Origin of the sequence: Nitratireductor basaltis (assembly GCF_000733725.1) — a bacterium.
Classification (GTDB): domain Bacteria; phylum Pseudomonadota; class Alphaproteobacteria; order Rhizobiales; family Rhizobiaceae; genus Chelativorans; species Chelativorans basaltis.
Genome location: NZ_JMQM01000001.1, coordinates 1,136,027 through 1,250,035 on the forward strand (window position 1 = coordinate 1,136,027; position 114,009 = coordinate 1,250,035).

General features: G+C 58.7%; 111 protein-coding genes and 1 tRNA gene (2 of these 112 only partly in view). 43 read left to right on the top strand and 69 right to left on the bottom strand.

All coding sequences use genetic code 11. From position 1 onward, the window contains the following. The 4 genes in view from EL18_RS05405 to EL18_RS05420 are tightly spaced (each overlapping or abutting the next) and all read right to left on the bottom strand, a layout consistent with a single transcriptional unit that may run on beyond the window. A protein-coding gene (locus EL18_RS05405; RefSeq protein ID WP_036480601.1) for a CgeB family protein crosses the window boundary here: on the bottom strand, positions 1–501 show its 5' portion. Its footprint begins 627 nt before the window's first position; only the first 501 of its 1,128 coding nucleotides appear in the window; it begins with the start codon at positions 499–501; its stop codon lies off the left edge, out of view. Next, complete coding sequence (locus EL18_RS05410; protein ID WP_244444516.1) at positions 498–1,655, bottom strand: glycosyltransferase family 4 protein; 1,158 nt, start codon at positions 1,653–1,655, stop codon at positions 498–500. The genes EL18_RS05405 and EL18_RS05410 overlap by 4 nt, the downstream gene beginning before the upstream one ends. Next, positions 1,652–3,661 carry an NAD-dependent epimerase/dehydratase family protein gene (locus EL18_RS05415; RefSeq protein WP_036480604.1) on the bottom strand — a complete coding sequence of 670 codons (2,010 nt, stop codon included), beginning with the start codon at positions 3,659–3,661 and terminating at the stop codon, positions 1,652–1,654. Before EL18_RS05415 ends, EL18_RS05410 begins: the two co-directional genes overlap by 4 nt. Further along, the gene (locus tag EL18_RS05420; protein WP_036480607.1) at positions 3,658–4,761 is read right to left on the bottom strand and encodes an NAD-dependent epimerase/dehydratase family protein; all 1,104 of its coding nucleotides are present in this window, start codon (positions 4,759–4,761) and stop codon (positions 3,658–3,660) included. The genes EL18_RS05415 and EL18_RS05420 overlap by 4 nt, the downstream gene beginning before the upstream one ends. A 175-nt stretch (positions 4,762–4,936) precedes the next feature. Between EL18_RS05420 and EL18_RS05425 the strand changes: the two genes are divergently transcribed. The 4 genes from EL18_RS05425 (at position 4,937) to EL18_RS05440 (ending at position 8,783) form a co-directional block, all read left to right on the top strand. Then, positions 4,937–5,206, top strand: coding sequence for a hypothetical protein (locus EL18_RS05425; protein WP_036480610.1), 270 nt, complete (start codon positions 4,937–4,939; stop codon positions 5,204–5,206). A gap of 114 nt (positions 5,207–5,320) precedes the next feature. Further along, positions 5,321–6,697, top strand: a complete 1,377-nt coding sequence (locus EL18_RS05430) for a UDP-glucose dehydrogenase family protein (protein WP_036480613.1) — start codon at positions 5,321–5,323, stop codon at positions 6,695–6,697. 54 nt (positions 6,698–6,751) lie between these two features. Next, positions 6,752–7,753: an MDR/zinc-dependent alcohol dehydrogenase-like family protein gene (locus EL18_RS05435; protein WP_051913788.1), complete on the top strand. Its 1,002-nt coding sequence runs from the start codon at positions 6,752–6,754 to the stop codon at positions 7,751–7,753. Between the two features lies 1 nt (position 7,754). Further along, positions 7,755–8,783, top strand: coding sequence for a Gfo/Idh/MocA family protein (locus EL18_RS05440; RefSeq protein WP_036480616.1), 1,029 nt, complete (start codon positions 7,755–7,757; stop codon positions 8,781–8,783). 1 nt (position 8,784) lies between these two features. On the opposite strand, the gene EL18_RS05445 is transcribed toward EL18_RS05440, so the two are convergent. Then, positions 8,785–9,495, bottom strand: a complete 711-nt coding sequence (locus EL18_RS05445) for an endonuclease/exonuclease/phosphatase family protein (protein WP_244444517.1) — start codon at positions 9,493–9,495, stop codon at positions 8,785–8,787. A gap of 142 nt (positions 9,496–9,637) precedes the next feature. On the opposite strand from EL18_RS05445, the gene EL18_RS05450 reads away from it, so the two are divergent. Then, positions 9,638–10,594, top strand: coding sequence for a lysylphosphatidylglycerol synthase domain-containing protein (locus EL18_RS05450; RefSeq protein WP_036480619.1), 957 nt, complete (start codon positions 9,638–9,640; stop codon positions 10,592–10,594). A 29-nt stretch (positions 10,595–10,623) separates the two neighbouring features. On the opposite strand, the gene EL18_RS05455 is transcribed toward EL18_RS05450, so the two are convergent. Together EL18_RS05455 and EL18_RS05460 are read right to left on the bottom strand one after the other, a co-directional pair. Continuing rightward, on the bottom strand, positions 10,624–12,174 hold the full coding sequence (locus tag EL18_RS05455; RefSeq protein WP_244444518.1) for a phospholipase D-like domain-containing protein: 1,551 nt from the start codon (positions 12,172–12,174) through the stop codon (positions 10,624–10,626). A 62-nt stretch (positions 12,175–12,236) separates the two neighbouring features. Beyond that, complete coding sequence (locus EL18_RS05460; RefSeq protein ID WP_036480621.1) at positions 12,237–13,772, bottom strand: bifunctional ADP-dependent NAD(P)H-hydrate dehydratase/NAD(P)H-hydrate epimerase; 1,536 nt, start codon at positions 13,770–13,772, stop codon at positions 12,237–12,239. A gap of 269 nt (positions 13,773–14,041) precedes the next feature. Between EL18_RS05460 and EL18_RS05465 the strand changes: the two genes are divergently transcribed. Both EL18_RS05465 and glnA read left to right on the top strand, forming a co-directional pair. Then, positions 14,042–14,380 carry a P-II family nitrogen regulator gene (locus EL18_RS05465; RefSeq protein WP_036480623.1) on the top strand — a complete coding sequence of 113 codons (339 nt, stop codon included), beginning with the start codon at positions 14,042–14,044 and terminating at the stop codon, positions 14,378–14,380. 57 nt (positions 14,381–14,437) lie between these two features. Continuing rightward, positions 14,438–15,847 (top strand): type I glutamate--ammonia ligase, encoded by a 1,410-nt coding sequence (glnA, locus tag EL18_RS05470; protein WP_036480625.1) that lies wholly within the window; start codon positions 14,438–14,440, stop codon positions 15,845–15,847. A gap of 124 nt (positions 15,848–15,971) precedes the next feature. On the opposite strand, the gene EL18_RS05475 is transcribed toward glnA, so the two are convergent. The 4 genes from EL18_RS05475 to EL18_RS05490 form a co-directional block, all read right to left on the bottom strand. Beyond that, the gene (locus EL18_RS05475) at positions 15,972–16,571 is read right to left on the bottom strand and encodes an ABC-type transport auxiliary lipoprotein family protein (protein ID WP_051913790.1); all 600 of its coding nucleotides are present in this window, start codon (positions 16,569–16,571) and stop codon (positions 15,972–15,974) included. Positions 16,572–16,635: 64 nt separating this feature from the next. After that, on the bottom strand, positions 16,636–18,009 hold the full coding sequence (locus EL18_RS05480) for an MlaD family protein (protein ID WP_036480627.1): 1,374 nt from the start codon (positions 18,007–18,009) through the stop codon (positions 16,636–16,638). 16 nt (positions 18,010–18,025) lie between these two features. Continuing rightward, positions 18,026–18,853 (bottom strand): ABC transporter ATP-binding protein, encoded by an 828-nt coding sequence (locus EL18_RS05485; protein ID WP_051913792.1) that lies wholly within the window; start codon positions 18,851–18,853, stop codon positions 18,026–18,028. Then, positions 18,853–20,040: an ABC transporter permease gene (locus tag EL18_RS05490; protein ID WP_036480632.1), complete on the bottom strand. Its 1,188-nt coding sequence runs from the start codon at positions 20,038–20,040 to the stop codon at positions 18,853–18,855. The genes EL18_RS05485 and EL18_RS05490 overlap by 1 nt, the downstream gene beginning before the upstream one ends. 85 nt (positions 20,041–20,125) lie before the next feature. Between EL18_RS05490 and dgcA the strand changes: the two genes are divergently transcribed. Then, complete coding sequence (dgcA, locus tag EL18_RS05495) at positions 20,126–21,109, top strand: N-acetyl-D-Glu racemase DgcA (RefSeq protein ID WP_036480634.1); 984 nt, start codon at positions 20,126–20,128, stop codon at positions 21,107–21,109. A gap of 11 nt (positions 21,110–21,120) precedes the next feature. Here dgcA and EL18_RS05500 read toward each other — a convergent pair whose 3' ends face one another. Next, positions 21,121–21,933 (bottom strand): UDP-2,3-diacylglucosamine diphosphatase, encoded by an 813-nt coding sequence (locus EL18_RS05500; protein WP_051913794.1) that lies wholly within the window; start codon positions 21,931–21,933, stop codon positions 21,121–21,123. A 126-nt stretch (positions 21,934–22,059) separates the two neighbouring features. Here EL18_RS05500 and EL18_RS05505 point away from each other — a divergent pair, with 126 nt between their 5' ends. From EL18_RS05505 to EL18_RS05515, 3 genes are all read left to right on the top strand, one after another. Continuing rightward, on the top strand, positions 22,060–22,839 hold the full coding sequence (locus EL18_RS05505) for an SDR family oxidoreductase (protein ID WP_036480637.1): 780 nt from the start codon (positions 22,060–22,062) through the stop codon (positions 22,837–22,839). Positions 22,840–22,881: 42 nt separating this feature from the next. Continuing rightward, complete coding sequence (locus EL18_RS05510; RefSeq protein WP_036480638.1) at positions 22,882–25,188, top strand: NADP-dependent malic enzyme; 2,307 nt, start codon at positions 22,882–22,884, stop codon at positions 25,186–25,188. A gap of 184 nt (positions 25,189–25,372) precedes the next feature. Then, a complete protein-coding gene (locus tag EL18_RS05515; RefSeq protein ID WP_036480639.1) occupies positions 25,373–26,602 on the top strand; it encodes a DUF2865 domain-containing protein in 1,230 nt (409 codons plus the stop codon). Here the strand turns inward: EL18_RS05515 and gltX are convergent. The 8 genes from gltX to rpiA form a co-directional block, all read right to left on the bottom strand. Beyond that, positions 26,520–27,893: a glutamate--tRNA ligase gene (gltX, locus tag EL18_RS05520; RefSeq protein ID WP_036480642.1), complete on the bottom strand. Its 1,374-nt coding sequence runs from the start codon at positions 27,891–27,893 to the stop codon at positions 26,520–26,522. The genes EL18_RS05515 and gltX overlap by 83 nt on opposite strands. After that, positions 27,890–29,134 (bottom strand): MFS transporter, encoded by a 1,245-nt coding sequence (locus EL18_RS05525; RefSeq protein WP_036480644.1) that lies wholly within the window; start codon positions 29,132–29,134, stop codon positions 27,890–27,892. Before EL18_RS05525 ends, gltX begins: the two co-directional genes overlap by 4 nt. Positions 29,135–29,269: 135 nt before the next feature. Then, entirely contained in the window at positions 29,270–30,937 is a 1,668-nt protein-coding gene (locus tag EL18_RS05530) for an NAD+ synthase (RefSeq protein ID WP_036480646.1), read from the bottom strand. 75 nt (positions 30,938–31,012) lie between these two features. Next, the gene (locus EL18_RS05535) at positions 31,013–31,609 is read right to left on the bottom strand and encodes a hemerythrin domain-containing protein (protein ID WP_036480648.1); all 597 of its coding nucleotides are present in this window, start codon (positions 31,607–31,609) and stop codon (positions 31,013–31,015) included. A 164-nt stretch (positions 31,610–31,773) separates the two neighbouring features. Beyond that, entirely contained in the window at positions 31,774–33,150 is a 1,377-nt protein-coding gene (locus tag EL18_RS05540) for a class II 3-deoxy-7-phosphoheptulonate synthase (RefSeq protein WP_036480650.1), read from the bottom strand. A gap of 135 nt (positions 33,151–33,285) precedes the next feature. Further along, entirely contained in the window at positions 33,286–34,671 is a 1,386-nt protein-coding gene (gene gor, locus EL18_RS05545; RefSeq protein WP_036480653.1) for a glutathione-disulfide reductase, read from the bottom strand. Between the two features lie 114 nt (positions 34,672–34,785). Beyond that, positions 34,786–35,316 carry a DUF2059 domain-containing protein gene (locus tag EL18_RS05550; RefSeq protein ID WP_036480656.1) on the bottom strand — a complete coding sequence of 177 codons (531 nt, stop codon included), beginning with the start codon at positions 35,314–35,316 and terminating at the stop codon, positions 34,786–34,788. Positions 35,317–35,361: 45 nt separating this feature from the next. Continuing rightward, positions 35,362–36,057 (bottom strand): ribose-5-phosphate isomerase RpiA, encoded by a 696-nt coding sequence (gene rpiA / locus EL18_RS05555; RefSeq protein WP_036480660.1) that lies wholly within the window; start codon positions 36,055–36,057, stop codon positions 35,362–35,364. 137 nt (positions 36,058–36,194) lie between these two features. Here rpiA and EL18_RS05560 point away from each other — a divergent pair, with 137 nt between their 5' ends. From EL18_RS05560 to EL18_RS05570, 3 genes are all read left to right on the top strand, one after another. Beyond that, positions 36,195–36,890: an HAD family hydrolase gene (locus EL18_RS05560; protein ID WP_036480663.1), complete on the top strand. Its 696-nt coding sequence runs from the start codon at positions 36,195–36,197 to the stop codon at positions 36,888–36,890. A 55-nt stretch (positions 36,891–36,945) separates the two neighbouring features. Beyond that, positions 36,946–37,020, top strand: a tRNA-Val gene (locus EL18_RS05565). A gap of 70 nt (positions 37,021–37,090) precedes the next feature. After that, positions 37,091–38,542 (top strand): TrkH family potassium uptake protein, encoded by a 1,452-nt coding sequence (locus EL18_RS05570; protein ID WP_036480666.1) that lies wholly within the window; start codon positions 37,091–37,093, stop codon positions 38,540–38,542. Positions 38,543–38,612: 70 nt separating this feature from the next. Here the strand turns inward: EL18_RS05570 and EL18_RS05575 are convergent, their stop codons facing one another. Next, the gene (locus EL18_RS05575; protein WP_036480668.1) at positions 38,613–40,505 is read right to left on the bottom strand and encodes a L,D-transpeptidase family protein; all 1,893 of its coding nucleotides are present in this window, start codon (positions 40,503–40,505) and stop codon (positions 38,613–38,615) included. Positions 40,506–40,844: 339 nt separating this feature from the next. Here EL18_RS05575 and EL18_RS05580 point away from each other — a divergent pair, with 339 nt between their 5' ends. Next, positions 40,845–41,663 carry a polysaccharide deacetylase family protein gene (locus EL18_RS05580; RefSeq protein ID WP_161781972.1) on the top strand — a complete coding sequence of 273 codons (819 nt, stop codon included), beginning with the start codon at positions 40,845–40,847 and terminating at the stop codon, positions 41,661–41,663. Positions 41,664–41,672: 9 nt separating this feature from the next. On the opposite strand, the gene EL18_RS05585 is transcribed toward EL18_RS05580, so the two are convergent. Further along, positions 41,673–42,020, bottom strand: a complete 348-nt coding sequence (locus EL18_RS05585; RefSeq protein ID WP_051913801.1) for a gamma-butyrobetaine hydroxylase family protein — start codon at positions 42,018–42,020, stop codon at positions 41,673–41,675. Between the two features lie 119 nt (positions 42,021–42,139). On the opposite strand from EL18_RS05585, the gene moaA reads away from it, so the two are divergent. The 7 genes from moaA to EL18_RS05620 all read left to right on the top strand — a co-directional run bounded on the left by moaA (position 42,140) and on the right by EL18_RS05620 (position 48,618). Beyond that, a complete protein-coding gene (gene moaA, locus EL18_RS05590; RefSeq protein WP_036480670.1) occupies positions 42,140–43,147 on the top strand; it encodes a GTP 3',8-cyclase MoaA in 1,008 nt (335 codons plus the stop codon). 119 nt (positions 43,148–43,266) lie between these two features. Continuing rightward, the gene (locus tag EL18_RS05595; protein ID WP_036480673.1) at positions 43,267–44,472 is read left to right on the top strand and encodes a multidrug effflux MFS transporter; all 1,206 of its coding nucleotides are present in this window, start codon (positions 43,267–43,269) and stop codon (positions 44,470–44,472) included. Position 44,473: 1 nt separating this feature from the next. Continuing rightward, positions 44,474–45,070: a molybdenum cofactor guanylyltransferase gene (gene mobA, locus EL18_RS05600; RefSeq protein ID WP_036480676.1), complete on the top strand. Its 597-nt coding sequence runs from the start codon at positions 44,474–44,476 to the stop codon at positions 45,068–45,070. A 150-nt stretch (positions 45,071–45,220) separates the two neighbouring features. Continuing rightward, the gene (locus EL18_RS05605; RefSeq protein ID WP_036480679.1) at positions 45,221–46,006 is read left to right on the top strand and encodes an ABC transporter substrate-binding protein; all 786 of its coding nucleotides are present in this window, start codon (positions 45,221–45,223) and stop codon (positions 46,004–46,006) included. A gap of 149 nt (positions 46,007–46,155) precedes the next feature. Next, the gene (locus EL18_RS05610) at positions 46,156–46,869 is read left to right on the top strand and encodes an ABC transporter permease (protein ID WP_036480682.1); all 714 of its coding nucleotides are present in this window, start codon (positions 46,156–46,158) and stop codon (positions 46,867–46,869) included. Continuing rightward, on the top strand, positions 46,866–47,714 hold the full coding sequence (locus EL18_RS05615; RefSeq protein WP_051913803.1) for an ABC transporter permease: 849 nt from the start codon (positions 46,866–46,868) through the stop codon (positions 47,712–47,714). The genes EL18_RS05610 and EL18_RS05615 overlap by 4 nt, the downstream gene beginning before the upstream one ends. 31 nt (positions 47,715–47,745) lie before the next feature. Further along, positions 47,746–48,618, top strand: a complete 873-nt coding sequence (locus tag EL18_RS05620) for an NAD(P)-dependent oxidoreductase (RefSeq protein WP_036480684.1) — start codon at positions 47,746–47,748, stop codon at positions 48,616–48,618. Between the two features lie 41 nt (positions 48,619–48,659). Here the strand turns inward: EL18_RS05620 and EL18_RS05625 are convergent, their stop codons facing one another. The 4 genes from EL18_RS05625 to EL18_RS05640 all read right to left on the bottom strand — a co-directional run bounded on the left by EL18_RS05625 (position 48,660) and on the right by EL18_RS05640 (position 51,035). Beyond that, a complete protein-coding gene (locus EL18_RS05625; RefSeq protein ID WP_036480686.1) occupies positions 48,660–49,154 on the bottom strand; it encodes an Lrp/AsnC family transcriptional regulator in 495 nt (164 codons plus the stop codon). Positions 49,155–49,225: 71 nt separating this feature from the next. Next, entirely contained in the window at positions 49,226–49,861 is a 636-nt protein-coding gene (locus tag EL18_RS05630; RefSeq protein ID WP_036480688.1) for a uracil-DNA glycosylase family protein, read from the bottom strand. Between the two features lie 5 nt (positions 49,862–49,866). Continuing rightward, positions 49,867–50,478 (bottom strand): glutathione S-transferase family protein, encoded by a 612-nt coding sequence (locus tag EL18_RS05635; protein ID WP_036480691.1) that lies wholly within the window; start codon positions 50,476–50,478, stop codon positions 49,867–49,869. Then, the gene (locus EL18_RS05640) at positions 50,475–51,035 is read right to left on the bottom strand and encodes a thermonuclease family protein (protein WP_161781973.1); all 561 of its coding nucleotides are present in this window, start codon (positions 51,033–51,035) and stop codon (positions 50,475–50,477) included. The genes EL18_RS05635 and EL18_RS05640 overlap by 4 nt, the downstream gene beginning before the upstream one ends. 133 nt (positions 51,036–51,168) lie before the next feature. Here EL18_RS05640 and EL18_RS05645 point away from each other — a divergent pair, with 133 nt between their 5' ends. Continuing rightward, positions 51,169–52,701 (top strand): sensor histidine kinase, encoded by a 1,533-nt coding sequence (locus tag EL18_RS05645; protein WP_036480695.1) that lies wholly within the window; start codon positions 51,169–51,171, stop codon positions 52,699–52,701. Here the strand turns inward: EL18_RS05645 and EL18_RS05650 are convergent. Further along, positions 52,698–53,726 (bottom strand): nicotinate-nucleotide--dimethylbenzimidazole phosphoribosyltransferase, encoded by a 1,029-nt coding sequence (locus EL18_RS05650; protein ID WP_051913805.1) that lies wholly within the window; start codon positions 53,724–53,726, stop codon positions 52,698–52,700. The genes EL18_RS05645 and EL18_RS05650 overlap by 4 nt on opposite strands. Here EL18_RS05650 and EL18_RS17480 point away from each other — a divergent pair. Continuing rightward, positions 53,716–53,934, top strand: coding sequence for a DUF1289 domain-containing protein (locus EL18_RS17480; protein ID WP_244444519.1), 219 nt, complete (start codon positions 53,716–53,718; stop codon positions 53,932–53,934). The genes EL18_RS05650 and EL18_RS17480 overlap by 11 nt on opposite strands. Beyond that, positions 53,931–54,629 (top strand): retropepsin-like aspartic protease family protein, encoded by a 699-nt coding sequence (locus tag EL18_RS05655; protein WP_036480698.1) that lies wholly within the window; start codon positions 53,931–53,933, stop codon positions 54,627–54,629. The genes EL18_RS17480 and EL18_RS05655 overlap by 4 nt, the downstream gene beginning before the upstream one ends. Positions 54,630–54,635: 6 nt before the next feature. Here EL18_RS05655 and EL18_RS05660 read toward each other — a convergent pair whose 3' ends face one another. From EL18_RS05660 to EL18_RS05675, 4 genes are all read right to left on the bottom strand, one after another. Then, the gene (locus EL18_RS05660; protein ID WP_036480700.1) at positions 54,636–55,445 is read right to left on the bottom strand and encodes a sulfite exporter TauE/SafE family protein; all 810 of its coding nucleotides are present in this window, start codon (positions 55,443–55,445) and stop codon (positions 54,636–54,638) included. 149 nt (positions 55,446–55,594) lie between these two features. Further along, entirely contained in the window at positions 55,595–56,602 is a 1,008-nt protein-coding gene (gene dusA, locus EL18_RS05665) for a tRNA dihydrouridine(20/20a) synthase DusA (RefSeq protein WP_051913807.1), read from the bottom strand. A gap of 81 nt (positions 56,603–56,683) precedes the next feature. After that, the gene (locus EL18_RS05670) at positions 56,684–57,268 is read right to left on the bottom strand and encodes a sigma-70 family RNA polymerase sigma factor (protein WP_051913809.1); all 585 of its coding nucleotides are present in this window, start codon (positions 57,266–57,268) and stop codon (positions 56,684–56,686) included. Between the two features lie 93 nt (positions 57,269–57,361). Next, complete coding sequence (locus EL18_RS05675) at positions 57,362–58,054, bottom strand: hypothetical protein (protein WP_036480701.1); 693 nt, start codon at positions 58,052–58,054, stop codon at positions 57,362–57,364. Between the two features lie 54 nt (positions 58,055–58,108). Here EL18_RS05675 and EL18_RS05680 point away from each other — a divergent pair, with 54 nt between their 5' ends. Continuing rightward, the gene (locus EL18_RS05680) at positions 58,109–58,348 is read left to right on the top strand and encodes a DUF2188 domain-containing protein (RefSeq protein WP_036480702.1); all 240 of its coding nucleotides are present in this window, start codon (positions 58,109–58,111) and stop codon (positions 58,346–58,348) included. A 17-nt stretch (positions 58,349–58,365) separates the two neighbouring features. Here EL18_RS05680 and EL18_RS05685 read toward each other — a convergent pair whose 3' ends face one another. Together EL18_RS05685 and EL18_RS05690 are read right to left on the bottom strand one after the other, a co-directional pair. Next, positions 58,366–58,548 carry a hypothetical protein gene (locus tag EL18_RS05685; protein WP_152552956.1) on the bottom strand — a complete coding sequence of 61 codons (183 nt, stop codon included), beginning with the start codon at positions 58,546–58,548 and terminating at the stop codon, positions 58,366–58,368. A gap of 93 nt (positions 58,549–58,641) precedes the next feature. Further along, on the bottom strand, positions 58,642–59,226 hold the full coding sequence (locus EL18_RS05690; protein ID WP_051913811.1) for a DNA-3-methyladenine glycosylase: 585 nt from the start codon (positions 59,224–59,226) through the stop codon (positions 58,642–58,644). Between the two features lie 152 nt (positions 59,227–59,378). On the opposite strand from EL18_RS05690, the gene EL18_RS05695 reads away from it, so the two are divergent. After that, positions 59,379–60,377, top strand: coding sequence for a DNA topoisomerase IB (locus EL18_RS05695; protein WP_244444520.1), 999 nt, complete (start codon positions 59,379–59,381; stop codon positions 60,375–60,377). 9 nt (positions 60,378–60,386) lie between these two features. Here the strand turns inward: EL18_RS05695 and EL18_RS05700 are convergent, their stop codons facing one another. The 3 genes from EL18_RS05700 to EL18_RS05710 are packed head-to-tail and all read right to left on the bottom strand — an operon-like array spanning position 60,387 to position 62,064. After that, positions 60,387–60,638: a hypothetical protein gene (locus tag EL18_RS05700; RefSeq protein ID WP_036480705.1), complete on the bottom strand. Its 252-nt coding sequence runs from the start codon at positions 60,636–60,638 to the stop codon at positions 60,387–60,389. 16 nt (positions 60,639–60,654) lie between these two features. Then, positions 60,655–61,728, bottom strand: coding sequence for an AI-2E family transporter (locus EL18_RS05705; RefSeq protein WP_036480706.1), 1,074 nt, complete (start codon positions 61,726–61,728; stop codon positions 60,655–60,657). A gap of 45 nt (positions 61,729–61,773) precedes the next feature. Beyond that, positions 61,774–62,064: a hypothetical protein gene (locus EL18_RS05710; RefSeq protein WP_036480707.1), complete on the bottom strand. Its 291-nt coding sequence runs from the start codon at positions 62,062–62,064 to the stop codon at positions 61,774–61,776. A gap of 63 nt (positions 62,065–62,127) precedes the next feature. Between EL18_RS05710 and EL18_RS05715 the strand changes: the two genes are divergently transcribed. From EL18_RS05715 to EL18_RS05745, 6 genes are read left to right on the top strand one after another with little or no spacing between them, the layout of a single operon-like run. After that, the gene (locus EL18_RS05715; RefSeq protein WP_051913815.1) at positions 62,128–62,784 is read left to right on the top strand and encodes a cytochrome c oxidase assembly protein; all 657 of its coding nucleotides are present in this window, start codon (positions 62,128–62,130) and stop codon (positions 62,782–62,784) included. A 3-nt stretch (positions 62,785–62,787) separates the two neighbouring features. Beyond that, complete coding sequence (locus EL18_RS17240; protein WP_051913817.1) at positions 62,788–63,915, top strand: c-type cytochrome; 1,128 nt, start codon at positions 62,788–62,790, stop codon at positions 63,913–63,915. Further along, positions 63,912–64,895, top strand: a complete 984-nt coding sequence (locus EL18_RS05730) for a cytochrome c oxidase subunit II (RefSeq protein ID WP_036480713.1) — start codon at positions 63,912–63,914, stop codon at positions 64,893–64,895. The genes EL18_RS17240 and EL18_RS05730 overlap by 4 nt, the downstream gene beginning before the upstream one ends. 3 nt (positions 64,896–64,898) lie before the next feature. Beyond that, complete coding sequence (locus EL18_RS05735) at positions 64,899–65,957, top strand: sodium:calcium antiporter (RefSeq protein WP_036480715.1); 1,059 nt, start codon at positions 64,899–64,901, stop codon at positions 65,955–65,957. A gap of 2 nt (positions 65,958–65,959) precedes the next feature. Beyond that, positions 65,960–68,500 carry a cytochrome c oxidase subunit I gene (gene ctaD / locus EL18_RS05740; RefSeq protein WP_036484098.1) on the top strand — a complete coding sequence of 847 codons (2,541 nt, stop codon included), beginning with the start codon at positions 65,960–65,962 and terminating at the stop codon, positions 68,498–68,500. Then, positions 68,500–68,877 (top strand): hypothetical protein, encoded by a 378-nt coding sequence (locus EL18_RS05745; RefSeq protein ID WP_152552957.1) that lies wholly within the window; start codon positions 68,500–68,502, stop codon positions 68,875–68,877. The genes ctaD and EL18_RS05745 overlap by 1 nt, the downstream gene beginning before the upstream one ends. A gap of 26 nt (positions 68,878–68,903) precedes the next feature. On the opposite strand, the gene dksA is transcribed toward EL18_RS05745, so the two are convergent. Beyond that, positions 68,904–69,320: an RNA polymerase-binding protein DksA gene (dksA, locus tag EL18_RS05750; protein ID WP_036480719.1), complete on the bottom strand. Its 417-nt coding sequence runs from the start codon at positions 69,318–69,320 to the stop codon at positions 68,904–68,906. 195 nt (positions 69,321–69,515) lie between these two features. On the opposite strand from dksA, the gene EL18_RS05755 reads away from it, so the two are divergent. The 4 genes from EL18_RS05755 (at position 69,516) to EL18_RS05770 (ending at position 73,304) form a co-directional block, all read left to right on the top strand. Beyond that, complete coding sequence (locus EL18_RS05755) at positions 69,516–70,028, top strand: SixA phosphatase family protein (RefSeq protein WP_036480721.1); 513 nt, start codon at positions 69,516–69,518, stop codon at positions 70,026–70,028. A gap of 64 nt (positions 70,029–70,092) precedes the next feature. Further along, the gene (locus EL18_RS05760; protein ID WP_036480723.1) at positions 70,093–71,562 is read left to right on the top strand and encodes a YcjX family GTP-binding protein; all 1,470 of its coding nucleotides are present in this window, start codon (positions 70,093–70,095) and stop codon (positions 71,560–71,562) included. Continuing rightward, the gene (locus tag EL18_RS05765) at positions 71,559–72,626 is read left to right on the top strand and encodes a YcjF family protein (protein WP_036480725.1); all 1,068 of its coding nucleotides are present in this window, start codon (positions 71,559–71,561) and stop codon (positions 72,624–72,626) included. The genes EL18_RS05760 and EL18_RS05765 overlap by 4 nt, the downstream gene beginning before the upstream one ends. Before the next feature lie 132 nt (positions 72,627–72,758). Beyond that, positions 72,759–73,304: a hypothetical protein gene (locus tag EL18_RS05770; protein WP_036480727.1), complete on the top strand. Its 546-nt coding sequence runs from the start codon at positions 72,759–72,761 to the stop codon at positions 73,302–73,304. 15 nt (positions 73,305–73,319) lie between these two features. Here the strand turns inward: EL18_RS05770 and folK are convergent, their stop codons facing one another. From folK to folP, 3 genes are read right to left on the bottom strand one after another with little or no spacing between them, the layout of a single operon-like run. Beyond that, positions 73,320–73,841, bottom strand: coding sequence for a 2-amino-4-hydroxy-6-hydroxymethyldihydropteridine diphosphokinase (gene folK / locus EL18_RS05775; RefSeq protein WP_036480729.1), 522 nt, complete (start codon positions 73,839–73,841; stop codon positions 73,320–73,322). Continuing rightward, positions 73,825–74,184 carry a dihydroneopterin aldolase gene (folB, locus tag EL18_RS05780; RefSeq protein WP_036480731.1) on the bottom strand — a complete coding sequence of 120 codons (360 nt, stop codon included), beginning with the start codon at positions 74,182–74,184 and terminating at the stop codon, positions 73,825–73,827. The genes folK and folB overlap by 17 nt, the downstream gene beginning before the upstream one ends. Next, positions 74,166–75,026: a dihydropteroate synthase gene (gene folP, locus EL18_RS05785; RefSeq protein ID WP_036480733.1), complete on the bottom strand. Its 861-nt coding sequence runs from the start codon at positions 75,024–75,026 to the stop codon at positions 74,166–74,168. Before folP ends, folB begins: the two co-directional genes overlap by 19 nt. A gap of 134 nt (positions 75,027–75,160) precedes the next feature. Between folP and EL18_RS05790 the strand changes: the two genes are divergently transcribed. After that, positions 75,161–75,775: a DUF922 domain-containing Zn-dependent protease gene (locus tag EL18_RS05790; RefSeq protein ID WP_036480735.1), complete on the top strand. Its 615-nt coding sequence runs from the start codon at positions 75,161–75,163 to the stop codon at positions 75,773–75,775. Between the two features lie 19 nt (positions 75,776–75,794). On the opposite strand, the gene EL18_RS05795 is transcribed toward EL18_RS05790, so the two are convergent. After that, the gene (locus EL18_RS05795) at positions 75,795–76,115 is read right to left on the bottom strand and encodes a 2Fe-2S iron-sulfur cluster-binding protein (RefSeq protein ID WP_036480737.1); all 321 of its coding nucleotides are present in this window, start codon (positions 76,113–76,115) and stop codon (positions 75,795–75,797) included. A 56-nt stretch (positions 76,116–76,171) separates the two neighbouring features. Further along, complete coding sequence (locus tag EL18_RS05800) at positions 76,172–76,489, bottom strand: Hpt domain-containing protein (protein WP_036480739.1); 318 nt, start codon at positions 76,487–76,489, stop codon at positions 76,172–76,174. A gap of 294 nt (positions 76,490–76,783) precedes the next feature. On the opposite strand from EL18_RS05800, the gene EL18_RS05805 reads away from it, so the two are divergent. Further along, on the top strand, positions 76,784–81,862 hold the full coding sequence (locus EL18_RS05805) for an apolipoprotein A-IV repeat region-like domain-containing protein (protein ID WP_036480741.1): 5,079 nt from the start codon (positions 76,784–76,786) through the stop codon (positions 81,860–81,862). Positions 81,863–81,985: 123 nt separating this feature from the next. Next, a complete protein-coding gene (locus EL18_RS05810) occupies positions 81,986–82,672 on the top strand; it encodes a helix-turn-helix transcriptional regulator (RefSeq protein WP_051913819.1) in 687 nt (228 codons plus the stop codon). An 11-nt stretch (positions 82,673–82,683) separates the two neighbouring features. Here the strand turns inward: EL18_RS05810 and glpK are convergent, their stop codons facing one another. From glpK to EL18_RS05905, 20 genes are all read right to left on the bottom strand, one after another. Continuing rightward, positions 82,684–84,177 carry a glycerol kinase GlpK gene (gene glpK, locus EL18_RS05815; protein WP_036480743.1) on the bottom strand — a complete coding sequence of 498 codons (1,494 nt, stop codon included), beginning with the start codon at positions 84,175–84,177 and terminating at the stop codon, positions 82,684–82,686. Positions 84,178–84,254: 77 nt separating this feature from the next. Beyond that, positions 84,255–85,982 (bottom strand): ABC transporter substrate-binding protein, encoded by a 1,728-nt coding sequence (locus EL18_RS05820; RefSeq protein WP_036480745.1) that lies wholly within the window; start codon positions 85,980–85,982, stop codon positions 84,255–84,257. 67 nt (positions 85,983–86,049) lie between these two features. Beyond that, positions 86,050–86,331: a DUF2160 domain-containing protein gene (locus EL18_RS05825; RefSeq protein ID WP_036480747.1), complete on the bottom strand. Its 282-nt coding sequence runs from the start codon at positions 86,329–86,331 to the stop codon at positions 86,050–86,052. Positions 86,332–86,342: 11 nt separating this feature from the next. Then, positions 86,343–87,161: a carbohydrate ABC transporter permease gene (locus tag EL18_RS05830; RefSeq protein WP_036484105.1), complete on the bottom strand. Its 819-nt coding sequence runs from the start codon at positions 87,159–87,161 to the stop codon at positions 86,343–86,345. 92 nt (positions 87,162–87,253) lie between these two features. Beyond that, on the bottom strand, positions 87,254–88,123 hold the full coding sequence (locus EL18_RS05835; RefSeq protein ID WP_036480749.1) for a carbohydrate ABC transporter permease: 870 nt from the start codon (positions 88,121–88,123) through the stop codon (positions 87,254–87,256). Further along, positions 88,113–89,198: an ABC transporter ATP-binding protein gene (locus EL18_RS05840; RefSeq protein ID WP_036480751.1), complete on the bottom strand. Its 1,086-nt coding sequence runs from the start codon at positions 89,196–89,198 to the stop codon at positions 88,113–88,115. The genes EL18_RS05835 and EL18_RS05840 overlap by 11 nt, the downstream gene beginning before the upstream one ends. A 12-nt stretch (positions 89,199–89,210) precedes the next feature. After that, on the bottom strand, positions 89,211–90,287 hold the full coding sequence (locus tag EL18_RS05845; protein WP_036480753.1) for an ABC transporter ATP-binding protein: 1,077 nt from the start codon (positions 90,285–90,287) through the stop codon (positions 89,211–89,213). Then, positions 90,271–91,851 (bottom strand): glycerol-3-phosphate dehydrogenase, encoded by a 1,581-nt coding sequence (glpD, locus tag EL18_RS05850; protein WP_244444521.1) that lies wholly within the window; start codon positions 91,849–91,851, stop codon positions 90,271–90,273. The genes EL18_RS05845 and glpD overlap by 17 nt, the downstream gene beginning before the upstream one ends. Positions 91,852–91,957: 106 nt before the next feature. Beyond that, positions 91,958–92,725: a DeoR/GlpR family DNA-binding transcription regulator gene (locus EL18_RS05855; protein ID WP_036480755.1), complete on the bottom strand. Its 768-nt coding sequence runs from the start codon at positions 92,723–92,725 to the stop codon at positions 91,958–91,960. A 165-nt stretch (positions 92,726–92,890) separates the two neighbouring features. After that, positions 92,891–93,304 (bottom strand): GFA family protein, encoded by a 414-nt coding sequence (locus tag EL18_RS17485; RefSeq protein WP_081871098.1) that lies wholly within the window; start codon positions 93,302–93,304, stop codon positions 92,891–92,893. Positions 93,305–93,373: 69 nt separating this feature from the next. Further along, positions 93,374–94,102 (bottom strand): proteasome-type protease, encoded by a 729-nt coding sequence (locus EL18_RS05860; RefSeq protein ID WP_036480757.1) that lies wholly within the window; start codon positions 94,100–94,102, stop codon positions 93,374–93,376. A 36-nt stretch (positions 94,103–94,138) separates the two neighbouring features. Further along, entirely contained in the window at positions 94,139–94,939 is an 801-nt protein-coding gene (locus EL18_RS05865; RefSeq protein WP_036480759.1) for a transglutaminase family protein, read from the bottom strand. A gap of 9 nt (positions 94,940–94,948) precedes the next feature. Continuing rightward, positions 94,949–95,890, bottom strand: a complete 942-nt coding sequence (locus EL18_RS05870; protein ID WP_036480761.1) for an alpha-E domain-containing protein — start codon at positions 95,888–95,890, stop codon at positions 94,949–94,951. Positions 95,891–95,934: 44 nt separating this feature from the next. Next, positions 95,935–97,344 (bottom strand): circularly permuted type 2 ATP-grasp protein, encoded by a 1,410-nt coding sequence (locus tag EL18_RS05875; RefSeq protein WP_425277134.1) that lies wholly within the window; start codon positions 97,342–97,344, stop codon positions 95,935–95,937. Between the two features lie 158 nt (positions 97,345–97,502). After that, entirely contained in the window at positions 97,503–98,633 is a 1,131-nt protein-coding gene (gene tgt, locus EL18_RS05880) for a tRNA guanosine(34) transglycosylase Tgt (protein WP_036480763.1), read from the bottom strand. Next, on the bottom strand, positions 98,630–99,703 hold the full coding sequence (gene queA, locus EL18_RS05885; protein ID WP_036480764.1) for a tRNA preQ1(34) S-adenosylmethionine ribosyltransferase-isomerase QueA: 1,074 nt from the start codon (positions 99,701–99,703) through the stop codon (positions 98,630–98,632). The genes tgt and queA overlap by 4 nt, the downstream gene beginning before the upstream one ends. A gap of 65 nt (positions 99,704–99,768) precedes the next feature. Next, complete coding sequence (locus tag EL18_RS05890) at positions 99,769–100,245, bottom strand: peptidylprolyl isomerase (protein ID WP_036480766.1); 477 nt, start codon at positions 100,243–100,245, stop codon at positions 99,769–99,771. A gap of 22 nt (positions 100,246–100,267) precedes the next feature. Then, positions 100,268–100,849 carry a peptidylprolyl isomerase gene (locus EL18_RS05895; RefSeq protein ID WP_036480768.1) on the bottom strand — a complete coding sequence of 194 codons (582 nt, stop codon included), beginning with the start codon at positions 100,847–100,849 and terminating at the stop codon, positions 100,268–100,270. Between the two features lie 69 nt (positions 100,850–100,918). Continuing rightward, on the bottom strand, positions 100,919–101,419 hold the full coding sequence (gene coaD / locus EL18_RS05900; RefSeq protein ID WP_036480770.1) for a pantetheine-phosphate adenylyltransferase: 501 nt from the start codon (positions 101,417–101,419) through the stop codon (positions 100,919–100,921). 69 nt (positions 101,420–101,488) lie between these two features. Beyond that, entirely contained in the window at positions 101,489–102,103 is a 615-nt protein-coding gene (locus EL18_RS05905) for a LysE family translocator (protein WP_036480772.1), read from the bottom strand. A 167-nt stretch (positions 102,104–102,270) separates the two neighbouring features. Here EL18_RS05905 and EL18_RS18270 point away from each other — a divergent pair, with 167 nt between their 5' ends. After that, positions 102,271–102,405: a hypothetical protein gene (locus EL18_RS18270; protein WP_280113656.1), complete on the top strand. Its 135-nt coding sequence runs from the start codon at positions 102,271–102,273 to the stop codon at positions 102,403–102,405. Between the two features lie 60 nt (positions 102,406–102,465). Here EL18_RS18270 and gyrA read toward each other — a convergent pair whose 3' ends face one another. Continuing rightward, positions 102,466–105,294, bottom strand: a complete 2,829-nt coding sequence (gyrA, locus tag EL18_RS05910) for a DNA gyrase subunit A (protein ID WP_036480774.1) — start codon at positions 105,292–105,294, stop codon at positions 102,466–102,468. A 256-nt stretch (positions 105,295–105,550) separates the two neighbouring features. On the opposite strand from gyrA, the gene EL18_RS05915 reads away from it, so the two are divergent. Then, the gene (locus tag EL18_RS05915) at positions 105,551–106,204 is read left to right on the top strand and encodes a MarC family protein (protein WP_036484113.1); all 654 of its coding nucleotides are present in this window, start codon (positions 105,551–105,553) and stop codon (positions 106,202–106,204) included. A gap of 76 nt (positions 106,205–106,280) precedes the next feature. On the opposite strand, the gene EL18_RS05920 is transcribed toward EL18_RS05915, so the two are convergent. After that, positions 106,281–106,772 (bottom strand): hypothetical protein, encoded by a 492-nt coding sequence (locus tag EL18_RS05920; protein WP_036480776.1) that lies wholly within the window; start codon positions 106,770–106,772, stop codon positions 106,281–106,283. A 30-nt stretch (positions 106,773–106,802) separates the two neighbouring features. Continuing rightward, positions 106,803–107,303 carry a single-stranded DNA-binding protein gene (locus EL18_RS05925; RefSeq protein WP_036480779.1) on the bottom strand — a complete coding sequence of 167 codons (501 nt, stop codon included), beginning with the start codon at positions 107,301–107,303 and terminating at the stop codon, positions 106,803–106,805. Positions 107,304–108,049: 746 nt separating this feature from the next. On the opposite strand from EL18_RS05925, the gene uvrA reads away from it, so the two are divergent. Further along, positions 108,050–110,968 (top strand): excinuclease ABC subunit UvrA, encoded by a 2,919-nt coding sequence (gene uvrA, locus EL18_RS05930; RefSeq protein WP_036480781.1) that lies wholly within the window; start codon positions 108,050–108,052, stop codon positions 110,966–110,968. A 10-nt stretch (positions 110,969–110,978) separates the two neighbouring features. Here uvrA and lpxB read toward each other — a convergent pair whose 3' ends face one another. The 4 genes in view from lpxB to fabZ are tightly spaced (at most 14 nt apart) and all read right to left on the bottom strand, a layout consistent with a single transcriptional unit that may run on beyond the window. Continuing rightward, on the bottom strand, positions 110,979–112,127 hold the full coding sequence (lpxB, locus tag EL18_RS05935; protein ID WP_036484116.1) for a lipid-A-disaccharide synthase: 1,149 nt from the start codon (positions 112,125–112,127) through the stop codon (positions 110,979–110,981). Between the two features lie 11 nt (positions 112,128–112,138). Beyond that, positions 112,139–113,035: an LpxI family protein gene (locus tag EL18_RS05940; RefSeq protein ID WP_036480784.1), complete on the bottom strand. Its 897-nt coding sequence runs from the start codon at positions 113,033–113,035 to the stop codon at positions 112,139–112,141. Then, complete coding sequence (gene lpxA, locus EL18_RS05945; protein ID WP_036480786.1) at positions 113,004–113,843, bottom strand: acyl-ACP--UDP-N-acetylglucosamine O-acyltransferase; 840 nt, start codon at positions 113,841–113,843, stop codon at positions 113,004–113,006. Before lpxA ends, EL18_RS05940 begins: the two co-directional genes overlap by 32 nt. 14 nt (positions 113,844–113,857) lie before the next feature. Beyond that, positions 113,858–114,009: the final stretch of a 3-hydroxyacyl-ACP dehydratase FabZ gene (fabZ, locus tag EL18_RS05950; RefSeq protein ID WP_036480788.1), read on the bottom strand. Its footprint extends 310 nt past the window's final position; only the last 152 of its 462 coding nucleotides appear in the window; its start codon lies beyond the right edge, outside the window; its stop codon occupies positions 113,858–113,860.

A 114,009-nucleotide genomic window follows, 5' to 3' on the forward strand; every position in this document is an offset into this window, starting at 1 on the left:
TTCATGCCAGGTTACCACCTGACTGCCCCATCCCTGCGCCAGATAGCGCTGGCGAAGCGTGTCGCCAAAGGCAAGGATCATATCGTAGTGCTTGAGGGACAGCTCTGCGATTTCGGGTTCGGCCGACACGGCGCGGTGGTGCGTGTCGTGGAAAATCAGAGTGAAATCACTGTTCTGACGGAGGTCCCCCAACCGTTTTACAAGTTGCGGGTCCGTCCATTCGTGCACGACGACCACATCGGCTCCGTCAAGAGCAGCTTCATGGTCGAAGTGTTCATCGTAGAGTGCGCTTTCAAGCCCGGGGAAGTCTTTCAAGAAGCGATCGACCGCCTGCTGGCCCTGATCGGATATCAGGTTCTGCCTGCTCCAGCCATCTGCTGGTTCCAGAGCCACCGCATCGTGCCCAGCATTGACCAGTTCCCTCATGACGCCACGCAGGAAGTGGGCGTTGCCATGGTTCCAGTCCGAGAGAAGCGAGTGCGTATAGAAGACGAATTTCATACGGCCATCTCCACGGTTTCCCCGCACAGTGCCTGGTAGATTTCAATCATCTCGGCGGCCTGGATGTCGGGCGTGTAACGTCTTGAGCGTGCGAGAGCCTTTTGCCCAAGCTCCTCACGAAGTCCGGCGTCTTCAATGAGCCGAGCAAGAGCCCGTTCCAGGCTTTGTGCATCTCTGGGATCGAAGAAGATGGCGCTGTCGTTCCAAAGCTCGCGATAGGTCGCGATATCTGCAAGAACGAGCGCTGCGCCCGAACGCGCACCTTCCAGGGCTGCCAGACCAAACGGCTCGTAGAGCGAAGGGGAAACGACGATCGCCGCACGACCTAGCTGGCGCATCAGGTCGGCATGGGGCACCTCATCGAGATGGCATGCATTTTCGATGGCAACGCTCTGGCCGTTCGGCCCCTCGCCTGCGCCGGCCATGACAATCGGCCAGTCCACATTTGCAGCCGCGGCATCCAGCAATGATGCGTTCTTCGCTTCATCCCACCAACGTGCCGCTGCAAAGATTACCGGATCTTTCTCGGCACCGTTCATGAAATTGCTGAGGCCGTTGTGGACCACCTGGAGCTTGGGAACCACGCCGTAGCTTCCTGCGACGGCCTGCGCGTGGCTTCCACTCGGTGCGATCACTGCATCCGCACGCTCCATTCCGCGCCGGTTCAGTTCTTCAAGCCATTTACAGCTTTCAGGCAGCGGTTCTTTCTTTACCGCATGCCACCAGGTGATCGGACAGGAATGGGAGACGGCCACTACGGGTAGCGACGTGGTGAGACCGGCTGCCTGGGTAGGCATGTTGAGGTGAATGAGATCAACGTTCTCTTCCCGAGCAACACGCTCAATCTCATCAGGCACGCGCGAGAGTGCGACGGCATCGCATACCATCCAGTCGAGCGGCTCATCCAGCCAGATCAGCTTACCCAGACGTTCAGCTTCTCCTGCCTTCTCCCCGCTTGGCCGTGGGCCGAAGCCGAGAAAGGTCACGCGGTGAAACTGCGGACGCAGTGCGCGGGCCAGTTCCATGGCATAGCGCCATACACCGCCCACGGCATCCAGGGTCATGAGGATATGGTAGCCGCCGGGACCGCCGTGGCCAGTCATCAGATGGTGGGTTGCTGCAACGGCTCCGAGTTCAGCTCCGACATGTTTCATGCTGACATCCTCTTCTTGTTATTGTTGTTGATGGTCAGACCGCGCGTGGCACAAAGCCAATCCGCAAGATCCTGCAACCCTTCCCGCCACGCGGTTTGGCTCTGCCAGCCCAGTTCTTTCTGCAGAAGGCGCGTATCGCTCACATAGTAATGCTGGTCGCCCGGCCGCCACGGCTCGCGACCGATATCGGGATCACTACCGGTGATCTTGCCGATTTCATGCAGCACCATTTGCAGGCTGACCGCATTGGCCGGACCGCCGCCCAGATTGTAGGCTTTGCCCGAGATTGCACCGATGTGTTCGGCGGCAAGCCGATAGGCCTTCACCGCGTCGTTGACATGCAGGATGTCGCGCACCTGCTTGCCATCTCCGAAGATGGTGATCGGCTGGCCGTCCAGTGCCCTGATGAGAAAGTGCGCAACCCAGCCCTGGTCCTCTGTCCCGAACTGTCTGGGGCCGTAGATGCAGCTCATGCGCATCACCGCGCTGGGTACTCCGAAGGTCTTTGCGTAATCGAGCACATACTGGTCCGCGACACCTTTCGAGCATCCATAGGGAGTGCAGAATTCCAGCGGCCGCGTCTCTGCGATCCCGTATCTGTGCGTCGACTTGGAAGCAGGGACATAACGGTCCTCCAGCTCGATCATTTCCAGATCCAGGAGTGCCCCGTACACCTTGTTGGTGCTGGCAAAGATTACGGGCGCATCGCGACCGGCGGCGCGCACACCTTCGAGTATGTTCAAGGTTCCACGTGCATTGACCTCGAAATCGCCGAAGGGCTCTTCAAGGCTGGTGGTGACTGCAGTCTGTGCGGCCAGATGGAAGACGACCCTGGCATCCTGAAGTGCGGGCCGTATCGCGTGCATATCGCGAATATCTGCAAGAAGCGGATGGACCCGATCCTTGTGGCGATCCTTCAACCAATTGAGGTTCTGGTCGACGCCGGGGCGGCTGATATTGTCGAGCACGATCACATCGTGACCATCCGCGAGGTAGCTGTCCGCCAGATTGCTGCCGATGAAACCGCTGCCGCCGGTGATGAGTATCGGTGCTGCCTTGGCTCCCCGAGCGGGCGCGGCAAGCCGCGTTACCTCCCGGACCCGTTCGATACCGCCATCCTTGAGCAGCCGCGAAAGAAGTTTTGGCTTCCCGGAATTGTCCACAGCACCCAGATGGTAGTGGCGGACATCAAACCAATGACCTTCCTGGACGGCAATGTCATGGGGGACATCACGCCAGGAGTACCAGTACATGCGATCGGCAGCTGCATCCAAGGCGCTCAGGAACCGTCGCCCCTGTTCCACCTCATCGTTGCGCCAGGTTGAATAGCCTGTTTCGGTTATCCAGATCCGGGCGGCAGGGTTGTAGCGGTCGACAATCTCACGCAGCTCGTCGATATTGCGGTTCCATCCGTTCCAGCTGCCCTCCTCGCTGTCCCAAGTCCCCGGGAACCCATGGATGCCGACGGCTGACACAACATCCAGCAGGCCCCGTTGTCCCATAAGGTCGACCCAGTATGGGTCGAATGGTGAAGGCCCGCCCAGGACGGCCTTCCAGCCACGCTTCTGCGCCCAATAGGCTGCAGCACCGACCATTTCACAGAAGAGCTGAAAGTCCTGATCGATCCGCCAATCCCAATCCAGAAGATTGTTCGGCTCGTTCCACAATTCGATCTCGGTGAAGTGTGCGCCGTAGCGGGTCAGTACATGGTCCACGAAATCTGCGTAGTCCTGCAGCCGCTTTGGCGCGCCTGACGACTTGCCATTGCGTGAAATGGAGGGGGGCGTGTAGTGGACGCAGGGCAGCACCTCGAATTGTTCGGCCAGACGCGGCAGCAGCCAGTCGAACCACTCAGGACCGCCTTGCGCGAGATATTCGGCCCAGGAAAGGTGAGTGCGCAGATATCGAGCGCCGGATGCCTTCAGCTCCGGCAGTATCTGCTCAGTGCGCTCATATTCCCCGGGACGAAACCACTCGACGAACCCGAAGTCTTTCCGCTGACTCATGAAACAAGACCCCGTTCTTCGAGTTGCTTGCGCATCTGGGCCGCATTATCGACGGCTCCGGTCGTCCGCACCCACTCGGCAAACTCGGCTACGGAATCCTCAAGACGGTATCTGGGCTCGAAGCCGAGGAGATCACGAGCCTTTGCGATGTCCGCGAAGCAGTTGCGGATATCGCCTGAGCGCGCCTTGCCCAGGATTTCCGGCTTGACCGCCGACTTGTCGAGCGCTTCCGCGACCAGCTCCGCGACCTGTCGCACGCTATATGCGCGGCCGCTGCCGATATTGATGACCTGTCCGTCCGCGCTTTGGCATTCCAATGCAAGGCGGAACGCGCGGGCAACGTCCTTCACGTGAACGAAATCGCGCTTCTGGTTCCCGTCTTCAAATACCAGCGGTGCCTGATCATTGGCGAGACGTGAAGCGAAATTGGCGAGAACGCCGGTATATGGATTGGAAAGTGCCTGTCCTGCGCCGAACACGTTGAACAGCCTCAGCGCGACGGCTTCCACCGGATAGGCTTGCCCGAAGATCAGCACTTCGCGCTCCTGCGCATATTTGGAAAGCGCGTAGATGGATGCCAGATCGACCGGCTTCTCCTCATCGGTGGGGATGGGCGTCAGTGTACGCCCCGAAGCATCAACCGGATCCCATTGAGCGGCCTGGATACGGTTCCTTGTGCGCCTTGCACGATCGATCCGCCGGCCGTCCTCCGTTTCGTAAAGGCCTTCGCCATAGACACTCATGGAAGAGGCGACGACTATCCGTTTGATCGGGCGGTCGATCATGTTTTCCAAGAGGACGGCGGTGCCGAGGTCGTTCGCGCCGACATAGCGCGAAATCTCATACATGGACTGACCGACGCCGACTTCTGCCGCGAGATGAAGCACACCGTCGACTCCATCCAGTGCCTCGCGCACCAGGGCCGGGTCCCGCACATCGCCAAACAGATATTCCACGCCATCTGTCCTGGCTGGCTGTTCTTCCGCATGTACCTGTTCGACGAGCGAGTCCAGAATTCGGACCTCATAGCCGTTTTCGAGCAATTCAGCCGTCACATATCGGCCAATAAAGCCGCAACCACCGGTAACAAGAACTCGCATCCGCCGGGTGCTCCCAATCGTTTCTCGAAATGTCGGAACAGTAACTGTCGCAGCTTCTAAATGTTCCAGCTGCGAACCATTCCTTGGTGAAGCAGCAGGAACCTTAGCCTCAGACGATGGTTAAGTGGCTGACGTATCAACGACACCTGCAAGGCTTATTCAGGGAGCTTGTCCGATGTCTGAAGCCAAGACCACCACAGATCACGAAACCATACGCCGATGGGCAGAAGCTCGCGACGGGCACCCAGCGAGAGTGCGTGACAGCGCTCCCGGCGGGGTCCTGCGCATCGATTTCGGAGAGCCGGAAGAGAACCTCGAAAAGATCAGCTGGGAAGAGTTTTTCCAGATCTTCGACAGCAACAATCTGGCGTTTCTCTATCAGGATGAAACCAGTGACGGCGGCACAAGCCGATTCAACAAGTTTATCAACAAAGCGGATCAATAGGCCGTATTTGCTTAATTATGCGAACATCCAGGAATGAGGTCTTTTTCTTCTTCTGCTGGAACAAGCGCAGGTCCCGATGATTAGGCGCATATCGTCCCCCTTGGAGGTTGCAGCATGAAGATCGCGATTGTCGGCTCTGGTTATGTTGGCATCACAACAGGTACCTGCCTGGCGAAACTGGGACATGATGTGTGCTGCCTTGATCTGAACCGCGAGCGCATCACAATGCTGCAAAAAGGGGTGTTGCCCATTTACGAGCCGGGCCTCGATATTGCGCTCAACGAGATGATCGGGTCCGGGAGGATGCACTTCTCCGCAGACACAGCAGAGGCCGTGCAGGGGGCTCATGCGGTCTTCATCGCAGTCGGGACACCGTCGGGTGCGGATGGCAGCATCGACCTCTCGCAAGTCTTCGCTGCAGGCAGGAGCATAGCTCCCCACTTGATGGCCGGAACCGTGGTCGTCATGAAATCCACGGTTGTGGCCGGCACTGCACAAAGCATGCGGGAAATCATCGCCCGCGAACGCGGAGCATTCGATGTGCGCGTGGCTTCCAACCCGGAATTCTTGCGGGAAGGGTCTGCCATAAAGGACTTCATGGAGCCTGACCGGATTGTCTTGGGAGCAGACGACCCCTACTCCATGAAGGTTCTCCGCAAAATCTATGCGCCGTTCGTCAAAGAACAGGCGCCAATCGTCGAGACAAGAACCATCAATGCCGAACTCATCAAATATGCTGCGAACGCCTTCCTCGCTCTGAAGATCGGTTTCATCAACGAGGTGGCAGATCTTTGCGAAAACAGTGGCGGCGACGTATCGGATGTCGCGCGCGGCATTGGCCTTGATACACGCATCGGCGCGGCATTCCTGCAGCCGGGACCTGGTTATGGTGGTTCCTGTTTCCCGAAGGACACGCGAGCCTTCGCCTCTACCGGGCGGGAATACGGTGCGCGGCAACATCTTGTCGAAGCTCTTATCTCCCGCAACGATGAGCGCAAGAAGCATCTTGCGCAACGTATCATACGCGAAGGCAGCCTGAACGCAGGGCAGCGTGTCGCCGTACTTGGCCTGGCCTTCAAGGCGAATACCGATGATGTCCGCGAAGCTGCCTCACTCTCCATTATACCGCATCTTCAGGAACGCGGTCTGGAAGTAGCTGCCCATGACCCCAAGGCACTTCAAACGGCTTCTGAACATCTCGCGGGCGTCTCCTTGCATGAGGATGCCTATGACTGCTGCCGCGGCGCCGATGCTGTCGTTATCCTGACGGAATGGGAGGAATATCGCGCGCTCGACCTGAGACGCCTGCGCGGCCTCATGGTTGGCGATCATCTCTTCGATTACCGCAATCTCCTCGAACCCTCGGCGGCCTCCGAAGCCGGCTTGCGGCTCGTTAGTCTGGGCCGTGTCTCGGCAGCACCGGCATCGCGCAAAGGCGTGGCGCCTATTGGCTCCTGGGACAGGCGGGTAGCGGCGCCAGAACATATCTGAGCAGGGTCGGCACGATGCGCGCCGGCCGCACCAAGCTTTCTCATAGGAACTTGTATGACACTCCTCGATCGCACTCACACCGAGCAGGTTATTTCGAAAACAATGAGAGCTGCGGTACTCACTGCGCCCAATCGTTTCGAGATCAAAGAGGTCGCCATTCCCGAGCCCAAACGCGGCGAAGTTCTGGTGCGTCTTGCCGGCTGCGGAGTTTGCGCGTCCAATATCGAGCCATGGCAAGGGCCAGAATGGATGGAATATCCAACGGCACCCGGTGATATGGGGCACGAAGGCTACGGCACGATCGCGGCACTGGGTGAAGGCGTGACTGGCCTGCAGATCGGCATGCCCGTTACAACTCTGTTCTACAATTCCTATGCCGAATATGACGTTGGACCGGCGGAAAATGTCGTTCCGCTGCCTGACGGCTTGTCCGACAAGGATTTCCCGGGCGAACCGCTTGGCTGCGCCATGAATATTTTTGCTCGCAGCGACATTCGCCCGGGCCAGACCGTCGCGATCGTCGGCAGCGGCTTTCTGGGGGCCCTGCTCTGCCGGTTGTGCGTATCGGAAGGGGCGCGCGTAATTGCTGTAAGTCGGCGTGACACTGCATTGTCCATTGCGAAGCATGCAGGCGCACGACATGTGATCAGGATGGACGACCACTATCGCATCATAGATGAGGTAAAGGCGCTTACCGACGGTGCCCTATGTGACCGCGTCATCGAAGCCACGGGCAAGCCATGGCCCCTTGATCTTGCCGGTGAACTGACGAGCGAGCGCGGACGGCTGGTTATCGCCGGTTACCATCAGGACGGGCCACGTCAGATCAACATGCAGATGTGGAACTGGAAGGGTCTCGATGTCATCAACGCCCATGAGCGTGACCCTGAAAGATATCTTTCAGGGATCCGCGCAGCAATCGACGCAGTGGTTGCCGGCAAGATCGATCCTTCGCCCTTGATAACGCATCGCTATAGGCTGGAGGAATTGAACCAGGCGCTCCAGGATGCACGCGACCGGCCCGACGGATTTCTCAAAGCAGTGGTGAGGATGTGAAATGAGCGGCAAGCCACGTATCGGGTTTCTGGGCCTTGGTTGGATCGGTCGCATGCGCATGGAGGCGCTTGGAGCGAGCGGCATCGTTGAAATTTCTGCGCTCTGCGATCCTTCGGGTGAGTGTCTGCGCGAAGCGGCGATGATTGCTCCCGATGCCCGCATGGTTGCTGATCTGGATGAACTTCTGAGCCTCGACCTGGACGGTATCGTCATTGCCACGCCCAGTGCGATGCATGCGGCACAGTCCATCCGCTGCCTCGAGGCAGGTGTTGCGGTGTTTTGCCAGAAGCCGCTTGGCCGGAATGCTCCAGAAGTCGCAGATGTTGTTGCAGCAGCGCGGCGTGCCGACAGGCTTCTTGGTCTGGACTTGTCCTATCGGCATACGGCGGCAATGCAGAAGATCCGCGAAGAACTGGCCAATAGCCGGATCGGGCGATTGTTTTCAGCAGACCTCGTGTTTCACAACGCTTACGGGCCGGACAAGCCCTGGTTTTACGATGTCAGCCAGTCCGGCGGCGGATGCGTTGTCGATCTGGGCGTCCATCTGGTGGATCTGATGATGTGGGTGACTGGCTTCCAGAAGGTCACGCAGGTCACGAGCAGCCTTTATGCGAAGGGCAAGCGTCTCGGCGGCAACCCGGACACTGTTGAGGATTATGCTGTTTCCGCCTTCGAACTTGCGGACGGCACGAGCTGCCGGTTGGCATGCTCCTGGGGTCTCAGTGCCGGAAAGGATGCGGAGATCACAGCTACCTTCTATGGCACCAATGGCGCCCTGGAGATGCGAAACATTGACGGGTCGTTCTTCGACTTCGAAGCTGCCGTGATGCATGGAACCACGCGTGAAGTGCTGGTCGTTCCGCCTGACGAATGGGGCGGCAAGGCACTGATTGCCTGGGCCGAACAACTCACCCGCTCGAGAAAATTCGACGAATCGGCCGAAGAGCATGTGCTGACCGCAGGTGTTCTCGACCGCATTTACGGGCGGGAAGAAGTCGCGCAACCACGGCTTCTCGCCCGCGCCGGCTGACTTACGATTTGAACTCCAGGTCCGCATAAAGCGGGCGGTGGTCCGACGCCAACCGCGTCAGCGCGCTGTCATAGACCTCACTCCCGCGCGAGGAGACCGGGCCACGCATGAAGATGTGGTCGATGCGCAGCATGGGGAAGCGTGACGGGAAGGTCGCGCCGCGCCGACCGCGATAGTGCGTGGCGTCCTTCATCTCGCGGCTGAGGCGGCGGTACACCGAAGAAAATGGTATCGCATTCAAGTCCCCCATCAGGACCAGAGGCATATCCTCCGGAACGCCTGCGATCCAGTTCGCACTCAAAAGTCGATCAAGCTGGTGGTTGCGCTGCCCACGCATGACGCCCAGATGGGTAGTCATGACGTGTACTGGTCCGGCGTCGCCTGATATCTCGACGTGAAGCGCACCACGGGGTTCCCCCGGGGCAGGCAAGATTCCCGACTTGACCACACGCATATCCCGCGAGGTGAGCACGGCATTGCCGTAGTGCTCCTCTTCCACTCTCATGGCCGCGTGAAAGTGAAACTTCATGTCGAGATGCCGCGCTATTTCATGCGCTTGATCCACACCGCCCGAGCGTGCGCGGCCCACATCCAGTTCCTGAAGCGCAATGACATCAGGGTCACACTGAGCGATGACTTCGGCGATACGCGAGGCATCGCACCGTCCATCCGTTCCGCGACATCCATGTATGTTGTAGGTCAAGAACCGCAATTGAAAATGCTCCAGATCATGTCGGCGTTGAGAGGGTTCAACAGGCTTCCACGTAAAGGGAACCAACATATGCCGGCTCCCGTTCCCTGACACGAACAAGCTGCTTCACTTCGGCAAGTGCCACTTTAAAATGTCAGGTTAAATGGCTATAAAAAAACACCTTCTTCGACTTTTTGTTTTCGCGGCAATTTGCCTTGCCGGCTATCTGCTCTACAGGACACTCAGCAAATACAGTTTCAGCGAGTTGAAGGGGTCGCTCTTCTCGATCTCTGCCTGGCATCTTGCGGGGGCCATAGGGTTTGCGGCTTGCAGCTATTTTTGTCTCACCTTTTTCGATTACCTGGGCCTGCGCTATGCAGGGCGGCCAATGCCATATCCGAAGGTGGCATATGCCTCATTTACCAGCCTCTCCATCGGCCACAATATCGGTGTTGCCGCATTGTCCGGCGGTGCCGTGCGCTATCGCTTCTATTCCAAATGGGGGGCATCGGGAGGTGAGGTTGCAAATGTGATCCTGTTCTCAGGAGTCACAGTGCTTCTCGGCCTCATCACACTGGCGGGAACGGCATTGCTTCTGCGCCCGCAAGCTGCAAGCGAAATGACGATGCTCGGCGTCACCACCATCCGCATTCTGGCTATCGGGGGATTGTGCGTCCCCCTCGCCTATATTGGGATCGCCGCCTTCTACTCGGACTTTACCTGGCGGTTCAAACATTGGGAGTTTCGTATTCCCCAGATGAAGTTGGCGATCGCCCAGATCGCTGTTGGTTTAGTCAACTTTGCGTTCGTCGCCGCCTGCCTTCATCAGACGGTTCTTGCATTCGCAGATGTTGGCTATATCGACGTGGCTGCCGTCTATGCCATTGCCAACGGGACGGCGTTGATCAGCCATGTGCCCGGCGGCCTCGGTGTTCTTGAAGCCACGGTTCTCTATCTGCTGCGAGGCGCACCATTGGTCGGTGCAGTGCTTGCATTCCGTTTTTGCTACTTTCTACTGCCGCTGATGATCGGCCTGCCGATGCTGCTTCTGGCCGAAGGCGGGATTCTTAGGAAAACGGATCGCGACAAGAAGGAGCAGGCATCCGCTTCGCGCGCCTGAAACGGCGCGCCTGCCAAGGTCAGCACTGTTCAGGAAAACAGACGGGACGCCCAGCTGCGGATCCGGTGGGGCAGCACACGTACCTTCTGGAGCGGCCAATAGGGCTTGAGAGGATCGAGAACCGCCGTCCCAAACAGCAGTGACTTCTCACCACCGGGATCCAGGTTGAAAGGTCGAAGATGCTTGTTGCCGACGTTCAGGCGGTCGATTGCTGACACGAGGGATCCGCTTTCGTAGACCGCGGACTCGACCTCTTTCAGCGGCACTCCGACATGCTCGGCCAGAAGGTCGTTGCGCAGAAACTCAACCGCCTGGCTCTCCTGCGGTGAGCGGGCCTCGATCGCAACATCGCACTCGGTGTCCAGCCCCTCGGAGCGGTGGTTGAGGTTGGATGACCCGATGCGCAGGAAGCGGTCGTCGACGATGAGAACCTTCGCGTGGATGAGAATTTCCTGCTCCTTGCCGGAGGTTTCATCCACGGCAACGGGATAATAGACACGCAGCCTGTTGTTCCGGTCAGCAGCCATGAGACGTCGGATGATACGGTCGCGGTTTCCACCCATGACAAATTGCTCGAACAAGCCGCGAGAGCTTTCGGTCACGAGGATCACCACCTCGGGCCCATCAGGTTCGGCAAGCCGTTTCTCAAGCAAGCGGCCAAGGGGACGCGAAGCCAGGTATTGAGTTTCGATATAGATGCTTTTGCGCGCGGCACGCAGGACGTCGTAATTCAATCGTCCTGCCTCTCGCCGGCCCTGAAATCCCATCATCGAGGGCAAGGTGCGCGCAATGCCGATCTCACAGTCTTTCAGGTCCGGATCGAACCCGTCGGGCCAGATTTCCTCACCGTGATGTTCCGGCTGGTGGCGTTCGCCGGTAGCGCGACGCCAACGTTCACGTGCCAGATCACCGATCGCCTTGGCGGCTACGCCTTCGAGCGCGATCTGCGTGTCGTGCACCGGCTCATAGGCTTCACCGTCTTCCGTTACCCGGTCGGGGTCATAGGGGCGATGAGGTCTGCGGTCCCAGCGATGCACCGTCAGGTCCATGCCTCCGGTAAAGGCAAGACTGTCATCCAGGCAAACGAGTTTTTGATGATGGGAGGCGCGCAGCGGATGTTTGCCATCATAGCGAACCAGGATACGGGGATGCTCGCGCCATGGCTCCTTCTGAAGAATCTTCTTCTGCGAATACAGTGATCCCAACCGCCATACCAATATACGCACCGTCAGATCTTCATTCTCTTCCACCGCTTCGCGGATCAGATTTCCGAGCCTGACCGACTTCTCGCCCTGATCGGGATGCAGGCGGATATTGCCGTTAAAGTCCCAGCCAATGATCCAGATGCTGCGCTTGGCATTGCGCAACGCCTGCTCGAGCATCGTGAAATATGCCTCGCCATCCACGAGGAATTTCAGCCTTGTCGCTTTCTCGATGCGCCAGACATTGCGCCCGGGGCGCAGAATGCTTCCTGCCGAGGCGGCTGCTTCGGAGCGCGCGCTCTGCGTCTGCCTTTGGCCTGCATCCTTGGCGTTCAGATAATTGTTCGTGGAAATCATGTTATCGGCGGAAGCGTCCATCTATTACCCCTGCCCGGCGCGATCACGAATTGCCGGCTCAGTGCTGAAACGCCGCCCCTGGGCTATCGTTCCTTTAGAAGATGGTCCTGCCGCGTCCGCCAAAGGCGGCGAAGCACCGATGGCAACTGGTCTGGCAGGTCCTCTGCCATCAGGCCGGGACCAAAGGCTTCTGCAGCTTTTGCATGCAGCCATGTCGCGGCGCCTGCAGCATCCAGCGCCGTCATTCCCTGTGCGAGGAGACTTGCGATGATGCCTGACAGCACGTCGCCACTTCCCGCGGTCGCAAGCCAGGCCGGTGCAGCCGAATTGATCACTGTCTGGCCCGCGGGATCCGCAATTACGGTATCCGAACCCTTCAGCAACACCACGCATTTGGCACGTTCTGCCGCTTGCCGCGCAAGCTCCAGTGGCGAGCCTTCAAGGTCGGGGAAAATGCGACGGAATTCGCCCAGATGCGGCGTCAGGACGAGCGTACCACCGTTTCCCGAAAACGCTTCGGCAAGATCGAAGAGTTGCTGCGGATCACCTTCAAACGCCGTCAGCCCATCAGCATCCAGAACCAATGCGTTCGGCCGAATGGCCAGATCTGCACCAAGCAAGTCGGCAACAAAGACGCGCACCTTGTCCGCGGCTCCGAAACCCGGTCCCAATACGAATACCTGAGGGTGGCGCTTGGCAAGGAACTCATCCAGCTCATGCCGGTCTTCGAGTCGCGTAACCATGACCGACGTCAGGTGCATCGCATAAAGCAGCAGGGCGTTGGCTGGAGACAACAAGGTAACCGCCCCTGCCCCGGCGCGCGCGGCGGCCATGGCCGACAGTCTGGCCGCGCCTGACGTCATCGGCCCACCGCCAAACACGCCGACATGGCCTCGTGAATATTTGTGCTGGGACTGAGAAGGCCACGGATAAGCGTGCTGCCACAGCTCGGGCGCATTGAGCCGGCAATCCACCTGCAGCTGATCGAGGTGGCGCGCATCCATCCCTATGTCGCGCAGGATGACCTCACCGCAATGCAGGCGGCCAGGCGCCATGACGTGACCCGGTTTGTATCGAAATAAGCTGACAGTTATCGCTGCCTCGAAGGCAGCGCCCAGAACCTGCCCCGTGTCTGCTTCGATACCGGTCGGCAGATCGATCGCGACCACGAGCGACCCTGCAGCATTGGCACGGCTCACCGCAGCCAAGACATTGCCTTCCAGGTCTCGGCTTATGCCCGAACCGAATAGTGCATCGACAACCACGCGCCCTGCACGCGGCTCCCATTCGGCGAGTTCCCTGATTGGCCTGTCCCAGGCAGCGAAGGCGCGTGCGGCGTCTGTATGCGGTTTCGGCTGGCCAAGGGCGTAAACATCCACATCCAGACCTGCTTGCGCAGCCAACCGGGCCACCACATAGCCGTCGCCGCCATTATTGCCCGGCCCGCAAAGTACATCGAAGCCTCCAGCGTCTGCGAGCCGGGCGAGCAGCAGGTCGTAAACGGCCTGACTGGCTCGCTCCATGAGCGTATAGGTCCCGTCAGCAAGCTCCGTTGCCGCGGCCTGTTCGGCGTGCTTGACCTTCGAGGCCGTGAGGAGTTCCAGTGGTGCATCGTTCATGATCTCAACCTTAGACAGCGGCGGCTGCCAAGCGCAACGATCGAGGCGCAAGATTAGTTTCTATGCATGTTGCTTAAATGTCAGGCAGACACCTATGATTTGGTCTGTCGAGTAGACTATGATCCCGTTGCACTGAGAGCGAAAGAGCCGGTTCTCAGCGCGTCCTGCTCATTTTTGCAGGTATAACCAAAACTGGCACGGCACATGCATAACAGGTCGATGAAGTAGGGGGCGAACCCTGCTTACCAGCAATCGGAGGCCGCCAAAGCATGAAAAAGATCGAGGCGATCATCAAACCGTTCAAGCTCGACGAAGTGAAGGAGGCCCTTCAGGAAGTCGGACTACAAGGCATCACTGTCACCGAAGCAAAGGGTTTCGGCAGGCAGAAAGGCCATACCGAACTTTACAGAGGCGCTGAATATGTCGTCGATTTTCTACCGAAGGTGAAAATCGAGGTCGTGCTTGCAGACGATATGGTCGAAGCCGCAGTCGAAGCCATTCGAAAGGCCGCACAGACCGGCCGCATCGGCGACGGAAAGATCTTTGTCAGCAGCGTAGAGGAAGTCATCCGCATCCGTACCGGCGAGACCGGACCGGACGCAGTCTGAGCCTGATATCAAAAACCGATTGCAAGTTTTGTGGTCATAAACACGGGATAAAATAGAATGACGACAGCACAGGACCTGATGAAGCAGATCAAGGACAACGACATCAAGTTTGTTGACCTGCGCTTCACCGACCCGAAGGGTAAGCTTCAGCATGTGACGATGGATGCGTCTGCTGTTGACGAAGACATGTTCGCTGATGGCGTGATGTTCGACGGTTCGTCCATCGCAGGCTGGAAAGCCATCAACGAGTCCGACATGGTCCTCATGCCGGACACCGATACCGCAACCATGGACCCGTTCTTTGCCCAGTCCACCATGGCTGTGGTCTGCGACATCCTCGACCCGATCTCCGGCGAGTCCTACAACCGCGACCCGCGCGGCACGGCCAAGAAGGCCGAAGCTTATGTGAAGTCCGAAGGGTTTGGCGACACGGTCTATGTTGGCCCCGAAGCCGAGTTCTTCATCTTCGACGACGTCCGCTTCAAGGCCGACCCGTACAACACCGGCTTCAAGCTCGACTCCAACGAATTGCCGTCCAATGACGACAGCGAATACGAGACGGGCAATCTCGGTCACCGTCCGCGCATGAAGGGTGGCTACTTCCCGGTACCGCCAGTGGATTCGGCGCAGGACATGCGTTCCGAGATGCTGACCCTCCTGGGCGAGATGGGTGTTGTTGTTGAAAAGCACCACCACGAAGTGGCTTCCGCACAGCATGAGCTTGGCATCAAGTTCGACACGCTGACGCGCAATGCCGACAAGCAGCAGCTCTACAAATATGTCGTGCATCAGGTCGCACATGCCTACGGCAAGACGGCAACCTTCATGCCGAAGCCGATTTACGGCGATAACGGTTCGGGCATGCACGTCCACCAGTCGATCTGGAAAGACGGCAAGCCAACCTTCGCTGGCAACGAGTATGCCGGTCTGTCGGAAAGCTGCCTCTACTACATCGGCGGCATCATCAAGCACGCCAAGGCACTGAACGCCTTCACCAACCCGTCAACCAACTCCTACAAGCGTCTGGTTCCGGGCTTCGAAGCTCCTGTTCTTCTTGCCTACTCGGCACGCAACCGTTCGGCGTCCTGCCGCATTCCGTTCGGCTCCTCACCGAAGTCCAAGCGCGTTGAAGTTCGCTTCCCAGATCCGACGGCGAACCCGTATCTGGCATTCGCCGCGCTGCTGATGGCTGGCCTCGACGGCATCAAGAACAAGATCCATCCTGGCCAGGCCATGGACAAGGATCTCTACGACCTGCCGGCGAAGGAACTGAAGAAAATCCCGACCGTCTGCGGCAGCCTGCGTGAAGCTCTGATGAGCCTCGACAAGGACCGTGCCTTCCTCAAGGCCGGTGGCGTCTTCGACGACGATCAGATCGACTCCTACATCGAACTGAAGATGGAAGAGGTTCTGCGTTACGAGATGACCCCGCACCCGATCGAGTTCGACATGTACTACTCGGTATAGTACCTGATCTGCGAGCCGGTCCGGCCGGCCCGCAACAAGAAAAGCCCCGTCACTTCGGCGGGGCTTTTTTTTTGGATCGGGGTCGAAAGAGCGGCTCTTCGCATCCCGACACTTTGGAATGCTCCTAGAGACTGCTGACGACCCAGTCGACAATCTCAACCGTGGCGGTCTCGAAGGCAGTGTTGAAGGCTGCCCGATAGGCTGCGCTGCCTGTGCCGCTTACCGGTGCGACAGCAACGACGCTGCGTGATGCACGCACGACACCGTTGCGGTCATCGACTATGCGCACGAACAATTCCACATAGGTCGTCTCGCTCGCCCCTGTGCGGATTTCAAAGGCGCGGATGTCAGTGACAACCTGGTAGTCGATCGCCAATCCCTGCCCGGGCAGTCCCACTCCGCCGAAACTGTCGGTTTTCTGAAAGGCCTCGGCCAGGCGTGCCTGTATCAGCTGCGGCAACCGATCGGTCCAGCGCACGCCATTGAGGAGCTGTACCGTCCCCTCACCCGTTCGGATGACGATGTCTTCTCCGTCCAGCAGCTTGAGCGCGGACGGTTCGGCTATAAGGATCTGGCGCCGCGGGAAGGCCCGTGCGGTTTGGATGAGAGCGGGAGCCGACAGATCAATGGCGTCAACAGGAGGCGGGGAAAATCCGGGGATCGCCGAGCAAGCCGAGAGGAAGGCCGTGGCAAGCAAGCCGCCCGCGGCATAAACAAGTCTCACGTGCAGAACTCCCCACAACGGCTGAATTGCAATAGATTAACCACTACTTGCTTGGCTTTGCATGTCAACGACGGGCACGCCCGTCATAGCGTTTGATCTCACCTTCCCCACCGGTAATGATCCGCTGAGGATTTCGTTCAAGATCGGTGACGGCTCTTTCGATGCGGGTGATTGCGCGGCGTCCATCTTCAACAAGCGCCTCGACGTCCCTCAAGCCTTTTCCCGAAAAACGCGACAAGCCGTCTGTGATCGTGCCAACGCGCGCATTCAATGTATCTGCGACCTGACGGAAGGACTGGAGGGTTGCGCGCGCCTCTGCAACGAGCCCCTCGCCGTCACCGGATTCCAGCATCTTGTCGACCTTCGCCAAGACACCATCAACCCGTACAGATGCCTCGTTGAGCCTGCTGGCAAGCTGGGAGGCGTCTACGATTATCTGGTCGATCTCCTCGCTGCGGCCGCCGATCTTTTCCGTGACTTTCGCAATCTCGGACGAGGCGCGGTTCACCGCCCCGCTGGCCTCTTCGAAGTTCCTGACGGCGGAGGAGACGGCATCGCCATCAATTCCTTCCAACACGTTGTCGACCTTCGAAAGGGTCTGGTTCGCACTGGTCGAAAAAGTCGAGATGGATGCGACAGCCTGATCCACACGCGTGACCACAGTCTCGAACTGATCGCTGGCTTTCGCCAGATCATCCGTAAACTGCTCCACATTGGTGACGATTTCGGTGACCTTCTCGCGATCGACGGATACGATCAGGTCTTCTGCAGCCTTGAGCGTGTTCTCCAACTGGCCGGTTACGGTGCCTATGGTCTTCGAAAGTTCCCCGACATTGGCCAGGAAATCGTCGATCCCCGAGGCGTTCTGGGAAAGAGCCTGGGAAAATTGCTCGATGTTCTGCACGGTCTGGGAAAGCGGCCCGCGCGCTTCCTTCACGAAGCCTTCGAGCTCTCCGATAACACTATCGGCCCGCGTAAGCAGGCTTTGTGCCGTCTGCAGCAAATTCGTAACAGCTGATGGACTGGCCGTGATTTCGGCGATCTCGTTGGATTGCTCTGCCAGGTGAAGAATGTTCTGTTCGGTCGGATCGCCACCCTTCAGCTCGATATTCGCCTGCCCGGTCAGGCCCGCGAGGCCGACATCGGCCTGGGTAGAGCGGGTAATGGGGGTGAGACGGTCGACCTCGGCATCGGCGACAGCCACTTGCGGATTGGTCAAGTCGAGATAGACCCGGCGCACGTCGCCAACCTTTACGCCGTTGAACAACACAGCACTGCCGCGCCCAAGCCCTGATGCGGAACCGGGTATGCGAATACGCAGCAGAGACGTCTCGCCGCGCTCGCCTATCGCAGCGGTCCAGTAGACGAACCCGAAGGCTGCCAACAGCGCGAGAATGGCGAATGCACCGACCGCGACGTAATTTGCTTTTGTTTCCATCAGTACACTATCTGCATCAAGGTCGATTGTCCGTCACGATCTGACGGGCGCGCTTGCCTCGGAAGTAAGACTTTACCCAAGGCTCTTCGCTTCGCATCATTTCTTCCACGGTGCCAGCGACCAGCACCCGTTTCTTCCCCAGCACCGCGATGCGATCACACACCGTAAGCAGGCTGTCCAGGTCGTGGGTTACCATATAGACGGTAAGGCCCATCGTGTCGCGCATCTTGGCGACCAGTTCGTCGAACTCCGCGGCACCGATCGGATCGAGGCCGGATGTCGGCTCATCCAGAAACAGGATATCCGGATCCAGCGCGAGCGCTCGCGCCAGGGCAGCACGTTTGATCATGCCGCCTGAAAGCTCCGATGGCAGCTTGTTCGCCGCTTCGCGCGGCAGCCCCACCAGTTCCACTTTCAGCAGAGCCAGTTCGTCCATCAGTTTGTGCGGCAGGTCCAGATACTCGCGCATCGGAACCTGGATGTTCTCCAAGACAGTGAGGGATGAGAACAAGGCACCATGCTGAAACAGCACCCCCAACCGCATATCCAGCGCAATCTTCTCGCGGGTTGATGCCGTTGCGAGATCCTTTCCGAAAAGCTCAATCGTGCCGCTGCTACGCGGGATCAGTCCCAGAACCGTGCGCAAAAGCACGGACTTGCCTGCACCCGACGCTCCCACAAATCCCAGGATCTCGCCGTGATGAACGTCCAGCGACAGGTTCTCCAGAACCGTGGTTTCCCCGAAGGAGACCGTAATGTCACGTGCCGACAGTACGACCTTGTCGCCCTGCCATTCTGGCTGAACCGGCGTCATCACGTCGCTGTTGCTCTCCAGACCGGCCATCAGAAATCGATCGCAGCATAGAACATGGCAAAGAGGCCATCGACGACAATCACCACGAAAATCGCCTTCACCACTGAAGCCGTGACGTGGCTTCCAAGCGATTCGGCACTGCCGCCGACCTTCATGCCTTCAACAGACGCAATGACACCGATGATCAGCGCCATGAACGGGGCCTTGATGAGCCCGGCGAAGATGGTGGTGAGATCGATCGCTTCATGCATGCGGTCGATAAATGCCGTTGGTGGGATCCCTGAATAGAGCCAGGCCGTTGCCATCGCTCCACCGACAGCCGCAAAATTCGCGACAATCGTCAGGCAGGGCAAGGCGATCACCAGGGCAAGAAGGCGTGGAAAAACCAGAACCCCTACGGGATTGAGCCCCATAACGGTCAGTGCGTCGACTTCCTCACGCATCTTCATCGAGCCGATTTCGGCAGTAATGGCGCTGCCAGAGCGACCCGATACCATGATGGCGGTCATGAGCACGCCGAGTTCACGCCATATAAGGATCCCGACAAGATCAACGACGAAGATCTCGGCACCGAAATAACGCAGCTGAAATGCACCTTGCTGTGCAATGATTGCGCCCACGATCGCCGACATCAGCATTATGATCGGTATGGCACCCACGCCCATGCGGTCGATCTGGTTTGCAATTGCGGCAGGGTTCAAGGTGTGCTTGCGGCCGAGTTTCATCTGCGCGCCGCTGATGGTCGCACCCAGGATGAACAGTCCCTGCATCATGTCGTCGCGCATATTGTACATCGCGCGTCCGATCGCCGCCGGCACCGCCACGAACCAGGAATCGCTTTTGGGCTTTTCAGGTATCGTCGGATTGCGGGCAATCGGCTGTACTTCCTCCAACAATATGAGGGCCGATTTCGAGGCGCCGAGCACCTCCACTTCACCTCCGCCGGCGCGATGGGCGTTGATGAAGCGGGAAATCAGCCATGCGCCCGCTGTGTCGAGCGTCTCTATCGCAGAGATATCCAATCGGGCAGAAACGCCTTCGGCATTTGCCTCCAGCTTGCGCAGGGCCTCATCCACGCTGCCCACAGTGCGCGAGATCCATTTGCCGCTCAACCGGCACAGCAATGCATGTTCCTGCCACTCGACATCCAGGCCGGCACCGGCTGGACCAGCCGTTTCCCTTGATGCCGCGTCTTGTGCCTGAGCTTGTGAAACCATATCCAATCCATAGTTCGCCATACGCGCATTGGAAACTCCATTCCGGCCAAGCGCGCTGCTTTTTCGCACCGTTGGAGGGTGAAAGATGTCCTACAGCATGAAAGTCGAGATCGAACGGTTTCCTATCGCCGGTGTTTTCCGAATCGCGCGCGGTGCGCGTACGGAAGCCCAGGTCGTGACCTGCACGATTTCATGTGGTGATGCGGTTGGTCACGGCGAATGTGTTCCCTATCCCCGCTACGATGAGACCGTAGATAGCGTCATCGCGCAGATCGAAAAGGCACGAACTCTCATCGAAGGCGGATTGTCTCGCAAGGAACTGCTCGAAGCCATGCCTGCGGGCGCTGCGCGCAATGCCGTTGACTGTGCCTTGTGGGACGTGGAAGCCAAGATCAGCGGCAAGCGCGTCTACGAACATGTCTGCGACACGCCGTTGCGACCGGTCACCACGGCAGCAACCATTTCCCTTGGCACGGTCGACGAGATGGCCGAAGCAGCGCGCGGTCAGGCGATGCGCCCCCTTCTGAAGGTGAAGGTGGGCGCGGAGAATGACGCAGCCCGCATTCACGCGGTTGCGGCCTCGGCCCCCAACAGCCGCCTGATCATCGATGCCAATGAAGGCTGGACCGAAGACAATATAAGGGAAAACCTCCTCGCCTGCGCAGAGCACAAGGTGGCGCTCGTGGAACAGCCACTACCGGCTGGCGGAGACGCCATTCTGGCCCAGATACCTCATCCTGTCCCCGTATGTGCCGACGAGAGCCTTCATACTGCCGAAGACCTGCCTGATCTCAAGGGACGCTATGACGCGGTAAACATAAAGCTGGACAAGACTGGCGGCCTGACAGCGGCAATCACGCTTCACCGCGAGGCACGTGCGCAGGGTTTCTCCATCATGATAGGTTGCATGGTCGGCTCATCACTGGCCATGGCACCGGCAATGTTGCTTGCCCAGGACGCGGATTTCGTCGATCTGGATGGTCCACTGCTCCTGAAGCAGGACCGTGAGCCCGGATTGAAATATACCGGCTCTGTCGTATCACCCCCACTCCCCGAGCTTTGGGGCTAGTTCGTCGCGCTTTACGCAGCTTTCACTCCTGCTGCCTCTGCGACGCGGAGCTTGGATTCGGCTGTTGCGGGCGCGGCTATGCCGGTCCAGGTGATTATCTCGAAATTTCCTTCGAAATCCTCGACAAGGGCGGTGCAGCTTTCCACCCAGTCGCCGGTATTCATGTAGCGAACACCCCGGATCTCTTCGATCGCGGCATGGTGGATATGGCCGCAAATGACTCCGTCGACATCGCTGCGTCGGGCTTCCTGCGCCAGGACTTCCTGAAACGAGCTGATGAAGTTGACGGCCTTCTTCACCTTGACCTTGGCCCAAGAAGAGAATGACCAGTAAGGCCGCCCAAGCAGCCTGCGGAGCGCGGCAACCGCACGGTTGATCACGATGGCCAGATCATAGGCCTTATCGCCGAGATAGGCGAGCCAGCGCACATTGTGCACGAGCTGGTCAAACTGATCGCCATGGATGACAAGATAATCCCTGCCATCGGCACCTTTGTGGATGAGTCGATCGCAAACCACGATGCCGCCGAAATGCGTTCCCTGGAAAGAGCGCAGAAACTCGTCGTGATTGCCGGCGACATAGTAGATCTCGGTACCCTTGCGGGCCTTGCGCAACAGCTTTTGCACGACATCATTGTGAGCCTGAGGCCAATGCCAGGAACGGCGCAAGCGCCAACCATCAACGATGTCACCCACCAGATAAACCGTGTCGGCGTCATTGTAGCGCAGGAAGTCGATCAGATACTCCGCCTTTGCAGGCCTTGAGCCAAGATGCACATCGGAAATGAAGATGCTGCGGTAGTGGCGGGATCTGGGCTCTGGCATGGCTGGCGACCGTTTCGTTCGAGACGCAGCTTCTATGGACAGATTCATGTCACAGCCATGTGACGGTTGTCATGCAGGCAGGCCATCTGTAGATCATCCAACGAAGCAGAAGCCTGGGAGAAGCAGATGGATCTGGGAATCAAGGGCCGCAAGGCAATCATATGCGCATCAAGCAGAGGACTTGGCCGCGGCTGCGCCATGGCGCTTGCTGAAGCCGGCTGTGATGTGGTCGTCAATGGCCGTGAGCCCAACTCCCTGCATCAGACTGCGGAAGAGATTCGTCGCGCATATCCGGTCGTGGTGACCGAGGTCGCGGGCGACGTTTCTGAACCTTCGGTTCAGGATGCATTGCTCAGCGCGTGCCCGCAGCCGGATATTCTCGTGAACAACAATGGTGGCCCGCCTCGCCGCGATTTTCGCGACCTTACCCGCGAGGACATGCTGAGGGGCGCGACGCAGAACATGGTCGTTCCACTCGAACTGATCCAGCGGGTGATCGACGGCATGGCAGAGCGCAATTTCGGTCGCATCGTCAACATCACTTCCCTGTCCGTCTACATGCCGATAGAAGGCTTGGATCTGTCTTCCGGCGCACGCGCGGGTCTCACGGCCTTCCTCGCCGGCGTGTCGCGTTCCGTTGCCAACAAGAATGTGACCATCAACAATATTCTCCCCGGCAAGATGGATACAGAACGGCTTGCGAGCGGCATTCGCGCAGGCGCAGAAAAGGCCGGTGTTTCCTATGAGGAACAGGCCGCGAAACAGGCAGCCGAGATACCGGCGGCCCGCTTTGGCACGGCCGAGGAATTTGGGCAGGCCTGCGCCTTCCTGTGTTCGGCTCATGCCGGGTACATCACGGGCCAGAACCTGAAACTCGACGGCGGCCTCTACAACAGCGCCTTCTAAGGCATCGTCCGGCTTGGGACTGATACGCGGGAAATTGCGACTATGGCTGATAACGAGAACAAGAACAGCAAAACGTCGGAACTCGACGAAGCGGCACTCTTCTTTCACCGCTATCCCGTGCCGGGCAAGCTGGAAATCCAGGCGACTAAGCCGCTCGGCAACCAGCGCGATCTGGCCCTGGCCTACTCGCCGGGTGTTGCTGCACCCTGCCTGGCCATCAAGGAAGACCCGACCACGGCTGCGGACTACACCGCGCGCGCGAATCTTGTCGCCGTGGTCTCCAACGGCTCGGCCGTGCTGGGCCTGGGCAATATCGGGCCCCTTGCTTCCAAACCCGTTATGGAAGGCAAGGCGGTCCTTTTCAAGAAATTTGCCAATATCGATGTCTTCGATATCGAGATCGATGCACCGGAAATCGACCGGATGGTCGAAACCGTTTCAGCGCTGGAGCCGACTTTTGGCGGCATAAACCTTGAAGACATCAAGGCTCCGGAATGTTTCGACGTTGAAGAGCGTCTGAAACAGCGCATGAAGATTCCCGTCTTCCATGATGACCAGCATGGCACTGCAATCATCGTCGCCGCCGCGATCATCAACGGTCTGGAACTTGCGGGAAAGAAGATTTCCGAGGCCAAGATCGTGACCTCGGGCGCGGGTGCTGCAGCGCTTGCCTGTCTCAACCTGCTGGTCGAACTGGGTGCAAATCTGGAGAACATCTGGATCACCGACCGCCACGGCGTTGCCTATAAAGGCCGCGTGGAGGAGATGGACCGCTGGAAAGAGCCCTACCTCAAGGACACAGACAAGCGCAGCCTTGCCGAGGTCATCCCCGGAGCGGACGTGTTTCTGGGGCTCTCGGCGGCAGGCGTATTGAAGCCGGAAATGCTGGCGGACATGGCGGACAAGCCGCTGATCCTGGCTCTGGCCAATCCGGTTCCGGAGATCATGCCGCAAGTGGCCCGTGAGGCGCGGCCCGATGCCATGATCTGCACAGGACGCTCCGACTTCCCCAATCAGGTCAACAATGTTCTGTGCTTTCCCTACATCTTCCGCGGTGCGCTTGATGTAGGCGCCACGGCCATCAACGAAACGATGAAGCTTGCTGCGGTGCGTGCCATTGCAGCGCTTGCACGCGAAGAACCTTCCGATGTGGCCGCGCGCGCCTATAGCGGCGAAACACCCATCTTCGGCCCCGACTTCCTGATCCCCTCGCCCTTCGACCCGCGCCTGATCCTGCGGATTGCTCCGGCAGTGGCGGAAGCGGCCATGGAAAGCGGCGTGGCGAGCAGACCGATCGAGGACATGCAGGCCTATTACGACCGGCTGAACCGCTTCGTGTTCCGCTCGGGCCTTGTCATGAAGCCGGTCTTCTCCTCCGCGAAGGCGGCGCAGCACAAGCGCGTGATCTATGCCGATGGCGAAGACGAACGTGTCTTGCGCGCTGCCCAGGTCGTTCTTGAAGAAGGCATTGCGCGTCCAACGCTGATTGGAAGACCTGCTGTCATCGAGACACGGCTAAGCCGCTATGGTCTGAAAATCCGGCCGGGCAAGGATTTCGACATCATCAATCCCGAGGATGATCCGCGATACCGCGAATATGTCGACCTGCTGCAGAAGCGCACGGGGCGCCGTGGCATCACGCCTGAAGGTGCCCGCACACTTGTGCGAACGAACAATACCGTCATCGCGGCCCTTGCCATGCTTCGTGATGAAGCTGATGCGATGATCTGTGGTCTTGAAGGCAGGTTCGAGCGTCACCTTCGCTATGTGGACATCATCCTGGGTCGTCGTCCCGGCGTGGATGAGCTATCGGCACTGTCAATGCTGATCACGAAGCAAGGGGTGATGTTCTTCACCGACACCTATGTGAGCATCGACCCTTCAGCAGAAGAGATCGCGGAGATGACGCGTCTGGCAGCGGAAGAAATACGACGCTTCGGCATCGAACCACGTGCTGCCCTCCTTTCGCATTCCGATTTCGGTTCGCGGGAATCCGCTAGCGCTGCAAAGATGCGCAAGGCAACGGCACTGCTTCATGAACAGGCACCAGATCTTGTCGTGGATGGCGAGATGCATGGTGATTCCGCACTGTCGGAGACGCTGCGTCGCAGGGTGTTCCCGCATTCCAACCTCGAGGGGGAAGCCAATCTTCTCGTCTTCCCCAATCTCGACGCGGCCAATATCACCCTGACCACGGTCAGCGCCATGACCGATGCCCTTCATGTGGGACCGATCTTACTCGGTCCGGCCATGCCGGCTCATATCCTGACGCCATCAGTTACCTCACGCGGCGTGGTCAACATGACAGCGCTTGCAGTCGTGGAAGCGAGCCAAAATAGAAATGGCTAAAATTCGTGGGGTGCAGATAATTTGCACTTAATCTACCTTTGCTAACAATTTTATCTCAACGCAACTTGTAGGCGTACCGTGCCTGCTTCTATTATTGTGACTGCAGGCGCGAGATGAAGTTGTGACCATTACTGTTTTTTCGTTTCGAACTCATACCGCTGACCGACAGCGGAACGGAGGCTACATGTACGGCTTTGTGCGCATCGCCATACTTGGATTCATTTCATGTCTATTTCTCACCGTTCAGGCAGATGCTCTTTCCCGCACGTGCCGAAATCTCGAAGCGCAGCTTGCAAAGGCCTCACGTGGGGGCTCAAGCACTTCGATCGCCAAGTATGACAGGGCCATCTCCCGTCAGGGCAGCGAGCTGAATCGCGCCCGTGCCAGCGCGCGAAATGCCGGCTGTACGGGCGGACTTTTTGGCAATAACAGTGCCCAGTGCCGCTCCATCGGTTCCACCATCCAGAAGATGAGCAACAACCTGGCGCAGTTGAAGCGCAAGCGTGCCTCAATGGGTGGCGCAGGCAACACAAAGCAGATCAAGGCCCGCCTGTTGCGCGATATCCGCAAATATGGCTGCCGAAACAAGCCGGCGACCTCCGTAAAGGCGAAAACCAAGACGAAGAAAAAGGTGCAAAAGGCTGCGGCTCCACGCATCAAGAAAAATGCAGCGCCTGCGCGGGTGGTACAAAAGGCACCGCAAAAGAAGCAGGCAGTCCGCAAGGCAGCCGTCAAGAAGGTCGTCCGCAAGCAGAACTCGGCAACAAGGGCCAGTGCACCCTTCGTCAAGCCGCGCAACATGACCACTTTCCGCACCATGTGTGTGCGCATGTGCGACGGCTACTATTTCCCCATTTCCTTTTCCGTGCCGAAAGACATGTTCGAGCGGGATCAGCAGACTTGCGAGGCACGGTGCCCGGGCGCGGCGGTGGAACTTTTCGTTCACAGCGTACCAGATGAAGAAACCGCCCAGATGGTATCGATCTCCGATGGTACGCCCTACCAGCGAACGGAATTTGCCTATGCATATCGCCGCAAGGGTTTGGGGGGCGCAGGTTGTAGCTGCGAAGTGCAATCCCCCAGCTTCGAAGTCATGGCTGGCGAATATGATCAACCGCAGAACGGCGAGACTGTGAGTTCCATCGCCAAAACGGATGACGCAGCCCTGGCGCAGAACGAGGACATGCTCGACATGCCCGCACCGCGCTTTCGTCCCGATCCGGCTGCAGACCCGGAGACGCTTGCCAACCGCGCCGGCGCGCTCGACATGAAGTCACCAATACCTTCCGCGCCGATCCAGACGGCGGTCTCTTCCTTCGGCGTTCCAGCCATCAGGGTCGTCGGGCCAGTGTTCCTTCCCGACCCAAAAGAGGCAATAGATCTGAAAGCTCCGGTCCCCACTCGCGACCGGTGAGAGCGATCCGCAAGGGCTTGAAGAGTTGCTTGCCCTTGCGCCCCGTCTCGGTCTTCACCCGAGAAGTCCATTCCTTCCAGACATTCTCCGTCCATGGCTCTTCGGGCAGCAGATCGAAAGCCTGGCGGACAAAGTCCTGATCCGCTTTATCGAGCGGGGTGTCTTCCGACGGCCCCTGCTCCACGATTACCCACCACTCAGCAGCATCTTCGATCTTCTCGATATTGCCGCATATGGCCTGCCAGAACGGCTTTGCCTTCGCTCCGGTGATGCCAAGCTCTGCGAGGCGCTGTTCAACAGCGTCGAAAGGTTTCTGCTGAACCAGCTGACGGCTCAGCATGCGCAGTTCCTCCGGGTCGAACTTTGCAGCAGAACGTGAACTGGCCGAAGGTTCGAAGCGTTCTTCCAGTGCCTTCATGCTGCTGCAGGCTTCAACGGATCCGGATGCACCGATCAGCACGGCCAGTGAAGCCACGGCCATCGGCTCCAACCCATCTTCCCTAAGAGAAGCGATTGAAAGCGCCCCTTTTCGTTTCGACAACCCTTCGCCAGAGGTCGCGGTCAACAGATTGTGGTGACCGAAAGCCGGAACCTGCGCGCCGAGCGCTTCAAAGAGTGCGATCTGCGCGCCGGTATTGGTCACATGGTCATCACCACGGATGATGTGCGTGACCTTGGTATCGATATCGTCCACCACCGAAGGCAGGGTGTAGAGATAGGTGCCGTCCTCGCGGATGAGCACGGGATCGCTCATGGAGGCAAGATCCACCGTTTGCGGACCGCGCACCACATCGTCCCATGTCACGTCGGTGCGTTCGGGCTGATGCGGATCATCCTTGAAGTTCGGCAGCAGAAAACGCCAATGAGGACTCCGGCCTTCCTCTTCCAGCCGCTTGCGGTCCGCCTCGGAAAGCTTGAGCGCCTCACGTCCGTAAACTGGCGGCAATCGCCGCGAGAGGCGGATCTTGCGCCGACGTTCAAGTTCTTCCGGCGTTTCATAGCAGGGGTACAACAGCCCTTTCTCACGCAGAAACGCGGCCGCACGATCATGCGCGTCAGTTCGATCGGACTGGCGAATGATTTCGTCCGGCTCTATGCCAAGCCATTCCAGGTCTCGTTCGATCTCATCGGCAAATTCACGCGTGGAGCGCGCGCTGTCCGTGTCGTCAAAACGCAGGATGAACCGGCCGCCCGCCTTCCTGGCAAAGAGCCAGTTGAACAAAGCGGTGCGCGCGTTGCCGATATGGATCCGGCCCGTGGGCGATGGTGCGAAACGTAGGGTAACAGTCATGGCTGCGAGGTAGCCGAGGCCATCTCGCTTTGCAAGCTTCTCCGCGCGAGCTTGCGGGAGACATAGAGCATGAGACCGCATGCACCGAGGCAATAAAGCCCCATGAAGGCGATCTGCAGCGGATAGGATATACCGACATCGATCAGATATCCGGTGAGCCCCGGTCCCATCGCTGTTGCGAAGACCATGATTGCAACGGTCAGAGCGCGTATCGAACCGAGATGGCGCAAACCATACACCTCAGGCCAAACCGCGCCGAACAAGGTCGACGAAAAACCGTAGGAGATTCCAAGCAGCCCCATGAAGGCGAAGGCGCTCCACTGGGCGTCGAAACTTGCCAGGGCGAGGCAGGCTGCCGCCAGAGGAAACAGGAAGCTTGGAAGGAGTGCCGTCGCAGAGAACCGATCTACCAGCTGTCCGGCTACCAGTGCGAAAATTACCGTCATGGAAGCCATGAAGGTGAAGGAGGAGGCAAAGACTTCCAATGACCAGCCACGCAACTCCACCAGATAAACCTGATGGAAGAAAATGGTGGTGCCAATGAAACCCGGTGCCATGACACCGAGAAGCAGGAGATAGAACAGGGGATCCCGTATCACTTCGGCACGTGTCCAGTCGCGAGCGGGTGCCTTGCGCGGCTCAGGATCCGTTGATCGCGGTTCGCGTTCCTGCCAGATCAACCCGCTGATGAGCGGCAGTGCAACGAGGATCAGAACTCCGGCAGCCACGAACCACGCGTTGCGCCAGCCCAGGTAGCCCGCCACGGCAACAAAGATCAGCGGGAGAACCGCCTCGCCCGTATTGTGGCCCAAGGTCGCCACAGAGACGGCTCTGCCGCGTTGTGCGGAGAACCATCGTGCCATGGCCGTCAGAGCGTTGTGGGTCATCATCCCCTGGCCGAAGAGCCTCAGCATGTAGATGGTGATAACCAGGACGATGAGCGAATGGGACAGCGCCATGGATATGGTGGCCGCGGCGAGCATCGGAATGATGATCAGAGCCACATTGCGCGGCGAGTAGCGATCCACGATCTGGCCAAAGCGCGGCAAAGTAAAGGCGCTTGCAAGCGTCGCGACCATGTAGAGCATGCCAAAATCGCCGTGGGACAGCTCATATTCACGACGAATGTCGCCTGCAGACAGCGATATGAAAAATGTCTGCCCGAAAGAGGAGAAGAAGGTCAGCAGAAACCCGCCCGCAATCCAGCGCGCATTCTCCCGCAAGAACACAAGAAACGACATCGATAACCTTGGATTACCGGCAGCAGAACGATGCCGGATTAACTGATCGCCAAATTATGCGGGAATGTGCAGCAGGCTGCAATAGAGCTGCAGCCAACGGCACCTGGTGGCATAGTTCCACTGGCATCGAGATCGCTATGAGCGATCCCTGAACTTGTTCGTGATGGGATATCGGCGGTCCCGACCAAAGTTCTTCCGGGTGATCTTGACCCCGGGGGCAGCCTGACGGCGCTTGTATTCGGCGATGTAGAGCAAATGCTCGATGCGGTGCACGAGCTCCCGGTCATGCCCCCGCTCGACGATCTCATCAACGCTCATCTCGTTTTCCACGAGGCATTCGAGAATGTCGTCAAGCACCGGATATGGCGGCAGTGAGTCCTGGTCCTTCTGATCCGGCCGCAACTCCGCGGAAGGTTCCTTGTCTATTATGTTTTGCGGGATCACCATACCCGTCGGGCCGAGCGCGCCAGGCGGCGTATGCTCGTTGCGCCAGCGTGAAATGGCGTAGACCTGCATCTTGTAGAGGTCCTTGATCGGGTTGAAACCGCCATTCATGTCACCGTAAAGCGTGGCATATCCGACCGACATCTCCGACTTGTTGCCGGTGGTTACGACCATGGAGCCGAACTTGTTCGACAGCGCCATCAGAATGGTGCCGCGTGTGCGGCTCTGCAGATTTTCCTCCGTTACCCCCTCTTTCGTGCCCTCGAAAAGATTGGACAAGGCGCTGGCGAAACCTTCGACCGGCTCCATGATTGGAACCGTGTCATAACGGCAACCAAGGAGCCTGGCGCAATCCTCCGCGTCCTTCAGCGATTCATCCGAGGTGTAGCGGTATGGCATCATCACGCAACGCACACGCTCTTCACCCAAGGCATCGACCGCTAATGCGGCACAGATCGCGGAATCGATCCCTCCCGACAGGCCAAGAACGACATTCTTGAAGCCGTTCTTGTTTACGTAGTCGCGCAGACCAAACATGCAGGCGCGATAATCGGCCTCTTCCTTCTGCGGGATCTTCGACATGGGTCCTTGCGCGCAAACCCATGTGCCGCCATCGCGTTTCCACGTGGTGACGATAAGCGCCTCTTCGAACTGGCTCATCTGGAAGGCGAGCGACTTGTCCGCCTGGATGCCGAAGGATGCACCGTCGAAGACAAGCTCGTCCTGTCCACCCAACTGGTTGACATAGATAAGCGGCAACCCACTCTCGATGACCTGCACGATGGCGACTTGTTGGCGAACATCGACCTTGCCACGATAGTAGGGAGAACCGTTCGGGCTGAGCAGAAGTTCGGCACCTGCCTCGGCCAGCGTCTCGCAAACCTGCAGCTCACCCCATATGTCTTCACAGATGGGAATGCCCAGGCGCACGCCGCGGAAGTTCACGGGGCCCGGCATGGCTGGACCCGGCTGGAATACGCGCTTTTCGTCGAACTCGCCGTAATTCGGCAGGTCCATCTTGTAGCGCTCGCCGATCATCTTTCCCCCGTCAAGCACCTGAACGGAGTTGTGCAGCCCGCTTTCGCGCCTCAGGGGCAAGCCCATGACCACGCCCGGACCGCCATCTGCCGTATCGGCCGTGAACTCCTGTACCGCACGCTCACAGGCTTCAACGAAAGCGGGTTTCAGCACGAGGTCCTCAGGCGGATAACCGGCTATGAAGAGTTCGGGGAACAGAACCAGATCCGCTCCCTGCCTTGCAGCGTCTGCACGCGCTTCACGCGCCTTCTTGAGGTTCCCCTCAATGTCGCCGACGGTGGGGTTCAGCTGTGCGAGAGCGATGCGCAGTATATCGGTCATTTATCCGTCTCGTTCCTCGAAATGGTTTGCGGCAGATATCCGCGGATATGATTGCAGGAAAGCTTGATTGGCGAATTACCCTTGGTCCAGACCTAGAGCGGCTTCACCACGATCAAGGATCACCGGCACGATCAAATCTTCCTCATCAGCCAGATGGCGGGTCAGCATGAGGATCAAGTCATCATTCTCCTTGGCGTATTCATCGGCAGCAAAGCGGCGTCTGGAGCCGTTTTCATGAAGCACCTGCAAGAACGCGCGCCCTTTCTCGTGGTTGCGCTCGAGTGCGTCATGGATCACTTCATGGTCGTTTTCGAGAATATCAAAGCCCTTCTTGAGTCCTTTTTCTGCCTCCATAAAGATGGGAAAATAATGCATGTCTTCGATCTGATGATGACCATGAAGCTGCTGGAGGAAGAAGCGCAGTCGTGGTGCGAAGAAACCTGCGAAGGCTTCGACGTCCAACCTGTCCTCCCGAAAGTCGACGAGGCTTGAGCGCAACATGGCGCTCAGCTCTCGAAACATGTCGTGGCGCTGCAGCCAGAACCGCGCCATTTCCCCGAGATTCTCGTGTCCCTGCCAGACTTCCCGCGGATATTTGTCGATCAGGTACCGCAGATCCGAGGGCAGTACCGTACGCTCGTTCAATGTCAGTTCGATTGGCACGTTGGACATGGGAACTCGCATTCGCGGTCTTGTTGAACGATCAAGCGCCTGACCAGGTGCCCGGATACCTGCAGTACGCGTGGCCATAAAAAGAAACACCCCCGCGCATTAGCATGACGGGGGTGCATCCGAAACATGTGGCAGCGGCCGGTTGATGACCAGCTGCATGGGCGTCAGGCGTTAACCGCCTGATCAAGACCGTGGGACGCGCGGTCCTTCTTCAGGAGCTCAGCCACCAGGAACGCCAATTCGATCGCCTGATCGGCATTGAGCCGCGGGTCACAATGCGTGTGGTAACGGTCCTGCAGTTCCTCGTCACGAATGGCACGCGCGCCGCCGGTGCATTCGGTGACGTTCTTGCCGGTCATCTCGACGTGAATGCCACCCGGATGCGACCCTTCGGCGCGGTGGACATCGAAGAAGGTCTGCACTTCCTTCATGATGCGCTCGAACGGACGGGTCTTGTAGCCCGCAGCGGTGATGGTGTTGCCGTGCATCGGATCGCAGGACCAGACAACCTTGCGCCCTTCCCGCTCTACTGCCTGAACCAGGCGCGGCAGATGCTCGCCGGCCTTCTCCGCACCGAAACGGGCGATAAGCGTCAGGCGTCCCGGCTCGTTCTCCGGATTGAGAATGTCGATCAGCTCGAGCAGACCGTCCGGTGTGGTCGATGGACCACATTTCAGGCCGAGCGGGTTTTTCACGCCACGGCAATATTCGATATGGGCGTGGTCGGGCTGGCGCGTGCGATCACCAATCCACAGCATGTGGCCCGAGGTGGCGTACCAGTCGCCTGAAGTCGAATCCACGCGCGTAAGGGCTTCCTCATAGCCCAGAAGCAGTGCTTCATGGCTGGTGTAGAAGTCGGTCTCACGCAATGAAGGATGCGCCTCGGCGTTGATGCCCACGGCCCGCATGAAGTCGATCGTCTCCGAGATGCGATCGGCAAGCGCCTGGTAGCGTTCGCCCTGCGGACTGTCGGAGACGAAGCCGAGCATCCATTTATGCACATTTTCCAGATTGGCGAAGCCACCCTGGGCGAAGGCGCGCAGCAGGTTCAGGGTCGCTGCAGACTGGCGGTACGCCATTTCCTGTCGCGCCGGATCCGGCAGACGTGAGGCTTCGTCGAACTCGATGCCATTGATGATGTCACCGCGGTAACTTGGCAGTTCGATGTCACCCTTCTTCTCGATATCGGAAGAACGTGGCTTGGCGAACTGACCTGCGATGCGGCCAACCTTTACGACAGGCTGGGAGCCAGCAAAGGTGAGCACGACGGCCATCTGCAGGAATACGCGGAAGAAGTCGCGGATATTGTCTGCGCCATGCTCGGCAAAGCTTTCAGCGCAGTCTCCGCCCTGGAGGAGGAAACCTTCTCCATTGGCAACCGCGGCAAGCTGTCTTTTCAGCTTGCGGGCCTCACCGGCAAAGACCAGGGGTGGATAGGTCGCCATGCGTGCCTCGACATCGGCCAGCGCTTGCTGGTCCGGATAGGAAGGCACCTGAAGGATAGGCTTGCTTCTCCAGGAATTTGGCGACCAGTTTTTCATTTCAACACCCAATTACAATTGTCCGGCCAACCCTCCAAGGCAGCCATGGCCGCCTTTTAACCAATGCGTCACCGAGACGCCAGCCCAGATAGCTGCCGATTCGTCCACGCTTTGGTACGAGTTTTGCCGCGAGACCTACTCGACCCGCTCGCCCTTCTTAACGCGATAGCTTGGTTGATACATCGTCACCAGCTCCTCTGCCGCAGAAGGATGTACGGCCATGGTACGATCAAAGGCATCCTTTGTCAGGCGCGCCTTGAGGGAAATCGCCAGAAGCTGTGCCATTTCGCCCGCGTCGGGCCCCATTACATGGGCACCAACGACAATGCGCGATGCCGCATCAACGATGAGCTTCATGATCATCTTTTCCTGCCGGCCCGACAAAGTGTGCCGCATCGGGCGGAAGCTGGCGCGGTAGATCTCCAGCTCGTCATATTTCTCCGCCGCATCCGCTTCGCTCAAACCCACGGTGCCGATTTCGGGCTGCGAGAACACGGCCGTTGCAATCGTGTCATGATCTATCGACGTGGGCTGACCGCGAAATTCCGTGTCGATGAAACACATCGCCTCGTGAATGGCGACCGGGGTAAGCTGTACGCGGTCGGTCACGTCACCAAGTGCCCAGATGTTCTCGATATTCGTGCGGGAATAATCATCGACAAGAATCTCACCTTTCACGCCGGTCTCAACGCCCGCTTTTTCAAGGCCAAGGCCCTCGGTATTTGGAATACGACCGATGGCCAGCAGGATCTGGTCGAAACTTTCGACCTTGCCGGACTTCATCGTTGCTTCCAGCTTTCCATTCGGATTCTTCTCGATATTGTTCAGCACTTCCTGGCAAAGGATCCGGATGCCTTTCGCTTCCATGGCCTCATGAAGCCCGCGACGCATGTCCTGGTCGAAGCGTCCGAGGATCTCCTGGCCGCGATAGATCAGCGTGGTATCGACGCCAAGGCCGTGGAAAATATTGGCGAATTCGACTGCAATATACCCACCGCCCTCGATGGCAATGCGCCTTGGCAACTCCTTCAAGTCGAATGCCTCGTTGGAGAAAATGCAATGCTCGTGGCCCGGCAACGCCTCGTGCGGATTGGGACGCCCACCAGTTGCGATCAGGATCTTGTCGGCGGTGTAGGTCTTTTCTCCGACGGCAATCTCATGCTGCCCCGTGAGCACGGCTCGGCCCTCGATGATCGTGGCACCAGCCTTTTCCAGGCCCGCACGGTAAAGCCCCTCCAGCCTTGTGATTTCCTTCTCCTTGTTGGCGACCAGTGTCGGCCAATCGAACCGGGCCTCGCCAACGCTCCAGCCATAGCCCGCAGAATCCTCAAAATGCTCCGGAAATTGAGAAGCGTAGACAAACAGCTTCTTGGGTACGCAACCACGTATGACGCAAGTTCCGCCAAAGCGGTATTCTTCAGCTATGGCAACACGCTTCCCAAGCCCCGCTGCCAGACGTCCGGCGCGCACTCCGCCTGATCCGCCGCCGATGACAAACAGGTCGAAATCATAATCAGCCATGTGCTGAATCCCCATCCATTCAATTCATTCCCCTGCAGCTATGCGCACGGAGCCCAAAAAGAAAGCCCGGCATCGGGTGCCGGGCTTCAAAAAATCGGGAAATCGCGTTGATGCTTACTGGCTGTCGCCATTGGCTGGCGCCTGGCTGTTTGCCGCAGCATCAAGCGTCTCGCCTACCGCATTGGACAAATCACGAACGATTCCGCGGCGCCAGATCTCACCCGCCTTGGCAACTTCACGAATGACAATCGGACCGTCAGCGACAAGCTTCTTCCCTGCTTCCGAATTGTAGAATTCGGCAATTGCATTCAGATGCTCCTCGGAGAAGACTCGGGCGTAAGCGAGCGCGGCTTCCTGCTCCAGATCCGCACGGCGGCTAGCCAGTTCGATCGCCTTCTCGTCCACGGTCTGATTGATGAGCTCAACCATGTTCGGGCTCTGCTGGATGAGCTGCGCCTTGAGATTCTGGGCGGCCTGAGGGAGTACGACATCATAGTCGGACGTGGCATTGATTGCCGAGACCGCCTGACGGGCGGCCTTCAGATGCGAATCGGAAATTTCCTGTGCGACAGCACTCATCGACAGCACAGAAAAGGCCATCGCTGCGGCTAGCGCGACGTGGCGAGCGCGTTTGGCCATGTTCATTTCGTTACAACTCCGTTGTATCTCGTTTCTTCTTGCTTTGCTTCTTCACGCCTGGATCGTGCGAACACCCTGTGCGCCTGCAAGCACCGCACGGCCTGCCATATCCAGGAAAAGCCCATGCTCAACGACGCCCGGGATCGCATGAAGTGCATCCGATAGCGCTCTTGGCTCGGGAATGCGGCCAAATGATGCGTCGAGGATCAAATGTCCACCATCCGTTTCGAATGGCTTCCCGTCGCGTTCGCGCAGGCGAATTTCTCCGCTCAGACCCAACTTCTTGGCGGCGCGTGATATTGCGGCACTGGTCGCACCGCGACCAAATTCGTTGATCTCGATGGGCAGCGGGAACCTACCCAGCGTCTCCACATGCTTTGTTTCGTCGGCAATGACGATGAAATCCCGGCAGGCGGCAGCAACGATCTTTTCGCGGAGCAACGCCCCGCCGCCGCCCTTCATGAGCGAAAGTCCAGGGCCGATCTCGTCGGCACCGTCCACTCCCAGATCAAGCTCGGGCGTTTCCTCGAGCGACGTCAGGGGCACACCCAGTTCGCGACACAGCTTGGCCGTGCGTTCGGAGGTTGGCACGCCGATGATCGATAGTCCGTCAGCAACGCGTTCTGCGAGGAGACGTACGAATTCCGCCGCGGTCGAACCGGTGCCGATCCCCAGACGCATGCCGTCTTCAACGAACTTCAGCGCCTCTCGCGCCGCTTCAACCTTCAAAGCCTGTTGATCTGCCATGCTGCCCCTCACCTGTTTGGTCGCTTCCCTACCCTTTTTCGCAAGCCTCGGCAATTCTGCAGATGCCTTGCCTCCCCGTGACGGTTGCTCAGCATCAAGGCAGGCTGTAACCAGAAGCAGCCTTCAGGAGGAAGCTCATGCCCAAACCCATCATCGTCTTCGATCTCGACGGCACGCTGGTCGATACAGCTCCAGATCTTCTCGACAGTCTGAACCATTGTCTGAGCGGGGTTGGCATTGGACGCGTCGATGCGAGCGAAATACGCCGCTATGTCGGTTTCGGCAGCAGGGTCATGATCGAACGCGCATTTGCGGCGCACAATCGCAGCTTGGCGGAAAGCGAGCTTGATCGGCTACAGGCAATCTTCCTCGACCACTACACCGCCAACATGCCCGGAAAATCAAAGCCCTTCGACGGCGTCCTCGCCGCCATCGAACGTTTTCACGATGCCGGTTACCTGACCGCCGTCTGCACGAACAAATATGAGGGCCTGTCCCGCCAGCTTCTGGAAGCGTTGAAGATGACGCAGTTGTTCGAATGCATCTGCGGTTCCGACACCTTCGGTCACCGCAAACCCGACCCGCGCCATCTGACGGACACGATCAGCATGGCTGAGGGGGATCCGGAGCGGGCGGTGATGATCGGTGATTCGCGCACCGACATAGATACCGCCAAAGCCGCGGGCATACCGGTGGTCGCTGTCGATTTCGGATATACCGACCAGCCGGTGCATGTGTTCGAGCCCAGCTGCGTCATCTCCCATTTCGACGAGCTCACCGTAAAACTCTCCGAGAGACTGGTGCTGGCTGCGCAGGGCCATACGGTCACTTGACTTAGCATCAGCTCGTCATCTATATCGCCGCTCGCTCGGCAAATTGCCGTCGGGCGGGCGCGTAGCTCAGCGGGAGAGCACACCCTTCACACGGGTGGGGTCACAGGTTCAATCCCTGTCGCGCCCACCATCTGCTGCCAGCGGATGGGACGATGCACTGCAATGTTATCCAATCAACCTGATTGAAAGCGATAAACCCTTTGCATGCGGCTGCAATCCGATCGGCAACTTACGTCGCCTCGATTTTCGCGCTCTATGTTGCCGGAGCGATGCTCGTTCCGGCGGCAGTAGATATCTATTACGGCAACAGTGACTGGGCCGTGTTCGCGATCAGCGCGCTCGCCACCGGCGGCCTGGCTATCGCGACCGCGATTGCCACACACAGTCAAAGACCCGTCCTTACAACACGCTTCGCGTTCCTGGTCGTCACCGTTCTTTGGGCCACTTTGGGGGTCGTGGGCGCCCTTCCCTTTTATGCGGCTTCCCTGAAGCTCGACTTCGCATCGGCTGTCTTCGAATCGGTTTCGGCAATCACCACAACGGGCTCGACCGTCATCGTCGGGCTGGATCATGCGCCCCCCGGCATCCTGATGTGGCGCTCGGTGCTTCAATGGATCGGTGGCATCGGCGTCATTGCGCTCGGCCTGTTCCTCCTGCCGATCCTGAAGGTGGGTGGATTTTCGTATCTGCGGATTGAATCCTCGGACATCGAGGACAAACCATTCAGCAGGCTCAACAGCCTGTCGCAGGCCTTGCTGGCAATCTATCTCGGACTGACAATCCTCTGCGCCATCGCGTATTCGGCCGCCGGCATGCGTCTTTTCGATGCTGTCAATCATGCGATGACCACAATCGCCACAGGCGGATTTTCAACCCATGATGCGTCCTTCGGATATTACGACGGTTACGCGGTGCGGTGGGTTGGTACGGTTTTCATGCTCCTGGCAGCACTGCCGTTCTCGATCCTGATCGTGATCACGCTGCGCGGACGGCTGGACGCCGGGCGCGACCCACAAATCCGATTGTTCGCCAGCTATGTGACGGCCTTCGTGCTCGTGATTGCACTGGAACGCAGCATCCGCGCGGATGTACCGTTCCCCGAAGCATTGACTGCAGCGGCGTTCAACTTCGTTTCGATCATATCAACCGCAGGCTTCGCCAGCGAGGACTACACGACATGGGGTTCCCTTGCGGTGATGCTGGCCTTCCTTGCGACCTTCGTGGGTGGTTGTTCGGGTTCAACCGCTGGCGGGATAAAGGCCTATCGATTTCTGATCATGGGGCGCATGCTCCAGAACGGCTTCCATATGCTGATCTATCCGGACGCTGTCAGAAGTTTGAGCTACGGCAATCGCGTCGTTGATGCGGAAATGCAAAGATCGGTCGTTCTGTTCATGGTGTCATTTCTGGCTGTATGGGCTTTCTCATCCACAGCGCTTGCTGCAAATGGCCTGGATCTTGTCACTTCACTCACCGCAAGTCTGACCGCACTCACGAATGTCGGTCCCGGTCTGGGCCCGGTCGTCGGACCTGCGGGCAACTTCTCCTCGCTGAGTGACTTCGCGAAATGGGTGCTCACGGTGACGATGCTGCTTGGACGCTTGGAGATATTGGCGGTCCTTGTGCTTCTGACACCTAGTTTCTGGCGCTAGATCACATGACTCATGCAAAAAGCCGCCGCGTGCGACACGCGACGGCTCGATTTGCAGGCGGCGGTTAATCCTAGCTGCCAGCTGATCGCTGCTCTTGGACTTTTGCCAGAGCTTTCAGCAGGGCTTCATCCCGGTCGTAAATGTCCTCATGGTACCCGACCTTGCCCTGTGCATCGGGGAAAGCGGTGAAGTAGCCGACATAGACCGGGATTTTCCTGGGCAGGTTTCTGCGCGCATTTTTCCCGCGCGCGATCGCCGCGCCCACATCTTCACGCGTGCTCTGCAAGACAGCAGCAGCCATTGCGCGGGGATCTTCAAGCCGCACGCAACCATGGCTGTAGGCACGCATGTCCCTGGAAAACAGGTTCTTTGCGGGTGTGTCATGCATGTAGATTGCATGCTTGTTGGGGAACATGATCTTCAACTCGCCCAGCGCATTCCGTTCGCTTGGCGTCTGGCGCACATTGTAAGGGATATTGGCTCCGTAACGTCCCCAATTGATCGAGCTTGAGGCTATGCGCCGACCGCTGGAATCAGTGACTTCATAGCCGGCACGGTCGAGATAGCCAGGGTCGCGACGCAGGCGCGGAAGCATCTCGTTGATGATGATCGAGCGAGGAACGCCCCAGTAGGGATTGAACTCGACATATTCGATTTCATCATAAAAGAAACTGGTCTGGTTCGCCTTCTTGCCCACGACGACGCGCATGGAGAGCTTCTCCTCCCCATCTTCCTGGAACTGAGCCTTATAGGAGGCGGCGTTGATCATGACGCGGGTGTCACCAAGACGGGAGGGATGCCAACGCAGCCGCTCCATGGAAAGCTTCACCTTCTCGACGCGTTCAGCCTTGGATTCGCCAGCAATTGCAGCAACCGTCCGCTTGCCGATGATCCCGTCGGTGGTCAGCCCCTTTGCCTTCTGCGCTGCTTTGACGAGCGGGACGAATTCCGGAGCATAGGTTTCGCTGCCATCATAGCCAGCCAGCACTGCGCGCTGCTCTTCATCCAGGATGATCTCCTGATCGCGCTCGATCAGCGTCATCAGCTTGGGGAATTCGCTGCTGCTCTTGCCCGGACGAATGAATGTGTCGGGCTCGACCACGATTTCCCGCTCGGCGCTTTCCCGCAGCGCCGCGAGTTCCTTGCGAAGATATGTATAGAGCTCGTTTTGCGGGTGCTGGCTTTCCAGGTAGCGGCGCGCGTCGAAGGTGTGTGCGAGAATGTCGAGCGATTTGACAAGATCGACATCCGGCAGGTCAAAGTCGTGATAGCCGGAAATCTTGTTGGGATCGATGCGCGAAAGCTTCGCATCAAGCACGTAGCGAAGCGCCTTGGCGCTCATCTGGATTTCGAAGCGAGCCAAGGCCTTTTCCTGCGAACTCGTATCGCTCCCCTCCGCCCCTGCTCCGTTCGCTGCGAGCGAAACGGCGTAGTGGGTTTCATCAAGACCATGCTCGCCTGCCTGTGCGAGCACTTCCTGCACAAGCCGAGCGCGCTCGTTCAGTTCGCCCTGCTCGATCCAGATAAACTCAGGATTTTGCGAATAGTATTGGGAGATCGCTGCAGCAATCTCCTTCTCCGCCCGCAATTCGTCTCCGCTCAGCGAAGCGATTGCAGCGGCGAATGATGCCTGGCCATCGGCAGCTTCGGCAGATTGAGCGATGGAAGCCAGGTCGATCCTGGCGTAGGAGCCGACCTTGTAGTCGTAATATTGCGGGCCGGTGATCTTGGGGAGTGGCTTGGGAGCGGCACGCTTGACCACACGCTTTTGTTGCCGTGCCTGGGGGGCAGCGCGGCGCACCTGATTTGCAGGCTTCTGAACCTGCTGACGCTTCTGGTTACCGCCGAACAGGTAGTCGAAAAGATATTTCTGTTCTGCCTGCACGGGCGTAGGCATCGCGGCCGTTCCGACTGCCAGCGCAACTGCCATCATTGCGGTCGACTTGATTAGTTTCGCCCTCATGGCGCTCCCCGTTCTTATACCCCGTGCGTCGAGGTTTCGATGCTACACTCATTTCGTGCCGAGTTACATCTGGTGGTAGTGAAAACAGATGCTGAAGGCAGTCGCAACAAATCAGCGCCCTCTGGTTAACCTTCTGTGAATACAGTTCGTTTTCCCAGCCACGGATCCGGGTGATGGAGCAGGTTTTTGGCGAGCTGTGGCTAAAGCATCACTAACAGTTCGCCATCTCCCGATCCGCATACAGTTCACCGACGGACCAAAGTTCCGCCGCGTTATCGCTCCGTTAACCATAAAAACGCACGCTGTGGCCTGGTTCCACCTATGCGAGCAGCCTGCATCATGGCTAATCTTAAGTTCCTGTCGGTAATGGTTGTGGCACTGTCCGTGCAGGCCTGTTCCCACAGCGCACCGCCGCCGAATGCATTTTCGGCGGAAGTCGAGCATGGTGGAACGCTGAAGACGACGGCGTTTCCACTAAACCGGCCCGGGCCGAATCCTGGCCTCAAAGGCCGCACGATCGCAGTGGACAGCATCGAAGATTTGCAGCTGGCGAAGGGCGAGGTTGTTCTCACCTTCGATGACGGCCCTGTCCGCCATAATACGAGAAGCATCCTGGACACGCTGGCCCGACATGATGTGAAGGCCACCTTTTTCATGGTGGGGCAGATGGCAAATGCCTATCCCGCACTGGTTCGTGAGGTCGCGAGCGCTGGCCATACCATCGGCTCGCACACGCAAAATCATCTCAATCTTGCACGCATCAACACGAATGACGCGCGACAGGATATCGAAGCAGGCAAGGCCTCTCTGGAGCGTGCCCTGATCCCGCTAGACCGGTCGGTCGCGCCGTTTTTCCGCTTTCCCTATCTGGCTGACACCCCGAAACTCAGGGACAGTCTTGCGCGGCAGGGCATAGTCGTTATCGACCCGACCATCGATTCAAAGGACTATTGGGTATCGACGCCGGATCAGATCAAAAACAGGATCATGAAAGCACTGCGCAAGCGGGGCTCGGGGATCATTCTGCTGCATGACATACACAAGCGAACCGCGCGCATGCTGCCGGCTTTGCTGGCGACATTGGATCGTGAAGGCTACAGCATTGTTCATTTCGTCCCCGGCCCGGATGCCGCCACCAAGGTCGCCCCATCCTTCTGACCTTGCACGCTAGTCGCGCGAGGCACCTGCCCGTTCAAGCTCGTCCAGATATTCCTGCCACCTGACTTCCCGCTCGATTGCCAGCTCGTTCAGGTAGCTCCAGCTATAGATGCCGGTGTCATGGCCGTCGGAGAAAGTGATGCGGATTGCATAATTGCCCACCGGTTCCACATTCGCGATCTCGACCTGCCGCTTTCCAGTCTGCAGAACCTTGTCGGCGGGTCCGTGTCCACGCACTTCGGCTGAAGGCGAGAAGACGCGCAGATATTCCGCGTCCAGCCGCGCATCCCCGTTAGTAAAAACAAGCGAGATGCTGCGGCGGTCGGATGAAACTCGTATCTCTCGGGGCGCTTTCATGGGCAGTTTCAATATCCTCTTGAACGCAATTGCCGCATATGCGCGGCGAGTGTTAGGCTTGCCTTCGTTTCAGAACTCTCCACACCTCGCCAATGCTCTGGCGAAGCAGGATATACAGCATGACAGCGTTTGGTGACATGGTAGACCCGTTCGGCCGCAAGATTGATTATCTGCGCGTGTCCGTAACGGATCGCTGTGACTTTCGGTGCGTCTATTGCATGGCCGAGGACATGACCTTTCTTCCCAAGAAGGATCTGCTCAGCCTTGAGGAATTGGATCGTCTCTGTTCCGTGTTCATCGACAAGGGTGTGCGCAGACTTCGCCTGACTGGCGGCGAACCACTCGTGCGCAAGAACATCATGCAACTGATCCGCGGACTGTCGCGTCACATCAAGAGCGGCGCGCTTGATGAATTGACGCTGACCACCAATGGCTCCCAGCTTGCGCGGTTTGCCGGCGAACTTGCCGAGTGCGGTGTCCGGCGTGTGAATGTATCAGTGGATACGCTAGATCCCGAGAAATTCCACGAGATCACCCGCTGGGGCCATCTGGACCAGGTATTGCGGGGCATAGATGCGGCGCTGGATGCAGGCCTGGCCGTGAAACTGAACGCGGTTGCGCTGCGTGGCTTCAACCAGGACGAACTGCCGGAGATGATGCGCTGGGCGCATGGACGCGGGATGGACATGACAGTGATCGAGACCATGCCGCTGGGTGAGATCGACGGAGACCGGACAGACCAGTATCTGCCCTTGAGCGAATTGCGCCAACGCCTGGAGGAACAGTTCACCCTCGAGGAAATAGCCTACAAGACCGGCGGTCCCGCACGCTATGTAAAGGTGGCGGAAACCGGCGGGCGGCTCGGCTTCATCACGCCGCTTACCCATAATTTCTGCGAAAGCTGCAATCGTGTGCGCGTGACCTGTACGGGAACGCTGTTCATGTGCCTCGGTCAGGAGGATGCAGCGGATCTGCGCGCGCCCTTGCGCGCGTCTGAGGGCAATGAGTTGCTTGCCCGTGCGATCGATGAAGCGATTTCGCGCAAGCCCAAGGGTCATGATTTCATCATCGACCGCAACACCCGACAGCCTGCCGTGTCGCGTCACATGAGCGTGACCGGTGGATAGGCTGGCGCTGCCAGTATTACGAGACTGGACCTTGCGGTTGAACCAGGCTGGGGCAGCTTGAACGGCAGTATCCAACGCCAGTCCACTCCAGCCGCGGCTGCCTCATACGGAATAATGCAATGTCTACGCGGGTGATTGACCGCACCACACCACCACACATCCTGACGCTGGTGATTGCAGCTGCGACTGCCGCCGTCTCCATGAACGTGTTTCTGCCGGTACTGCCGGAAATGGCGACCTTTTTCGCTGCCGACTATGCGGTCGTGCAGCTGGCCGTTTCGCTCTATCTCGGAGCGACAGCGATATTGCAGCTATTCATCGGCCCCGCATCAGACCGTTTCGGGCGCCGTCCGGTCATGCTGTTCTGCTTCAGCGTCTTCGTGGTAAGCACCCTGGCTGCAATATTTGCGCCTACCATCGAGATCCTGCTGGCCTTGCGTATTTGCCAGGCGTTTTCGGCTGCCGGCATGGTGCTTTCTCGGGCCATAGTCCGCGACATGGTTGAAGCCAATGAAGCTGCAAGCCGCATAGGTTATGTCACGATGGGCATGACAGCCGCGCCGATGGTCGGGCCGTTGATCGGTGGCATACTGGGTGAGATCTATGGTTGGCAGGCGCCCTTCTATCTCATGCTGGGTTTCGGGCTTTTCGCGCTTACGGTTGTCTATCTCGACCTTGGCGAAACCAACCACACACAAAGCGCAAGCCTGGGCGGTCAGTTCCGAAACTATCCGGAGCTGTTCAAGTCACGCCGTTTCTGGGGTTATTCGGCCACAGCCGCCTTCACTTCCGGTGCATTTTTCGCCTTTCTCGGCGGAGGCCCGTTTGTGGCGACCGAGCTTCTGGGGCTGTCACCGTCGCAATATGGCATGTATTTCGCGCTTATCACTTTCGGGTACATGATCGGGAATTATTGCTCTGGCCGGTTTTCGGCTCGAATAGGCATCAACAGAATGATGCTTGCAGGAAATCTGGCAGCCATATGCGGCATGGTCATCTCGCTTCTGCTCTTCGCAGCCGGCTTCATGCATGCACTTGCGCTTTTCGGCCCCAGCTTCCTCGTCGGACTGGGAAACGGAATAACCCTGCCCAACGCCAATGCAGGCGTGGTCAGCGTCAGGCCACATCTGGCGGGATCAGCATCGGGGCTCGGCGGCGCGCTGCAGATCGGTGGCGGTGCGGCGCTCTCGGTCATCTCGGGCGCACTTCTGTCTGTGGAGTCCGGCCCTTTCCCGCTGGTCCTCGTCATGCTCGGTTCGGCAGCCTGCGGCATCCTCGCCACACTTTACGTGATGCGCATTGCCCGAATAGCAGGTGACGTCTGAGATGGGCAAAGTGGTCGGCCTCATCCTTGCGGGCGGGCGCTCTTCCCGTTTTGGAAGCGACAAGGCGCTTGCCCGGTTGGGCGGAAGACCCTTGCTTCAAGTCGTGGCCCAACGGTTGGAAAGTCAGGTGGACAGGCTGGTCGTCAGCGGCGAAAGCAACAGTTGCCTGTCGATCGATGCAGCGTACCTCAGTGATCCAATTCCCGATCGCGGCCCACTCGGGGGCATCCTCGCCGGACTTGATTGGCTTTACCAGAACGACATCGACCGTCTCGTTTCGGTATCGGTCGACACCCCGTTCTTTCCCGAAGATCTCGTCGCGCGCCTTGTTCAAGCCTCAAATGCGGACGAAGCGGTCATCTGCCGTCAGGGCGGGCAGCTTCATCCATCCGTCGGCTTGTGGCCGGTCGCCTTGCGGCCTTTCCTGCGCCAAGCGATAGCAAGACAGGCGATGAGCATGACGCGCTTTGCGCAGGTGACCGCTGGCGCGCGGATTTGCGATTTCGATGATGCCGCCGCACATGCCTTCCTGAACATCAACACAAGAGATGATCTTGCCCTGGCGGAGCGAATTTACGCTGCGGAAGCCAGACCCTGATACGCGCTTCGCGGTGAAAAACTCACCGCTTATGGCGCGTCAAACGCTTGTTTATGGTTGCATTTTCCGCGCGAAGAGTGGGAGTATTCGCGCTTCCGTTCCAATGAAGAGCAACAATGCATTGGAATGCCACGACAGAGAGGAACATTCATGTTGGTATCACGGCGTCTCGCCCTTGGCCTTTCCGCTATGGCAATCGCACTGGTCAGCGGTGCCGCACAGGCTCAGGACAAGCTCCAGATCAAGATCGGCACCGAAGGTGCCTACCCTCCCTTCAACTCGATCAGCGCGAGCGGTGAGCTCGAAGGCTTCGATATCGATATCGCAAAGGCACTCTGCGAACAGATGGAGGCCGAGTGCGAATTTGTCACGCAGGAATGGGACGGGATGATCCCGGCGCTGCAGAGCGGCAAGTTCGATGCGATCATCGCGTCCATGTCGATCACCGAAGAGCGCCTCAAGCAGGTCGACTTCACGGACAAGTACTACAATACGCCGCCTGCGATCGTGGTGCCGAAGGATTCCGAGATCACCGGTGTCACGCCTGAAGATCTTTCGGGCAAGACCATCGGTGCACAGGCCTCCACCACACATGCGCAATATGCGGAAACGACTTATGGCGATGCCGACGTCAAAGGCTATCCGACGGCGGAAGAATACAAGCTCGATCTGGTCAATGGCCGCCTCGACGCCGCAATCGACGACGTGATTGTCATTGACGAATGGCTGAAGACCGAAGACGGCTCCTGCTGCAAGATCGTGGGTACCGTGGACCCGGTAGAGGAAATCTACGGACCGGGCATCGGCATCGCTATCCGCCAGGGTGAAGACGAGCTGCGCGAGAAGTTCAACGCGGCGATCAAGGCGATCCGTGAAAACGGTACCTACAAGGAAATCAACGACAGCTATTTCACCTTTGACGTTTACGGTGGCTGATCGAGCTTGATTGCAATGAGCGGCGGGAGTTTTTCCCGCCGCTTTTGGCTGTTTGTGGCTCCCCATGGGGCCGAAAACTTGCATCCTTCGAAAAGCCGCCTTACCGGTGCTGACGAATTTTCGAGCGGCCAGGAAAAGGAAATCCGCACATGGATGGTCTTCTGACCCTCCTCAGTTTCGGACCTGAAGGCTGGGGCGATGATATCGCTGCCGGTGTGCTGGTAACCGTGTCGCTTGCGCTGGCCACGCTGCCGCTTGGGCTGGTGCTTGGCTTTGTCGTTGCGCTTGGCAAGAAGTCTGAAGAACCTTCGCTGCGGATTGCCTGCGGGATCTACACCACCATATTTCGCGGCCTGCCCGAACTTTTGACCCTGTTCCTGGTCTATTACGGCGCGCAGATCGGCGTTCAGCAGATACTGCGCCTGCTTGGCGCGGAAATCACCATCGAAATCAGCGCATTCGCTGCAGGCATGGTCGCGCTTGGGGCCGTGTTCTCTGCCTATGCAAGCGAAGTGTTCGTTTCTGCATTCAAGGCGATCCCTGCAGGCCAATATGAAGGCGCCTATGCGGTCGGCCTCTCGCGCTGGCAAACCATGCGCAATGTCATTGCCCCCCAGCTGATCCGCCTGGCGCTGCCCGGCCTGTCCAATCTCTGGCTGATCCTGTTGAAGGAAACCGCCCTTGTATCGGTCATCGGCCTGTCGGACATTCTGCGCCAGACGGGCATTGCCGCCCGCGTGACGAAGGAAGCCTTCCTCTTCTTCTCGGTGGCCTGTCTGCTATACCTCATACTCGCGCTGCTCAGCTCCATCGCGCTAAATGCGATCGAGCGGCGCGTGTCTGCGGGAGGACCCGCCCGATGAGTGTGCACGACAATGCCACTTCCCGCACAGGCCTGATCCCGGCAAGCCCACCACCTCCAGTGATTGCTGCAGGATTTTCCAAGGCGCGACTTGTGGGAATCGCCCTGGTCGGTTTCTGGATTCTTGCTGCCATCGGCATTGGACTTTATCTGTTTGCTGCCTGGGATCCGGACATCTTCTGGCGCTATGCGCCGCGCTACGCCTCAGGCCTTTGGATCACGATCAAGCTCGTCGGCATGTCGGTCATATTCGGCGCGATGCTGTCCGTGCCAATCGCGATCGGGCGCCGCTCTTCCAGCCGTATCATTTCCGCCTTGTGCTACGGCTATGTCTATTTCTTCCGCGGGACCCCGCTACTGGCGCAGGCATTCCTCGTCTATTACGGCTTGGGATCGTTTCGCCCGGAACTGCAAACGGTTGGCCTGTGGTGGTTCTTCCGTGACGCCTTCAACTGTGCCCTTTTCGCCTTCACGCTGAACACTGCTGCCTATCAGGCAGAGATACTGCGTGGAGCCGTGGAAAGTGTTGGACGTGGTCAATGGGAAGCCGCATCCGCTCTTGGGCTGACACGGCTGCAGACGCTGCACAAGATCATCCTTCCACAAGCGCTGCTGGTATCACTGCGCTCGTATGGTAATGAGATCATCCTGATGATCAAGGGCTCCGCCATCGTCGCCATCATCACGGTCTATGACCTGATGGGCGAGACACGACGCGCCTTTGCACGCACATTCGACCTGCAAACCTATATCTGGGCAGCACTCATCTATCTGTCGCTGGTGGAAACCCTGCGCGTCATAATCGACCGTATTGAAAGGCACCTGACGCGCCACCTGAAACGCTAGGCGCGGCAAGCACTGTTTGGAGGAGGGAATAATGGCAAAAGTGGCTTTTATCGGCCTGGGCGTCATGGGCTATCCCATGGCAGGCCACCTGAAGCAGCGTGGCGGGCACGATGTGACAGTCTACAATCGCACGTCTCAAAAGGCGGCCAAATGGGCCGAAGAGTTTGGCGGTTCACATGCTGCCACACCGGCTGAGGCTGCTCAGGATCAAGACTTTGTCTTCGCCTGTGTTGGCAACGATGACGACCTGCGCGAAGTCACGATTGGCGATGATGGTGCGTTCCAGACCATGAAGGCGGGCAGCATCTTTATCGATAACACGACCGCCTCCGCCGAGGTGGCCCGCGAGCTGGCAGGCCTGGCTGACGAGAAGGGCTTTGGCTTTATCGACGCGCCTGTGTCGGGTGGACAGGCTGGCGCGGAAAACGGCGTATTGACCGTCATGTGCGGCGGATCCGAGGAACATTTCAACCAGGCAAAGCCCGTGATCGAGTCCTATGCCCGCATGATCGGCCTCATGGGTCCGGCCGGGTCCGGGCAGCTGACCAAGATGGTCAATCAGATATGCATTGCCGGTCTGGTGCAGGGCCTGTCAGAGGGCATTCATTTCGCAGGCAAGGCCGGTCTCGACATCGAGAAGGTTGTCGAAGTCATCTCCAAGGGTGCCGCTGGATCGTGGCAGATGGAAAACCGCCACAAAACAATGGCCCAGGGCAAATACGACTTCGGCTTTGCGGTGGATTGGATGCGCAAGGATCTGGGCATCTGCCTCACCGAGGCTGACAACAATGGCGCGAAGTTGCCTGTGACAGCGCTGGTGGACCAATTCTACAAGGACGTTCAACAAATGGGCGGCAATCGCTGGGATACGTCCTCGCTTCTCGCACGCCTCGAGAAAAAGTAGCACTGAAGGAGCGCTGGCCTGGCCAGCGCCCCTGCCCTTCCTCAGGCCGAAGCGCTCGATGGGCTCTCCTTGTCGAGCACCAGGTAATCTAGTGGCAGTTCGGTCGTGTACTTGATCTGCTCCATGGCGAATGTGGAGGACACATCGCGGATTTCAATCTTCGAGATCAGGCGCTTGTAGAACTGGTCATAGGCGGCGATGTCGGGCACGACAACGCGAAGCAGGTAATCGACATCACCGCTCATGCGGTAGAACTCCACCACTTCCGGGAATTCGCGGATTACCTCGGAGAAGCGCTTGAGCCACTCATGGCTATGCGCATTGGTGCGGATGGAAACAAAGACCGTCACGCGGGCATTGACCTTCACGGGGTCAAGGATAGCCACCCGCCGCCGGATCACGCCTTCTTCTTCGAGTTTCTGGATACGTCTCCAGCAGGGGGTCGTCGACAGGCCCACCTTCTTGGCGATATCCGCTACTGCCAATGTGGCATTCTCCTGCAGGAGGCGGAGGATTTTTCTGTCGAGACGGTCCATGATGCACCTGTTGAGAATTTTATTCTCAGTTATCACTGCCTCGCACCGCTCGCAAGAATATCATTTCACCTCTACGTCGAAGACAAAAGCTGCCTGACCTGCTCCTTCACGAACGGCAGGAGATCGTCTTCGAACCATGGATGCTTCTTCGCCCAGCCAATGGTACGCCATGAGGGATGCGGCAGGGCCAGCACGGGCCTCGGCATCGTCTGCTCGTAAATTGACCGCCATTTCATCACGGTTTCCGTCAGCGTCCGCTCCTTGAGCGCTTTCAGATGCCAGTGATGGGCGTATTGGCCGATAGCGAGTACAAGTTCTATCTGTGGCATTGTCGCCAACACCGCGCTGCGCCAGGTCGGCGCACATTCCCGGCGCGGCGGAAGATCGCCGCCTTTTACATCCTGACCGGGGAAACAGAAACCCATGGGCACGATCGCGAAATTGTCCCGATCATAAAACTGTTCATGCGAAACTCCCAGCCAGTCACGCAGCCGGTCACCCGAGCGATCGTCGAAAGGCTTGCCCGACGCATGTACCCTGGTACCGGGCGCCTGGCCTGCGATCAGGATCTTCGCGCGCGATGACAACCACGCCACCGGACGCGGTTCATGTGGCAGCTGGGGCAGATATGTCGGAGCATCCCGGCATAGGCGGCAGGCTTTGATACGCCGCTCCAGCAGATCCACCGAATTTTGGCGAGCATTCATTGAGCTCAGGCTTGGGCGCTTGGCCTGGCAGCCTGCTTCTCGTACCAGCGCTGCAGATTGTTCAGGCCTTCAGGCATTTCGATGCGCGCGGGTTTCATGAACTGCATGCTGACGAATGCTGTAATGTCGGCGATGGAGTGGTTTTCACCTGCGATATAGGGACGCTCGCCAAGAACCGTGTCGAGGAATTCCAGAAAGGCAATGGCCTTGGGCCGGTTCGCGTTTCCCCACTCGGGCACCTGTGGCACTTCCCACTCCTTCATTGCCGGGTGGAGGTGGCGGAAGACGGCCGCCACGGGCATGAAAAGGCGATGCTCCACGCGACGTTGCCACATCTCCACTTCCGCCTTGCCGAAGGCCCCTTCCCCGAAGAGCGCAGGCTCAGGGTGCAGTTCCTCGAAATACCGACAGATCGCCACGGATTCGCAGATAACCTTGCCGTCATCAAGTTCGAGCACAGGCAATTCCCTGAACGGATTGCGACAGCCGATTTCTTCTCCGCGATGCTCCATGGCGCCCATATCAACGGGTTTCAACGGTACATCCAGGCCCTTCTCCGCCAGGAAAATGCGAACGCGTCGCGGATTGGGTGCCTTGCCGCCATCATAGAGTTTCAATGCTCGTTTCCTCCTGCTCCAAACAGCCTGCGCAAAACGTACAAGCCGCTCGTCATCGTGCCATGGCGCGGCTCGGGCCTTGAGGCCTTCATGCGCCTCCATTCACTGGGCTCATCGAATTCTCCGGCCCAGATCCCGCGTCTTTCCGCGCGCGCCCTTCGCTCCTCGCGCTCATAATCACCATAGGCGACAGCCCAACCGGCTTCCACAAGCTGAGCATTTATGTCGCGACCATCCGCTGTGCATCGGACCAGCAACCGGTCGTAACGGTCCCGCTCCCAGCCCTTGCAGGCAAGTGCGGCCGAACCGACGAGCTTCTGCAGTGCCTGTCGGGCCTTGCGACCACAGTCATAGGTCTGTCCGCCCATTTCGCAGCCCTGTCCAATTTCCGGTGCGTCCACACCTTTCAGCCGCAGCCGCTCTCCCCCTAACACGAGGCTGTCACCGTCCGCGACGCGCGGTATGCCGGCCAGTTCCGACATGGCTAACCTGTCAAACCGCGCCGCCACCAGCGTGACACCTCCAAGGATGAGTATCGTCACCACTATATCGGCCATCCGGCGGAACGCTCTGCGTGGCGTCCTGCCCTGCCCGGGTCTGGACCGGCGATAACGGTTCATGTGCTGAAGGGTCTCTTAAGCATTAGCGGTTAGGTTGTAGGCGATTGGCGGGAGAATTGCGTAGTCGCTTATGGGGCGTGAACCACATAGTGCTGCTGACAAGTTCATTGTGGACCGGCGCAAGCCGCACCGCAACAGCGATGTCGCGCGCGCGGTTCGCAAGACACGCGACCGCCTGTCACACCAGGCCGGCAGCCCCGCATTCGATGGGGACATGCTCAAGATTCACGGGCGCGCGATCATCAGCAGTGCTCCTGCAATCCTGTTTCTCCTGGCTGTCATGGCCGCATTTGGTGTGCTGATAGACCTTCCGGTGCAAGCGGCCATCTGGCTTGTTCCCACCGCCGGCAGCTATCTCGGCCTATACCTTTTATCCCGTCACCTCGATCGGCTTGATCAGGATGCGATGGATGTACGTCGGCTGCGCCGCCGGTTTCTCATGCTGCATTTCGTTGGTGGTGTGGGGTGGGCCTATTTCGTTTCCCTGCGCTGCGTGGAATGCGGTCTTCCGGATGTATCGACACTGCTGGCCATCATGCTCCTGCTTGTGATGGCCGCAACAGCCTTGATCGCCGCGTCTCTCAGGGGGGCCATCTTGGCCACCTTCGCGTTTCCCGTGGGGGCTTATGCCTTTTATCACGCCCAACCGAGCCTGACGGTTGAAACCATCATGGCGCTCGTTCTTGGCGCTTCCCTTCCCTTCTTCACCTATGTCGCGCATCAGCGAAACGAGGCGACGCTGCGGCTCCTGGCCTTCCGTTCGGAAAAGGACGGGTTGATTGCCGAGTTGGAGACGGCCAAGGCCATGTCCGATGAAGCTCGTCGGCGCGCTGAAGAAGCAAATCTGGCAAAGTCTCGTTTTCTCGCATCGATGAGCCACGAGTTGCGTACGCCGCTCAATGCCATTCTGGGCTTCTCCGAGGTCATGGCCAAGGAGGTTCTCGGGCCCATCGAGAACGATACCTATCGCGATTATGCCAGCGATGTGCATGAGAGCGGGAAGCACCTCCTGGCGCTCATCAACGAGATCCTCGATCTCTCACGCATCGAGGCAGGACGCTACCAGCTCAATGAAGAGCCGGTCATATTGAGTGACGTGGTGGTCGAATCCGCGCGCATGATGAACCTGAAACTCAAAGCGAAGGATATCAGGCTTCTGGAGCAGATGGAGCACAGCCTGCCCCGTCTGTTCGCAGACGAGCGTGCCATCAGACAGATCACGCTCAACCTCCTGTCAAATGCCGTGAAGTTCACGCCAAGCGGGGGACAGATCCGTCTGTCGGTTGGCTGGACGGCCGGGGGTGGTCAGTATCTTTCGGTACGTGACAACGGTCCTGGCATTGCCGAGGATGAGATCCCAATCGTTCTGTCCGCATTTGGCCAGGGAACGATTGCAATCAAAAGCGCGGAAGAAGGTGCCGGTCTCGGATTGCCCATTGTTCAGGGGCTGGCCGAACTTCATGGCGGCAAGCTTTATCTCAAGTCGCGCCTGCGTGAGGGGACGGAAGCAGTCGTGACCTTTCCGTCATCGCGCGTCATGGAAGAATTGCCCGCCATGCCGGCGGAGATGCATCAGCGCCAGAAACACGCGCGCATCGCCTAGCTCACCGCAGCGCTGCGGTTACGCATATCGGCTTGGGCTGCGGCGACCGCACCTGCAGAACGCACAATGTCTATGGCAAGAATGCCGGCCACCGGCTCGGATGCCTCAATCCGGATGAGTGGCCTCAGGCCTAGTTTGACCAACACGCCGTCGTTAAGGCCAGCATCGTCTGCCAGCAGGCAATGTTGCAGGCCATGGTCGTTGAGAGCGTGCACAACTGCTGCAGCGGCAATGGCAGCCTTCCCATCGAGAATGATCGCGATGTTCTGGGTTCTTGCAGCAATTATAGCGCCTGCCATGGCGGAGATTTCCCGGCCACCGAGGCGCCTCAGTGCTTCGAGGGGATTTGCCAGGTGCCCGGAATGCCGGTCGAGTGCCTCGCGGGCAAGATCGTTTTCCGGACTTTCATCGAGGAGGCATGAAATCAATGCGCCGGCGGATATGCGCGCCGCATCATCCAGCGTGGACAGGCACACGAGATCAGGTCCGTTCGCCAAAGCCTCCATCCCGAAGGCCATGGTCGCCGCACAACCGCGTTCGTCGAGCGCATCTTCGGCCAGGATGTTTCCGACCGGCACTTCCAGTGCGAGGTCGAACACGTTCAAACCGACATTGTTGGCGGCGCACAACTGGCTGACAACCGCGGCGCCGGATGCGATCTCTTCCATCCGATGCAGTGCGGATGCGACCGGCTGGCTTTCACCCAGTCGGCCCGCAATGCCGTGGGTTGCGGCGAACATTGCCAAATGCGGCTTGGCAACAAGCGGCGTACCCCTCCCCGTCGAGGCAGCAAACCAGGCCGCAATGTCTTCAAATCTGCCGCCACGCTCTCCATATGCACCAAATGCAGAATGAACCTTGGCCGCGGCAGCCTCATCCATCACGGGCATATTCCGGGCAAGATTGCGGATATCGTCGAAAGGCAGTCCGGTTGCGGTCATCTTGGCTTCACTCCACTCGTCGGGAGCGGCATAACGGTCTGTATGCTTCAAGGCAACGCAAGGCTTATCGTTTATGCCCAGCATCCAGTCTCCCTGCATCTCCGTCTGTGACATCGATCCAGCGACAGGCCTATGCGTTGGCTGCGCACGCAGCCTGGCGGAGATCGTCGCTTGGTCGAGTTACAGTGATGCGGAGCGAGCGGCGGTGATGGAGCAACTGCCTGCGCGTTTTCATCGGCTGGATGGCCTTAAACCTGAACCTGACCATGAACTCGGGAGGGAGAGGAATTGAGAAGCTTCTGGATCATCCTTCTCGTCCTGGGTGCCGGACTCGTCCTGTTAGTCGCGAACCACGATGCGGGCAGCGTGTTCGGTATCGAGAACAGCAATTTCGCCAGCCTGCTCTATCTCGGCACATGGGGTGCGGTTCTGGTTGTCGGGCTGGTCGTATCTCGCTTCAGCTTCTGGCCAGCCCTGCGAGATCTGGCCTATTGGCTTCTGATCGCACTGGTTTTGATGACGGGCTATCTCTACCGCTACGAATTGCAGGACCTGGCCCATCGTTTCACGGCCGGGATCGTTCCCGGCAGTCCCGTGACGATCGGCAATGCGACTGCACCAGCTGTGATGCTTGAAAAGGGGCGCAACGGTCATTTCGAAGTGCGGCTTTCCGTCAATGGCCAGCCTGTTACGGCGCTGCTCGACACAGGCGCATCGTCCACAGTCCTGACATCGCAGGATGCCGCGCGTGTCGGCATCGAGATCGAGCGACTCTCTTTCAACATCCCTATCCAGACCGCCAATGGCATCGGCCGCGCCGCGCGTGCGCGTGTCGAGGAAATAGCCGTCGGTCCGATCAAGCGAACCGACAGGGCGGTCTATGTGGCTCCTCAAGGGGCGCTTGGCCAGACGCTGCTTGGAATGGATTTCCTCTCCAGCCTCGCCGGATACGATGTCAGGGGCGACCGGTTGATCCTGCGGGAATGAGGGAAACTAGATCAGGCTGATGAAAAAGCGGAACGCGACGAAAAGCGAGAATATGCCAAAGCCAATCTCGAGCTGACGCTTGTCCAATGCGTGGGCGATCCGCACTCCCAGTGGTGCGACCAGCAGCGTGATGGGGATGACCAGCAGAACCGCGATCCAGTTCACGAAACCTGTGGAGCCGACCGGCAGGCCGGGAAGGCCCCAGCCTGCCCAGATGTAGCCGATGAAACCAGGAATGGAGATCAGCACGCCCACTCCGGACGAGGTTGCAACAGCCTGGTGCATCGACCGACCGAAAAGCGTCATGAAGGTGTTGTTGAGTACGCCGCCGCCAATTCCCATCAAGGTTGATAGTAGTCCGATCACGAAGCCCACAATCGAGCGGAGGGGGTTTTCGGGAAGATCATCCCCGATGCGCCAGCCTCGCCGGTTGAAGATCAGCTTTATTCCGATAAGGAATATGATGACGGCAAAAATGGCGCGCAAACCTGCACCCGAGATCGAAGCGGTAATCAATGTTGCCGCAATCACGCCCGCGGGAACGGCGATGATGAAGCTCTTCAGCAAAGCCATATCGACAGCACCGCGAAGAAAATGTGCACGACACGACCTGAAGGATGTCGGCACGATGATCGCCAGTGAACTGCCGACCGCCAGATGCATGCGCACGGCCTCATCCACGCCGATAAGTCCGAATACCTGGTAAAAGACGGGGACCAGCACCGCGCCACCGCCGATGCCGAAGATGCCGGCCAGGAGCCCGGCGACCACGCCCGCGCCCGCAATTGCTGCTGCAAAGGCGAGCATCTCACCCATCGGTAAATTCACGATACGTCCCCCGGCAGGCTACGCCACGGATGGTTTGTCCATCGCTGCAGCGGAATCACGAAAAACACCCAGCAATCTGGCTAAGGCCGGGGCGCGCATTTGTAAATCCACCGGGATGTCGAAGCCTGGTATCGCGTTCAGGCGGCGTCGACATCCGCTCGTGGTGCGACCTGTGCGGCAGCACGCAATAGCACTTCGGGGCCAGCTCCTGGACGGGTTGCTTCGCCGGACAGTGTCTGGCGGTAGGCCCGCGCACCGGGACGGCCGTGGAAAAGTCCGATCATATGCCGGGTAACATGGGAAAGCCGCCCGCCCCTCGCTATGTGATCTGACGCATAAGCGACCATTGCATTGATGACCGCGAATGGATCAGGCTCCGGCTCGGACGATCCGTATACCAACCGGTCCATCTTGGTGAGAATGTCGGGGTTCTGATAGGCAACGCGCCCCAGCATGACGCCATCGGTGTATTCCAGATGCCGGTCGATCTCCGACTCCTCCCTGATGCCGCCATTGATGCCGATGAACCGGTCCGGATAACGCTCCTTGAGCCGGTAGACCCGGTCGTAATCCAGAGGTGGAATGTCGCGGTTCTCCTTGGGGCTCAAACCCTGAAGCCATGCCTTGCGCGCATGCACCCAAAGCGCGTCCGCGCCGCTGGCGAAGACTTTTTCGGCAAGAGCATTCAGCGCCTCTTCAGGATCCTGGTCATCCACGCCGATGCGGCATTTCACAGTTACGGGAACATCTACCACCGCCTTCATGGCTTTCACACAGCGCGCCACAAGGTCCGGCTCCTTCATCAGACATGCCCCGAAGGTGCCCGATTGCACACGATCGGACGGGCAACCGACATTCAGGTTGATCTCGTCATAGTTAAAGCCTGCCCCAATGACAGCGGCACGAGCCAACTTGTCGGGATCGCTCCCGCCAAGCTGCAAAGCAACCGGATGTTCTGCTTTGCTGAAACCCAGAAGACGTTCGCGATCCCCATGTATCGCTGCGTCTGCCACCACCATCTCCGTATATAGTAGCGCATGACGGGTCAGTTGCCGATGGAAGAACCGACAATGCCGATCGGTCCAGTCCATCATGGGCGCCACGGACAGGATCTTCTTTCCGGATTTTAGCGTCGTCTCGTACATGTCGGGCCGGTCAACGGATCTTTCGTGATTTCCGGCACACATATAGGAAGAGCAGATGAAATGCACCACTTGGAGGACAAGCTATCGGCTGTGCCCGCCTGCTTCCAGCGATGAAACCGGGTGAGCGGTATCATGCTCGATCGAGGAGGTTGCGGATTTCTCTCCCAGTTCCTCCAGAAGGCGAAGGCGCGCGCGGTTGAGGCGGCTTTTCACGGTTCCAACTGCGCATCCGCAGATCTCAGCGGTTTCCTCATAGGAGGAACCCAGGACGCCTATCAGCATCATCACCTCCCTTTGTTGGGGTGGAAGGCGTTGGATGGCTTCGGCGATCTCGCGTCCTCTGGCTGACCATTCCTGTGTGGGGTCGGCAGCGGGCTTGGAAGAAACGCAGTCCGCGTCACCTGGCGCTTCACGCGCCGCGATTTTCACCCGTGTGTAGAAGGTGTTGCGCATGATGGTGAAGAGCCAGGATTTGATGCTCGTCCCCGGCTGAAACTGATGAATGTTCTTCAGCCCCTTCATCAGCGCTTCCTGCACCAGATCATCCGCGTCACTGGGGTCGCGGTAAAAGGTGCGGGCAAAGGCGCGAAATGCCGGTAGCAGTCTAACAATCTCAGCATGGTGGTCAAAACTGTCCTGAGATTGTGATTCCCGCACCGTCGGCATCGGGCGATCTCCTGAATGTCGTGCGTGGAAGACGTTGCACCTTTAATGTCAGCTAAAGCCACAAGGTTCCGGTGACTTACAAATGTGAACGTCCTAAGCGTTCGCACCCCGGGCCCTGTGCAGATCATCCTGCTCCAGCAGCCGCTGCAACCTGCGCCTTTCGCGCTTGGAGCGAACCATCTGTGCCGAAACTGTTGGTGAGTAGAGGCGAACCTTGCCACCGTCCTCATAGGCCTCATAGGTGCGCTCTGCTGCGACAAGCGCATTCTCGGCGGTATAGGTGGCAATGACGGTGATCGTGAATTTGCCTGTATAGCCGGCCCCGCTCCGGCCATTGAAATCCATTATCTGGTCAAGGATCTCCCTGTACGAGCCGATATCAACCATTTCGGCGCTGTCCAGCGGTCCCTGGAGCATCTTCACGCGTGGATCGACCTCGCTCGATGACCGTATTTCGAAGTCGCTGAGCGAGCATATCTGGTCATCTTCGTCTCCTTCCAGCGAGATGACGATCGCTTCGATGTAGATCGGTTCGGAACTCATATTGGAAAGCACGCAGCGTGCATCGATATTGCGCCCGCCACCTCTGTTGATGAGGATCCGCGCACGCATCCGGTGTCGATAGCCATTGAGCAGGACCTGGAAGTATCCGATCCAGACCACGAGCGTTGCCAGAGTGGCAATTGAACTGATCGCGCCACTATTGTGCTGGAACCATTCCCACACTGTGCACTCCTGTTGCTGATACTGGTCACGCAACGTGAGCGGCTCGGTTTGGTTCAACATCCAGGGAACTTAGCGGATGTGCTGCCGTTGGTGCTCCAACAATGGAGCATCGCTATGAGCAATATCACCTATGAAGTCGTCGAGCACGATGGCGGCTGGGCGTACAAGGTAGACGACGTTTTTTCAGAGACCTTTGCCACACGGCATGAAGCTGAGCAGGCAGCGGAAACGGCAGCGGCCGAACATGAGCTGACCGGCACCGATGAACATATCGAATATGAGGATGAAAACGGCGTGTGGCACGAGGAGGAAGTATCGGGTGAAGAGCGTCCGCAGACGGGTGTGAAGCACTGAACGGGCAGCATCCTGCTTCAGCGGTCGTGCGTGGCTTCCCCGTCGTCTGAGTACCGCGCTGCGGCAAGGGCTTCCTGAAGTTTCAAGGCCAGTTCCATAAGCCTTTCAGGTATGGCCTCTTTCTCGATGTCGCGCAGGAGAAGCTGGACTTCATTGTCCAGCTTGGCATCTGTCGGGGGTGAAATGGGCTTGTCCATCATCTCCCTCACTTGCTTGATCGTCGCCCTACCCCTTCATAACCGCTTTTCCGTCATGATGGGGTAAATTCGCCGTGTGAAATTCCAGCTAGCCCTCTAGCGGCGGGCGAAAGGCTTGCTGAGAACTGCAGAACCCGCCAATCCAAAACGCCAAGGATAGTCTGCCGCCTTGGTGATCCCAACTCGTCTGTCGGATATTACCGCGACGTTTTCATCTGCCGGCACAAGTTCGAACGGTTCCTCGCCCAGCGGTTTCCCGTCCAGTGTCTTGTCGATATCAAGCGCCTGACACAGTTTGCCGGGGCCGGAGCACAACTGCCTGATGTCGCTTCTCCCCCGCCTGACACGCATCGCGTCCGTTCCCCACCGGGGCTCGATAGCTCGCACCAATACCGCATGACCCACCGCGCAGACGATATTGAAGCACCAGTGAATGCCATAGGAACGGTAGATATAGACATGTCCCGGTGGTCCGAACATTGCGGCATTACGCGGCGTCGAACCGTTGAAGCTGTGTGAGGCCGGATCATCAGGAGCGTAGGCCTCTGTTTCAACAATAATTCCGCCAACGCCCTGGACCTTCAAAGATGCGCCGATCAGTTCCGGTGCGACCCGGAGGGCTGTACGATCACAAAATCGGTATATGTTCTGCAATTCACACTCCTTGCGGAACCCAGCCATGGCTTCGACGCTTTCTCAAGCGATTGAGGCCGCAATGAAGCGACCTTACGCTGACGCGCGAAGGAGCGCTCCCTCCACTGCGACCGCTGGAACAAAATCTCGCTGAACTCCACGACCCCGAATTTGCGGCGCAACGGGCCGATCTTGTCTATGTGTCGGATCAGGAACCGGGCATAAGGCGCAAGCGCGCCGGGAAAGGGTTCTATTACCTGACCAGTGAGGGCCGCAAGGTCGAAGATCCGGCAACGATCAGACGCATACGCGCCCTGGCCATTCCGCCCGCTTGGGAAGATGTCTGGATTTCACCGGAAGCCACCGGTCACATTCAGGCCACGGGTCGGGACGCAAAGGGCCGCAAGCAATACCGCTATCATGCCGGCTGGACGGCCTGTCGCGACGAGGCGAAATTCAGCAGCCTGACCGACTTCGCGCGGAGACTTCCCGAACTGCGCGAACGCGTGGATAATGATATGCGGCGGCGCTCGCTTTCCCGCGAGCGTGTCGTCGCTTCGGTCGTGTGGCTTCTCGACAATGCGCTGATCCGTATTGGCAATGACATCTATGCAAAGACCAATCGAAGCTACGGTCTGACAACCCTCAAGGAACGCCACGTCGAAGTCGAAGGCTCGAGGTTGCGCTTTTCGTTCCGCGGCAAATCCGGCCAGGAATGGAACCTGAAACTTGCGGACCGCCGCATAGCGCGGATCATACGCAGCATGCAGGAACTGCCTGGGCAAAGACTCTTCCAATATCTCGACGAAACGGACGCCCGTCGTGATGTTCATTCCCACGACGTGAACATGTATATTCGCGAGACTATTGGCGAAAAATATTCTTCCAAGCACTTCCGGACCTGGGGTGCCACAACGATCGCATGTGAGCGACTGCGCACACTTCCGCTGCCGGACACCAAGACGGAGCGGAACCGATTGCAGAACCAGGTCATCGATAGCGTGGCGAAGAAGCTGAACAACACGCGCGCCGTGTGTCGGCGCTGCTATATCCATCCGCTGGTCCTCTCAGCCTGGGGAGAAGGTTCCCTTCAACCCGCGCTGGACGACTACCGGCGGCGCTACCGCAGGCCCTTCAAGGGCATGGACCAGGATGAATCCCTGGTATTGCGATGGCTGGAGGATCGCCTGGACGGTTAGATCCTGTAGCTATGAACGGCTGCGTGCGCGTACCTGTTCGGCGATGAGGCGATACTCCAGCATGGCCGCTCCTTCCGCCGCGAAGGCTTCATTGGGAACTGCACCGGGATCCTCCTGATGATCTTCCGGATCGACCCAGCCTTCAATGGTTGCCAGCAATTCCGTGTCGCCCCCCTCGACGAGACGTGTCAACAAGAGCGTAAGCACCTCCCGTTGGGCGTTCAAGCGGCCTTCAAGTTCGTAATTGTCGAGTTCAGGCATCGGAAATCATCCTTGTTTATTTGCGTTCTTCATCGGCAAGTGCGCTTTCCTCGCCAGGCAGAGCCACATCTTCATCCAGCGTATCGCGCATCCAAAGCTGCTTGATGGTCACGAGGCACAAAACGGCCAATGGTGTGGCAAGCAGGATACCGAGCGGTCCGAACAATATGCCGAATGCCAATACCGCAAAAAGCGTGACAGCCGGGGGAAGTGTAACCGTCTGTTGCTGTATCAACGGGTTGAGAACATTGCCCTCAACCTGCTGGATCAGGATGTAGAGGCCCGTGACCCATAAAGCCATCTCGGGGCTCTGCGACAAGGCGATTGCAATACCTGGCGCTGCTGCGAGGATCGGCCCCACGAAGGGGATGAATTCGAGCACGCCGGCGATGAAGCCGAGTGCAAGAGCGGATTCCAGACCCAGTGCCCACAGGCCGGCGAAGGTGAGCAGGCCGACCACCACCATTGCCACCAATTGTCCAGCCAGCCAAAGCTGCAGCGCAGTTGCCGCCGCGCGAAGAGTTTCGTGTACGTGATTGCGCTTGTATTCGGGAAAGAGATAAAGAACGCCACCCAGATAGAGCTGGGGGTGGAATCCGAAATAGAAGCCGGCAATCAGAACAAGCAGGATGTTGCCGATTACACCGGCCGCAGCCGATGAGAAACCCGCGATCCTGTTGATGAAGGATGTCTGCGACACCATGCTCTCAACTCGGCTTGAGAGCCACTCTTCGACATTCTCGAGCCCCAGCCAGGTCTCCAGCGGCCTTATCAGATCCGGCAACCGCTGCCATAGCTCGCTCAGCTGCGAAGCCAGTTGAGCGCCCACCAGCATGATGAATGCCGCGATAAGAAGGATGATGAAGATTGATACGCTGAGAAATGCTGCGGTCCGCCCGACTGGCACCCACCGTTTCAGCAGTAAGGTGAGGCTCGTCAGGACAATCGCGACAAGTATGGCGGAGAAGATGAGGAGCACCAGGTTTCTGAGAAACCAGAGTGCAGCAAAACCTGCAATGAAGAGGGCGACGATGAAGAGCCGGTAAGCAAAATCCGCGAGATCATGCCCGCTTTCTTTGCTCGCCTTCATCGCGCGCCCCCTTTTAAATGAATCTACAGGAAGTTCCGATGGCGATCAGACTTCGCCGAAACGCTCCCCTTCCTTAGAAGGGTCGCGCCTGAGCGCACGCTCCTCGGCTCGATCGGGAAGCGCATCGTCACTTTCCTGATATGGGTTGTCGTCATCCTCCTCCGGCAGTTCACCGTCGGGTTCCTCTTCAAAACGCACATCCCCGTTTTCGTGGATGCTTGTCGGTTGTACGCCTTCTTCCATTTCGTCCCAGTCTTCCTGCTCGAGGGCGGGTCCGGTATCGTTACCGAGCCTTACGTCGTCGGTCTGGAAGTCGCTCTTGTCACGCGCGGCCATGGGTAAGCTCCATGATGTGAGGTGCAGTTTGGAGCCTCAACGGAACCCACACGCGAATGTTCCATGGAACCTGCTGCTCATTGGCACGTTGCTGCTCCATTGATCGGTATTCACAAGCCGAATTCGCTCATGTTCGGGGACACGGGTGGCGATATGGCAGAGGGTTTTCTTACCCAACACATGGCGACGCACATCATTGCGATGAATCTCGTCGCACCCGCATTGGCTCTCTTGCTCCTGCGCCTCCCAAAATTTCACCTGACGCGCGCTGAGCGCGGACTCTGGCCAGCCCTGACATGCCAACTTGCCCTACTCTGGGGCTGGCATATCCCATCCGTTTTTGCCGTTGCACACCACTCGATGGTGCTCACGGGTCTGATGCACACAAGCCTGTTCGCATGTGCGATCTGGTTCTGGGCGGTCGTTTTTCACACGGCCGACAGGTCAGGCTGGCAATCCTTGAGCGCCCTCCTCATCACGGGCAAGCTGTTCTGCCTGCTGGGCGTGCTTCTGACCTTTGCACCACGACCTCTTTACCTTCCAATGGGCGGCCTGCCGGAAGCCTATCCCGCGCTACTTGCCGATCAACAGCTGGCTGGACTGCTCATGCTGGTTGCCTGCCCGCTGACATATGTTCTGGCAGCCGTCATCATTGCGGCGCGCTGGACCGGCAGGCTGGAAGAGGCGCCGAATTGGCTTCCCCATAGAGGGCGCCGCTAGCTCATGTTTCTCTCTCATTGGCCAAAACGAAGAACCTGGTTCGTTGCGGCGCTCATTGCCGTGGTTGCAGTCGGCGCAGGTGGCGCTTTCTTCATGTTCACGGGCTTTTACAATGTCGGGGCGGACGTCCGTCATTTTCGCATCACCGAGTATCTGATACGGCTGACGCTGCACCGTTCGGTTTCCTCTCATGTCGAACGTGATGAGCCACCGGATTTGGAAGAGCCGGGTCTGACGGAACTTGGCGCCAGATATTTCGATGTCGGTTGCTCCCCTTGCCATGGTGTGCCGGGAGAAGAGGCAAATCCTGTTGCCCTCAACATGTATCCTGCCCCTCCTCCGCTGAACGAGGCGCTTCTGGAATGGGACGTGAACGAGCAGCACTGGATCGTTCAGCACGGGCTCAAATTCACCGGAATGCCGGCCTGGGCGGGGCGGGACCGACAACGCGAAGTCTGGGCGCTCGTCTCGTTCCTGCAGGATGTTCCAGGCATGACCCGCAAGGATTACGCATCGATCCTGGGACGGGAGGTGGATGAAGATGGCCCAGAAACAGGCAGCGTGGAGTTCTGTTCGGGCTGCCATGGTGATGCCGATGATTCACCAATTAACGGACTCGCGCCCTCGCTGAACGGGCAGAACTATGCCTATTTGGTACGAGCACTCTTCGAATACGCGTCAAACCAGCGTCAAAGCGGCATGATGGAGCCGATTGCAGCCGAACTCGATGATTCAGACATTCGCCGCCTGGCGCGGGAATATAGCAGTTTTGACCTCCTGCAATCCGCCGAAGAGCATGATCCCTCCGAGATCCAGCAAGGCCGCCAGATCGTCCGGGAAGGCTATCCGGGGCGCGGTATCGCCCCCTGCTCAGCCTGTCACGGTGCACAATCCTCCTCACAGTTTCCCAAGCTGAACGGATTATCGAAAACCTATCTGGTCGAGCAGTTGCTCCTGTGGGCGGACGGTCAACGCAGCCAGAGCGGTTATGGCAAGATAATGCAGCGCGCTGCAGCCGGCCTGAGCGTTGAAGAAATCAATGCAGTTGCTGCCTATTATGCCGCGCAATCTGGCAGCCGCGCTTCCAACAGCTCAACCCGACCTGCAGAGCAGCTGGAGGCGGTGCAATGAGACTGCTCCATCTCCTCATCGTAGTCTCGGTCCTTCTTGTTTCCGGTTGTGCCGGACAGCAGTCGGTCCTGGAGGCAACAGGACGGGAAGCCGGTGAAGTCGAAGCGCTTTTCTGGATTGCAACCGGGATAAGCGCGGTCGTGACCCTGCTTATGGTCGGACTGACCCTCACTGCCTTGTCAAGAAACCAGCGCTGGCGGGGAATCATCAGCCATGAGCGAACAATTCTACTGGGCGGGATTGCCTTCCCCGTCATCGTGCTGACCTATCTCTTCATTCACAGCACATTGCTTCTCGAGGCAGGCAGCAGCCGTTCGGTTGAAAATGGAGAACCAACCATCACCATGGCAGGTGAGCTTTGGTGGTGGGATGTAATCTATAACGGCCCTGACGGCGAAATCCGCAGTGCGAATGAATTGCGACTTCCGGTCGGGCGACCGGTCTCGATAAGGCTTGTTTCAGACAATGTGATCCACAGCTTCTGGGCGCCGCAACTGGCTGGCAAGCTCGACATGATTCCCGGGCGCGAGAACGTGATCACGCTTCAGGCGAACGAGGCAGGTATCAGCCGTGGCCAATGCGCCGAATATTGCGGCGGCGCCCATGCGCTGATGTCCTTCCATGTGGTGGCGATGGCCGCGGATGAATATGAGAGCTGGCTGCAGAAGGAATCCGGGCCGGCCGAAGAACCCGCCAGCCCACTCGAAGAGCGCGGTCACACAGTCTTTCAGCAGAGCGGGTGCGGCGCATGCCACACGATCCGTGGGACAGATGCGCGCGGCGTAATCGGTCCGGATCTGACCCATATGGGAAGTCGCCACTCACTTGCTGCAGCCACTCTACCCAACAATCCGGATGCCATTGCAGCCTGGATCACGGACAACCAGCACTACAAGCCGGATAACAAAATGCCGGAATATGAGATGCTGGCGGAGGACGATCTGGAAGCCCTATCCGCCTATCTGGCGGGTTTGGAGTAGCGGATGATCGACTTCACCTCACTGAGCCTGCCGCTGAATATGATCATCTTCGCCATCGCTGCTTCGGCCGTCTGGCTCGCAGGCGTCAGGCTGACCAAATATGCCGACGCCATTGCCGATGTCACCGGGGCCGGTCACGCGGTTGTCGGTATTGTACTTCTCGCGGGCGTCACCTCACTGCCGGAGATCGGCGTTACTGCAACCGCTTCACTTGCTGGCGACGCGGCGCTTGCCGTCAACAATCTTTTCGGCAGCATCGCGCTGCAGGTGGCCCTCCTTGCGGTGGTGGATTTCTATGTCGGCCGTCGTGTGCTGACGGCGGTGGTTCCCGAACCGGCTGTCCTGGTTCAAGGCAGCCTGAACATCATTCTCATCACCTCTGCTGCGGCTGCGATGGTGGTGGGCGATATCGGTTTCTTCGGCGTAGGTATCTGGCCCATCGCCTTCTTCACCGGTTACCTGCTCTGCGTCTGGATACTGGCCAATGCGGAAGGCAAGCATCCATGGGTCGCCGCGCGCGGTGGCAAGGTCGAGCAGGAATTGATGGATGAGCTGAAGCGCTCCAATGTGGGGAAGGAACCGCACGAGGCGCTGCGCACGCTCCTGATCAAGACCGCGGGGATCGCGCTCATCATTCTCGTCGCAGGCTTCATCCTGGCCCGCTCCGGCGACGCAATAGCAAGTCAGAGTGGCCTGGGCTCAAGCTTCGTTGGCTTCGTGCTCATCGCCTTCGCGACATCGCTGCCGGAGCTTTCGACCGCGGTCTCGGCCACCAGGCGCGGCCTCTACACGATGGCAATCTCCGACATATTGGGAACCAACCTGATCAATGTCGCAATGGTGTTCCTCGTGGACATCCTCTACACGGGCGGCCCTGTCATCAACCAGATGGACGACTTCGCCATCTTCGGCGCGCTGTTGGCCGTTATTCTCACCGCATTGTTCCTGACCGGACTTAGTGAGCGTCGTGACAAGTCGCTCTTTCGCATGGGCTACGATTCCGTAGCTGTCATCATCTCCTATGCGGTGGGTGTCCTTCTTCTCTACACGTTGAGGCAGTGATCGTGAGCACGCAGGAAACTCTTCCTCTTCCCAATGAGGGCAACAGGCCCGACAGCGAGTTGGCTGAGCTTGAGCGCGTATGGGCGACACCGAAAGGCCTGCGGCTGCTGACCGCTGTCAACAACTCCGTCATCGGCATCCTCTATATCGGTGCTGCGTTTCTCTTCTTCATCCTTGCAGGGATCCTGGGCCTTCTCATCCGCACGCAACTTGCCGTGCCGGGCAATGAGTTCCTGAGCCAGAGCCTCTACAATCAGATATTCACGGTCCACGGCACCACCATGATGTTCCTCTTCGCCGTTCCGGCCGTGGAGGCGCTGGGCGTAATGCTGTTGCCGCAAATGCTGGCGGCACGCGACCTGCCGTTCCCGCGGCTCAGCGCCTTTGCGATCTGGGCCTATATTGTGGGCGGCCTCGTCTTCTTCTCGACTATCTTTTACGACATGGCGCCCGATGGTGGCTGGTTCATGTATACGCCGCTGACGTTGAAGGAGTATTCTCCAGGCGACAATGCCGACTTCTGGCTGCTTGGCATCGGTTTTATCGAAATCTCCGCCATCGCAGGTGCGATCGAGATCATCGTGGGCGTTCTGAAGACACGTCCGCCCGGCATGTCACTGATGAAGATGCCGATTTTCGCCTGGGCGATGCTGATCTTCGCCGCGATGATCATGCTTGCCTTTCCCGCGGTCATTCTCGGCACGATGCTTCTGGAGATCGAGCGCTCCTTCGGGTGGCCTTTCTTTACGGCCGCAAAAGGCGGTGACCCGCTGCTCTGGCAGCACCTCTTCTGGTTTTTCGGCCACCCGGAGGTCTATATCATCTTCCTGCCCGCCGCCGGTCTGGTCTCCATGATGGTCGCCACAATGGCCCGCCGCCCTCTCATCGGCTACCGGCTCATCGTCGTGGCCCTGATCGGAACCGGCTTTTTCAGTTTCGGCCTGTGGGTGCATCACATGTTCACCACCGGCATACCGTCGCTGTCGCTTGGCTTCTTCTCCGCAGCCAGCATGGCGGTAGCGATACCTTCGGGGATCCAGATGTTCTCCTGGCTGGCGACAATCGCAGCAGCCAAGGGCAGGTTCCAGATCAACACGCCGTCACTCTTCATCCTCGGCTTCCTCTTCATCTTCACCGTGGGCGGCCTGACCGGCGTGATGGTGGCCTTGGTGCCGCTCGACTTCCAGGTCCACGACACCTACTTCGTGGTTGCCCATTTCCACTATGTCCTCATTGGCGGAATGGTCTTCCCGCTCTTTGCAACCTTCTACTACTGGGCGCCCATGGCGAGCGTTCGCCAGCTTTCCGAGCGCATCGGGAAATGGGTGTTCGGGCTGATGTTCGTCGGCTTCAACGTGGCGTTTTTCCCGATGCACATAACCGGGCTGCGGGGTATGCCGCGGCGCGTCTGGACCTATCCTGAGGGCCTTGGCTGGGACAGCTTGAACATGATCTCCACCATCGGTGCCTACATGTTTGCTGCCGGTGTGGTGTTGTTCGTCGTGGATCTGATCCTGAATTTCAGGCCGACCGCTGCAGGGGGTGAAGGCAATCCCTGGAAGGCCGGGACACTTGAATGGCTGCCCGGCGGCACCTATTCCACCCGCAGCATTCCGCTCGTAACCTCGCGTGAGCCCCTTTGGGATCAACCCGGTCTGGAACGCGAAGTCGAGGAAGGCCGACATTTCCTTCCCAATGCACCAACCGGCGGACGCGAGACGATCGTCACCAGTCCGATTGAAGCCAAACCTGAATATATCATCAGGATGCCGGGCCCGAGTTGGACGCATCTGATCGCGGCAGTCTTCACCGCCGCCTTCTTCCTGCTTCTGACCATCAAGGCGGTAACGATTGCTCTGATCTGCGGTGTAATCGCAATCGGGGCATGTCTCGTCTGGACATGGAGTCTGGACCACGGTCCGTCGCACGAACCGGTGGAGATCGGGGGCGGGATCAAGCTGCCGACCTACATGTCGGGACCGAAGTCCCATTCCTGGTGGGCGATGATCGTCCTGGTGGTGGTGGCATCCTCTCTCTACATCTCATACGTATTCTCGTATCTGTATCTCTGGATTGTCTCGCCGGACGTATGGGCGCCTGTCGGTTCTCCTGCCCTGCCGGAAGCTGCCTGGCCGTTTGCGACCGCGTTTCTTGCTCTGCTGGCAGCCTTGATGCTTCGCAACGGTATCCGCTCACTACCGGCACCTGGCGCGCGCAACGATGTCGCAATCTGGCTGATCGGTAGCTCTGTCGTCGTCCTCGTAGCGGCCGTCGCACTTGAGATATTTGCCCAGTATCAGTCGGGGCTTCGACCGGGCGAGAATTCCTATGGTGCGATGGTCTATATGGGCAGCGTCATCAACGTTCAGGTTGCGTTCGTGACGCTGATCATGATCGGCTTCTGCGTAGCGCGGTATTATCGCGGGATGCTTGACCGGGCACGGCGCGTGACGATCGAGAATGCTGCAATCCTGTTCTATTACACGGTGGCGCAGCTGCTTCTGGGGCTGGTTCTCATCCACGGATTTCCAAGGATTGCATGATGGGTGATCTGAGAGATTGGGCCAAGGAGCCCCAACCGCGTCCCTCACCGACTGGAACCCTGGCATATGTCGCAGCCGGCGTGCTGATCTGGGGTGTGCAGTTCATGGGTGTCTACGCGCTGCACACGCTCCTGTGCAGGCTGGGGTTTTCGCAGGAAGTGACGCGTTGGGTTGTGCTGGCCGCCACAGCCGTGACCATGCTGCTGATCGGTATGATCCTGCTGCGCATCAACGCTTTCGCGCGTCTGCTGGGCCTCTCCGAGCATATGGACAGACGGAAGGCTTACGACACGGTTGCCCAATTCGGCCTTGTACTGGCGCTCTTCGCCGTGGCCTGGACAGGCATTGCAGCAGCACTCCTGTCCAGCTGCACATAAAAAACGCCCCCATCGGGAGCGTTCGTTCAGTCGTCGCGATAGACCTTTTCGCGGCGCTCATGTCGTTCCTGCGCCTCGATCGAAAGTGTCGCGATCGGTCTGGCGTCGAGACGTTTCAGCGAGATGGGTTCACCGGTCTCTTCACAGTAACCGTAGGTGCCGTCATCGATCCGCTGAAGCGCTGCGTCGATCTTCGCGATCAGCTTGCGCTGACGATCACGGGCGCGCAGCTCGATCGCCCGGTCGGTTTCTGACGACGCACGATCCGCCAGATCAGGATGATTGGCGTTCTCCTGCTGCAGTGCCTCAAGCGTTTCGCGCGCTTCACGCAGGATTTCCTGCTTCCACTGCAAGAGCTTCTTCTTGAAATAGGCCCGCTGCCTATCATTCATGAAGGGCTCGTCCTCGGAGGGCATATACTCAGTATCAACGAGATCGGTCATCGATTCACCCCAAAGATAGGCCAGCGGCGCCTATATATTCCGCGAAAGGGATCGTAACAAGCGGAAAGGTTGATTACTCACGTATTTGTCACTGCAACCTAAAACTGCGCATAAACGGTGTCTGATGCGGCTCTTGGCAAAACACGGCAAAATGGGCACAACAGGAATTGCTGCCGCCCCTTGGAGTGTAGCCTGTTGAATCGCCTGCTTTTGTTGCGCCATGCGAGTGCCACCTTCGGCTCACCGGGCATATCGGATTTCGACCGATGCCTGAGCGAGCGCGGGATCGCAGAAGCAGAACGACTCGGCGCGTGGTTGCGGCAAGAGGGTATTTCCCCCGGCAAGATCCTGTGTTCGAGTGCAGCCCGTGCGCGGCAGACACTGCAGGGACTCGGCGAGCCATATGCGCGTCACATCCCCGTTGAGTTTTCAGACCAGCTTTACCGGACCGATGCGCAGGGATGCCGCCTGCTGATCGCCAGAAGCGATGATTGTGAGACCTTGATGGTCGTCGGCCATAATCCGACACTTGAAGATCTGCTGTTCGAAAGTATCTCTTCCGGTCAGCCTGACCTGATCCGGCATGCGGAAGCAACGGGCATGCCGCAATGCGCTCTCGCAGTACTGGAGTTTGATGGCCACTACGTGCCCTTCGCCAATGATACAGGTCACCTCGCAGCCTTCAATACACCCGACGGTCAACACTGACGGCTTGGTTGAGCCTGCAGACGACCTATATGCGGCGTGAGTTCTATTTCCAGAGGATGTGCCATTGCCGAGCCTCACTTCCATTGCCGATGAAGCACGCATTGCTCTCGACACGCTTTCAGATCGAACCAGCAATCTTTGGTCCCCATCCCTGCGGCTCGGCGTGACCGGATTGTCCCGCGCCGGCAAGACCGTCTTCATCTCTTCGCTGGTTCACAATCTCATTCATGGCGGGCGCCTGCCGCTTTTCGACGCCCAGGCATCGGGGCGGATTGCCAAGGCCTATCTTGAACATCAGCCCGATGATGCGGTGCCACGGTTCCAGTATGAAGATCACGTCGCAGATCTTGTGGAGCGACGTGTATGGCCCGATTCCACGCGCGCGATCTCCGAACTGCGCCTGACCATCGAGTTCGAGTCGGCGTCGGCCTGGGGCCGTATGTTCTCGCGCGGAAGGCTGTCCATCGATATCGTGGATTACCCGGGGGAATGGCTGCTTGATCTGCCGCTCCTGGGAAAGAATTACGCGCAATTTGCCCGCGAGGCTTTGGATAGCGCGGCAGAAGCTTCGCGGTCGGACATATCGGGCGAATGGGTGAGGCTCTCCCGGTCGATAGACCCGGATGGTCCGGCAGATGAGATGCAGGCGCGCCAGCTTTTCGATGCCTTTTCCGACTATTTGCGCCAGTGCAAGCATGACAGTCGTGCGCTGTCCACGCTGCCGCCCGGCCGTTTCCTCATGCCGGGCGATCTCGAAGGTTCTCCCGCCCTCACCTTTGGCCCCATCCCCCTGGCTGAAGATCACAAGATCAAGCCCGGCAGCTTTGCTGCCATGATGGAGCGGCGCTATGAAGCCTACAAGCGGCATGTGGTGAAGCCATTCTTCCGCGAACATATTGCGCGGCTCGACCGGCAGATCGTTCTGGTGGACGCCATGCAGGCAATCAATGCGGGTGCGGAAGCGGTAGGCGATCTGGAGCGTGCACTGACGGAAATCCTGAACTGCTTCAGGCCCGGCAAAGGCAGCTTGCTGACCGACCTGGTGCAGCGCCGGATCGACCGCATCCTGATCGCCGCGACGAAGGCGGATCACATGCATCGGGAAAGTCATCAACGCATGCAGGCGATTGTTCGGCGACTGGCCGACCGTGCCATTGCGCGCGCGAATTTTTCCGGTGCAGAAGTCGATGTTCTCGCCATGGCCGCAGTTCGTGCGACGCGCGAAGGTACCGCCGGTAGCGGCAAGGACCAGTTGCCTGTCATTATCGGAACGCCGATCGCGGGCGAAAGCATCGGAGACGAGACATTCGACGGCGAAACCGAGACAGCGGTGTTTCCCGGTGACCTGCCGGAGCGTCCTTCCACGCTTTTCGCCAAAAGTGATAGCGGACCGCCCGCGGTTGCGCCTGAGATCCGCTTCATCCGTTTCCGCCCGCCGCGCCTGGAACAGACGGCTGAAGGGGCAAAGCTTTCCCTGCCTCATATCAGGCTCGACCAGGCACTGGAATTTCTCGTCGGAGACCAATTGGCATGAGCGAACCGCGCCGACCGAAGGCCTTCAGGGTCGAGCCAGAGGAAAAAACAGACCCCAAAGCTGCAAGCCGCGAAGCACGCAAGCCCCAGGCTGTGACAGCGAATATCGTCATCACACCCGAGGACGAGGACAGGTTCGACGGTCTTGAACCACGGGAGCAGCCTGCACCCGCCGTTTCGCCAAGAAAGCGGCTGCGTCTTGGAGCCGTGCTCCTATGGGCGCTCGGACTGCTCGTCTCGCTGGGGATCGGATTGTGGATCGACGGCCTGGTACGCGATCTATTTGCACGTTCCGATTGGCTTGGATGGGGGGCCCTGGGACTTGCGGTGACCGCCGGGCTTGCCTTTCTCGGGCTGATTGCGCGGGAAGTAGCCGGATTGTGGCGCATCAATTCCGTCGAGCGATTGCGTCAACGCGCCCGGAAGGCGCATGAAACCGCCGATCCAAAGGACGCCCGGCACATCACGAAGGAACTGGTGCAGCTTTACGCTGATATGCCACAAACGGCCTCCGGCCGTCAGCGACTATCGGAACTCGAAGACGACGTCATCGACGGCGACCAGATGCTCGACCTGGCCGAAAAGGCCTTGATGGCGCCCCTCGACGCGCAGGCACAAAAGCTGATCCTCGACGCCGCCAAGCGTGTCTCTGTTGTCACCGCGGTCAGCCCGCGAGCCATCATGGATGTTGCTTATGTTCTGTTCGAAGCGGCACGCCTCATCCGGCGCCTCTCCGAACTCTATGCCGGTCGGCCCGGTTTTTTTGGCTTCATGCATCTCATCCGGAGCGTTGTCGCGCATCTGGCCGTCACCGGCTCCATGGCCATGGGAGAATCTCTCATGCAGCAGGTTGTCGGGCATGGCATCGCTGCACGTCTATCCACGCGTCTCGGTGAGGGCATGATCAACGGCATGATGACGGCCCGCATCGGTCTTGCGGCCATGGCGGCTGTCCGTCCCCTACCGTTTCACGCACTCAAACGGCCGGGCATGTCGGCGTTCCTGAAGGCCCTTACCAGTTATTCGCAGGCGCAATCGGAAGGTTCTGCCGCGGTCAAACGCTAAGGCCGTTGCGCATTGGTGAGAACTCAAGCATCTTAGGCGTGATTTGGTGATTTGGGTACGCTTGGTCAGAAAGCGTTAACCAAGAACGCGCATCCTGTCGCCCAACCTCAATTCCAGTGCCGGTCGGATATCATGAAGCTGTTCAAACGCCCCCTCGCCTCGATCATCGCAGCGACCGGGCTTGCATCCGTGGCTCTTTCCCCGGCACTCGCGAGTGAATCCGACAAGCGCTTCTTCGACTCGCTGAGTGGTCAGTGGTCAGGTCCCGGTGAAATTGTTGCCGGGAAGTACAAGGGCACGAAATTCGTGTGCAATTTCGCCGGGTCTTCACCGCAGGACAAGGTGGGCATGGCACTCGATGGAGGCTGCCGCGTCGGCATCTTCAATCAGGATATGTCGGCGAAGATCGAAAAGGCCGCTTCCGGTTATCGCGGGCAGTTTCTCGACGGCGCCAAGGGCAAGGGCCTTGATGTCGTTGGCGGAACAGTGAAAGGCAAGAATGTCGTCTTCGCCATACACCGCAACGAGCTGACGGGCGCGATGCGTGCGAAGCTTTCGGGCAAAGACACAATGACTGTTACGATTTCCGTTCATGTGAACAAGGAACTTGTGCCGGTGATCGGCATGCAGCTCAAGCGCGTCGATACCAAGAGTGTTGGCGCGATCGCGAAGCAATAAGCTGCGAAACACCGCCTAACGCCACCAATCACGATCCTCGCCCAAGCGCTTGATATCGCTGGTATTGGTCTTCTCCATCCATGCCCGCACCGTACGTCCTGCGATCTGCAGTTTTGGCGCGATGTCTGCAAGCGGCACGAGGACGAATGCGCGTTCATGCATGCGCGGATGCGGCAGGACCAGACCATCCTCCATCAGTTCCACATCCTCGTAATTCAGCACGTCGATATCGATCAGACGCGGACCCCACCTTTCCCGGCGTTCGCGCTTGAGAAGACGCTCCACCTCCAGACAGCGTGCCAGCAGCTTTCGTGGCGACAAGGAAGTCTCCACCATCGCAGCCGCGTTCACGAAGTCCGGCTGGTCTGTCACGCCCCAGGGCGGTGTGCGATAGAGGCAGGACACTGCGGTGACAGCAATCTTCGCATCCGCATCCAGTGCGCGCAGCGCTGCGGCCATATTGGCGACTGGATCTGCGAGATTGCCGCCTAGCCCGAGATATGCAACCGCCGTCTCGACATCACTGAGGCCAGGCAACGGTCACCTCGACATGATCAAGCACGCCTGGCACCGGTGCATTGGGTTTTCGCACGGTGATCTCTGCCTTCTCGATTTCGGGGAAGCGCTTGCAAAGCGCGCGCGCCACTTCCAGGGCCAGCGCCTCGATCAGGAAGCGGCGCTTGCCGGTGATTATTCGCTCGATCTCGGAAAAGGCCACCCCATAGTCCACCGTTCCGCTGATCGCGTCTTCCTCAAGGGAAACGGCGGGACGCACGGTCAATTCGGCATCGACATAGAAACGCTGGCCAAGCCGCTCTTCTTCATCATGAAGGCCGTGCCGTGCGAAGAAGGCGCAGTTCTTCAGTCTGATCTTGTACATGCGTTTTCCTTCTTGCCGGCCGCCAGCATTGCGTCAGCCATTTTTAAGGCATCGATATTCGCCGCCACATCGTGGACACGAAATATGGCGGCACCTTGCATCCGCAACAATGCACTGGTTGCCGCCGTGGCGATATCGCGCTCAGCGGTGTCACGTCCAGTCACCGATCCGATAAATCGTTTGCGCGACAGCCCCACGGCGAAAGGATGATCATAGCGCTTCAACTCGCCGAACCGCGCCATGAGTTGAAGATTCTCCCTTTCGTCCTTGGCGAATCCGAAGCCCGGGTCCAAAACGATCTGATCATCGCTCACACCGGCCTGACCTGCGATTGAAAGCGATCGGTCAAGGAAGCGGAACTGGTCTTCTATCACATCCTCGTGCCGGCTGCGGTCGCGACCGTTGTGCATGATCACCAGGCCAGCTCCGGTCTGCGCTGCCACACGCGCAATCTCCGGCTCCTTTTGAAGGCCCCAGACGTCATTGACGATGTGAGCGCCCTGCTCCACTGCCAGCAGCGCCGTCTGTGCCCGGTAGGTGTCGACGGAGATCACGATGTCTTCAAACCCGCGCAAGGCTCCTATGACGGGCAGAATGCGAGACTGCTCGATTTCGGCCGAAACGGGAGCAGCGCCCGGCCGGGTGGACTCACCACCCACATCGATGATGTTCGCACCCGCCTCACGCATGCGCAACGCGGCCTTGACGGCCAAATCGACATGCTCGTGGCGTCCGCCATCCGAGAAGCTGTCCGGGGTTACGTTCAGTATGCCCATGACCACAGCCTTGGGCCCAAGTTCCAGGTGACGCCCATGCGCGAGCGCCCATTTTCCGGTGTTCATATCGCCTCCGGCAATCTGCCTTGCGGGCGTTTATTGGGCCCGTGGACGACAAAATCAATTGCGGCCTGTGCAGAAGATGATTTTGATTGCCAATTGCCGCCGCCCTGCCTCAATCTGCGTTGAAAGGTGGGTGCATGAAAAAGTCACTGATCATAGTCGGCGTTCTCGCCTTCAGCACTGTCGTTGCTGGCGCGACAAGTCTGTCGAAGACCTACAGCTATTTCACCATTGGTGGCTCCACGCTTTCCCAGATCGAGGAGCAACTCAAGGCTCGAGGGCCGCGGCTGGGTGCGACCGGTCAACGCCATCCCGGTGCGACCAACATGGAGTTCACCACCAAGATCGACTACGGCGAGTCCGATGGCTGGTGCCGCGTCCAGAATGCTGCTGTCGCACTCAATGCTGCGGTGACGCTGCCGCGGTGGCGGGCGACCAAATCCGCGAAGCAGGATGTCCGGCTTGTCTGGAACATTTTGGAGCGCGACATCAAGAGGCATGAAGAAAGCCATATAATCATTGCAAAAAATCATGCCCGGGAACTTGAAAACACACTTCTCCGACTGCCGAGAAAGCGTGAGTGTGGCGCTGTACAGAAATTGGCCGAAACGGCAACACAGCGGATACTGGCCAAGCATGATGCGGCGCAGATCAAGTTCGACCGAATTGAAGCGAAGAACTTTGAAAGCCGCTTGCTGCGCCTTCTCGATTACCGGCTGGAGCAGATGGAGCGTGAAGCCTTGAAGCAGTGATCCTGCTGCTTCCTCCTGCTCAAGCCTGACGCTCCGGCACCCGCACTACGAGACCGTCCAGCTCATCGCTGATCCTGATCTGGCATGAGAGGCGCGAATTGGGCCGCACATCATAGGCGAAATCCAGCATGTCTTCTTCCATGACTTCCGGCTCACCGGTCTTCGCTTCCCACGCCTCGTCCACATAGACGTGGCACGTGGCACAGGCACAGGCACCTCCACATTCGGCCTCGATACCGGGAACGCCATTCTGAACCGCGCTTTCCATCACGGACTGCCCGGACGGCGCCTCTATTTCGAATCGTGTGCCATCGGGTGCGATGAAATTGATCTGGGGCATTTAATGGTCCTGCGGGAAAACGAGCTGCGCCGGAGATAGGCCAACCTGCCCTTGTGTCAACCGGATCGCGGTCTCTCAAGCAAGGCCATCGCCTCCGCTCTGGTGATTGATAACAGTTGTTGGAATTTCGCGGGATCTGCATTGGGCATTTCCTGCTCGATCCCGTGCGCCACTTCAGCGAGCGGGCGCGCGCCCAAGGCGCGCGCGGTGCCAAGGATCTGATGCGCCAGAGACTGAAGCTCGTCTTTCCCTTTCATCGGGTCGCGCAATATTTCAAGGGCTTGGCCGAGCTGGTCGACAAACAGCCTCAAAACCTCGTCGCGAAGCGCAGGGTCATTCAGGGTTTGACGATCCATCTGCTCCAGATCGAACATAGGCTGCTCGCTCAACCGTCATCTCCTGTGCAAAAACGGGATTGGTTTGGTGCCAGAATGAGGCAGGAATGCCAATCTCCAATCTGTGCACAAGGCGTAAATCATTACGTTCAAAATCCTATTTTTGCCCTTCTTTCCGTTAACCTTATGTTTAAACTTCTGGGCATTCGCACAAATTCGTATTCCCAATATAGGATTGCCCGCGTACGGTGCGGGCTGGAGAGTTGTGGGTATTTATAATGGGTTACGAGGCCCGGCAACGGGAACCCATTCGAGTAACAGGGTGACGGCGGTATGGTTCGTAAATCGACAACAGCGGCTGCGAAGGACGACTTCGCACGTGAACTTGAAGAAGCGCTTGAACTTGACGACATGGAGTTCGCGCTCTCCGATGAGGGAGATCTCGATATAGCTGCCTCGATGGAAGACCTCGAAGCGCAGATATCACAAGCTGCCGAAGAGCTTGCCCGTGAAAATGGCACAGCTCCAGCCAGCAAGGCCGCCGTTGCGCCCTCTCCCGCCAAGGCCGAATTGAAGGCGCCGGAGAAAAAAGCCGAACTTTCACAAGGCGCTGCGCCGGATTTCGAAGACGAGTTCGAGAGCGAGGATATCGCTCCGCCTTCATCCAGCACCTACTCCAAGACCAATGCGGAACCCGTCACGCCCGCTCCCGCCACATCCTTTGCCGCCGCCAATGATGACCTGCAGCGCGCGTCCGGCTCACCCTATCTGTCGCGACCGGATCTGAAGGGCTCGTCTTCCATCTACTGGTTGACGGCACTTCTTTCTGTCGTGTGGCTGACGGGCGGCGTGCTTCTCGCGCATCTACTCTACGCTCCCGAAATCTGGCAGATCGGCAGCCTGGATGCACTGGTGCAGGCACCCTATGCACTTGGCATGGCCGTTGGCACGGTGTTGCCGATCCTCCTCTTCTGGGCCTTTGCAATCATGATGCGGCGCGCGCAGGAAATGCGCATCGCGGCCAACCAGATGGCCGAAATGGCGTTCCGCCTCGCCGAGCCCGAGAATCTCGCGCAAGACCGTGTAATGATGGTCGGTCAGGCCGTCCGCCGGGAAGTCCAGGCAATGGGCGAAGGCATCGAGCGAACACTTGCCCGTGCAGTCGAGCTCGAGACGCTTGTGCACACCGAAGTCAATGAGCTTGAACGCGCCTACTCCGAAAATGAAAGCCGTATCCGCCTTCTGGTCGACAGCCTCGGCAGCGAGCGCGAAGGCATCGTTAGCCACGCTGAACGTGTTCGCGCGTCCATTACGGGCGCCCATGAGATCCTCAAGGAAGAACTGGATTCTGCCGGTGAGCAGATTCGTCTCAGCGTGGACGGCGCTTCCCGCCGTCTCACCGAGTCCCTGAGTGAATCCGGCAACAGTCTTGTCGAACGCCTGACTGCAACGGGTGACACCATCCACAGCGCGGTAGACGAGCGGGTCAGCACGCTTTCGGAAAAAATCTCGCTTTCCGGCGATGCGATCGCCAATCTGCTCGATACGCGCATCGCCAGCTTCTCCGAATCCGGCGAGACGCTCCTTGCCCGCGTGACCGAGAGCACATCGGCGCTCAACCAGGCGCTTGAACAGCGCAGCGAGGAAATCTCCGCCAAGCTCAATTCGTCGGGTGAAACATTGTCGGGTCTGCTGGACGGCAGGATCGCAACCCTCACCCAGCAGACGGACGAGGCCACACGTACACTGGGCGAGATGTTCGACAGCCGCGTCAGCGGACTTTTGAGCTCGGTTGGCGAGACGTCGGGTCGCATCAACGAGGAATTCGACAACCGTCTGCTTCAGATTGAAAGCACGCTGGCCGAGCGCGGCCAATCGCTCATCGCCGAATTCTCCACGCGCGCAGAAGCGCTCGATACGGGCATGGAGAAGCTGAACGCTGCTCTTGAGGCACGGGCACGGACGATCAACGAGTCGCTTGTCGAACGCACACGCGAGATTGCCGATACGCTTGCCAAGGGCCGGAACGAAGTGGCCTCGGCCATCGAGAGCGGCAAAAGCGCCATCGATACGGATCTTGCCGATCTCGTCGCCTCGACCTCCCTCATGCTGGAAGGCAAGGCAGAAGAGTTCTCCAGGCGTCTGGAAGATGGCCACGGCCTTGTCAGCGCGCGTCTGGACGAGGAACTCGGCAAATTCGATGCCGTCCAGGCTCGGATGGACGAGGCCGTCGAACGTCAGCTTTCCAATCTCGGTGAGAACCAGCAGCGTCTGACGGGACTGCTCGAAGCCGATCTTCAGAAGCTGAACGAGGCACGTCAGGCATTCGAATCCGGCATTGAGGGCCAGATCGAGCGCTTCAGCGAATCCCGCTCCGGCTTTGCAGCCGCGCTTGAGGAAGACATTGCACGCATTGCACAGCACCGCGATGCGCTCACGGCAGCGATCGGCACGGATATCGATCGCGTCAACGACATGTTCTCCAGGCATACCGATGTCATTGCCGAACGAACGCAGACGATGGAACAGGCACTTGCGCTCGGCGTGGAGAATGTTCGCAAGACGCTGGAGAACAGCGCGGTGGTCGTTGCCGGTTCGCTTCGCGAAAAGGTCATCGAAGCCACATCGGCACTGGGCAGCCAGACCGATGAAGTCTTTGGCAGCATCGACGCTCGGATCGCAGAACGCGTTCGCGCATCGGCAGAGACATTGTCGGGCAGCGTAAGCGATATTGATCGTACCTTCGATGCAGCAGCCGAACGCATCGGCGCTCGCGCTCAAGCCTTCAGCAGCAGCTTCGAGGACATCGACCAGCGTGTTGCCGCTCGCGTTGAGCAGACCTCGAGCATTCTGTCCGAGCGTGCCGAAGTCCTTGCACGCACCTTCGAAGATACGGACAACCGCATCGCCGCGCGCATCGATCAGGCCTCGCAAACGCTCAACAGCAGCGCAGAGAACGTCTCCCGCCAGTTTGAAGACGTCGAGGGACGCATCGTCGCGCGTGTTGGCGAAGCAGCACAGACATTGTCCGGCCAGGCAGATATCGTCGCGCGGCGGTTCGACGAAGTCGGCGATCACATTTTCGCCCGTGTGGATGAAGCCTCAAAAACCCTCACGGGTCAGGCCGATCTTGCAGCACGTCGTTTCGACGAGGTCGGCAACAACATCTTCACCCGCGTCAGCGAGGCCTCCCAGAGCCTTGAAGGGCGTGCAGAAGAGGTTGCGCGCCGCTTCGACGATGTGGATACGCGTATTGCGTCCCGCATAGAAGAGGCCTCACAGACCCTCAATGGCAGCGTCGACAATGTCGCGCGCACCTTCGAAGACGGGAATCGTCGCATTGCCGCACAGGTGCACGAGGCTTCCAATGCCCTTGCAGGTCGTGCAGCCGACTTCACCCACGCTTTCGAAGAGATCGACCAGAAGCTCGTGGCACGCACCCACCAGACCTCTGCCGAGCTGGAGGCGCGCGCGCAGGCCATCGGGCAGTCGCTGGAACAGATCGAAAGCCGCCTGAAGTCCACTGCCGGCAATACCGCTTCCGCCTTTGTCAGCGGCATGGTGGAAGTGGAGAAGCGCCTCAGCGAAAGCACGGAGCGCAGCCGTTTCGCTCTCGTCGAGGGGATCGGCGATGTGGAAGGTCGCTTGAGAGACACCGCAGAACAGGCTGCACAGCACGTAAGCCAGCAGCTTTCACGCACACAGGCGGATCTGGTCTCCACCGCCGACACGATCGGCCAGACCTTTGCCACTGTGAACGAGCATATCGCGCGCCGCACCGGCGAAACCGTGAAGACGCTGGAGGACCGGACCGCGGCACTCAACGCCATGCTTGCAGGGCGCACTTCCGAGATCTCGCGCATTCTCGACGAGACGGCACGTCCCCTCGTGGAACGTTTCGAAGCCAGCGGTGGCGAGTTGCAGCAGAATATCGAAGCCATCACCGAGCGCACCGCATCGCGTCTTCAGGAGGAGAATACCGCCCTCGTCAACGCGCTTGCCAGCCGCACGGCCGATACGCTCAACGCCTTTGAGCAGACGCGCAATCGTCTTGCGAGCAATGTTCAGGAACTGTTGGGCCAGCTCGACAGCTCCGGCAACCGTCTCAGCACGGTGATAGAGACTGCCGCGCAGAACCTCACGCAGGTTGACGAGCGCCTCGTCGGCACGACGCAACAATTTGCGCAGAACGCGGAGAAGGCCGCCGAGACATTTGCCAATTCGGCAAATCTCATCAATGCCAATTCCGGCCGTCTGGCGAATTTCTCCGAGAACACGCTCAAGGAGATCTCCACCATTGCGAGCCGCTTCGAGGACCACAGCCGCCTTCTGGAAAATGCTTCCGAACTCCTCAACAAGGCACAGGGCGGCCTGAGCTCCACCATGGAGGCCCGTGGTCAGGAACTGGAAGCGCTGGCGAAGGGGCTTGTCGAGAAGTCCGAGAACATCGAAAAGAGCATGCGCTCCTTTGAAGGCTTCCTTGAGCGGGCACTTGAGACCACCGAGGGACGCACCAAGGGATCGGTCGAGCAGATCCGCAAGGCGATCTCCGAAGCGGTCGAGGCTGCGACCAACCGATTTGCGGGCGCTACCGCCGAAATCCGCAACACAGCGGCAGAGATCCATACCGAACTCGAAGCCACACGCAATGACCTCAAGCGCGGCATGACCGAACTCCCGCAGGAGGCAAAGCAGTCGACTTCGGCGATGCGCCACGCGATAACCGAGCAGATCAACGCGTTGAAGGAACTCTCCGACATCGTGTCCAAATCCGGTCGGATGCAGGACAATGGCTACGAGATTCCCGCAACCCCCACGCCCAATCTGCCGCGCCCTGCCGTGCAAGCTTCGGCCGCCTCACCCGTTGCCGAAAAGCCACGCGCGCAGCAGCAGGCGGCTCAGCCACAAGCGCAGCCGCGCCCGGCGGCACCACAGGCACAGCCACAACAGACCGCTCCCAGCGGTGGCGGCTGGATCCGTGATCTGCTGCGCAGCGCCTCCCGCGAAGAGGAAGCACAGGAGCGCAAGGCACAGCCAGGCCAGGGTGAAGGTGACCGCACCGCACTGCACGTGGTCGAATCCCTCAACTCGCTCTCGGTCGATATTGCAAGGGCGATCGACCATGAGGCGTCGATTGAACTTTGGGAGCGTTACCGCCGGGGCGAGCGAAATGTCTTCACACGGCGCCTCTATACGCTGAAGGGCCAGCAGACCTTCGACGAGATCCAGCGCAAATACCGCAATGATGGAGATTTCCGCAAAGCGGTAGAACAGTATTGCAAGGATTTCGAGAAGCTCCTGGCCGATGTTGCGCGCACCGACCGCGACAACATCATGACCCAGACCTACCTGACGTCCGACACCGGCAAGGTCTACACGATGCTTGCTCATGCCAGCGGGCGTTTGAGGTAAGTTGTTATTACAAGACTGCGAGAAACCCCGTCGTGAGGCGGGGTTTTTTGTTGGCTGGAACAATGCTCTTCTGGCAAAAGACTTTAAACTCGGCGTTGCATCGGATTGTACTGAGAGAAGAAAATGCCAATTGTCAGCGCCGGTGGGCAGGATGCGCAGACGGCTCTGGAAAGCCTAACGGCTTCCCCGGCCATACTGCATGCGAGTTACCAGCTAAACCCGATCAATCCGCTGCCCCTGGCTGCTCCGCTCACCCGTACTACCTTTCCGCCCGAATGGATCACCCGCTACGTGATCCGTGATTTCCTGATGCTTGACCCGGTGGTCGCATACGGCTTCTCCAGTCCCACGCCGTTCTACTGGCACGAAATGGAGTTGGAGCCGAGGCAGCTGGAATTCATGGCAGATGCCGTTGCTCACGGCATCGGGCAGGATGGTTTCGTTATACCGGTCATGGAATTTGGCCGCCGCGGAATGCTTGCTGTCACCACCAACCTGCCGCGCAAGGAATGGATTGCGGCAGTTGACGAATTGCGTGACGAGCTTGGGGAAATGGCGCATCGCATCCACCGCCTGTTGTGCCAGAGCGACGACGCCGGTGACGCTTCTCCGCGCGTGCTGGCAAAGCGCGAGCGGGAATGTCTGGCCTGGGTCGCGAACGGCCTGGACGCAGAAGCCATCGCCCGGAAACTCGCTTTGTCCAGCTATACGGTCAGAGGGTATCTGAGGGCCGCGCGCGAGAAACTCGGGTGCAGGACCCTCTCCCAAGCCGTCGCACGCGCGATCCAGATGAAGCAGATCGATCCCTGATCAGCCGCCTGTCAATTGGTCGATAGCGTACGGCGAACGGCGTCGTGCCATCCCGCCAGTTTCTGCTTGCGCAGATCATCGTCCATATGGGGCTCAAACTGCTGGTCAAGCTTCCAGCTATTCGCGAATTCTTCCGCTGTCGGCCATACGCCAGCCTTGTATCCCGCCAACCATGCCGCACCGAGTGCGGTGGTTTCCAGAATGGTCGGACGGTCGACAGGTGCATCAAGGATGTCGGCGAGGAACTGCATCGTCCAGTCACTCGCGACCATGCCTCCATCAACACGCAGAATGGTATCGTCCGAACTGCCAGACCAATCCTTGTGCATAGCATCGAGCAGATCACGGGTCTGATAGGCGATGGATTCCAGGGTGGCCCGGGCCAGTTCCGCGGGACCCGTATTGCGTGTCAGGCCAAATATGGCACCGCGCGCGTCTGCATCCCAATGTGGCGCGCCAAGGCCAACGAATGCGGGAACCAGATAGACCTGCTGGGTCGGATCGGCCTTCTCGGCCAGATCGCCGGAATCGGAGGCCTGCTCGATAATTTCAAGTCCATCGCGCAGCCACTGCACCGCAGCGCCGGCGACGAAGATCGAACCCTCCAGCGCGTAAGTCGTCTTGCCGTCGAGGCGATACGCGATTGTAGTCAGGAGGCGGTTTTTCGAACGGACGAGGTCCTCGCCCGTATTCAGGACCGCGAAGCAACCTGTCCCATAGGTCGATTTCATCATGCCCGGCTTGAAGCAGGCCTGTCCGATGGTGGCCGCATGCTGGTCGCCGGCTACGCCCAGGACCGGTATTTCGGCACCCAGATGTTCTGCCTCGGCGACACCGAACTCGTCTGCGCTGTCCAACACCTCGGGCAGCAATTTCTTCGGGATATCCAGGATCTGGAGAAGATCGTCGTCCCAGGTGTTGTTTTCGATATTGAAGATGAGCGTGCGCGATGCATTTGTCGCGTCGGTCACATGCCTTTTCCCACCCGTCAGGCGCCAGATGAGAAAGCTGTCAATCGTGCCGGCCAGCAATGCTCCGTTTTCAGCGCGCTTGCGTGCACCTTCGACATTGTCCAGAAGCCAGGCGATTTTCGTCCCTGAAAAATAGGGATCGATGACCAGCCCCGTGCGCTCGGTAAAGAGCTGCTCATGGCCGTCATTTTTCAGCCTGTCGCAGAGTTCAGAGGTGCGCCGGTCCTGCCAGACGATGGCATTGTGAATAGGCTTGCCGGTCTCCCGATCCCAGACAAGTATCGTCTCGCGTTGATTGGTGATCCCGATTCCGGAAATATCGGAAGCGTCCACCTTCGCGGCTTTCAGTGCCTCGCGCGCGGTATCAAGCACCGTGCGCCAGATGTCTTCGGGATCGTGTTCCACCCAGCCGGACTGGGGAAAATGCTGTTTGAACTCCTGCTGGCCGACTCCGCACACCTTCATCTTCTTGTCGAAGAGGATTGCGCGGCTTGAGGTTGTGCCCTGATCGATCGCCAGAATGTAGCCAGCCATTGTTCATCCTTCTTGTTCAACAGACAGAAGGAGGCGGGTGACCCGCCTCCTTCGCTTTCACATATTCTGCCGTAAGACTAGTTCTCGCTCCAGCTCTTCACGAGCTCGTCGTAATTGACCGTCTTGGGCTCTTCTTTCTCGTTCTCGATCTTCAGCTGTGGCGCCAGATTTCCCGCTTCCTGTGCCTGCTTGTTCCAGTATTCGATATCGTGCTCCTCAGCGAGCTTCGGACCGATATCGCCCTGGATACCTGCGCGCTCAAGGCGGGACAGAACCTTCTCCTGTTCCTCGCACAGCGAATCCATGGCTTCCTGAGCGGTCTTGGCACCCGAAGATGCATCACCGATCGCCTGCCACCAGAGCTGAGCCAGCTTCGGATAGTCGGGAACGTTCGTTCCGGTCGGCGACCACTGGAGACGTGCCGGAGAGCGATAGAACTCGACCAGACCGCCAAGCTTCGGAGCACGTTCCGTGAAGCTCTCGTGATCCAGCGTCGACTGGCGAATGAAGGTGAGACCGACATGGCTCTTCTTCACGTCGACCGTCTTGGAGGTGACGAACTGGGCATAGAGCCAGGCTGCCTTGGCACGATCATCCGGAGTCGACTTCATGAGCGTCCAGGAACCGGCGTCCTGATAGCCAAGCTTCATGCCGTCCTTCCAGTAGACGCCATGCGGACTGGGCGCCATGCGCCATTTCGGCGTGCCGTCCTCGTTCATGACCGGCAGACCTTCCTTGACCATGTCGGCCGTGAAGGCGGTGTACCAGAACATCTGCTGGGCGATCTGCCCCTGAGCCGGAACCGGGCCGGATTCGGAGAAGGTCATGCCCTGGGCTTCAGGCGGAGCGTAATTCGCCATCCACTCGAGATATTTCTCGATGGAATAGACGGCTGCCGGTCCGTTGGTGTCGCCACCGCGGGCTACGCAGGAGCCGACCGGGCGGGAATTCTCGTCCACCTTGATGCCCCATTCATCGACGGGGTTGCCGTTCGGAATGCCCTTGTCGCCATTGCCGGCCATGGACAGCCAGGCATCGGTGAAGCGCCAGCCGAGTGACGGGTCCTTCTTGCCGTAGTCCATATGACCGTAGACTTTCTGACCGTCGATTTCCCGGCCAGTGAAGAACTCGGCAATGTCCTCATATGCGGACCAGTTCACTGGAACGCCGAGCTCGTAGCCGTATTTCTCCTGGAAGTCCGCCTTGTTCTTCTCGTCGTTGAACCAGTCGTAGCGGAACCAGTAGAGGTTCGCGAACTGCTGGTCGGGAAGCTGGTAGATCTCACCGTCAGGTGCGGTCGTGAAGGAAATGCCGATGAAATCCTCGATATCGAGGTTCGGGTTTGTCACGTCCTTGCCGGTGCCTTCCATCCAGTCGGAAAGGCTGCGCGCCTGCTGGTAGCGCCAGTGGGTGCCGATCAGATCGGAGTCGTTGATATAGGCGTCATAGATGTTCTCGCCCGACTGCATCTGCGTCTGCAGTTTTTCAACGACGTCGCCCTCGCCGATCAGGTCGTGGGTGACCTTGATACCGGTGATTGCAGTAAAGGCGGGGGCGAGCACCTTCGATTCATATTCATGGGTGGTGATCGTCTCCGAAACCACCTTGATATCCATCCCCTGGAACGGTTCTGCAGCGTCGACAAACCACTGCATCTCCGCTTCCTGCTCCTCCCTTGAGAGCACGGACATGTCACCGATTTCGGCGTCGAGGAACTCCTTGGCCTCCTCCATGCCTGCAAATGCTCCGCCTGTTCCCATCAAAAGGAGCAGAGCCGAAGTTGTCATCAACAAGTGCCGTTGCATTGTTACCTCCCTTGCAAAAACACGACCGGGAAGCAGCTCTTGCCGCCGCCCTTCTCCCTAAAGGCCTTTAGACGAACCGGAACACGCCGAGCGCGTAGACCAGCGAAAGACCAAGAGCCCACCACAGATTGGGTCCTACCCAGCCCAACCATGCGAGATGAATGAATGCGCTGCCGAGCAGCGACACGAAAAGGCGGTCGCCGCGCGTTGTCTCAAAGCGGAGAATGCCAACCCGCGGATTTCCACCCGGCGAGAAATATTCCCAGACCGCCATTGAAGTCAGAAGCGCGGCGATAGTGATGAAGAAAAGCGCCGTCGGCCAGGTCCAGGCCATCCATGATAGGTTCATTTTCTCCTCCTTCAGACCCGGCCCAGGGCAAAGCCCTTGGCGATGTAGTTGCGGACGAACCAGATCACGAGCGCGCCCGGGATGATCGTCAGAACGCCTGCTGCCGCCAGCACGCCCCAGTCCATCCCCGATGCGGAGACCGTACGTGTCATGGTGGCTGCGATCGGCTTGGCATCCGTTGTCGTCAAGGTGCGTGCTATGAGCAGTTCGACCCACGAGAACATGAAGCAGAAGAAGGCAGCCACGCCGATGCCGCTCGCTATCAGGGGCATGAAGATCTTCACGAAGAAACGTGGGAAGGAATAGCCGTCGATATAGGCCGTCTCGTCGATTTCCTTCGGGACGCCCGACATGAAGCCTTCAAGGATCCAGACCGCCAGCGGCACATTGAACAGGCAGTGGGCGATGGCGACCGCGATGTGCGTATCGATCAATCCGAAAGCCGAATAGAGCTGGAAGAATGGCAACGCGAAGACGGCGGGTGGCGCCATGCGGTTCGTCAAAAGCCAGAAGAACAGATGCTTGTCGCCCAGAAAGCGGTAGCGCGAGAAGGCATAGGCTGCCGGCAGTGCCACCGTTACCGAGATGACCGTGTTCATCACAACATAGATGATCGAATTGATATATCCCGAATACCAGGACGGATCGGTGAAGATCACCATGTAGTTGCGAATGGTCGGGTTCTGCGGCCAGAGCGAGAATGTCGAGAGGATCTCGGTATTCGTCTTGAAGCTCATATTCATGAGCCAGTAGATCGGCAGCATCAGAAACAGGATGTAGATGGTCGGCACCAGCCACCAGAAACGGGACTCGCGTCCCCGTTTCATCATGATCTGCGCCATCTGCCTGTCATCCTGGGATGCGGCGGCACTGCCCTCACCCGATGCGACACGCGCCGCCATGGCTTCGTTCTTCATGGCCATCACCGCTTCTCCGTGCCGTAGTTCGTCATGACGGTGTAGAACACCCATGACATCAGGAGGATGATCAGGAAGTAGATCAGCGACATCGCGGCCGCTTCGCCGAGATTGAATTCGCCGATCGCGAGCTTCACCAGATCGATCGAGAGGAATGTGGTCGAGTTGCCCGGGCCACCTCCCGTCACCACGAAGGGTTCGGTGTAGATCATGAAGGAATCCATGAAGCGCAGCAGGACCGCGATCAGCAGGACCCGATGCATCTTCGGAAGCTGGATATAGCGGAACACCGCCCAGCGCGATGCGCCGTCGATCTTCGCCGCCTGGTAATAGGCATCGGGTATGGAGACCAGACCGGCATAGCAGAGCAACACGACAAGGCTCGTCCAGTGCCAGACGTCCATGACGATGAGCGTCAGCCATGCGTCAACCGGATCGCTGACATAGTTGTAGTCAAAGCCCAGCAGATAGAGCCCGCGGCCCAGGAGGCCGATATCAATGCGGCCGAAAACCTGCCAGATCGTGCCGACCACGTTGAAGGGGATCAGGAGCGGCAAGGCCATCAGCACGAGGCAGACCGGAACGCCCCAACCCTTGCGCGGCATGTTGAGCGCGATGAAAATACCAAGTGGCACCTCAATCGCCAGAATAATGGCCGAAAATGCCAGATTCCGACCCATCGCAGCCCAGAACCGGTCACTATCGAGGATCTCCTCGAACCATTCGGTGCCGGCCCAGAAGAAGACATTGTTGCCGAAGGTGTCCTGAACCGAGTAGTTCACAACCGTCATCAGCGGGATGATTGCCGAGAAGGCCACCAGCACAAGAACCGGCAGTACTAGGAACCATGCCTTGTTGTTCCAGCTACGCTCCATGACCTGCCTCCCCATGCATTTCCACTCGCCATGAATTCGAGTAGAGATTGAGATGCGTCTGATCGAAGCTCACATGAGCTTCCGCAGGAATTTCCGCATCCTCATCCACGATTGCAGCTATCTCCTGCCCTTCCAGGCGGGCACGCACGATCTTTCTGCGACCGATGTCTTCCACCTTGTCGACCTTGACCGGATAGCCTGAGCGGCCGACGCTGACGAATTCGGGACGAATTCCCAGTTCCAGCTTTCCGGACTGCTGGCTTGGTGCAGACGGCAGTTCGATTACGGTTTGCCCCATGCGGGCCGAGCTTCCGCTCACCTCTACGGGCAAGAGGTTCATGCCGGGCGAGCCGATGAAATAACCGACGAATGTGTGCGTGGGGCGCTCGAAGAGCTCTTCAGGGGTGCCGATCTGCACGATCTCGCCCTCATACATCACCACGACATTGTCGGCGAAGGTCAGCGCCTCGGTCTGATCGTGGGTCACATAGACCATCGTGTAGCCGAAACGGCGGTGCAGTTCCTTCAACTGCGTACGCAGCTCCCACTTCATGTGCGGATCGATGACCGTGAGCGGCTCGTCAAAGAGAATTGCGTTCACATCGGCGCGAGCCAAGCCACGGCCGAGCGAAATCTTCTGCTTCTCGTCGGCGGTCAGCCCTTGCGCCTTGCGCTTTGCGCGCTCTTCAAGGCCGATCATGGTGATGATTTCACGCACACGCTTGTCGACGATGTCCTCGGACACGCCGCGATTGCGCAGTGGGAAGGCCAGATTCTCATAGACGGTCATCGTGTCGTAGACGACGGGGAACTGGAAAACCTGTGCGATATTGCGGGCTTCTGTCGGAAGATCCGTTACATCATTGCCGTTGAAGAGGATTTGCCCTTCACTCGGCCGCAGCAGGCCAGAAATTATGTTGAGCAAGGTCGTCTTGCCACAGCCCGATGGGCCCAGCAGCGCATATGCCCCACCGTCCACAAAAGTGTGATGAACCCGCTTCAGCGCATAATCGTCATCGCTCTGGGGGTCGGGCCGGTAGGCGTGGCGGATATTGTCGAGATCGATACGTGCCATTTAAGCCCCTCCTCAAGCAGCCGTCTGGAGCGAGCCGGCGCTGCGGCCGTCTGTATCGAAAACGAGCAGGTGGCGCGTTTCGATCTCGATGCCCACGGTGTCGTCCAGCTCAAGTCGGTGCACGCCCTCCTCGAGCATCACCCAGCGGTTTCCCGCATAGTCGACATGGATGAAGCTTTCCGAGCCGGTTATCTCGGTTACCGTTACGCGAGCACGCAACGAATTTGGCGCACCGGCCTGCTTCAATCGCAAATGATGCGGCTGAAAGCCGATGATGTAGCGACCGTCCTTTAGACCGGCATATGCGTCAGGCACGGCAAGCTCGTCGCCTTCCGCAAGCTTGAAATGCCCGGCCTTCTTGACAACCTCCACCGTGTTGAGCGGCGGATCGGAGAATGTACGCGCGGTGAGGAGATCGGTGGGTTTGCGGAAGACATCCACGGTCGGACCGAACTGGGTAACCCGGCCTTCGCTCAGTGTTGCGGTGTTGCCACCCAGCAAAAGCGCCTCGCTTGGCTCGGTCGTCGCATAGACGAATATCGCGCCGGTTGCGGAAAAGATTTTCGGCAGTTCCGCGCGAAGCTCCTCGCGCAGCTTGTAGTCGAGATTGGCCAATGGTTCATCGAGGAGAACAAGCCGTGCATCCTTGACGATCGCACGGGCCAAAGCCGTGCGCTGCTGCTGTCCGCCGGAAAGCTCAAGCGGCGTGCGATCGAGATAGGGCGTCAGACGCAGAAGCTCCGCAGCTTCGCCGACACGCTTCTTGATGGTCTCGGATGGCGCACCAGCAACACGCAACGGTGATGCGATGTTCTCATAGACCGTCATCGCGGGGTAATTGATGAACTGCTGATAGACCATGGCAACGGAGCGGCGCTGCACGGCCACGCCCGTCACGTCTTCGCCGTCCATCCAGACAGAGCCGGAGGTAGGCTTGTCCAGCCCGGCCATCAGGCGCATCAGCGTCGTCTTGCCGGAGAGCGTCGGTCCCAGAAGGACATTCAGGCTCCCCTGCTCCAGCTTCAGTGAAACATCGCGAATATGTTTCTCGCCAGATACCGTCTTCGAAACGTCACGAAGTTCCAGCACCTGCCTCTCCTCCCAATCTATCAGCCACAGGATGTCGTTTCCGCACCCTGGCAGCTTCCTCCCGCATAAAGGCGTCGACACGCGTCGCCTGATCTTTCGATAGTTTCAAACCACGCTTCGTGCGCCGCCACAGTACGTCTTCGCCAGTCATCGCCCACTCCCGACAGGCGAGATGACGCAATTCAGCCTCATACAGATCGGCACCGAAATGTTCTCCCAGATGCCCGATTTCAGTGGCATCCGAGAGTATAGCACGGGCTTGCGTCCCGTAGAGACGTACAAGGCGTCGTGCCAGCACATCCTCCAGGAAGGGATAGTCCCCTTTCAGCGATGAAACCTCGGAATCATATGCGTCGGTCGCAAAGTCACCGCCGGGAAGATTTCCGGTCTCGGTCCAGGCCTTGCCCTTGGCGCCAAGCCTGCTCTCGATTTCCTCAAGAGCGGATTCGGCCAGCTTACGGAATGTCGTGATCTTGCCGCCGAAGATGTGCAGCACCGGAGCACCGGCACCCTCTTCCACCTTAAGGACATAGTCGCGGGTGGCTTCCTGTGCCTTGCTGGCGCCATCGTCAAAGAGGGAGCGTACGCCCGAATAGGTCCAGACGATATCTTCGGGCCTGACGGGCTGTTTGAAATATTCGCTCGCTGCGTTGCACAGATACTCGATCTCTTCCTGATCGATCTCGACCTTTCCCGGCTGACCGTCGTGATCCTTGTCGGTGGTTCCGATCAGCGTGTAGTCGTTCTCATAGGGAATGGCGAAGAAGATGCGCCCATCCGCGTTCTGGAAGAAGTAGGCGCGTTCGTCGTCATAGATCTTGGGTACAACGATGTGGCTGCCGCGAACGAGACGCACATTCTGTGCATCGTTGCGGCCAAGCGCGCCTGCAATCACGTCATCGACCCAGGGGCCGGCTGCGTTGATGAGCATACGCGAACGCATCTCACTCCTCTCGCCGGTCATCAGGTCTTCGAGTTCGACGACCCAGATGCCACCCTCACTGCGAACATGGGTCACCTTTGTGCGGGTGAAAATCTGCGCACCGCGATCAGCAGCATCACGTGCATTCAGCACCACAAGGCGCGCATCTTCCACCCAACAGTCGGAATATTCGAAGGCTCGGCGGTAGTTCGCCTTCAGCGGCTCGCCCATGGGATCGCTGCGCATGTCGAGCGTACGCGTTGGCGGAAGAAGCTTGCGACCGCCGATATGGTCGTAGAGGAAAAGTCCGAGCCGGATCAGCCAACTGGGACGCAGCCCCTTGTGGATGGGCAATACGAAGCGCATCGGACGAATGATGTGAGGCGCACTCTTCCACAGGACCTCACGCTCCATGAGCGCTTCGCGCACCAGGCGGAACTCGTAATGTTCCAGATAGCGCAATCCGCCATGAATCAGTTTCGTCGATGCTGAGGATGTTCCGCTGGCAAGGTCGTTCATCTCTGCCAAGGCGACCGTGTAGCCACGCCCTACAGCATCGCGTGCGATCCCGCAGCCATTGATGCCGCCGCCTATGATGAAGAGATCACGGATCTCTCCTGCGTCGTTCAGGCTGGCGTTCAACAGGACCTCCCGGTGCGGCATCTCACTTTCCAAACGAAAGTAAATCGAAACCAAAACGAATGTCAAACGCAGTTAACGCGTTTTCCTGCAATTTGCTTTCCGCCGATCAGGCCCTGCTGGTTTCGATCAATGACACATTCGCGTCGGCGCAGATCCGCCGGAATGCGTGACTGGGGCAGCTATCGGTGATGAAGGTATCGACCTGCGAGACGTGGCCGATCCTCACAGGCGCCGTGCGGTCGAACTTGGACGAGTCGGTGACAAGTATCACATGCCTTGCATTGGCGATGATGGCCTGCGCAACCTTCACTTCCCGGAAATCGAAATCGAAGAGCGAGCCATCTTCGTCCACGGCGGAAACACCGATAACGGCATAATCCACCTTGAACTGGCGGAAAAAATCCACCGCCGCCTCACCGACGATGCCGCCATCGGAACCGCGTACCACGCCACTGGCGATAATGACCTCGATTTGCGGATAGACCCGCATCCGGTTGGCCACGTTGATATTGTTGGTGATGACCAGAAGACCCTCGTGATCGAGCAGCGCATCACTGACAGCTTCGGTCGTGGTGCCGATATTGATGAAGAGAGACGCACTGTTGGGAACAAGCTGCGCTGCGGCCTGTCCGATGGCGCGCTTTTCACCCGCGGACATGTCGCGCCGCGCTTCATATTCCATATTCTCGATACCGGAGGGCAATACCGCTCCCCCATGGATACGGCTCAGGAGCCGCTGTTCGCAAAGATCGTTCAGATCCTTGCGTATGGTCTGTGGCGAGACGTCAAAGCGCTGCGCCAGATCGTCCACCGCAACGCGCCCGTGCTCACGTGCGAGCTGCAATATCTCTTCATGCCGGGGTAAAAGGACCATGGGCTCACTTTCGTTTTGGAGATACTATCAAAAACGAAAGTAAATGAAAGTCTGACGCAATGCTGCGGGTCTACAACTCTCGCGCCCTGCAGGTCGGAAAGTTGATCAGGTTTGCTTCGCGGCCATTGCTTGATGGTTTAGATCCACCGCCGACAGTGGGTGGCGTCAGACCTGGCCTGGAAGCCCATCCAGTCTTGGTGTGTCTTCCAGCCGTGTGTACCAGTCCGCTCGGCTTGTAAAACAGATATGCGCGGTTGGTTGTGTGTCGATTTCACCATCAACGCTTCCGGCAGGCACAACCAGCAAAGCGCCATCCATCACAACACTGGGCACTGCAGAGCCACATTTGGTGCAGAAACTTCTTTCGTGCCGGGTCTCGGGCACGCGGTAGGTCTGAACGCTCTCACGGCCCGATACCCATGCTATCGTCGCACTTGTCGAAAACAGATTGGCTGCATGTGCTGAGCCGGTATCCTTTCGGCAGCGCTTGCAGTGACATAGGAAGAAGCTCTCGAAACCACCCGACACTTCATATCGGACGGCGCCACACAAACAGGATCCAGCCGTGGTTTGGGTCATGAGAATTGAACCTGTCGTTTCAGTTTGTGTGGGCCGGTGTCGCACAGCCTCGCTTGTCAACGGCTCGATTCAGCGCATGAAGTCCGGCAGGCTTGCGAATGCTGTTTTAAGGGCCGAAGACCAACCGTCTGAAATTGCCCGGTAATAGCTATCATCCTGCTCGAACCGCTTCTGCATCGCGATCTTGAAACTGTCCCGCTCGTAGTAGAGCAGATCAAGCGGCATTCCGACAGACAGATTGGATTTCAGGGTGGAGTCGAAGGAAACCAGCAATAGCTTCACGGTTTCCTCAAAACTCATTGTGGGCTCGTGCGCGCGCACCAGGATGGGTTTGCCGTATTTCGTCTCGCCAATCTGGAAGAATGGCGTGTCTTCACCGGACTCGATGAAATTGCCTTCGGGATAGATCAGGAAGAGGCGCGGTTCCATCCCGTTGATCTGGCCACCAAGGATGAAGGAAGCCCCGAAAGCATCCGCGTTCTGGCCTGTCGGCGCGGATTGCTGGATCACCTCCTTGACCGTGTCACCGACAAGCCGAGCCGCCTGATACATTGATGGCGCTTCAAGGATTGTCGGATTTCTCTCGTCGGGGGCTTTAGAACGTTCTTCAAGCAGGCTGATTACAGCCTGGGTTGTTGCCAGATTGCCTGCGGACAGAAGAACCAGAACCCGCTCACCGGGCTTTGCCCAGCTATGCATCTTCCGGAAAACGGAGACATTGTCGACGCCGGCATTCGTGCGGGTATCCGACATGAAGACCAGTCCGCGATCGATCTTCAACCCAACGCAGTAGGTCATGGCCTTTTAGCGCCCTTCAGGAATCACCTTCTATGATTACTGCTCGACAGTAATGTGAACCGCAAGCGCTTCTTCAGAGTATCCATGTCTAATCCCCGCGATCGGCTTGGCCTCGCGGTAATCGCGGCCGATGGCTATCCGCACATAGCGCTCATCGGGCGAAATTCCGTTGGAGCAGTCAAATCCGACCCAGCCCAGACCGTCCACATGCGCTTCAGCCCAGGCATGGCTGGCCGTCTGCTCGTCCACACCATCCATGCGCAGATAGCCGCTGACATAGCGGGCTGGATAGCCCATGAGGCGTGCGGCAGCGATGAAGATGTGACTGTGGTCCTGGCACACACCCTCGCCACGCTGCAATGCTTCTTCAGCCGTGGTCATGACATCGGTCGCGTGCGTGACATATGAAACGCGCTCGCCAATCGCCTTCATGAGACCGTGCAGCCTGACCGCGTCTCCCTCGTCATGAGCAGGATGTTCTTCCGCGAGCCTCCTGATGCTCTCGCCCGCTTCACATTGGGCGCTGGTGCGCTGAAACAGCCAGAGGGGCGCCAGACCGCGATGCGGGCCGCTGATGCCGTTGCTCTCGCGTGTTTCCACCACTCCCGATACCGAGACACTGATCGTGTTGGTGCTGCCTTCGGCGCTCAGCAGGCGTGTGTCATTGCCATAGCTGTCATCGTAGCGCACCTCTTCACGTCCGCCATCGATCGACATCTTCCACTCCACCACTTTCTGGGTGGGGCCGCTCCTGGGGAAGAGGCGCAATCTCTGCAGGGCATAGCTGACCGGCAGATCATACGAGTATTCGGTAGTGTGAGATATCTTCAGCCGCATGTACCTGCCTCAGTTGAACCGATAATCGGTGGCGATCTGATCGGCCAGCCGGGCGTTGTCGCGTATGAAGGATCTGAGAAATTCATGAAGCCCGCGATCCACGATATCCTCGATTGAAGTGTCCTGCAGATTTGCCAGCGTGTTTATCGCCACGTCATAGGAAGGCTGTTGGCTGCCATAATCCTGGCCAAGCGCATCAAGCCCACCGGCAATGCCGTGATAGCAAAAGGCAAGCGAACGCGGCATCCGCCGGTTGAGGATCAGATGATCCGCCACATTTGCGGGGCTGTATTCGCCCTCATAGGTCCAGCGATAGGAGCGATGCGCGGAGACCGAGCGCAGGATCGTCTGCCATTGGCTCGTGTCGAGCATCGAGCCGACCCAGGCAGCACTTGGCAGAAGGACGAAATATTTGACGTCGAGAATGCGCGCGGTGTTGTCGGCGCGTTCGATCAATGTGCCAAGCTGTGCAAATTCGAATATCTCGTTGCGCAGCATGGTGCCCTGGAAGGTGCCACGTATCAGTGCGGTCTCCCTCTTGATGGCGTCAAGCACGGCAGGCAGATCACGTTCGTCAACCGGCGAAGTCAGAAGGCGGCGGAAGGTCATCCAGGCTTCGTTGATCGCTTCCCAGACTTCACGTGTCAGCGTCGTGCGCACCATTCGCGCATTCATGCGTGCTGTTTCCATCGAGGAGAGAACGCTCGACGGATTGGTCAGGTCACGAAGCAGGAAATCGGCCACTGCCAAGGTGGAATATTCGCTGTGCGTTGCCTCGAAAGCACCGCGCACACCGGCACTCGACAAGACCGAACCCCACTCGTCCGAAGCGGTGCTGATTTCCGTCAGGGAAAGACGCAGGCCCGTATCGACAAGGCGCGCCATATTCTCGGCTCGCTCAATATATCGGCTGACCCAAAACAGTCCGTTCGCCGCCCGCCCCAATAACATCTCGTCAGCCTGTTTCCTTTCCCGCGCCCAAGCATGAGCGTGACCTAGTCATTAAGCACCCAGGTGTCTTTCGTTCCACCGCCCTGCGAAGAATTCACCACAAGAGAACCTTCGCGCATTGCCACACGTGTCAATCCGCCGGGAACTATGCGGATCGTGTCGGACACGAGCACGAAAGGCCTAAGATCCACATGCCGCGGCGCGAGGCCCTTGTCGGTCAGCACCGGACAGGTGGATAGCGAAAGCGTGGGTTGCGCGATGTAGTTCGAGGGTCTCGCCTTCAGCTTCTCCGCGAAGGCTTCGCGTTCCTTTCGGGAAGCGGCAGGGCCGACAAGCATGCCGTAGCCACCAGAGCCATGCACTTCCTTGACCACAAGTTCCTGCAGATGCTCGAGAACATAGGCAAGACTGTCCGGCTCCGAACAGCGCCATGTCGGCACATTCTGAAGGATCGCCTTCCTTCCCGTATAGAACTCGATGATCTCCGGCATATAGGAATAGATTGCCTTGTCATCGGCAATACCAGTCCCCGGCGCATTGGCGATGGTGATGTTGCCGGCACGATAGACATCCATAATGCCGGGCACACCCAGGGCCGAGTCCGGCCTGAATGTGAGCGGGTCCAGAAAATCGTCGTCGACCCGCCTGTAGAGCACGTCAATCGGCTTGTAGCCTTGCGTGGTTCGCATCGCCACGCGACCATCCACCACGCGCAGGTCCTGACCTTCCACCAGTTCCACTCCCATCTGGTCGGCCAGGAAGGCATGCTCGAAATAGGCGGAATTGAAACTGCCGGGAGTAAGAATTGCTATGCGAGGCGCACCCTCGCAATTGCGTGGGCGCACATTGCCCAGCGAATTGCGCAGCAATTGCGGGTAATTCTCGACCGGCCGCACACTGACCTGCTGAAACAGTTCTGGAAAGAGCTGCATCATGGTCTCGCGGTTTTCCAGCATGTAGGAAACACCGGATGGCGTGCGTGCATTGTCTTCCAGCACGTAGAACTCGTCCTCGCCGGTGCGTACGATGTCAACGCCGATAATGTGAGTGTAGACGCCGCCTGGTGGACGCACGCCAATCATCTCGGGCAGGAAGGCATCGTTGTTGGCGATGATCTCGCGTGGAATGCGTCCCGCGCGCAAAATCTCCTGTCGATGATAGATGTCGTCCAGAAATGCATTCAACGCCTGCACGCGTTGTTCGATGCCTTGCACCAACCGGCGCCATTCGCGGCCCGATATGATCCGTGGCACGATATCGAAGGGTATCAGCCGTTCGGCAGCTTCTTCCTCACCGTAGACTGCAAATGTGATGCCGGTCTTGCGGAAGACACGCTCCGCGTCTCGCGCCTTCGAGCCCAACCGTGCAGCATCCTGCTGGTTCAGCCATTGCTGGTAAGCCTCATAAGGCGAACGTGGGCCAGCCCCCGACTGCATTTCATCAAAAAACGACACGAAATGCTCCCTTTCCAGCAAGCATTTCAAATCGCCTCGGAACAAAAGGCAAGTCATTTCTGCCACTTGCATCGTATTGCACAAGCAGCAGGCTCAGACGACTGCCAATGATTACCGATCATGCAGGCCGTGCATAAGAAGTCGGCAAAGCCACGAGGCTAACGCGGCGGGATGTCGCCCCGGGCCCATGCCGCGCGAATCTCCGCAGCGCGTTCGGTGAACCTGCCTTGCTCGATCGCGGAGCGGATATCGGCCATCAGCGACTGATAGTAGGCAAGGTTGTTCCAGGTCAGGAGCATCCCGCCCAGAGCCTCGTTCGAACGCACCAGGTGATGGAGATATGCACGAGAATAGTCGCGGCTTGCCGGACAGTTGCTCTCTTCATCCAGCGGGCGCGGATCTTCCGCGTGACGGGCGTTCTTCAGGTTGATCTTGCCGTGGCGCGTATAGGCAAGGCCATGACGCCCGGCCCGCGTCGGCATGACGCAGTCGAACATGTCGATGCCGCGGGCGACCGCACCGAGAATATCGTCAGGCGTCCCTACGCCCATGAGATAACGGGGCTTTTCTTCGGGAAGTTGAGGACAGGTCGCCTCTAGCATCTCGAACATGACGTCCTGCGGCTCACCCACCGCAAGCCCTCCGACGGCATAGCCCTTCAGGTCGAGCGCCTTCAGCGCCTGTGCGGAACGCTCGCGCAGCTTCACGTCATCGCCGCCCTGGACGATGCCGAACATCGCCTTGCCGGGCTGGTCGCCGAACGCGGTCTTGCAGCGCTCGGCCCAGCGCAGCGACAGTTCCATCGCACGCTCGATCTCGGAACGTTCTGCGGGAAGTGCGATACATTCATCGAGCTGCATCTGGATGTCGGAATCGAGCAGTCCCTGGATCTCGATCGAGCGCTCAGGCGACATTTCGAACACCTGGCCATCCACATGCGAGCGGAAGGTGACGCCCTTCTCGGTGATCTTGCGCAGGTCTGCCAGGGACATGACCTGGAATCCGCCGGAATCGGTCAGGATCGGATGTGGCCAGCGTGCGAATTCATGCAGGCCACCAAGCCGCGCCATGCGTTCGGCGCCGGGGCGCAGCATCAGATGATAGGTGTTGCCCAGTATGATGTCGCTGCCAAGTTCACGCACCTGATCGAGATACATGGCCTTGACGGTTCCGGCGGTACCCACCGGCATGAAAGCGGGCGTTCGTACCGTGCCGCGCGGCATGGTGATTTCGCCGCGGCGTGCAGCACCGTCACGTGCCAGCAGGTTGAATGTGAAATTCTCGCTCACTGATCTTCCCGGTAAAGAAGGCTTGAATCGCCGTAGGAATAGAAACGGTAGCCATACTCGATGGCATGGGCATAGGCGCGCTTCATCGTTTCAAAACCGGCAAAGGCGCTGACCAGCATGAAGAGCGTTGATTTTGGCAGATGAAAATTTGTCATCAGCATGTCTGCCGTGTGGAAGCGATAGCCCGGCGTGATGAAGATATCCGTCTCGCCGCTCCACGGAATGATCCGGCCCTTTTCGTCAACAGCACTTTCCAGGAGGCGCAGGGATGTCGTGCCAACGGAGACGATACGGCCGCCCCTGGCTTTAACCGCATTCAGTGCGTCGGCTGTCGCTTCATCCACTTCACCCCATTCGGAGTGCATCTTGTGGTCATTGGTGTCTTCCACCTTCACCGGCAGAAAAGTGCCGGCACCCACATGCAGCGTCACATAATGTTCTTCAACGCCCATCGCGGCGAGGTTTTCCAGAAGCTCCGGCGTGAAATGCAGGCCGGCCGTGGGTGCTGCGACCGCACCTTCTTCCTTGGCATAGACGGTCTGGTAATCGATGGCGTCGCGTTCGTCTTCCGGACGTTTGGCGGCGATATAGGGCGGCAGGGGCATCTGCCCCACCATCGCTATGCGCTCGTCGAGTACAGGACCGGACATATCGAAGACGAGAAGAACCTCACCCGCCTCGCCTTTCTCGGCGACCGTGGCATCAAGCGTAGCGCCCTCACAAGCGCCGCCATCAGCCCCGAAGCGAATGATCTCGCCCTCCTTCACGCGCTTGGCAGGCTTGATGAAAGCCTTCCAGCGATCTGCGCCGGTGCGCATGTGAAGCGTCGCCTCGATATGGGCAATGGCTTCGCCGCGCTGACGGATGCCATTCAGCCGAGCGGGCACAACCTTCGTATCATTGAAAACGAGCGCGTCGCCTGCGCGCAGGATCTGCGTGAGATCACGGACGTGGCGATTATCAAGACGCGCGCCCTCGACCTCCAGCAGCCGCGCGGAATCGCGGGGACTTGCCGGACGCAGGGCAATGAGTTCTTCCGGGAGTTCGAAGTCGAATTGTTCTACGCGCATGCGCTGCTGCTACAGCATTTCGCGCCCGGACGGAACCACCATCCGGGCGCTTCATCATGTCGCCCTCAGGCGAGATCTGCGGCCACACGCATTGTGACGATCTTGTCGGGGTCCTGAACCGGCTCCCCGCGCTTCAGTTCATCGATGGCTTCCATGCCTTCGACAACCTGGCCCCAGACCGAATACTGACGGTCGAGCCAGGGCGACTTGGAGAAGCAGATGAAGAACTGCGAATTGGCAGAGTTCGGGTTCTGCGAACGGGCCATGGAGCAGGTGCCGCGCTCGTGCGACATGTTCGAGAACTCGGCTTTCAGGTCCGGCTTGTCGGAGCCGCCCATGCCGGTGCCAGTCGGATCACCCGTCTGCGCCATGAAGTCGTCGATGACGCGGTGGAACACGATGCCGTCATAGAACTTCTCGCGGGCCAGTTCCTTGATGCGCGCGACATGGTTCGGCGCGACGTCCGGGAAGAGCTGGACAACAGCCTTGCCCTTGGTCGTCTCGAGGATGATTGTGTTTTCCGGGTCCTTGATTTCACTCATGAGGACGCCCCCTTCTCTTCTGCTACTCGTCCGCTTTCACGCGGACATCGATCATGCGGTCCGGGTCTTCAACAACGCCGTTCCGGTCCTTGTCACCACGCTTGATGGCGTCGACATGTTCCATACCCGATTCCACCTCCCCGACAATGGTGTAGCTACCATTGAGGAAGGGTGCCGGGGCGAAATTGATGAAGAACTGCGAATTGGCCGAATTCGGATCCTGCGAGCGGGCCATACCGACCGTACCGCGCTCGAAGGTGGCCTTGGAGAATTCGGCCGGAAGATCAGGCAGCTCGGAACTTCCCGTACCCGCACGTGCGGGATTGAAGCCATCTTCCATATCGCCGAACTGGACGTCACCGGTCTGGGCCATGAAGCCATCGATCACACGGTGGAAAGCCACATTGTCATAGGCACCGGAACGGGCCAGTTCCTTGATGCGCTCAACATGTTTCGGCGCCAGGTCAGGGCGCAACGCGATTTCGACCGTGCCATCCTTCAGTTCGATGACCAGCGTGTTTTCCGGATCTGCGGCATGGGCGGCGAAGGGGAAGGCCAGCGCTGCTGCAAGCAGCGTGGAGGCGGCAAAACGTGCCAGACGCATGAAAAATCTCCGTTGGTTACAAGACTGACGTGATGCCTGCCGAATGTGGCGGCAACTGGAACATGGACATCAGGACGCGAATTTCGCCACAAGCGCACGGCGCACGGCTACCGGGACGAAAGGCGCGATGTCCCCGCCCATGCTTGCGATCTGGCGAACGAGCGTTGCCGTAATCGTACGCACGGATGGGCTGGCCGGCAGAAAGACAGTCTGCAGATCCGGTGCCATTGTTTCGTTCATTCCCGCCATCTGCATCTCGTAATCAAGATCCGTACCGTCTCGAAGGCCGCGTATGATGATCGAGGCACCATGATCGCGCGCGGCATCAATGACGAGATTATCGAAAGCGACGACTTCTATACGGCTCTTGTCGGATCCAAGCTCGTCTGCCGCCGATTTCTCGATGAGTTCCACGCGCTCCTCGAAGGAGAAAAGCGGTTTCTTGCCCGGATGTAGCCCTATCCCGAGCACGATCCGGTCGGCAACGGTGAGCGCACCCTTGAGGACATCAAGGTGGCCATTCGTCAAAGGATCGAAGGAGCCTGCATAGAAAGCGGTTCTTACACTCATCGGGTTCTCCCGCTCGGGACTGTCTGGTTGCGGGATTAGTGCTTCTCACCAGCTTCAAGTCAACCGGGATCAGGCACGGCGTGTCAGCGCCAGCCACAAACCGCCGCAGATGAGGAAACTGCCCGAAACGCGTTCCACGATCCTTATGCGGGTTCGTGTTAGAAACCTGCCTGCCCCGGCGGCCGCGAAAGCGTAAAGCGAATCCCCGACGGTCGCGACAGCCATGAAGACAGAGCCCAATATGACAGTCTGAGCGCCAGGTGAGTGAACAGGATCGACGAATTGCGGAATGAAGGCTCCGAAGAACAACAAGGCCTTCGGGTTTGACCAGATCACTATGAAGCCCTGCAGAATGAAAGAATTGCGCGCAGGGCTGCGCGCGTCTTCCGCCAATTGCCCGTCAGAGCGCCACATTTTGTAGCCGAGCCAGATCAGATAGGCGGCGCCAACCAGACGCAAGATCTCGAACAACCAGCCCATCGAGGCGATGACCGCGGACAACCCGGCCGCAAGGACTGCGATCATGGACGCAAGTCCCAACTGGGTACCGAACACGTTCTGCAATCCGGCTCCCGCTCCGTGGCGCAGCGAGTTGGCCACGATAACCGTGACCGAGGGACCGGGTACCATGACGAGAAGCGCGCAGGCGATTGTGTAGGAGATCAGGATGCCGGGCTCGATCATGACTTCAACTCGCCTTTCCAGCTGCTCACGAGGCCGTGGCTTGTCCGTGTAGATGAACTGAGGATGAACTTGTCGTTCAGTGCTGGTTTGCCCGCAATGTGACAGTTTCCAGGAAGCAATGAAACAAAATCGACGTTTACTTCGTTTAGCGGGCAAGGAGAATGGATATGCTGATCTTTACACTCGCCGCCGCAATGACCTTTGCAATGCTGATCGCAACAGCCATCAGCCTCAATGAAGAGACCCAGCGCGTGAAGCTGGAAAACCGTGTAGCGCGCGACACTTACCCATATCGCCGCTAAAGCTTTGCGTGCGCCCAAGCGGAAGAAGCAGTCGCCCGTAGGCGACCGCCGATTGCGAGTTTATTCTTCCGTGTCAGAAGTATCGGAGGCATCTGGCGTCTCTGATGCTTGCGTGGCCTGGGGTGTGTCTCCCTCAACGCCTTCGGCTTCCGCAGCTTCCGCCAACACTTCTTCCGCCTCATCCTGAGGTTCGGAAATACGTTCCACCGACACGACCCGCTCACCTTTTGCGGTGTTGAAGATGGTAACACCCTTGGTCGCGCGGCTGGCAATGCGTATGCCGGCAACGGGAACGCGGATCACCTGGCCGGAGTTCGAGACCAGCATGATCTGGTCATCCTTCTCTACCGGGAACGCGGCCACGACCGGGCCGATCTCGTCGGCCTTGGAGATGTCGGTGGCGCGAATGCCCTTGCCTCCGCGACCGATTACCCTGAAATCATAGCTCGATGAACGCTTGCCGTAGCCGAATTCGCTGACTGTGAGCACAAACTGCTCCGCTTCACGCAATTGCATGTAGCGATCCATGCCGAGTTCGGTTTCTTCCCCGACATCCTCATTGGTCAGAGCGACATCCTCATCCTCACCGGAGGCAAGGCGCCGCTCATTGGCTGCCTGCTTCAGGTAGGCCGCACGTTCAGCGGGCGTGGCTTCGACATGGGAAAGAATGGCGATCGAGATGACCTTGTCACCTTCCGCCAGATTGATACCGCGCACGCCGATTGAATTGCGTCCGGCGAAGACGCGTACATCATCCACGGGGAAACGGATGCACTGGCCTGCTGCGGTCGTGAGCAACACGTCGTCGTCACTGGTACAGGTAAAGACGCCGAGGATCTCGTCACCATCCTCATCCAGTTTCATGGCAATCTTGCCGTTGCGGTTTACCTGCACGAAGTCGGAAAGCTTGTTCCGACGCACGGTTCCGCGCGTGGTGGCGAACATTACGTAGAGATCGTCCCAGCTGTCCTCGTCCTCGGGCAGCGGCATGATCGTCGTGATTCGTTCGCCTTCCTGAAGCGGCAGCATGTTGCGAAGGAACTTGCCTATCGATTGGGGCGAGCCCACCGGCAGGCGCCAGACCTTCTCCTTGTAGACGATACCGCGTGAGGAGAAGAACAGGATCGGCGTGTGCGTGTTGGCCACGAACAGTCGCGTGACGAAATCCTCGTCCTTGGTGGACATGCCCGAGCGGCCCTTGCCGCCGCGAGCCTGCGCTCGGTAGAGAGAGAGCGGAACGCGCTTGATGTAGCCCTTGTGAGTGACCGTGACGACCATGTCCTCGCGCGGGATGAGGTCTTCGTCATCCATATCCGCACCGGCATCGGAAATCTCGGTGCGACGCGGTGTGCCGAACTCATCCTTCACCGCAATCAGTTCGTCCTTGACGATCTGCTGAATGCGCGCGCGGGACGAGAGGATTTCCAGGAAGTCCGAGATCTCCGCACCAATCTTGTTCAACTCGTCGGCAATCTCGTCGCGACCAAGAGCAGTCAGGCGCTGCAGACGCAGCTCGAGGATCGCCCTCGCCTGCTCTTCGGACAGGTTGTAGGTGCCGTCTTCGTTTATTCGGTGGCGCGGATCGTCGATCAGAAGGATCAACGCTTCGACGTCCTGCGCGGGCCAGCGGCGGGTCATCAGCTGTTCGCGCGCCGTCTGCGGATCGGGCGCGTGGCGGATAAGCTTGATGACCTCGTCGATATTGGCAACAGCAATTGCCAAGCCGACCAGCACATGGGCGCGCTCACGCGCCTTGCGCAGCAGATATTTCGTGCGCCGGCTGACCACGTCCTCGCGGAAGTGAACGAAGGCGCGCAACATGTCGAGGAGGTTCAGGACCTCCGGCTTGCCACCATTGAGCGCCACCATGTTGCAGCCGAAGGATGTCTGCAGCGGCGTATAGCGGTAGAGCTGGTTCAGCACGACATCGGCCATGGCCTCGCGCTTCAGCTCGATGACCACGCGATAGCCCTGGCGGTCACTCTCGTCCCGAATGTCGGAGACACCCTCAATGCGCTTGTCACGCACGAGTTCGGCCATCTTCTCGATCATGGCCGCCTTGTTCACCTGGTAGGGAACTTCGCTGATGATGATGGCTTCGCGGTCATTGCGGATGTTTTCGATATCCACGCGCCCGCGCATGACCACGGAACCACGGCCTGTCTCATAGGCGCTGCGGATACCCGCGCGTCCCAGGATGATGCCGCCGGTCGGGAAATCCGGACCGGGGATGATTTCCATCATCTGATTGACAGACATTGCCGGATTTTCGATCAGCGCCACGCAACCATCGATGACTTCCGACAGGTTGTGGGGCGGAATATTCGTCGCCATGCCGACGGCGATGCCGCCGGAACCATTGACCAGCAGATTCGGATAACGCGCTGGCAGAACCTTGGGCTCGCTGGCGGAGCCGTCATAGGTATCCTGGAACTCGACCGTATCCTTGTCGATGTCGTTGAGGAGATCTTCGGCCACCTTGGTCAGGCGCGATTCCGTGTAACGCATCGCTGCCGGAGGATCGCCGTCGATCGAGCCAAAATTGCCCTGCCCGTCGATCAGCGGCAGTCGCATGGACCAAGGCTGAGCCATGCGCACCAAGGCGTCGTAGATCGCCGCGTCGCCATGCGGGTGGTATTTACCCATCACGTCGGCAACGGGCCGCGCCGATTTCACATATTTGCGGTTCCAGTGATAGCCGCTCTCATAGGAAGCATAGAGGATGCGGCGATGAACCGGCTTCAAGCCGTCGCGCACATCCGGCAGCGCGCGCGAGACGATCACGCTCATCGCGTAATCGAGATAGGAGCGCTGCATCTCCTCGATGATGGAAATTGGCTCGATGTCGTCAGGCTCGATCGGCCCGTTCGGCGTCGTCTGGTCTGTCAAAGCGGTTTCACATTCCGGTTAAAGAATCATACGCTTCTTATATAGGAAGCTGACGGGGGACTCCAATTTTGCCGGCCTTCAACCACAGCTTATTTTGCCAACGATATCAGGTAGATATGGGTTGGCCTGTGGACGAAAGCGAAGAAATGAGGCAAAGCTTGCGCGCAAGCGGTCAAAAATCGCTCAAACACGCGCTGCCAAGCAGTCAGCAAATCAGGAATTGCCGGCTGAAAGCCGGTCGGGATTGGAGCTTTTCATGCCGGGTTTTGAAGCCATGCTGAACGCGCTTGTAACCTTGCTCGTGACGGTGGACCCACCCGGCCTTGCACCGCTCTTTCTGGGCGTAACCGCCGGCATGAACCGGGCAGAGCGCGGTCAGGTGGCGGTGCGTGCCTGCCTGATCGGACTTCTCGTGCTGACCGTGTTCGCATTGGCAGGAAGCGTGATCCTGTCCGTTCTCGGCATCACGCTGCCGGCCTTTCGCGTCGCCGGCGGAGTGCTTTTGTTCTGGATTGCGTTCGAGATGATTTTCGAGCGTCGGCAGGAGCGCCATGAGAAGAGCGCCAAACGCGCCATCACCCGCGACGAGATCCACAATATTGCTGCTTTCCCGCTGGCCATACCGCTGATTGCGGGCCCAGGCGCGATCTCCGCCTCGGTGCTGCTGTCGGGCGAGTTTTCCGACCCACTGGGGAAAGCAGCTCTCTTCGGCATCATCGCGCTGGTCCTCCTGATCACCTATTCGGTATTCGTACTGGCCGAGCGCGTTGATGCCTTTCTGGGAGAGACCGGCCGCTCAATCCTTACACGGCTGCTTGGCGTCCTTCTGGCAGCACTTGCGGTGCAGTTTGTCTCCGACGGCATAAAGGATCTTTTCCAGCTCGCGGGTGCGACGGCAGCTGGCGGATAGCAAGCCCAGGACAATCGATAGCTGCCACCGCGCGAAGCCGAGAAAGGCGTTCAGCGGCTTGTCGGAAAATATCTGATTAAGACTTTTCCACCGGCATCATGAGACGCAAAACGGGCGCGCCCTGGAGGATGGCAGGCGCGGTATATTCCTCACGGTGATGCAGCACACGTCTCGCCCATTGCAGGCCCTGCGCCTCTATCCAATCAGACATGGACTGGTAATGGGAAAAGACGTCGCCGTCTTCCGCGCCGTGCCAGGCGGTGGCGAATGACATGCGGGGAAAGTCGTGCCCGCGCATGTCCTCATGGCTGACATGGGCAGCCAAGGCGGCAGGCAGCGCGACCAGATATCGAAAGCCGTACGGACGGTCGTTCCGGGAGATGCCGATGAGACCGCTATGCTCGTATTCGCCACCATCTTCACCGACAGCAGCCACGGCCTTCTGCCTCAACGCCTCCATCAGCGAGATGACCTTCTTCACCTCGCCTCGCGCAGCCTCCTCATGGGAACCCTGCCAGATCATCCCGAACAGGGTCTGTGCGTCACGCTCAGTCAGTTCGAAATTCATTGGCAGACTCCCCGTGGGCGACTTTGAGGATCAGAACGGGATTTCGTCGTCCAGATCGCGGGAGTAGCCACCGCCCCCGCCGCCACCGGAGGGTTCAGCGGGGCTGGACTGGCCGAAATCGGAGCGCTGGCCACCGCCACCGCCGCCGCCATAGCCGATCTGGTTGTCGCCGCCCTGCCCGCGCGTATCGAGCATCTGCAGCTCGCCGCGGAATTTCTGCAGCACGACTTCCGTCGTGTAACGGTCCTGGCCCTGCTGGTCCTGCCACTTGCGTGTCTGCAGCTGACCTTCCAGATAAACCTTGGCGCCCTTCTTCAGATACTGCTCGGCGACCTTTGCAAGATTGTCGTTGAAGATCACGACATTGTGCCACTCGGTGCGTTCCCGGCGTTCGCCCGTACCGCGGTCGCGCCAGGTTTCAGAGGTGGCGATGCGCAGATTGACAACCGGATCGCCAGAATTGAGGCGGCGGATCTCGGGATCGGCACCAAGATTGCCGACCAGTATGACTTTATTGACGCTGCCTGCCATTGCCCAACTCCACTCAAATTCAGCCTTCGCCGCTCCATGCGGCACTTCCGTTGCGACATACTCTAAAGGAATTCAAACGCTGCAGCCGCAAATGCTGCGACTGACACCCGCTTCGTCCACAAATCTTTCGTTCTTATTTTGTTCTAGGCCATCCCGCTTCATCAGACAAGAGGAGATGGAATGGCTTCAATAAGGAACCTCGCAAAAAAGCCCTGTAGCCAATCAAGACTGACAGGGCTTTTTCGGTCTTCTGACCTATGCCGGCCTCTAGCCGGATCTAATCTTGGCGGAACTCCGCCTTCATGTTTAACCAGCGATGTGTTTTGAAGCGCCGTCTGCGCATTGCCATGCCTGGCATTGTCGCGACTGAAACCGGTTTGCGGCAGGTCGGCGTGGCTCTATTCAGTGACAGAGCCTTTAGCAACAGTCAGGTGGAGTCATGCCTCACTCCCAGATCCACTACCTTCGGGCAGCCATGTCACCGTCTCGGGCTTGTCCGGCAACGCAGGCTGTAAGATGAAGAGTGCTACCAACATCACCTCGCGTCAAGAAGTCGCCTGAAAATGTGATCGATAATGTCAGGAGACTGTTCCTTCTTTGTTCTTTTTACTTGCCTCAGGGCATGTAAACACGCAAAAGAATGGCAGCCATGCGCATGTGACCATCGACATCGCTCAGCACCTACCTACATGAGGCAAGGCTGAGTTTAGGCTTATTGCAATAGATCTACAAGGCAGCGACGGGGCATGCCCGAGAACAAGCACATCACCATACGCGGCGCGCGCGAGCATAATCTCAAGAATGTGGATCTTGATCTTCCGCGCGAAAAGCTGATCGTCATGACCGGCCTTTCTGGATCGGGCAAGTCCTCGCTTGCATTCGACACGATCTATGCCGAAGGCCAGCGGCGCTATGTCGAAAGTCTGTCGGCCTATGCGCGCCAATTCCTCGAAATGATGCAGAAGCCCGATGTCGATCAGATCGATGGCCTTTCGCCGGCGATCTCCATCGAGCAGAAGACGACGTCGAAAAACCCGCGCTCAACCGTGGGGACGGTCACCGAGATCTACGATTACATGCGCCTGCTGTTTGCGCGTGTGGGCATTCCCTATTCGCCCGCGACCGGGCTTCCGATCGAGAGCCAGACCGTCAGCCAGATGGTCGACCGTGTCCTCGAATTCGAGGAAGGCACGCGGCTCTACATCCTCGCGCCCATCGTTCGTGGCCGCAAGGGCGAGTATCGCAAGGAACTGGCGGACCTGCAGAAGCGCGGTTTCCAGCGGGTGAAAGTGGACGGCACGTTTTACGAGATCGCTGATGTTCCAGCACTCGACAAGAAGTACAAGCACGATATCGACGTGGTCGTGGACCGTATCGTCGTGCGTGACGACATGGCGACGCGGCTGGCGGATTCGATGGAAACCTGTCTCACGCTTTCGGGTGGCCTGGCGGTCGCCGAATTTGCCGACAAGCCGCTTCCCGAAGACGAGACTTCAAGCGGCGGTTCTGCGAACAAGTCGAAGAACGAAACGCATGAGCGGGTCGTCTTCTCGGAAAAGTTTGCCTGCCCGGTTTCGGGCTTCACGATCTCGGAGGTCGAGCCACGCCTCTTTTCGTTCAACAACCCTGCCGGTGCCTGTCCCACTTGCGACGGGCTGGGCAGCCAGCGCGACGTCGACACGGATCTCGTCATTCCCGATGAGAACGCAATTCTGCGTGAAGGAGCCATCGCGCCCTGGGCGAAAAGCACGTCACCCTATTACCTGCAGACGCTGGAAGGGCTCGGCAAGCAATTCGGTTTCAAGGTTTCGAACCGCTGGAAAGAACTGTCGCCGGAAGCGCGCAAGGCCGTACTGCATGGTACCGGCACGAAGAAGATCGCATTCGATTACAATGACGGCTTGCGCAGCTATCGCACGACGAAACCGTTCGAAGGGGTAATAACCAATCTTCAGCGGCGCTGGAAGGAAACGGAATCGGCTTGGATGCGCGAGGAAATCGAGCGTTACATGTCCGCCCATCCCTGTCCCGCCTGTAGCGGCTACCGCCTCAAGCCCGAGGCACTGGCCGTCAAGATCGACGGACTCCATATCGGCGAAGTTACCGCCAAATCCATCAAGAATGCGCGCGAATGGTTCGACGCACTTCCTGCACGTCTGAACGACAAGCAGAACGAGATCGCTGCCCGCATCCTCAAGGAGATTCGCGAGCGGCTGGTCTTCCTGAACGATGTCGGCCTCGACTATCTGTCGCTTTCGCGCAATTCGGGCACCTTGTCGGGTGGTGAAAGCCAGCGCATCCGCCTTGCCTCACAGATCGGGTCCGGTCTGACCGGCGTTCTCTACGTGCTCGACGAGCCATCAATCGGCCTGCACCAGCGCGACAATGACCGGCTATTGTCGACGCTTCGACATCTGCGCGACCTCGGCAACACCGTGATCGTGGTCGAGCATGACGAGGATGCCATTCTGACGGCCGACCATGTGGTGGACATTGGTCCTGCTGCCGGTGTTCATGGCGGGCGCATCATAGCGGAAGGAACCCCTGCCGAAATCATGGCCAATCCCAATTCGCTCACCGGCAAGTATCTGACCGGTGCAATGGGCATTGCGAAACCGGAGAAACGCCGCGAAATCTCGAAGAAGCGGCGCGTTCGCGTGGTCGGTGCGCGCGGCAACAACCTGAAAGACGTCACAGCGGACATTCCGCTTGGCACTTTTGCATGCGTGACCGGCGTTTCAGGTGGCGGCAAGTCGACATTCCTCATCGAAACCCTCTTCAAGGCGGCTTCGCGCCGCATAATGGGCAGCCGGGAGCATCCTGCCGAGCATGACCGGATCGAGGGTCTGGAGTTTCTCGACAAGGTCATCGACATCGACCAGTCGCCCATCGGGCGTACACCGCGCTCCAATCCGGCAACCTATACCGGTGCCTTCACACCGATCCGCGACTGGTTTGCCGGCCTGCCGGAAGCCAAGGCGCGCGGATACCAGCCAGGGCGGTTCTCGTTCAACGTGAAGGGCGGGCGCTGTGAAGCCTGTCAGGGTGATGGTGTCATCAAGATCGAGATGCACTTCCTGCCCGATGTCTACGTCACCTGCGATGTCTGTCACGGCAAGCGCTACAATCGCGAGACGCTGGAAGTTACCTTCAAGGGCAAGTCGATTGCAGATGTTCTTGAGATGACTGTCGAGGAAGGCGTCGAGTTTTTCGCCGCGGTCCCCGGTGTACGCGACAAGCTTGCCACCCTTGCACGCGTGGGGCTTGGCTATATCCACATCGGCCAGCAGGCCACCACACTTTCAGGCGGCGAGGCGCAGCGCATCAAGCTTGCCAAGGAGTTGTCGAAACGCGCGACCGGCAAGACGCTCTACATCCTCGACGAGCCCACCACCGGCCTGCATTTCCATGATGTCGCCAAGCTTCTGGAAGTGCTGCATGAACTGGTGGATCAGGGCAATACGGTTGTCGTGATCGAGCACAATCTGGAGGTGATCAAGACAGCCGACTGGATTCTGGACCTTGGGCCGGAAGGTGGTGACGGTGGTGGTGAACTGGTTGCTGCCGGCTCGGTCGAGGAAGTGATCGCGGAGCCTCGCAGCTATACCGGTCATTTCCTGAAGGAACTTCTGGAGCGCCGCCCGGCCAAGCAGGCTGCCGAATAGGCAGCCGCTTTCAGCGCGACAACAGGTTCAGCACCGCTTTTGCCGCCAGTTCGCCCGAAGGCTCAGGTGTGGACAATGCGGCTGCGACCTGGGCAAATCCCTCGCGCTGTGCCTGCCGTGTGGGCGTATCCTCCCACAACTGTTCGGTAAGGCGCGCGAGATATTCCGGCCGCACGAAGTCGTCGAAGAATTCCGGCACGACCGGCCAGCCCGCGATGAGATTGGGCAGAGACGCCGACCAGACCGTGATCATGGATATCAGCATGCGCGCGAGCGGGTCTGTCTTGTAGCAGCTTGCGAAGGGTATCCGGGCAAGCGCCAGTTCAAGGGCAACGGTTCCCGAACATGCAAGGGCCGCATCTGCTTGTGCGAAAGCCCGCCACTTTTCCTGTTCATCCAAGATGATCCGCGGGGCAACGACCCAGTCCCGGGTCCCCTGCTCCACCAGCTTTTCCACATGGGGCACGGTTGGCAGGAGAAGTTCGAATTCATGCCCGCGATCGGCGAGCTGTTTCACCGTCTGGCCAAAGGGCTTGAGCAGCTTCGTTACTTCGCCGCGGCGGGAACCGGGCAGGACAAGCAGGTTTTTCCTGGCTGAGTGAACCTTTGGTGGACGTGCGAGTTGCTCATGGGCTGCGGCCAGGAGATTGCTGTCCGCATTAAGCCGGTGTCCGACATATGTTCCTGCCGGCCCGTCCAGTTCCCGCAGGACCTTCGGTTCGAATGGTAGCAGGCACAGGATATGATCCACATACGGCTTCATCTGGGCCGCACGGCCCGGGCGCCATGCCCAGACACTGGGGCACACATAGTGCACAATGGGCAGATCCGGCCTGGCTTCATGAACACGGCGTGCGACACGCAGCGCGAATTCGGGGCTATCGATCGTGATGAGGCATTCGGGTCTCGCCTCGACGATTGCGGAAGCAGTCTGGCGAATTCGACGAAGCAGACGCGGCAAATCCCGAATGATTGCCGAAACCCCCATCAATGCGATTTCCTCGGAGCGGAAGAGGCTCTTCAGCCCGAGCGCCTGAAGATTGCGGCCACCCACACCGACAAGCTCTACCTTTCTGCCGGACTGGCGTTCGAGCGCCGAGACGAGATCCGCGCCGAGGATGTCTCCCGACTCCTCGCCGGCGACAATTGCAATGCGCATGGGCTGATCGCTCAATTATCGCTCTCCCGCATCCCCAGCACGAACAGGCCCAGTTCATCTGCACGCTTTATCGTTTCTGCCATGTCGAGCACCATTGCCCGCTCCGCATCCACGGCTATGCCCGACAGGCCGGCCTGTGCTGCATCCACTATGGTTTGCGGGCCGATGGCGGGAAGGTCAGCACGGGCATCCTGTTGCGGTTTGGCACATTTTGCCAGCACGCCGCCTCTGGCACCGGCAAGACGCCCATGATCGCGCAATGCTTTCATGCGCTCAAGGAGACCATCGGTACCTTCTATACCTTCGAGCGCAACAGCGCGTCCGCCTACCGCAATGGCAGCCTGCCCTATATCGAGGGAACCGATTGCTCTTGCCGCTTCAGCCGCGGCCTTGATGTCGCGCAGGTCATTTCGGTTTGGCCTGACGCGACCCAGTGGGCCTGCAGGTGCCAGCAGATCAGGTGCGATCTCGTGCGCACCGACAACCTTGATGCCACGGCTTTCGATAAATCCGATAACCGCGCGCAGCAGCCCGTCATCCCCTTGCGCATAGGCCTTTATCAGGCGTGGAAGCTGCAGAAGGAAGGCTGGCGGAAAGCGCAATTGGCGCAATGGCGGTCGCGTGGCAACACCCCCGGCCAGGACGAGCCGGTCGACCCCCAGTCTGGAAAGTTCCGGGAGCATCAATGCCAACCGGGCCGGCGGAACCGGTCGTATATCGAGCTCCGCATAGTCTGATGGTTTGGCCTCGCCTTCTATCGCGACGATATATGGCTTTTCACCTTGCCGAAGCAGCGCGTCGACCACCTGGCGGGGCAGCATGCCGCTACCGGCGACCACGGCGACGCGTCCGCCTTCTTGCTTCCTGTTTGCCGCCTCAGCCCTCGGCCGCATCTGCATCTTCATCATCGCCGGACCGTCCGCGCGGCGGTACGGTGAAATGCCGTTTCTCCTGGCCACGAACGAATGAGAGCATGTCATCCACGACCGCGGAACCAGCGAAGGATTCCTCGACGCGGGCAATATTTGCCGCCATCGGCGCTGATGGATCGAACAGGATGCGGTAAGCCTTGCGCAACGCGGATAGTTCGCTTCGCGCCATGCCGGACCGCTTCATGCCGACCACATTTAGACCCCGCAGCTTTGCGCGATCACCGACAGCCATGCCGTAGGGTATGACATCGCCGACCACCGCTGCAAAACCGCCGAGGAAGGCGTGATGGCCCACACGCACGAACTGATGAACGGCGGCATAGCCCGACAGGATGACGCCGTCCCCGATTTCGGAATGCCCGCCCAGCCCGGCGTAATTGGCCATGGTGACCTTGTTGCCGACGATACAGTCATGCGCCACATGGCTATAGGCCATCAGGTAGCAGTCATCACCGACCACGGTCGTACCGCGCCCTTTTTCGGTGCCCCGGTGGATGGTCATGCCTTCGCGGATGATGCAATTTCGCCCCACCGACAAGGTGGTCGGTGCACCGTCATATTTCAGATCCTGCGGCGGCCCGCCGAGCGCGGCACCAGGATGGATCTCGCAGCCTTCGCCAATGGTGGTATGCCCCTGGATGCTGACATGTCCGACAAGGACAACATCATCCTTGAGCACCACATCGCAGCCGATATGGCAGAAGGGCCCGATACGCACGCCTGCGCCAATTTCCGCGCCTTCTTCTATGACCGCGCTTGGATGGATCTGTGTGCGAGCTGACATCAAGGAATGCGCCTTCAGTCCTTGCCCGACATCATCGCGGAAATGGTCGCTTCGGCAACCTTCGTGCCGTCAACCTTGGCCTCGCAGGCGAACTTCCAGATATTGCCCCGCTGCTTCTGCTTCTGCACGTGGATTTCCAGGCGATCACCCGGCACCACCGGCTTGC

Excerpts from the sequence above, each read along its gene's own strand:
- EL18_RS05410 (WP_244444516.1), bottom strand. The coding sequence starts at position 1,655 with ATGAAACATGTCGGAGCTGAACTCGGAGCCGTTGCAGCAACCCACCAT.
- EL18_RS05415 (WP_036480604.1), bottom strand. The coding sequence starts at position 3,661 with ATGAGTCAGCGGAAAGACTTCGGGTTCGTCGAGTGGTTTCGTCCCGGG.
- EL18_RS05420 (WP_036480607.1), bottom strand. The coding sequence starts at position 4,761 with ATGCGAGTTCTTGTTACCGGTGGTTGCGGCTTTATTGGCCGATATGTG.
- EL18_RS05425 (WP_036480610.1), top strand. The coding sequence starts at position 4,937 with ATGTCTGAAGCCAAGACCACCACAGATCACGAAACCATACGCCGATGG.
- EL18_RS05430 (WP_036480613.1), top strand. The coding sequence starts at position 5,321 with ATGAAGATCGCGATTGTCGGCTCTGGTTATGTTGGCATCACAACAGGT.
- EL18_RS05435 (WP_051913788.1), top strand. The coding sequence starts at position 6,752 with ATGACACTCCTCGATCGCACTCACACCGAGCAGGTTATTTCGAAAACA.
- EL18_RS05440 (WP_036480616.1), top strand. The coding sequence starts at position 7,755 with ATGAGCGGCAAGCCACGTATCGGGTTTCTGGGCCTTGGTTGGATCGGT.
- EL18_RS05450 (WP_036480619.1), top strand. The coding sequence starts at position 9,638 with ATGGCTATAAAAAAACACCTTCTTCGACTTTTTGTTTTCGCGGCAATT.
- EL18_RS05455 (WP_244444518.1), bottom strand. The coding sequence starts at position 12,174 with ATGGACGCTTCCGCCGATAACATGATTTCCACGAACAATTATCTGAAC.
- EL18_RS05460 (WP_036480621.1), bottom strand. The coding sequence starts at position 13,772 with ATGAACGATGCACCACTGGAACTCCTCACGGCCTCGAAGGTCAAGCAC.
- EL18_RS05465 (WP_036480623.1), top strand. The coding sequence starts at position 14,042 with ATGAAAAAGATCGAGGCGATCATCAAACCGTTCAAGCTCGACGAAGTG.
- glnA (WP_036480625.1), top strand. The coding sequence starts at position 14,438 with ATGACGACAGCACAGGACCTGATGAAGCAGATCAAGGACAACGACATC.
- EL18_RS05480 (WP_036480627.1), bottom strand. The coding sequence starts at position 18,009 with ATGGAAACAAAAGCAAATTACGTCGCGGTCGGTGCATTCGCCATTCTC.
- EL18_RS05485 (WP_051913792.1), bottom strand. The coding sequence starts at position 18,853 with ATGGCCGGTCTGGAGAGCAACAGCGACGTGATGACGCCGGTTCAGCCA.
- EL18_RS05490 (WP_036480632.1), bottom strand. The coding sequence starts at position 20,040 with ATGGTTTCACAAGCTCAGGCACAAGACGCGGCATCAAGGGAAACGGCT.
- dgcA (WP_036480634.1), top strand. The coding sequence starts at position 20,126 with ATGTCCTACAGCATGAAAGTCGAGATCGAACGGTTTCCTATCGCCGGT.
- EL18_RS05500 (WP_051913794.1), bottom strand. The coding sequence starts at position 21,933 with ATGCCAGAGCCCAGATCCCGCCACTACCGCAGCATCTTCATTTCCGAT.
- EL18_RS05505 (WP_036480637.1), top strand. The coding sequence starts at position 22,060 with ATGGATCTGGGAATCAAGGGCCGCAAGGCAATCATATGCGCATCAAGC.
- EL18_RS05510 (WP_036480638.1), top strand. The coding sequence starts at position 22,882 with ATGGCTGATAACGAGAACAAGAACAGCAAAACGTCGGAACTCGACGAA.
- EL18_RS05515 (WP_036480639.1), top strand. The coding sequence starts at position 25,373 with ATGTACGGCTTTGTGCGCATCGCCATACTTGGATTCATTTCATGTCTA.
- gltX (WP_036480642.1), bottom strand. The coding sequence starts at position 27,893 with ATGACTGTTACCCTACGTTTCGCACCATCGCCCACGGGCCGGATCCAT.
- EL18_RS05525 (WP_036480644.1), bottom strand. The coding sequence starts at position 29,134 with ATGTCGTTTCTTGTGTTCTTGCGGGAGAATGCGCGCTGGATTGCGGGC.
- EL18_RS05530 (WP_036480646.1), bottom strand. The coding sequence starts at position 30,937 with ATGACCGATATACTGCGCATCGCTCTCGCACAGCTGAACCCCACCGTC.
- EL18_RS05535 (WP_036480648.1), bottom strand. The coding sequence starts at position 31,609 with ATGTCCAACGTGCCAATCGAACTGACATTGAACGAGCGTACGGTACTG.
- EL18_RS05540 (WP_036480650.1), bottom strand. The coding sequence starts at position 33,150 with ATGAAAAACTGGTCGCCAAATTCCTGGAGAAGCAAGCCTATCCTTCAG.
- gor (WP_036480653.1), bottom strand. The coding sequence starts at position 34,671 with ATGGCTGATTATGATTTCGACCTGTTTGTCATCGGCGGCGGATCAGGC.
- EL18_RS05550 (WP_036480656.1), bottom strand. The coding sequence starts at position 35,316 with ATGAACATGGCCAAACGCGCTCGCCACGTCGCGCTAGCCGCAGCGATG.
- rpiA (WP_036480660.1), bottom strand. The coding sequence starts at position 36,057 with ATGGCAGATCAACAGGCTTTGAAGGTTGAAGCGGCGCGAGAGGCGCTG.
- EL18_RS05560 (WP_036480663.1), top strand. The coding sequence starts at position 36,195 with ATGCCCAAACCCATCATCGTCTTCGATCTCGACGGCACGCTGGTCGAT.
- EL18_RS05575 (WP_036480668.1), bottom strand. The coding sequence starts at position 40,505 with ATGAGGGCGAAACTAATCAAGTCGACCGCAATGATGGCAGTTGCGCTG.
- EL18_RS05580 (WP_161781972.1), top strand. The coding sequence starts at position 40,845 with ATGGCTAATCTTAAGTTCCTGTCGGTAATGGTTGTGGCACTGTCCGTG.
- EL18_RS05585 (WP_051913801.1), bottom strand. The coding sequence starts at position 42,020 with ATGAAAGCGCCCCGAGAGATACGAGTTTCATCCGACCGCCGCAGCATC.
- moaA (WP_036480670.1), top strand. The coding sequence starts at position 42,140 with ATGACAGCGTTTGGTGACATGGTAGACCCGTTCGGCCGCAAGATTGAT.
- EL18_RS05595 (WP_036480673.1), top strand. The coding sequence starts at position 43,267 with ATGTCTACGCGGGTGATTGACCGCACCACACCACCACACATCCTGACG.
- mobA (WP_036480676.1), top strand. The coding sequence starts at position 44,474 with ATGGGCAAAGTGGTCGGCCTCATCCTTGCGGGCGGGCGCTCTTCCCGT.
- EL18_RS05605 (WP_036480679.1), top strand. The coding sequence starts at position 45,221 with ATGTTGGTATCACGGCGTCTCGCCCTTGGCCTTTCCGCTATGGCAATC.
- EL18_RS05610 (WP_036480682.1), top strand. The coding sequence starts at position 46,156 with ATGGATGGTCTTCTGACCCTCCTCAGTTTCGGACCTGAAGGCTGGGGC.
- EL18_RS05615 (WP_051913803.1), top strand. The coding sequence starts at position 46,866 with ATGAGTGTGCACGACAATGCCACTTCCCGCACAGGCCTGATCCCGGCA.
- EL18_RS05620 (WP_036480684.1), top strand. The coding sequence starts at position 47,746 with ATGGCAAAAGTGGCTTTTATCGGCCTGGGCGTCATGGGCTATCCCATG.
- EL18_RS05625 (WP_036480686.1), bottom strand. The coding sequence starts at position 49,154 with ATGGACCGTCTCGACAGAAAAATCCTCCGCCTCCTGCAGGAGAATGCC.
- EL18_RS05630 (WP_036480688.1), bottom strand. The coding sequence starts at position 49,861 with ATGAATGCTCGCCAAAATTCGGTGGATCTGCTGGAGCGGCGTATCAAA.
- EL18_RS05640 (WP_161781973.1), bottom strand. The coding sequence starts at position 51,035 with ATGGCCGATATAGTGGTGACGATACTCATCCTTGGAGGTGTCACGCTG.
- EL18_RS05645 (WP_036480695.1), top strand. The coding sequence starts at position 51,169 with ATGGGGCGTGAACCACATAGTGCTGCTGACAAGTTCATTGTGGACCGG.
- EL18_RS17480 (WP_244444519.1), top strand. The coding sequence starts at position 53,716 with ATGCCCAGCATCCAGTCTCCCTGCATCTCCGTCTGTGACATCGATCCA.
- EL18_RS05650 (WP_051913805.1), bottom strand. The coding sequence starts at position 53,726 with ATGCTGGGCATAAACGATAAGCCTTGCGTTGCCTTGAAGCATACAGAC.
- EL18_RS05660 (WP_036480700.1), bottom strand. The coding sequence starts at position 55,445 with ATGGGTGAGATGCTCGCCTTTGCAGCAGCAATTGCGGGCGCGGGCGTG.
- dusA (WP_051913807.1), bottom strand. The coding sequence starts at position 56,602 with ATGTACGAGACGACGCTAAAATCCGGAAAGAAGATCCTGTCCGTGGCG.
- EL18_RS05670 (WP_051913809.1), bottom strand. The coding sequence starts at position 57,268 with ATGCCGACGGTGCGGGAATCACAATCTCAGGACAGTTTTGACCACCAT.
- EL18_RS05675 (WP_036480701.1), bottom strand. The coding sequence starts at position 58,054 with ATGTTGAACCAAACCGAGCCGCTCACGTTGCGTGACCAGTATCAGCAA.
- EL18_RS05680 (WP_036480702.1), top strand. The coding sequence starts at position 58,109 with ATGAGCAATATCACCTATGAAGTCGTCGAGCACGATGGCGGCTGGGCG.
- EL18_RS05685 (WP_152552956.1), bottom strand. The coding sequence starts at position 58,548 with ATGATGGACAAGCCCATTTCACCCCCGACAGATGCCAAGCTGGACAAT.
- EL18_RS05690 (WP_051913811.1), bottom strand. The coding sequence starts at position 59,226 with ATGGCTGGGTTCCGCAAGGAGTGTGAATTGCAGAACATATACCGATTT.
- EL18_RS05700 (WP_036480705.1), bottom strand. The coding sequence starts at position 60,638 with ATGCCTGAACTCGACAATTACGAACTTGAAGGCCGCTTGAACGCCCAA.
- EL18_RS05705 (WP_036480706.1), bottom strand. The coding sequence starts at position 61,728 with ATGAAGGCGAGCAAAGAAAGCGGGCATGATCTCGCGGATTTTGCTTAC.
- EL18_RS05710 (WP_036480707.1), bottom strand. The coding sequence starts at position 62,064 with ATGGCCGCGCGTGACAAGAGCGACTTCCAGACCGACGACGTAAGGCTC.
- EL18_RS05715 (WP_051913815.1), top strand. The coding sequence starts at position 62,128 with ATGGAACCTGCTGCTCATTGGCACGTTGCTGCTCCATTGATCGGTATT.
- EL18_RS17240 (WP_051913817.1), top strand. The coding sequence starts at position 62,788 with ATGTTTCTCTCTCATTGGCCAAAACGAAGAACCTGGTTCGTTGCGGCG.
- EL18_RS05730 (WP_036480713.1), top strand. The coding sequence starts at position 63,912 with ATGAGACTGCTCCATCTCCTCATCGTAGTCTCGGTCCTTCTTGTTTCC.
- EL18_RS05735 (WP_036480715.1), top strand. The coding sequence starts at position 64,899 with ATGATCGACTTCACCTCACTGAGCCTGCCGCTGAATATGATCATCTTC.
- EL18_RS05745 (WP_152552957.1), top strand. The coding sequence starts at position 68,500 with ATGGGTGATCTGAGAGATTGGGCCAAGGAGCCCCAACCGCGTCCCTCA.
- dksA (WP_036480719.1), bottom strand. The coding sequence starts at position 69,320 with ATGACCGATCTCGTTGATACTGAGTATATGCCCTCCGAGGACGAGCCC.
- EL18_RS05765 (WP_036480725.1), top strand. The coding sequence starts at position 71,559 with ATGAGCGAACCGCGCCGACCGAAGGCCTTCAGGGTCGAGCCAGAGGAA.
- EL18_RS05770 (WP_036480727.1), top strand. The coding sequence starts at position 72,759 with ATGAAGCTGTTCAAACGCCCCCTCGCCTCGATCATCGCAGCGACCGGG.
- folB (WP_036480731.1), bottom strand. The coding sequence starts at position 74,184 with ATGTACAAGATCAGACTGAAGAACTGCGCCTTCTTCGCACGGCACGGC.
- folP (WP_036480733.1), bottom strand. The coding sequence starts at position 75,026 with ATGAACACCGGAAAATGGGCGCTCGCGCATGGGCGTCACCTGGAACTT.
- EL18_RS05790 (WP_036480735.1), top strand. The coding sequence starts at position 75,161 with ATGAAAAAGTCACTGATCATAGTCGGCGTTCTCGCCTTCAGCACTGTC.
- EL18_RS05795 (WP_036480737.1), bottom strand. The coding sequence starts at position 76,115 with ATGCCCCAGATCAATTTCATCGCACCCGATGGCACACGATTCGAAATA.
- EL18_RS05800 (WP_036480739.1), bottom strand. The coding sequence starts at position 76,489 with ATGTTCGATCTGGAGCAGATGGATCGTCAAACCCTGAATGACCCTGCG.
- EL18_RS05805 (WP_036480741.1), top strand. The coding sequence starts at position 76,784 with ATGGTTCGTAAATCGACAACAGCGGCTGCGAAGGACGACTTCGCACGT.
- EL18_RS05810 (WP_051913819.1), top strand. The coding sequence starts at position 81,986 with ATGCCAATTGTCAGCGCCGGTGGGCAGGATGCGCAGACGGCTCTGGAA.
- glpK (WP_036480743.1), bottom strand. The coding sequence starts at position 84,177 with ATGGCTGGCTACATTCTGGCGATCGATCAGGGCACAACCTCAAGCCGC.
- EL18_RS05820 (WP_036480745.1), bottom strand. The coding sequence starts at position 85,982 with ATGCAACGGCACTTGTTGATGACAACTTCGGCTCTGCTCCTTTTGATG.
- EL18_RS05825 (WP_036480747.1), bottom strand. The coding sequence starts at position 86,331 with ATGAACCTATCATGGATGGCCTGGACCTGGCCGACGGCGCTTTTCTTC.
- EL18_RS05830 (WP_036484105.1), bottom strand. The coding sequence starts at position 87,161 with ATGATGAAACGGGGACGCGAGTCCCGTTTCTGGTGGCTGGTGCCGACC.
- EL18_RS05835 (WP_036480749.1), bottom strand. The coding sequence starts at position 88,123 with ATGGAGCGTAGCTGGAACAACAAGGCATGGTTCCTAGTACTGCCGGTT.
- EL18_RS05840 (WP_036480751.1), bottom strand. The coding sequence starts at position 89,198 with ATGGCACGTATCGATCTCGACAATATCCGCCACGCCTACCGGCCCGAC.
- EL18_RS05855 (WP_036480755.1), bottom strand. The coding sequence starts at position 92,725 with ATGGTCCTTTTACCCCGGCATGAAGAGATATTGCAGCTCGCACGTGAG.
- EL18_RS17485 (WP_081871098.1), bottom strand. The coding sequence starts at position 93,304 with ATGACCCAAACCACGGCTGGATCCTGTTTGTGTGGCGCCGTCCGATAT.
- EL18_RS05860 (WP_036480757.1), bottom strand. The coding sequence starts at position 94,102 with ATGACCTACTGCGTTGGGTTGAAGATCGATCGCGGACTGGTCTTCATG.
- EL18_RS05865 (WP_036480759.1), bottom strand. The coding sequence starts at position 94,939 with ATGCGGCTGAAGATATCTCACACTACCGAATACTCGTATGATCTGCCG.
- EL18_RS05870 (WP_036480761.1), bottom strand. The coding sequence starts at position 95,890 with ATGTTATTGGGGCGGGCGGCGAACGGACTGTTTTGGGTCAGCCGATAT.
- queA (WP_036480764.1), bottom strand. The coding sequence starts at position 99,703 with ATGCGCGTAGAACAATTCGACTTCGAACTCCCGGAAGAACTCATTGCC.
- EL18_RS05890 (WP_036480766.1), bottom strand. The coding sequence starts at position 100,245 with ATGAGTGAAATCAAGGACCCGGAAAACACAATCATCCTCGAGACGACC.
- EL18_RS05895 (WP_036480768.1), bottom strand. The coding sequence starts at position 100,849 with ATGCGTCTGGCACGTTTTGCCGCCTCCACGCTGCTTGCAGCAGCGCTG.
- coaD (WP_036480770.1), bottom strand. The coding sequence starts at position 101,419 with ATGAGTGTAAGAACCGCTTTCTATGCAGGCTCCTTCGATCCTTTGACG.
- EL18_RS05905 (WP_036480772.1), bottom strand. The coding sequence starts at position 102,103 with ATGATCGAGCCCGGCATCCTGATCTCCTACACAATCGCCTGCGCGCTT.
- EL18_RS18270 (WP_280113656.1), top strand. The coding sequence starts at position 102,271 with ATGCTGATCTTTACACTCGCCGCCGCAATGACCTTTGCAATGCTGATC.
- EL18_RS05915 (WP_036484113.1), top strand. The coding sequence starts at position 105,551 with ATGCCGGGTTTTGAAGCCATGCTGAACGCGCTTGTAACCTTGCTCGTG.
- EL18_RS05920 (WP_036480776.1), bottom strand. The coding sequence starts at position 106,772 with ATGAATTTCGAACTGACTGAGCGTGACGCACAGACCCTGTTCGGGATG.
- EL18_RS05925 (WP_036480779.1), bottom strand. The coding sequence starts at position 107,303 with ATGGCAGGCAGCGTCAATAAAGTCATACTGGTCGGCAATCTTGGTGCC.
- uvrA (WP_036480781.1), top strand. The coding sequence starts at position 108,050 with ATGCCCGAGAACAAGCACATCACCATACGCGGCGCGCGCGAGCATAAT.
- lpxB (WP_036484116.1), bottom strand. The coding sequence starts at position 112,127 with ATGCGCATTGCAATTGTCGCCGGCGAGGAGTCGGGAGACATCCTCGGC.
- EL18_RS05940 (WP_036480784.1), bottom strand. The coding sequence starts at position 113,035 with ATGATGAAGATGCAGATGCGGCCGAGGGCTGAGGCGGCAAACAGGAAG.
- lpxA (WP_036480786.1), bottom strand. The coding sequence starts at position 113,843 with ATGTCAGCTCGCACACAGATCCATCCAAGCGCGGTCATAGAAGAAGGC.